Raw genomic sequence first — 115,343 nt, forward strand, 5'->3', positions numbered from 1 at the left:
CCGCCGCACCGAGCAGTTCCTCGCGCAGGCTGCGGTTGATCGACTCGGCATCGGCGAGACGTGCGCGCAACGATTCGACCTCGCGCTTGAGCTGCTCGCCGCTGCTGGCGAGCGCTTCGACGCGCGCATCGAGCACGCCGGCCTGCTGTGCGCCCTGCTCGCGTGTCTCGCGCAGCCACCAGAACGCCGTAGCGGCCACGGCCAGCACGACGATGACGAACAGGAGACCTCGCGCGCCACCGCGGCGGGGTGGCGTTGCGGGACGGACGTCGGACGATCCTTCGCTGCGCTGGGTCGGCGCCGGCAGCTCCGCGCGGGTGTCGTTTTCCATGTGCACATGCTAGCCGAAGAACTCCATGCGCGGCAGCGCCGGATCGTCAAATGCGATGACGCGCGAGAACCATACCGGCGCAGCCGAACAGGTCGGTCGGCAGGGCCGAGCGAGCGACATGGACATCGCCGAACCCCAGCTCCAGGGCCTGGGTGGCAAGGCGTCGGCTGCTGACCACCAAGGCCTGCCCACGCCAGCGGCTGGCCAGAGCAGCGGGCAGGGCCGCAGCGAGATGACCGAGCGCCTCGCCGCTCGAAACCAGGCTGATCCACGGCAGCGGCGCGGCGGCGAGCCGGGCGAAGTGACGGCGGTCGAGGCGCGGCGCGGTTCGTCGGTAGACGTGCAGGCGCTCGACTGCGGCGCCACGTTCGCGCAGGGTCGGTGCGATGGCGTCGCGCCCGCCCGGTGCGTCGATGACGGCGATCTGCCAGCCATGCGGCGCGGCAAGGATGTCGAGTGCGAGCAGGCCGTCACTGTCGTGGCAATGCGACGGATGGATGGCACCGATGCCATGGCGGCCGAGCGCGCGCGCGGTGCCGGCGCCGACGGCGAACACACGTGTCGCCCGACTCGGACGCAGTTCCGGAGCGAGGGCGAAGGCGAAGTGCACGGCGGCCGGACTGGTGAAGATCCAGGCATCCGCCTTGCGTGCGCGGCGCAGCCCTGCAGCCGCCGTGGCGCGATCCTCGGTTGCGCGCAGACCGAGTCCCGGCAGGCGCACGACCAGCGCACCGAGCCGCCGTGCCGTGCGCACGCTGGCGTCGGCGGTCAGGGTCGGGCGCGTGATGATGACAGTCGCGCCGGCGAGGGGCAGGTGGAGGTTGGTCATGCGGTGAGGATCGTGGTGACGCCAGTCTACGCTCTGGCGGGGCTTGCGGATGTCATGACGCCATTGCGGGATCGATCAGGGCATCCTTGATGATCCTCGATGCCGTCATGTCGGTGCAGGCCGGCATCCCGTACCGGGTTTCGGTTCTTCATCATCCGTGGCATCGGCAGATGGTTCTGACTGGGCCGGCGGGTGTCTGCGAGAACACCCACCGGCGCTCCTGCCTTCCCATTCGCTGCGCAGAAGCGAAGGAAGCGGAATCCGCCTCGCGCTTGTCGCCGCTGCCGGCATTGCGCACACTCGCGCGCCGCGCCAGGGCATCCTTGACCGGGCGACAGGAGGATGAGCTGGTGACCGAGAGCAAAGACCTGCGTGAGGCGCTGGAGCGCGCGCTGCTGGCCGACATCCCGCTGGCGCGGGCGATGGGCCTGCGCATCAGCGCCTGGGATCGGACGACGCTGGCAATCAGTGCGCCGCTCGCCCCAAACATCAATGACAAGGGTTGCGTCTTCGGTGGCAGCCTGGCCGGCGTGATGACCCTGGCCGGCTGGTCGTTGGTCCATCTCGCCGCCGATGACGCGCGCATCGATTGCGACATCTATGTGCAGGACAGCACGATCCGCTACCTGTTGCCGGTGTGGAACGACTTCACCGCGACCGCCAGTCTCGACGCGGACGAATCCTTCTCCGCCTTCCTCGAAACGTTGCGCGTGCGTGGCAAGGCGCGCGTCAGCGTGCGCGTGGTGGTTGCCGATGACAGCGGCAACCCGGCCTGCACGCTGCACGCGCGCTTCGTCGCATTGGCCAAAGCGACCATTCCTTCCGGCGTGACGACCGATGCGGCAGAATCGGGCATCACCACGCCTGCCTGAGAGGCCGTCCATGATCGCCAAGCCTGTCTGCCCGTTGCTGCGCGCGCTGGTGCTGGTCGGCGCGGTACTTGTCGTCGCCTTCGCCACGCCGGCCTACGCGAAGTCGCGCGACAAGCTGCTCACCGAAACCCTGCGCGCATATGCGGCGACGATCCGCTGGGGTTCGATCGAACAGGCCGAAAGTTTCGTCAATCCGGCCTGGCGTGCCGAGCACCCGTTGAGCACGCTCGAACTGGAACGCTACAAGCAGGTCCGCTTCACCGCCTACAACGAGCGCCCGGCAATCCCGGTCAGCGACTTCGAGGTGCGCCAGAGCGTCGAGATCGCGGTCGTCAACCTGCATACGCAGGAGATGCGCACGATCATCGACAACCAGGTCTGGAAGTTCGACAAAAAAGCCAAGGCCTGGACCCTGCACAGCGGCCTGCCGGATCTCTCGAGGCGGAATTGATCCACGCATGAGCCGTTCCTCGCCGATGCATGGTCCGCCGGCATCGCCGACGCCGGGCTGGCGGCTGTACGTGCCGAAGCTCGTCACCGTGCTGCGCCAGGGTTACCACGCGCGCGATCTGCGTCGCGACCTCCTCGCCGGCCTGACCGTCGCCATCGTCGCCCTGCCGCTGTCGATGGCACTGGCGATTGCCTCGGGCGCGTCGCCGGCGGTCGGCCTGCACACAGCGATCGTCGCCGGATTCCTGATTTCCGCGCTTGGTGGCTCGCGCGTGCAGATCGGCGGCCCGACCGCGGCCTTCATCCCGGTCGTGTTCAATGTCATCGACCGTTTCGGCTATGACGGCCTCGTCATCGCCACCCTGATGGCAGCGGCGATGCTCGTGCTGGCCGGTCTGCTGCGTCTCGGCACGTTGATGAAGTACATGCCGCAGCCGGTCATCACTGGTTTCACCGCCGGCATCGCGGTGAGCATCTTCACCAGCCAGATCAAGGACGCGCTCGGTCTCGACATCGACAAGCTGCCGGCCGAGTTCTTCGCACGCTGGGAGGCCTATTTCGCGCACATCGGCAGTCTCGCGCCGGCGGCGGCCGGTGTCGCTTTCGCCACGCTCGCCCTGCTGGTGGCACTGCGGCGCTGGCGGCCGAACTGGCCGGCCTTCCTCATCGCCGTGATCGTCGCCTCGCTGGCCGTGCTCGCCTTCAACATACCGGTCGACACGATTGCGACGCGCTTCGGCGGCATCCCGACGACCCTGCCGACGTTCCATCTGCCGCAATTCGAAGTCGCGCGCCTTGCCGAGCTGCTGCCGGCCTCGTTCACGATTGCCTTCCTCGCGGGTGTCGAATCGCTGCTGTCGGCTGTGGTCGCCGACGGCATGATCGGCGGGCGCCACCGCTCCAACGGTGAACTGGTTGCGCAAGGCGTCGCCAATGCCGCCTCAGCCATGGTCGGGGGTCTGCCGGCGACCGGTGCGATCGTGCGCACCGCGACCAATGTGCGTGCCGGCGGGCGCACGCCGGTGGCGGGCATGGCGCACGCCATGTTCATCCTGCTGTTCGTGTTGTTCCTCGCGCCCCTGGCGAACTACGTGCCGCTGCCGGCAATGGCCGCGCTGCTGCTGATGGTCGCCTGGAACATGAGCGAGATCGAGCGCATCCGTCACCTGCTGCACGCACCACGCGGTGATCTCGCGGTATTCGTCGTCACCTTCCTGCTGACCGTGATGTTCGATCTCACCGTCGCCGTGGAAGTCGGCGTGGTACTCGCGGCCTTCCTGTTCATGCACCGCATGAGCGAAGTCGTCGCGCTCGAATCCGATCATGCACTGATCGAGGAGGACGCCGAGGAAAGCGCCGCCGACCTCGCCAGCGACCAGCGTGTCGACCTGCCGGCTGGGGTCGAGGCCTATCGGGTGTCCGGGCCGCTGTTCTTCGCCGTTGCCAACCGCCTCGACGACGTGCTGCGCGCGGTCGGCGCGCCGCCGCGCGTGTTCATCCTGCGCATGCGCCTGGTGCCGATGATCGACGCCTCCGGCATCGATGCGATCAGGAACCTCGTCGAGCGCTGCCGTCGTCACGACACGCGCCTGATCGTCAGCGGCCTGCAACGGCAGCCACGCGAGGCGTTGGCGCGCATGGGTGTGCGCGACGATGGCGACAGCCTGCGCTTCGCGCGAGATTTCCCTGCCGCGCTCGACCTCGCCCGCAGGATGCTCGGCTAGGGAAGGTCTTATCCCGCAACGGCGTCGCCGTCCCGTGCCGGCGCAGATCATGGCGCGACGGCGAAGGCAGACTGGCTGCCTGGGCAAGCCGCGCACCACGCCGCGAACCTTGCGGACTTCATGACGCCATTGCCGAACAGGTCAGGGCATCCCAGGGGCTCAGCCGCCGAACGAGCTTGCGAAGATGATGTCGTCGCCGACCATGTACTCATGGTAGTAGGTGCGCCCGTTGAAGGTGGCCTCGACGATCCACACGCCGGGCATGGTGCTCGCCGGCAGCGGCGTCCATGACCAGTACCAGTAAGCGGCCGCGTAGTCGCCATTGTTGGTGTGCTGCCAGGTCGAGGTCACGGTGTTGCCGCGGCGCAGGCGGAAGGTCGTCTGTGCGCCATTGAGCTGGTCGCGGTAATAGGCGGCGACGTGGAAGTTGTCGATGCCCGGCCGGAAGCGGTTGCTGAGATTCGGCGTTTCCTGGCCGGGATTCGGGCAACTGACGGCGAAACTCGGCGGCGCCGAGTGGGTGGCCAGCTTGTTGATGCCGCTGTCCCAGTACGGGCGCTGGTTCGCCCACAGGCTGGCACCGGCGCGGCAGGTGCCGCTGTGCGGTTCGAAGATCGTCGCGCCGGCACCGTTCGAGCTGCGCAGCTCGAAATGCAGATGCGGGCCGGTGGAGAAACCGGAACTGGCGACCAGGCCGAGGTATTCGCCGGCGGCCACGCTGGCGCCGATCGGCTTCGCGGTCAGGCTGCCCAACTTCATGTGGCCGTACCACGCCACGGTGCCGTCGCCGTGCTGCACGTAGACGGCGTTCCAGCTGTCGGAATAGTTGTTCGTGCAGCTGCGGTCGTTCCAGCCGTCGATCTTCTGGATGATCGTGCCGGGCGCGGCGGCGACCACCTCGATGACTTCCGCGTCCATCATCCGCCAGGCGAACGGCCAGAGGAAATAGTCGATGCCGGGATGGTTGTAGCCGCTTGAAAGGTCGTACGAGCGCGTGCCGCACTGGTAGTCGAGCAACTGGTTCGGAAACGCCGGGTCGAGGTCGACGAAGTTCGAGATGCCGTGATAGTCGGGGTCGGCGTAGCCGGCACGAGCGCGCAGCGGCCATTGCAGGTTGCTGACCAGCACGCTCGTGTCCGGGGCGGCGAGCAGGCCTTCGCGGGTCAGCCGCGCGACGTTCTCGGCGATGCCGAGTTCGATGTTGGCGCGCATGAAGGCCGGCATTTCATGGTCGTGGGCGAGTGATTCGCGCGTGAAGCCTTCGCCACCAGCGGGTGTGGATGGCGGCCGATCAGCGGCCAGCGCCGGCAGGGCGGTGAACAGGGCGATCGAGCAGAGGCGGATGGACATAGCGGCTTTCCCCAGCATGGACGGTCACGTCTGCGCAGAATGATGGCTGACGGGTTCAGCCGCCCGCCAGCCGGGATTTGCAGGCATCGGTCCGCTCGCCGACAATCGCGTTCCTTTTCGTGCCGGTGCGACCGCGCCGCCAGCCGAGGTTACTCTTCCCGTGTCCGAATTCCTCAGCCGCCTGCCCGAGTTCATCGGCAACCATCCGATCCTTTCGTTCGCCTTCATCGGCGTGCTGGTCGCCCTCGTCGCCAGCGAGTTCGTGCGCCTGACGCGCGGCTACCGCCTGTTGACCCCGGCCGGCCTGACCCAGCTCATCAACCGCGAGAACGCGCTGCTGTTCGACGTGTCGAGCATCCAGGACTACGAGAAGGGCCACATTCCCGGCTCGCGTCACGTTGCCATGAGCCAGTTCGACCCGGAGAGCAAGGAACTTGCCAAGGTCCGCGAGTTGCCGGTGGCCATCGTCTGCCGCAGCGGCCAGACCGCAGGCATGGCGGCCAAGCGCCTGGTCAAGGCCGGCTTCAGCCAGGTGTATTCGCTCGACGGTGGCGTGCGTGCCTGGACCGAGGCGCAGATGCCGCTGGCCAAGGGCCGCGCCACCGGCTGAGCCGGGATCGAACCCGCCCTTGCGTTGGCCGGCATCGACCCCGATGTCCCGATTCCCGCCTGCGTGCACAGGCTTTCCTGGCGTGGGATAATCCGCGTCCTTTTTCCCCCGATTTTTCCGGAGCATCCGCACCATGGCAGAGAACACCCCAGCGAACGGCGCCGCCACCGGCCCGGTCGAGAACGCCGCCCAGCTCAACCTGCAGAAGATCTATACCAAGGATCTCTCGTTCGAGGTGCCGAACGCGCCGCAGGTGTTCCAGTCGCAGGGTCAGCCAAACGTCGAGCTCAACCTGAGCCAGCGCGTCAACACGCTGGCCCCTTCGGTGTTCGAGGTGGTGCTCAGCGTGACCGTCACCTGCAAGCTCGAGGAGGGCACGGCCTACCTCGCCGAGGTGCACCAGGCCGGCATCTTCGGCGTCTCCGGTTTCGAACCGGCCGCACAGGAAGCCGTGCTCGCCACGTACTGCCCGAACGTGCTGTTCCCGTATGCGCGCCAGGTCGTCTCCGATCTCGTCCAGGCCGGCGGTTTCCCGCCGCTGCTGCTGCAGCCGATCAATTTCGACGCCATCTACGCCGAGCAGATGCGCCGGCGTGCCGAAGCGCCGGCAGCCGGTCAGGCACTCAATTCCTGAGTCGATGAAGACCTCGACGCCGGTCGCGGTTCTCGGCGCCGGTTCCTGGGGCACGGCGCTGGCCGTGCTCCTCGCCCGCAACGGCGTGCCGACCACGTTATGGGGGCGTTCCGCGCAGGCCGTGGTCGACATGGCCACGGTGCGGGCGAACTCGCGCTACCTGCCGGAGATGCCGTTCCCGGAGGGCCTGCAGGTCACCGCCGCGATCGAAGCCTGCGTACGCGATGCCGCGATCGTGCTGGTGTCGGTGCCGAGCCATGCTTTTCGCGACCTCGTCGACGAGATCGCGCCATGGGTCGCACCGGAGGCAGGCATTGCCTGGGCGACCAAGGGTTTCGATCCGGGCTCCGGGCGTTTCCTGCATGAACTGGTTGCCGAACGCCTGCCGCAGCATCCGGCGGCCGTGGTCACCGGCCCCTCGTTCGCGCGTGAAGTCGCCCAGGGTCTGCCGACCGCGTTGACAGTGCACTCGGCCAACGCGGAGTTCGCGCAACGTGTCGCCAGCCTGTTGCACGCGCCGAATTTCCGTGCCTATACCGGCACCGACGTGCTCGGCGCCGAGCTCGGCGGCGCCATGAAGAACGTGCTCGCCGTCGCCACTGGCGTTGCCGACGGCATGCAACTCGGTCTCAACGCGCGCGCCGGACTGATCACGCGCGGCATGAACGAGATCCTGCGCCTCGGCACCGCGCTTGGCGCGCGTGCGGAAACCCTGATGGGCCTGGCTGGTCTCGGCGACCTGGTCCTGACCTGCACAGGTGACCTCTCGCGTAACCGTCGCCTCGGCCTTGCGCTTGGCCGCGGCGTGCCATTGCCGCAGGCCGTCGCCGAAATCGGTCAGGTCGTCGAGAGCATCGTCACCGTCGACGAAGTCGTACGTCTCGCCCGCCGCGTCGGTATCGAACTGCCGATCGCCGAGCAGGTGCAGCGCGTGCTGCACGAGGAAATCACCCCGGTCGAAGGTTTGCAGATCCTGATGGCCCGGGAGCAGAAACCCGAGTACCCCGAGGAGATCTGCACGCTGCGGTGAACGCGCGCAAGCGCGGGCGCGCGTCGAGCAGCGACCTCACCCTGCGTGTGTGTTCCAGACTCCTCCCGCGAATCCCGCCTGACGCCACGCCTCGAACGCGACCACCGCGACCGCGTTGGACAGGTTGAGGCTGCGGTTGCCGGGTCGCATCGGCAGGCGCAGGCGATGGGCCGGCTCGATCATGGCGAGCACCTCATCCGGCAATCCCGCGGTTTCAGAACCGAACATCAGTGCATCACCGTCGGCATAGCGCACGCTGTCATAGCGCACCCCGCCGCGCGTGGACAACGCGAACAGCCGACGCGGTGCAACCACGGCGACGAAGGCGGCCAGATCCGCATGCACATGCAGTGCCGTGAACTCGTGATAGTCGAGCCCGGCGCGGCGCAGGCGTGCATCGTCCAGCTCGAAACCGAGTGGTGCGATCAGGTGCAGGCGCGCGCCGGTGTTGGCGCACAACCGGATCACGTTGCCGGTGTTGGGCGGAATCTCGGGGCGGTGGAGGACGATGTCGAGCATCGCGCAAGCATGCCGCAGAACGACGCATGACGGTACGTGCTCGGGCAGGAGCTGGATCCGCACCGTGCCGGGAATGCAGGCTGCGGCCGACCGGTTTCGCACCACCGCCACGCGATCCGATGAGACCGTTCTTCCCGGGCATTCACGGCCGGTCGGACGAAGCGCGGAACATCCATGTGGGCAACCGGTGGGATGGAAACCCTGGTTGCCGGCGTGGTGGAACCCGGCGCGGATGAGGGACGGAATGCCAGCGGCGCATTTCCCGGCCAGGTGCCGCGTCGACGAGCGACTCCGCAGGGCAGTTCGTGCGCCTGCGCCGGCTCAGATATGTGCGCGTTCGAGCGGACGTTCGCGGTGCATAAGAGTCCATTCGGCATGTTCGGCCAGGGCGGCTTCGCCGAGTTCGCGCAGGATCGCGCGCTTGGCATCGTCGTCCGCTGCACGGTCGATGGCCTGGCGCGCCTGCGCGAAGATGCGCTGCATGTAACGGTACTGCTTGATGAGTTCCTTGTCGGCCTTGCGGTACGCATAGGCCTCGCGCACGGCGGCGATCACCGAGAGCGAGCCCATCAGTGCGACCAGGGCGGTCTTTGCATCGTCCGGCAGGACGCGAATCGTGATTGCGAGGAAGATGCAGATGGCGATGCCGGTCCACAGGCTCAATGCGCCGAGGCGTTCGGTGAGCCGATGTGTCGCCGCGCGCTCGCGACTGCGGCGTTGATAGAAGCCCAGCTGACCGTCGCCACCCGGAGTCCCGACCCATGCATCGACGACAGCGTCGAGATCGACCGGTGTTGCCGGCATCGCCGCTGCTTCGAGGGCGGCGGAGCGCATGACGTTGCGGATCCAGTCGAGTTCGACGTCCTGTTTCTGCAGAAAATCATCGTGTGCGAACTCGGCGTCATCGTGGGTGGCAAGACCGCCGCGCCGCCAGTACATCTGCACGCGCAAGCCTTCGGCGAGCGCACGGTAATCGAGGTACTTGCGATGCCAGGCATGCTTGTGGGCGAGTCGATCGATGCCGACGCCAGCGGCAAACAGTGCGAGGAAGACGAAAATCATCGAATCCTGGGACAGCTGTTCGTAGCCGATGAAGGCAATGCCCATCAGGGCGGCCATCGAGTAGAGCGTGCGCATTGCGACGATCACGCGGCGCCGGTAGAGCAGAGCGAGGTGGTCGGCGGCGGCGAAGCGGCGCTCGATCGGCGAGGATGCCGGTGTCGCGGTGCCGGTGTGCGTGGCACGGTTGCCACCACTGCAGTGGCGGGAGAGGTCGGCCTGCCAGGCGGTGAGGCGATCGAGCATGCGCTGGAGTTCGGCGGGCATCGGCCCATCGCCATCCTCCGCCTGACCTCCGCCGCTGCGCCAGAACACCTGCAGCGGTCCAAGGCCTGGAGCGGGCGCGCCCTCGCGACCATTGCGCGAGCAGACGATATGGAAGGCGAAACGTTCGCGGCTCCCACCGAAGCGATTGAGCACGGCCATGTTGCGCCGGCGTTCGATCAGGGCCGGCTCGATGCCATCCAGATGGTAGGTGACGACATCGGCGGTCCCGCCGCTGCCGCGCGCGGGGCGCCCATCCCACAATGCGAGCAGCAGATGGCTGTGGCTCGCAATGTAGATGCCGGCCTGGGTGTAGTGCCAGGCACGCACGTGCTTGGCACCGGCATCGCTGCCGAGTATGGCCGCGCCGTCGACCTCGGGCATCTCGACCACCGTCGCGCGCGCGAGCAGTGTCTCGAAGCGACGACGTGCTTCGTCGGCCGTGAAATCGTCGACATACGAGGAGAGCGTCATCGGCAGCACGGCGATCACGCGCAGACCGAGCGCGAGCGCCTCCTCGGCGACCAACTGGTCGCCACCCTCCGCCAGCGACGTGACCACGGTCACCGCCAATGTCGGGTTGGCGAGCGCCAGCGTGCCGAGAAAATTCGCCACCCGCGCACGCAGCGCAGGCACCTCATCGGGCGCGGGGTCGCGATGGCTGGTGACGCCGATGAGGAGGGGTTCGCAAGCCAAGGGCGCGGGTTCCGTGGACTGCTTCCGACGAGTCACCAGGAGAATGCCCTGAGCAACACGATCGCACACACCGCCCCGGCAACGAAGCCGGCGAGGACGGGCCGAAGCAAGCCGGTCGGGTTGACCCTGGAGCTGCCGCCACCATTGCGAATGACGGGATCGTGCTCGACGTATGCCACATGCGCACCATTGCGGTCACGCAGACTGACGGTGAGGCCGTATTGGTAGTCGATGAGGGCGCCTTGATGCGTGGCTTCGTTCCTCATCGTCACCCTGAGCTCGCGGTTTTCCTCTTCGGAATCGGACAACCGAAAGTTGTAGAACTCACCATCCTCGTACGGCCATTCCTTCTTGCTATTGTCGGTTTTTGGATTCTGGAGTCGCAGCATTCTGCGAATGTTGTCGGAACCATTGGGTTTGAAACTCACCGCGTACGCTCGCCCGCCATGGGAAAGTTGTTTCGTCGCCAGGGTGAACAGGATCCCTACCTCGCTCTTCAGCGACCTGGGCAGGATGATGTCTCCATCTTCTTCAACCTTGATCCCGGATGCCTGATCAGTGGATGCAGCGAATCGAAATCTCACCGCATTTTCCAATGGTGCGTTCGAATCACGTACCTCCAGTATTACTTTGACTCGCGCTGTGGGTACTGGCATGTCCGCTCTCCTCGTTGCGGGTTGGCATGGACCTCAGTGGGCAGGCCGGAGTGTGGGCGAGTCCAGGGAGGGGTCGTTCCGAATCTCGGACGTGATCGCGTCAAGTTCGGGGTCGTGGAAATCCAGCGTGGAAAGCTTGTCCACGAATGGTCTGGCTTCGGCCTCGCGACCGAGTCGATACAGTGCGATGGCTCGCGCCGCGTCCACTCGCGCTCTGTCGAAGGCGATATCGCCTTCGAGCAGCACGAGCACTTTCGACAGGGCGTTGCGATTGCCAGCGACGTTGCCCTGACGCCGATCGGCTTCGGCAATGATGAGCTGCGCCTGGGCCATGAGAAAGGCCCGGCGTGGCGCGTGCAGCCGCGATGCCGGCAGGTTCTCGAGGCGTGACATCACGCCCTGTGCCACGCGTCTGGCCTCGTTGAAGTCGTTGCGCATGATGAGCGCGCGCGCATGGATGAGCACGCTTTCGACCCAGCGGATCTGCCAGATGAGGATCTTTGGATCCCGCTCTATGAGCCTGGCGGCAAGATCCTGTGCCCGCCTCGCCTCCTCGATCGAGGCAGCGAGCTCGCCGTTCCGCGCGTGCATTTCCGCCTTTGTCGTTGAAGTTGCCGCAGCATGTTCAAGCCAGCGCAGGTTGTCCGGGTCGGTGCGTATGAGCTCGGTCACGAGTGCTTGCGCACGTTGAATGTGGCGACGGGCGTCATTGCTCCGACCCAGTCCGAGCAGAACATGCGCCAACGCCCTTTCACCGACGGACAGCGCCTCGCGCGCGTCGTTGTTCGTGGGGTCCAGCGTCAAGGCATCGTCGTAGATCGCGATTTCGTTCCCACGGTGTGCTACAGCATCATGCAAGTGCCCTTCGAGGACGCTCGTGTCGGCGAGCCACGCGTGTGCCTGCGCGATGCGCCACTTGCGCCGATAGTCGCCGGGTGCACGCTCCATCGATTGACGCGCCAACCTGAGTTCGTCTTCGAAAACCCTTCGTGCCTCGTCCGCCCGACCCTGTCCGTACTGCAGGACACCGAGGTTGACGTTGGCGTATCCAAGTTCGGTCTGCCAGTCGTCATTGGTCGGGTCCATGGCGACGAGCCTCCCGGCAAGCGTCTTGTACTCACGGAACGAGGCTTCTGCAGTGGCGGCATCACCGCGCAGGTATGCCACGTTGCCCACCCAATACACGCTTTGTGCATGGTCGAAAACGCGCTGGCCGTTGTCGGGCTCACGTTCGAGCAGTTCAGCGGTGGTGGCAGCCGCCTGGCGGAACACGTCGAGCGCATCGTCGAGCTGGCCACGCAGGTTGAGCACCTCGCCAATCTGCTGCAAGGCGCGGGCGCGGCGGGCAAGGGCGTCGGCATCGAGTTGCCCGGGGTTCTGCGCCGCGTAGTAGGCCAATGCTTCCTTGCCGACCGCATCGAGGGTGGCGAGCTTGCCGTCCGGTTCGAGTTTCCTGCGCAGGTCGCCGAGCATGAACTCGACCAGGCCTTCGGCATGGCGCCGCTGCGCGTCGGCTTCGCGACGCGAGGAGATCGTCATCACGGAGAAGGTCGCGAGCACGACGGCGGCAAGGACCGATACCAGGGTGACCAGCAGCATCAGGCGATGACGGCGCTGCTGCTCGCGACGGAGGAACTTGTCGAAGCGCAGGCCGAGGATGCCGGCGACGAGCTTGAGCCGTGCATTCGCGCGTCCATCGCCATGCGGTCGCAGGTCGGCGGCGATCGGCTCGCCGGCAGGCTGACCCTGCGCGCGCAGTGCACCGGCGAGGGCGGGTGGGAAACATGGCACCTCGGTGGAATCCGGCTCGCCGGCGACGATCAGACAGTGGATGCGTTCGCTGCGGCCGAGCCTGCGGAAAGCCTCGACCTCGGCGTCGACCCAGCGCGATTTCGCCGCGGCTGGCGAACAGATGACGACGAGGCACCACGATTGGCGCAGTGCTTCCTCGATCGTATGGCCGAGGTCACTGGCGGTTGGCAGTTCGTCGCGGTCGCGGAAAATCGGGCTCAAGCGCGCCGGAACGCTGCCGGCCGGGATCGGCATGCCGATCAGTGGCCTCGGCATGCGGTAGGTCTCGAGCGCGCGGTGCAGCCACGCTGCCGTTGCGCTGTCGGCGTGGCTGTAGCTGATGAAGGCCCAGTAGCGGAACCCCGGCCCGGCTTCCTCGTCCGTCATCTGCGTCCCCCGCGTGGTCGCGGCCACGCCTGCCCCTGTGACCCCAGGGATGTTCCGATCAATCCCGCAACGGCGTCACCGTCTTGTGCGGGCGCAGATCAAGGCGCGATGGCGCAGGCAGATGGGCCGTCTGTCGAGCCGGCACAAGGCCGAGCTGCGCCCGCACAGGACGGCCCCAACCTTTTGATTCCCAATGATGGGGTGACATCCGCAAGGCCCGCAGCGTGGCGTGCGCGGCTCGCCCAGGCAACCAGCCTGTACCTCGGCACGCTTACCCCGCAGCGAACCTTGCGGATGTCATGACGCCATTGCGGGATTGATCAGAGCGCCCCTAGCGTAACACCAGAAATGCGATCTGTTTCACAATTCCAGAGCGTACCGGGGGCCGTGGCAACCATTCCACCCGCCCGCCGTGCGATCAGGCGATGGCAAGGCGCCTCGTATCCCCGCGGCCGGAAATCCCATGTCGACTCATGCCACTTCGATCGTTCACGAGTTCTGGCGGCTGATGGCGAGCAATGATTTCCATTCGGTCGCACGCGTGCTGGCGCCTGAGTTCGTGCTCGAGTGGCCGCAGTCGGGTGAGCGCATCCGCGGCGCCGAACGCTTCGCGTGCATGAACAGCGAGTATCCGGCGCACGGCCCGTGGCGGTTCACCGTGAACCGGTTGGTCGGCGGCGGCAACGAGGTCGTGACCGATGTCGAAATCAGTGACGGCGTGCAGACCGCACGCGCGATCTCGTTCTTCACGATCGGCGATGCAGGCATCCTGCGGCTCGTGGAGTTCTGGCCCGAACCGATGCCGGCATTGGCAAACCGCGCCCACCTGGTCGAGCGCATGCCATGATGTTCGGTATCGCCTTCGCGACTTGATCTGCGCCCGCACAGGACGGTGACGCCGTTGTGGGATTGATCAGAGCATCCCTTGGCGCGAAGCGCGTCGAGCAGGTCTGCAAAGGGCGGGTCATGCAGACGCCAGTGTGGCGTCAGGTATCGAAGAACTCGACCAGGCCGGTCTCCAGCGAGTACTCGGCGCCGACCACCATCAGGCCCTCGTCGGCGATCAGGTGTTCGAGCACGGCAGAACCCGTGCGCAAGTGGCCGACCGACATGCGGATGTTGGTGCGCACCGAATGGCGCACGAGGGCATCGTGGTCTTCGATCAGGCCGGTATCGAGCAGCGACTGCACGGACGGCTTGATGCGGTTGACGATCGAGCCGAGATTGCGGTGGCGATGGTCGGGGGCGCGGCCGAGCTCTTCGATCGTGGTCAGGATCGCGCCGCAGTTCGAGTGACCCAGCACGACGACCAGGCGCGTGCCATAGCGTTCCGCGGCAAATTCGACGCTGCCGATCTGCGAGGGCGCGACGATGTTGCCTGCAACGCGGATCACGAACAGTTCGCCAAGGCCCTGGTCGAAGATGATCTCGGCCGGCACGCGCGAATCGGAGCAGCCGAGGATGATCGCGAACGGCGACTGCCCGGCGGCAAGTTCGCGCCGGCGCGAAGTCGAGGTGGCCGCTTCGCTGCCGCTGGCGTCGCTGGCGAAGCGGCGGTTGCCTTCGCGCAGGCGTTCGAGGGCTTCCTGCGCACCGATCACCGACATGCCCGCGTTCCGTGGTGGCGCGGCGACGCGAACAGATCCGGCGCAACGGGCATGGTCGGCTCCACCCTGGACAGACCCGCGATCATAGTGGGTCTGGGCCGTTGCCGGGGACGGTCGGGCCCGGAAAAGCGGACCGCGTTGCTCTCGGGCGCCTCGTTCTCCATTCTCCACGGCCCGATCCTGATCTTCCGGAACCACGCGCATGCTGCCGATCATCTCGATCGACCGTGTCGGCAAGACCTACGCCTCGGGCCACGTGGCCCTGAAGGACGTCAGTCTGGATATTCGCCGCGGCGAGATCTTCGCCCTGCTCGGCCCGAACGGTGCCGGCAAGACCACCCTGATCGGCATTGTCTGCGGCATCGTGCGCGCGAGCTCCGGCACGGTCGTGGCCGACGGCCACGATATCGTGCGCGATTACCGCGCCGCGCGCGCGGCGATCGGCCTGGTGCCGCAGGAACTGCATACCGATGCCTTCGAGTCGGTCATGGCCACGCTGAGGTTCAGCCGTGGTCTGTTCGGCAAGCCGCCCGACCCAGCCCTGCTCGAACGCCTCCTGCACGAGCTCGCCCTGTGGGACAAGCGCGATGCGCGGATCATGACCCTGTCGGGTGGCATGAAGCGCCGCGTGATGATCGCCAAGGCGCTCGCGCACGAGCCGAAGATTCTGTTCCTCGACGAGCCAAGCGCCGGCGTCGACGTCGAGCTACGTCACGGCATGTGGCAGATGGTGCGCCGCCTGCGTGACGCCGGCACCACGATCATCCTGACCACGCACTACATCGAGGAAGCCGAGGAGATGGCCGACCGCATCGGTGTGATGCGCAGCGGCCAACTGGTCGTCGTCGAGGAGACGTGCATGCTGATGCGCAAGCTCGGCAAGCGCCAGCTCAGCCTGAGCCTCGCCCAGCCGCTGGCCGAACTACCGGGTGCGCTCGCCACGCTGCCGCTTGCGCTGTCCGACGACCGGCAGTCGCTGATCTACACCTTCGATGCACATGCCGGCGATGCCGGCATCGCCAGCCTGCTCGCCCGCCTTGGCGAGCACGGCATCGCCTGGAAGGACCTGGCCACGCGCGAAAGTTCGCTCGAGGACATCTTCGTCGACCTCGTGCATGGAGCCCGCACATGAACCTGTATGCGATCCTCGCGATCTACCGCTTCGAGATGGCGCGCACGTTCCGCACGTTGACCCAGAGCATCGCCTCGCCGGTGCTGTCGACTTCACTCTACTTCATCGTGTTCGGCGCCGCGATCGGGTCGCGCATGGGCGAAATCGACGGTGTGAGCTACGGTGCCTTCATCATCCCGGGCCTGCTCATGCTCTCGCTGCTCAGCGAAAGCATCTCGAATGCTTCGTTCGGCATCTACATGCCCAAATGGGCCGGCACGATCTACGAGCTGTTGTCAGCACCGGTGTCGTGGCTCGAGGCGGTGATCGGTTACGTCGGCGCGGCGGCGACCAAGTCGCTGATCCTCGGCGTGCTGATCCTGGCCACTGCGCGCGTGTTCGTGCCGTATGAGATCGCGCATCCCGTATGGATGGTCGGGTTCCTCGTCCTCACCGCGGTCACCTTCAGCCTGTTCGGCTTCGTCATCGGCCTGTGGGCCGATGATTTCCAGAAACTGCAGGTGATCCCGCTTATGGTGGTCACCCCGCTGACCTTTCTCGGCGGCGCATTCTATTCGATCGAGATGCTGCCGCCGTTCTGGCAGAAGGTGACCCTGTTCAACCCGGTCGTCTATCTCATCAGCGGTTTCCGCTGGAGCTTCTACGGCATCGCCGACGTGCACATCGCGGTGGCGACGGGGATGACCCTGCTGTTCCTCGCGATCTGCCTCGGCTTCGTGTGGTGGGTGTTCCGCAGCGGTTGGAAGTTGCGCTCCTGAAACGGACGAGGCAAACACCACGCGCTGCCGCCGGTGCCCCGGCGCGGGAGTGGCGCGGCCGGACCCGACGTGAGACCGGTCCGGCCCTTGCCTGAGGGAGTTTGCCGCCGGATTGCGATTGAGGAGAACGAGCAGGAAGCGCGACCGGATACCGGGAGCGAACCTGACCGCATTCTTCTTCGATCAAGGGAGCCCCTCATGAACGTATCGTCGAACCTGCGCACGCCGTTGTCGGCGGCGCTCGCCGTTCTGGCTTTCGGTTGCGCCAATGGCGCGCAGGCGGAAATCCGGGATTCCACGGGATCCACGCGTGGCAATGTGCTCACCGTGAACAGCCTGGCTGACAACACGACACCCGGCGACGGCCTGGTCACGCTGCGCGAGGCGATCATCGCCGCCAACGCCGACGGCACCACCGATCTCGGCCAGACCGGCAACGGCGCCGACATCATCGACCTGTCGGCGCTGTCCGGCACGATCCAGCTCGGCTCCAGCCTGCCGGCGATCAGCAGCGACATCACCCTGTTCGGTGCCGGCAGGGATCAGCTGACGATCAGTGGTGATGACGGCGCGGGCACTCGGAATCGCATCTTCTTCATCGATGGTGGCGACCTGCAGCTCATCGATCTGGCATTGCGTCACGGCTTTGCCCGAGGTGGCAACGGCGGCACCTGCCAGCAACGCTCCGGCTGTGGCGGTGGCGGTGCCGGGCTCGGCGGTGCGGTGTTTCTCAACGACGGTTCCCTGCGCATGTTCGCGGTCCGCGTAAGCGACTCGATCGCTCGCGGCGGCACAGGCGGCAGTCGCAGCTTGCCAGCAGGTTTCGATGGCGGCGGTGGTGGTGGTGGAATCCTGCTGCCCGGTGGCGCGCCGGCGAACCAGCTTGGCGGCGAGGGCGCACACGGCAACCCGCTGGCGGGACTCGGTGGCTCACCGGGCATCGCCGCGATGGGTGCCTCGAACGGCGGGGACGGCGCCGGCGGTGGTGCCGGCAGCTATGGTGTGGAGGTCAGCACGGTGCCCGGAGACGGCGGCTTCGGCGGCGGTGGCGGCGGTGGCGGTTACTCGTTCGGCAGCGGTGGTCCGTCGCCCGCGGGCGGGGCAGGCGGATTTGGCGGTGGCGGCGGCGGGCGTGGCGCAAAGGGCTTGAGCATCGACGGCCCCGGCGGACCCGGCGGCGAATTCGGTGGCTTGGGCGGCAGCAGCTCCGGCGAGGGCAACGTCGGTGGCGGTGGCGGTGGCGGTGCCGGGCTCGGCGGGGCGATCTTCGCCCGCGCAGGTAGCGCCGAGCTTCAGGACGTCATCTTCAGCGGCAATCAGGCCGAGCGCGGCGCGGCCGGCAGCCAATCCGGTGGCAACAACGCAGGTTTGCCCGGTCAGGGCAAGGGCGGCGCGCTCTTCATTCTTCCGGGGGCGGTCGTGACCGCGCTTGCGCTGGACTTCGACGGTAATTCAGCCGCGGATTCCTCGGATGAGGGCTACACGCCGGGCGTCTCCGTGGACACCCGGGACGTCCACGGCCTCATCTCCGACATCGACAGGATCTTCGCCGCCGGTTTCGAGTCCGTGCCGTGAAACATCGGGGCCGGTCCGCGCCGACCCCGGTTTCGTGCCGGCTCAATCCTTGATGCCGAGGACCTTGGCCACGCTGCCGCGCGTCAACGGGTGGTAACCCGCCTTGGCTTTCTCGAATACGCCGATGGCGAACTGCTTGCCTTCGTCGGTCTTCGCGAGGGCCTCGTAGATCGGCAGGATCAACTTGCGACGACCGATGCGCTGGATGAAGGTGGCGATCTGTGGGCGCGCGTCGGCATAACCGGCGCGCACCGTGGCCACGTACCAGCGGAATGCGACTTCGCCGTTGCCGGTGCCGGTCAGTTTCCAGGCCTGGTCGAGCGCCTTCATCTGATCGACGGTGGGTTTTTCCGGCAGCGCATTGATGAACCGCAGCCATTCGTAGGTGACCCAGTTTCGCGCCGGAATCTTCTTCGCTGCCAGCTTGCCGGCGAGGAAGTCGGCAGCGGCCTTGTCGACGATGTCGAAGCGTGCCGAATGCGCGACCGGGGCATTGGCCGGAACGCCGATGCCGTGCAGCCACTCGTCGAGTTCGGCGAGGCCGACCTTGCCGGGATGCCGGCTGGCGAGTTCGCGTTCGTAGAAGGCCAGGAAGTCGGTGGTGACCACGCTCTGAAAGGCGTGCTGGTCGAACCACGCGCGCACGAACGGATCGAACGCGTCACGTCCGTAGCGCGATTCGAGGAAGCGCAGGAACCAGCGCCCCTTGTCGTAGGGCACGCCGGTCAGGCCGTCATCCGGATCGATGCCGGTGAGGTCGGTGACGAGGCGCTGCTCATTCGGCGTCATGTCGGCGAGTTCGCTGCGGAGCTCCTGGTCATCGACGACGAGCTGCATGGTTGCCACATCCTTGCCGTAGACGGCCTCGACGATGCGGTTCTCGACATAGGTGGTGAAGCCTTCGTTGAGCCACATGTGCTGCGCATTGGCATTGGTGACGAGATTGCCTGACCACGAATGTGCAAGTTCGTGGGCGATCAGGCCGACCAGGCTCTTGTCGCCGGCGATGATTGTCGGCGTGGCGAAGGTGACGCGCGGGTTCTCCATGCCGCCGAACGGGAAACTGGCCGGCAGCACGAGGATGTCGTAGCGGTCCCAGCGATACGGGCCGTACAGCGACTCGGTCGCGGCGATCATCGCCTCGGTGTCCGCGAACTCCCGCGCTGCACGCGTCACGACCGCAGGTTCGGCGTAGACGGCCGTGCGCGGGCCGGTCTTGCGCACGGCCAGTTCGCCCACCGCGATAGCGAGCAGATAGGACGGAATCGGTTGCTTCATCTCGAAGCGGAAGTCGCCGTTCAGCGCGTGGGCGACATCGTTGTCCGCACTCATGATGACGCGCAGACCCTTCGGGGCCTTGATGCGGGCGGTGTAGGTAAAACGTACCGCCGGGGTGTCCTGCAGCGGTACCCAGCTGCGCGCATGGATCGCCTGTGACTGCGAGAACATGAACGGATGCTTGCGGCTGGCGGTCTGCGCCGGCGTCATCCACTGCAGGCCCGAGGCGATCGGCTGCGTGCGGTAGTGGATGCGCACGACCGGTTCGGCCTTGTCGAGCGCGATGCGCAACGCCGAGCCGAAGATCGCGTCGCGCTCGTCGAGCGTGAACTTCGCCGCGGTCGTCGTGCCGTCTGCAGCGACGGCTTCGATGCGCTCGATGACGAGGTCGCGCGTGTCGAGAACGAGGCTGCGTGCCGCGTCGTCGTGCCAGTCGAGCGCGAGTTCGGCGGTGCCGGCGAGCTCACGTTGGTTGAAGTCGACCTCGAGCTCGAGGTCGAGCGCGCGCACGCTGACGACGCCTGGCTGCGCATAGCTGTGCGGGTCGGTTTCGGCGTGGGCGGGGTGGGTGGCGGCGAACGCGAGGATCGAAGCGGTGAACCAGCGGCGGAAGGACATGCGGACTCCGGGTGGTGCGAGGTGCAGGCCCCTCGAACCCAGGGGCCGGTAGGGATCCGGGAAAGCCGAGCGTCACGGCAACGCAGGCATTCCCGGCTCAGATGCGGTAGCCACGATGGATCGCGACGATGCCACCGGAAAGGTTGCGCACGTCGACGCGGGCGAGGCCGGCGCTTTCCATCATCGCGGCCAGCGTGGCCTGGTCGGGATGCTTGCGGATCGACTCGGCAAGGTAGCGGTAGCTCGCCTCGTCGCCGGCGATCATCGCGCCGAGGCGCGGCAGCACCGAGAACGAATGGATGTCGTAGAGCGGCTTGAGCAACGGTGCCTTGACCGTCGAGAACTCGAGCACGAGGGCGCGGCCACCGATCTTCAGCACGCGCTGGATCTCGGCCAGGGCGCGTTCCTTGCGGGTGACGTTGCGCAGGCCGAAGGCCATGGTCACGCAGTCGAAGCTACGATCCGGGAACGGCAGCGCCTCGGCGTCGAGCTGCACCCAGTCCAGCCCGCGCACGAGGCCGCGGTCGGTCAGGCGGTCGCGGCCGACCTTGAGCATGTCGCCATTGATGTCGCCGACCACGACCTCGCCCTGGTCACCGACCCGCGGCAGCAGCAGTACGGCGATGTCGCCCGTGCCGCCGGCGAGGTCGAGCACGCGATCGCCGCGGCGCACGCCGCTGGTGGCGACGAAGTGGCGCTTCCACAGCCGATGCACGCCAAAGGACATGAGATCGTTCATCAGGTCGTACTTGCGCGCGACCGAGCTGAACACTTCGCCGACGAGGCGAGCCTTGTCCCGTTCAGGGACGTCGCGGAAGCCGAAATGGGTCGTGCCGGGCTCGTTCATGCGCGCATCCTACCCGATCCACCCGGCCCGACCGTCCTGGGGATTGATCAGAACATCCCCCAGGGATGCCCTGATCAAGGCGGCAAGGGTAGAATCCGCCGTTCGCGCCGCCGCGCACCGCGTCGGCCACCCCTGATCCAGGATCCACGTGATGAACCGAGTTTCCCTCGCCGTCGCCAGCAGCTTCGCCTTGCTGTTCGGCGGCAGTGCCGGTGCGCAGCCGCTCTACAGCAACGGTGCATTCGTGACCCATCCGCAGGCACACGTGTCAGGCGAGGACGTGAGCCTGGCTCAGGACGTGACCTATCCGGGCTACACCGCGCTTGGCTTCAGCGCCGGTCCGGAATGGCGTCTGGCCGACGATTTTGGTGTCCCCACGGGCCAGATCTGGACGATCGAGGCGATCACCCTGTTCGCATACCAGACCGGTACCGAGGCGCCCTTCACCGATGCGCGCGTGATCGTCTGGAGGGGCGTGCCGGACTTCGCTCCAAGCGAGAAGCTGTTCGACGGCACGGCCTCGAACGTGCTCGGTGACTCGATGCCCGGGCCGTACCGCATCGCCCAGTCCGTGCAGGCGACGGGGCCGTTCACCGATACCGCGCGTCGGGTGCAGGCATTGACGATCGAGCTGCCGGAACCGCTCGTGCTGGAAGGCGGCAGCTACTGGGTCGACTGGTCGTTGCTCGGCGCACAGGCCGCGAACCCCGTCTATACGCCACCGGTCAGCATCCTCGGGCAGGCGTATACCGCGGTTGGCGGATTCGCCCGCCAGAAGTGCCCGACCACCGTGGTCCAGCCCGACTGCGTGCCCGGTTCGTGGCGCCTGTTCGAGAACGGTTCGTCGCCGAACCTCGTCGACTTGCCGTTCCTGCTGATCGGCACGAGTTTCCTCGACAGCATTTTCGTCGACGGCTTCGACACCCTGCCGGACGACGACGATCCCTGAGCTGCACCGGGCACATCGGCCGCTGCGGCGACTGATCGCGTCATTTCGCCGAGCGCGGCCGAAGCGGCTCGACACGGCCTGGATTCGGTCGGCTCGGCTCGGGTCCGATGGACTTGCTCACTCGCGCCCCAGGCGGCTGTGGCGGATGCCGTAGCCGAAGTAGACGACCAGACCAAGCAACAGCCAGATGCCGAAGCGCTCATAGGTGTGCAGCGGCAGGCCCGAGATCAGCCAGATCGAGAAACCGATGCCGAGGATCGGCACGACCGGTACCCACGGCGTACGGAACGCGCGCGGCAGCTCGGGCCGACGCACGCGCAACACCAGCACCGAGGCGCAAATCACGATGAACGCGGCGAGCACGCCGATGTTGACCATCTCGGCCAGCTCGCCGATCGGGAATGCGCCGGCGGCCAGGCCGGTCAGCACGCCGAGGATCAGGGTCGGCCGGTACGGCGTGCCGTACTTCGGATGCGACTTGGCGAACCAGGCCGGCAGCAGGCCGTCGCGCGCCAGCGCATACCAGATGCGCGCGGCGCCGAGCATGAAGGCGAACACCACGCTGATGATGCCGGTGACCGCCGTCACCGAGATCGCGATGCCGACCCAGGTCAGGCCGATGGCATTGAACGCATTCGCCACCGGCGCGTCATTGCCGAGCGTCGAGTAGTGGGCCACGCCGGTCAGCACGAACGAGATCGTCAGGTACAGCGCCATCGAAATGCCGAGCGAGAGCAGGATCGCGCGTGGCAGGTCGCGTTGCGGGTTCTTCGCCTCCTCGGCCGCCGTGGTCAGCGTGTCGTAGCCGAACACGGCGAAAAACACGACGGCCGCCGCGGTGACCACGCCGGCGAAACCGAAACGTCCGTTGCCGTCGGCGTCGACGATGCGCTCCGGGATGAACGGCACCCAGTTGGCCGGATCGACGTAGAACACGCCGACACCGATGATCAGGGCGACGCCGAGGATCTTGATGAGGACGACGATGGTGTTGATGCGCGCGCCGAGTTCGGTGCGCATGGTCAGCAGCACGGCGATCGCCATGGCGACAACCGCGGCGATCACGTTGAAATAACGACCCTCGCCGGTGCCGTAGGCGCCCTGTGCCCACACCGGCAGGCCGAGGCCGACCGCTTCGAGGATCTTCTGCAAGTAACCGGCCCAGCCGCTCGCCACCGCGGCAACGATTAGCGCGTATTCGAGCAGCAGATCCCAGCCGATCAGCCAGGCCGCGAACTCGCCGAGCACCGCGTAGCCATAGGTGTAGGCGCTGCCGGTGACCGGGATCATGCCGGCGAACTCGGCATAGCACAGCGCCGCGGCCGCGCTCGCCACGCCGGCGATCAGGAACGCCAGCGCCACCGCCGGTCCGGCGTTCGCCGCCGCCTGCTGTCCGGCCAGCACGAAGATGCCGACCCCGATGATCCCGCCGAGGCCGATGCTGGTGAGCTGCCACACGCCGAGCACGCGACGGAAATCGCGCCGCTGGCCAAGTTCGGCCTGCAGTTGTTCGATGCTCTTGTGGCGTGTGAGGCGCGCGATCAGGCTCATGGTGTTCCTCCCCGGAAGTGCGCCGGATCATAGACCGAAGCGGACGGCACCGTCCGCAGCACGCACGCGCGTGCGCACTCGATGTGGCGGAGCGTTGCGAGTCGACCGGGCCGAAGTTGATGAAGGTTCAGCGCGTGCTGCGACGCGTGCCGCGCAGGCGCTCGATCGGGAAGCTGGCAATCGCGCCGTCGGAGCTACGCCGGGGTTGACCCGGTTCGGGAGCGCGGGCGATGGCATAGACGACTTCCCAGGTCGCAGGCAGACGATCGCCCTGACGGAACTGCTCGTAGGCGTCGATCACTTTCTGCAGGCGGCCCTTGCCGGTGAGGCCACGCTCGCGTTCCGGGTCGGCGTTGGTGGCACCCAGTGCGCGCAGTTCGCGCATGAGATCGAGTGCGCTCGCGTAGGTCAGGGTGAAGCGGTCGCGTTCAAGCACGGGATCGCGGAAACCGGCAGCCAGCAGGGCGTCGCCGAGTGGATGCATGTCGAGGAAGCGACTGACGTGCGGCTTTGCATCGACTTCGGCGAACGCGGCACGCAGTTCGTGCAGGGTTTCCGGGCCGAAAGTGCTGAACAACACGAGCCCGCCCGGACGCAGCACGCGGCGAAAACCATCGAACACCGCATCGAGTCCGCCGCACCATTGCAGACACAGGTTCGAATGCAGCAGATCGATCGAGGCCTCGGCGAACGGCAAGGCTGCGGCGTCGGCGCAGACCCGCGCGAACGGGCGCAACCAGGTGCGATGGCGGCGCGCGGCGACCAGCATCGGCATGGCGAGGTCGATTGCGACGAGCTGCGCCTTCGGATAGCGCTTGCGCAGCAGCGCCGTGCCGCGTCCGGTGCCTGCCCCGACATCAAGCACGCGTTGCGGCGCAAGCGGATGCTCATCGAGCCGTTCGAGCAGGCGTTGCTGGACCTCGGCCTGCAACACCGCGTGGGCCTCGTAGCTGGCGGCGGCGCGGCCGAAGGCGCGGCGTACGTGTGTGCTGTCGAAGTGCTTGCTCATGGTCCGAGCTCGGCGGCGAGGGCGCCGATCGCGGTGGCGATCGGCGCGGCATGGGCGAGGAAGGGCGCATGGCCACTCGGCAGTTCGAGAAGGCGCGCGCGCGGCGCCTGTTGCGCCGCCCAGGCCAGCGCGCCCGGTGGCACCAGGCGGTCGCGGCGACCACCGATCCACAGGCTCGGCACACGCAGTTCGGCCAGCGTCGCGCGCAGGTCCACTGCATCGAGCAGGGCAAGGCCTTCACGCAACGCCTCGATGCGCGGCGCGCCCGGCGCGAACACCTGCGCGCGCAAGGCCCGCAGTTCCTCATGCGCATGTGGCGAGCCAAGTGTTTCCAAGGCGAGAAAGCGCTCGATCGCGTGTTCGAAGCGTGATTCCAGTGCCGCACCGAATTCGGCGAATACGCTTGCCGCCACGCCATGCGGCCAGTCGGCGGCGGCGACGAATCGTGGACTGCTGGCGATCGCGATGAGACCGCGGACATGCCGGGGATCGGCGAGTGCCGCGTGTACGGCGACGAGGCCGCCGAGCGACCAGCCGAGCCAGATTGCCGGGGGTGTGGCGGCGATGATGCGAGCGGCACAGGTGGCCGGGTCGAGAGCGCCGGGCGTCCACGCTTCGCGGCTGCGGCCATGGCCAGGCAGGTCAACCAGATGCACCCGCCAGTGCGTGGCGAGCACGTCGACCAGCGGCGCGAAAATGCCGCCGTGCATGGCCCAGCCGTGGATCAGAACCAGATCAGGGCCCGCGCCACACGTGGAGATCGCGAGCGTCATGACCCGGACTCGACGGGAAGCGGGATGGTCTGGCGACGTCCGTTGCGGTAGTCGGCGATGCGCGGCGCGAGTTCCTGCCACAGCGCATCGACGATGCCACGCATGATGAATCCGCGCGGCCGCAGCCAGCGCGGCCGCGCGTGGCGGCGCAGGATTTCCGCTTCGAGCCAATCGGGATCGAAACCGTTCCAGACACCGGCGCTGACGAACAGATTCGTGCGCAGCACGGGATGCACCTCGCGGCGCAGGATCGTGGCCAGCTCGTCGAGGTCGTAGTCCGAACGCGCGAGGTCGTGTGCGCAGTGCTCCACGAGCCCGGCCGTGTCGGTATCGAGATACAGCTCCGACAACGCCGCCCAGACCGGTCGCCGCCGAGCGAGGTCGTCACGCGCCTCGATCATGATGCGGCTCCACTGCGTGGCAGGCAGCGCGAGAGCGCGGCGAGCAGGCCGTCTATGTCTGCTTCGACATGTGCGGCCGACAAGGTCACGCGCAGGCGCGCGCTGCCTTCGGGCACGGTCGGCGGGCGGATTGCCGGCACGAAAAAGCCGGCCGCTTCCAGAGTCTGTGCTGCCTGCAGAGCCGCCACACTGTCGCCGACCAGGAGCGGCTGGATGGCCGTGCGCGACGGCAGCAGAGGCAGCCCGCGTGCCGCCGCACCGGCGCGAAACCGCTCGATGTTGAGCAGCAGGCGCTGACGCCGTTCGCCATCGTCGCGCGCGATGCCGACGGCTGCCAGACACGCCGCGGCGAGTGCCGGTGGCATCGCCGTCGTGTAGATGTACGGCCGCGCGAACTGCACGAGGCCGTCGATAAGCGAGGCTGATCCGGCGACGAAGGCACCGGCGACGCCGAGCGCCTTGCCGAGCGTTGCCATCAGCACCGGCGCCGCGGTCTCGTCGAGCCCGGACTCGGCGAGGCTGCCCGCACCGCGCGGACCGAGCACGCCAAGGCCGTGCGCATCGTCGACCATCAGCAAGGCCTGTTCCTCGGCACACAGCGCGGCGAGCGCGCGCAACGGCGCGATATCGCCGTCCATGCTGAACACGCCGTCGGTGGCGAGCATCGCCGCCGCACCGGGTCGTGTGCCGAACTGGCGTCGCGCGGCCTCCACGTCCGCATGCGGGTAGCGCTTGAGCTCGCAGCCGGCGAGGCGCGCGCCATCGATCAGGCAGGCGTGATTGAGCTTGTCCTGCACGCACAGCGCCGGGGTCGTGCGCGCCGTCGGCTCGGCCGGTGCGAGCAACGCCTGCAGCACGCCGAGATTGGCCATGTAGCCGGTCGAGAACAGCAGCGCGCGCGAGCGTCCGGTCCATGCCGCGAGTGCTTCTTCGAGCGCGGCGTGTTCCTCGCGATGGCCGCCGAGCAGGTGCGCCGCGCCGGCGCCCACGCCGGTCCGTCGCGCGGCACCGGCGAGCGCGTCGACGACTGCCGCATCGCGGGCCAGGGCGAGATAGTCGTTGCTGGCAAAGTCGAGCAGGCGGCGTCCGTCGACGAACAGGCTGACCGGTGCCGCGACGTCACGGCCGACCGTGCGCGTGCGGCGTCCGAGCGCGCCACCGACCCGGCGCGCGCGCGCATCGGCGAGTCCTTGCAGCAGGTCGGGGCGCGAGGTCACGGACGGTTCCGCATCAGCGCGACGAGCGCGGCGCGCGCTCTTCCGGCGCCATCCCCAAGGCGGGCGTGTGGACCTCGATCTCGCCGGGCATTTCGGCGAGGCGCACGAGCGGCCTCGCGGATCCGTCCACGGCGGCCTGCACGAGGGTGCGCGGTCTGCCCGCTCCGACGTCGTCCCCGGGGTGGCGACGAGACTGGAATCCGGCACGCCGGGCGGCACGCGCGTCCGCCTCGATCTCGAACAGGCGCAGGCTGGTGTGGTCCAGGCTCGTGCACCGGCGGCTTGCGCAAGCACCCGAAAACATCCGCGCAGCGGTCGAGCGGGGTTGCGCTCATGCGTGGCGGACCCTGGTCATGATGTCGATACGGGCGGGCGGAACATGCGTGTGCGGATTGTATCCGCGCACACGACGGCCGATCCGGACACGCCGCAGGTGCCGCGCGATACCCGTACACTCGATGTCGTGATGGCTGCGCGGCAACGATCCATGCATTACGACATCGTGGTGATCGGCGGTGGTGCCGGCGGGCTTGAGCTGGCCGCGCGGCTCGGCCGCAAGCTCGGTCGCAGGGCCGGGCGCGAGCGCGTGCTGCTGATCGACCGTTCGGTGTTCCACATCTGGAAGCCTTCCCTGCACGAGGTCGCCGCCGGCACGCTCGACGCGCACCAGGAAGGCCTGTCGTACATGATCCTGGCGCGGCGCAACCATTTCAGTTTCACCCTCGGTGACTTGGTGGACTTCGATGCGGCGGGCAGAAGCCTGTCCCTGGCCGAACTGCTCGACGACGACGGCCGTGTGCTCGTGCCGGCGCGCACGGTCAGCTTCACCCGTGCCGTGCTCGCGCTCGGCAGCGGTTCGAACCATTTCGGTACGCCGGGCGCCGAGAGCGCGTGGGTCCTCGAACAGACGGCCGATGCCGAACGGTTTCGCCGCCACCTGCTTGGCGCATTCACGCGCGCCGCGTTTTCCGAACGTCGCCAGCTCGGCATCGCCATCGTCGGCGGCGGTGCGACCGGGGTGGAACTCTCGGCCGAACTGCTCGAGGCACATGCCGTGCTGCAGGAGGGTTTCGGTGCCGAGCAGCGCTTCCGACTCGACATCACCCTCGTCGAAGCCGCACCGCGCATTCTCTCCGCCCTGCCCGAGAAGATCTCGAAGCAGGCGACTCGCGCGCTCGAACGCAAGGGCGTGCGTGTGCTGCCGGGTACGGCGGTAACCGAAGTACGACCCGATCGCCTCGTCACCGCGGATGGCGAGATCGAAGCCGACATCATCGTCTGGGCCGCCGGCATCAAGGCGGCTGCGACCAATGCGGGGTACGGCCTCGCCACCAACCGGCTCAACCAGTTCATCGTCGACGATCACCTGCGCACTTCGGCACCGGATGTCTACGCGCTCGGTGATTGCGCGCAATGCCCTTGGGGTGAACGCAGCGTACCCGCGCGCGCGCAGGCCGCGCACCAGCAGGCGGCCTATCTCGCCCGGGCGCTGCTTGCTGCGCTGCGTGAGCGCAGCGTCGACAAGCCCTATGTCTACCGCGACTTCGGCTCGCTGGTTTCGCTCGGCGAGAAGCGCGGCGTCGGCTCGTTGATGGGTGGTCTCGGCGGACCGAACTTCTTCGTCGAAGGCTTGGTCGCCAAGTTGGCCTACATGTCCCTGCACCTCGACCACCACCGCGCCATCCTCGGCATCGGCAACACGCTCGTGCTGGCGCTCGCGCGCCTGCTGCAGCGGCGTGTGTCGGGCCGGCTCAAGCTGCACTGAGGCACGCGATCCCCGCGCTGGGATCGGCGGCGCGTTTTTGCGTAACAGGCAGGACCCCCTGAATGGAGTCCCGCCATGCGCGTTGCGTCTTTCCGGTTTCCGCTCATCCTGCTCGCGCTGGTCGCGGCGATGCATCTCGCTCCGGTCGCCGCACAGGTGATGCCCGATCCGGCCTGGGATCTTAAGTTGCAGACCGTTCCGTCCTCCGGTGCCACCCAGCCCGGAATCGTGCATGCGCTGTTGCGCCAGCCCGACGGGCGCATGCTCGTCGGCGGCATCTTCAACCGCGCCGCCAACGGTGCCCTGGTCCGCACTGCGCTGCTGCGCCTGGAGCGCGACGGGACGATCGATCCGACCTTCGCCCCGGAGTTCGGCGGCCTCAGTACCGTCGCGGTCTATTCGCTGGCCGTATCGGGCGGTGAAATCTACGCCGGCGGCTTCTTCGACAGTGTCAACGGCACGACCATGCGCAGCATTGTGCGCCTGCGTGCCGACGGCAGCCTGGCGCCTGGCTTCGCCTCGCCTTTCTCGACCGCCGGCGGCAACCAGATCCGCGCCATCGCGGTGACCGCCAACGGCTTGTTCCTCGGCGGTGACACCCAGGAAGGCGCCAGCTATGGCCTGCTGCGCCTCAACCGCGACACCGGTGCGATAGAAACCGCATGGCAGGCGCAAACGCAGTTCAGCCCGACCGGAACGCCCAGCGCCGGTAATCGTGGCACGGTGTCGGCGCTGCAGGTCAGCGGCAACGATCTGATCGTCGGCGGCGAGTTCGGCCAGATCGCCGGGACTGTGCGCCAGGGACTCGCGCGCATCAGCCAGAGCGTGCCGGCCACGGTCTCGGCGTTCAACGCCGGGATCAGTGGCCGTGTCGACGCCATGCACCTTTCCGGCACACAGCTCTACATCGGCGGCAACTTCTTCCACAGCAATCCGAACATCAATTTCCTTGCCCGCATCGACGCCACCAGCGGCTCCTTCGATGCCGGCTGGTCGACGCCGATCTCGGGTTCGATCCTCGCCTTGCTGCGCATCGGCGACCATGTCTACGTCGGTGGAGCGTTCGCCAACCAGCCGCCCGGCGGCGCCCGCCTCGCGCGTGTTGCCGTCGCCGGCGGTGGCGTCGATGCAAGCTTCGCGCCCCTGGCCGACAACACCGTGCGTGCGCTTGCCGATTCGTGCCGTGGCCGCCTCGATGTCGGCGGCTCGTTCGCGACGGTCGGCGGCATCGCACGCAACGGTTACGCGGCATTCGTGGTGCCACAGATCGACTGCATTTTCCACGGGAATTTCGAGATCCGCTGAGCGCGTGGCTCAGGCGGCCGCGGTCGCGCAGGCGCAGGGTTCGACGATGTCGGCGTGCACGGTATGCGCATCGTCGTGCCCGCCGTCGATCGGCATGGCGTGGATGCCCAGGCGCGTGAACAGTGCCTGGTCGGCGACGACGTCGGGATTGCCGGTGGTCAGCAGCTTTTCGCCGTAGAAGATCGAGTTGGCGCCGGCGAAGAAGCACAGCGCCTGCAGCTCGTCGCTCATCTCGGCACGGCCGGCCGACAGGCGCACCATCGATCGCGGCATGCTGATGCGCGCAGCGGCAATGGTGCGCACGAACTCGAACGGATCAAGCAGGGCGGTGCCGGCCAGCGGCGTGCCCTCGACCTGCACGAGGCGGTTGATCGGTACCGACTGCGGGTGCTCGGGCAGGCTCGCCAGCGCCTGCAGGAGACCGGCACGCTGCGCGCGCGATTCACCCATGCCGACGATGCCGCCGCAGCAGGTCTTGAGCCCGGCGTCGCGGACATGACCGAGCGTTTCCAGGCGATCCGCGAACTCGCGCGTGTGCACGATCTCGCCGTAGTGCTCGGGCGCGGTGTCGATGTTGTGGTTGTAGTAGTCGAGGCCGGCGTCCCGGAGCGCCACGGCCTGTTCCGCGCTCAGCATGCCCAAGGTCGCGCAGGTCTCCATGCCGAGCGAGCGCACTTCGCGGATCATCGCCGCGACCTTGGGGATGTCGCGGTCCTTCGGCGAACGCCAGGCCGCACCCATGCAGAAACGCGTCGCCCCGGCGGCCTTGGCCTGGCGCGCCCGCGCGACCACGGCTTCGAGCGGCATCAGCTTCTCGGCCTGCACCCCGGTGGCATAGCGCGCGGCTTGCGGGCAGTAGGCGCAGTCCTCGGGACAGCCGCCGGTCTTGATCGAAAGCAGGGTCGACACCTGCACGGCATTCGGGTCATGGTGGGCACGGTGCACCTCGTGTGCGCGATGCAGCAGTTCGGCAAACGGCAGGTCGAGCAGGGCGAGGATCTCCTCGCGGCTCCAGTCGTGACGGAGGCTGGCGTTCATGCGGGGCTTACCGGGCAAGGGGATGGGGCAGGTTGCGCCGCACGCGAGCGCGCCGCAGGATGCCGGCGCGAGTCTGGGTTCGGCATGGGAGGCTGTCAACTTGAGCGGAAGCCGACAGGTTGACGGTATCGCGCGGCGCGTCCTGCAGGCGCTGCTGCCGCCGCGCTGCCTGCTCTGCGGCGGCGACGGCGCGCAAGGCCGCGACCTCTGCGCCGGCTGCCGCGGCGACCTCGCCGCGAACACGCACTGCTGCGCCCGCTGCGCGCTGCCGCTGCAGACGGCGGAGCCGCTGTGTGGCCGCTGTCTGCGCCGCACGCCGCCGTTCGACGGCGCCTGGGTGCCGTGGCGCTACGGCCACCCGCTCGACCTGCTCGAGGCACGTTTCAAGTTTCATGGCGACCTCGCCGCCGGCCATGTCCTCGCCGAACTGTTGGTCGATGCCGCCTGCGCCGCACCGCCCGCCCAAACCGACCTGGTCATCTGCGTGCCATTGCACCGCGAACGCCTGCGCGAGCGTGGATACAACCAGGCCCTCGAGCTCGCGCGGCCACTGGCCAGGGCGCTCGGCCTGCCGCTCGCCGCGGGTGCCCTGCTCCGCACGCGCGCCACGCCGGCGCAGACCGACCTCGATGCTGGTGCGCGCCGGCGCAACCTGCGTGACGCTTTCAGCCTTTCCCCGGGAGTCGAGCTGCCGGCCCGCGTCGCCATCTTCGACGATGTCATGACCACCGGCGCGACCCTCGCCGAATGCGCTCGCGTGCTGCGCCGTGCCGGCGTGCAACACATCGATGTCTGGGCTCTGGCGCGGGTGCCGGGACGACGGTAAGGGCTGGAACGGGTTGCATCGGCGGCGCTGCGCCAGCCACGGGGTGAGTGGCGCGGGGCCTTCGTGCAGACCTTGGGATGTTCTGATCAATCGCTTGCGAATGATCAGAACATCCCTTGGCAAGGACCCGTGTCAGCTCCGCTCGTGCTCAGGCGACAGCGCGACCTGTTCGTGGATCGCGCCAGGCGACGAGCAGGTCGTCCTGGCGCTTGAGCGCGTCGGCGAGGTGGCGTTCCTTGACGTGGCCGTAGCCGCGGATGTGCTCGGGCACGCTGGCGATGTCGACGGCGAGCGCATGGTTGTCGTGGTCGAGCTTCGCGAGCAGTTCGTCGGCGAGGCGGAAGTAGTCCTCGATGAGGCGGCGTTCCATGCGGCGTTCGGCGGTGCGGCCGAACAGGTCGAAGGCGGTCCCGCGCAGGCCCTTGAGTCTGGCCAGCAAACGGAACGCCTTGAACACCCATGGCCCGTACTCGGCCTTGCGCAGGTGGCCATCGGCATCCTTCTTCGCCAGCAACGGCGGGGCGAGGTGGAAGTGCAGCTTGAAGTCGCCGTCGAACTGCTCGCGGATGCGCCGCTCGAAATCGCCGCTGGTGTACAGGCGCGCGACCTCGTATTCGTCCTTGTAAGCCATCAGTTTGAACGCGTAACGCGCGACGGCTTCGGTGAGGCTGGTGAAACCCGGCGTCTTCTGCTGCTCGGCGGCGCGCACCTTGTCGACCAGGGCGCGATAGCGCGCCGCATAGGCGGCATTCTGGTAGCCGGTGAGGAACTCCACGCGGCGGGCGATGCGCTGGTCGAGGCTGCTGCTGAGCGTGCTGTCGTCGAGGGCGTCCGCCGTTTCCTGTTGCCCTTGCGCTGCGCCGGAAGCAGCCGGGTGCGATGAAGGCGACGGCTTCGCCATGGGCAAGGCCAACGGAATCGCGCCAGCCGGCAGGCGCGCACGCACGCCGGCGGCTTCGCGCACGCGGCCCATGTCCTCGGCGGCGAGGCGACCCCAGTTGAACGCGGACTTGTTCATCTCGATCGCCGCGCCGTTGAGTTCGATCGCGCGCATCAGCGCGTCGTGGCTGACCGGCACCCAACCCTTCTGCCAGGCCAGCCCAAGCATGAACAGGTTGGTGGCGATGGTGTCGCCGAGCAGGGCAGTGGCCAGTTCGGTGGCGTCGACGAGCTCGGGCGACTGGCCGTCCAGGGCCAGCTTGACCGCATCGATGATCTGCTGCGCCGGAAACTGCATGTCGGGTCGCGTGGTGAACGTGCCCGGCATCGCTTCATAGGTGTTGAGCACGACGTTGGAGCGATCGGCGCGGATCTTCGACAGTGCCCAGTAGTCGTTGACCACGACCATGTCGCAGCCGAGCACGAGATCGGCCTCGCCGGCGGCGATGCGCACGGCATGGATCTCGTCGGGCGATCTGGCGATGCGCAGGTGGCAGGTGACCGCACCACCCTTCTGGGCGAGGCCGGTCTGGTCGAGCACGGTGCTGCCCTTGCCTTCGAGGTGGGCGGCCATGCCGATCAGCGCGCCGATCGTGACCACGCCGGTGCCACCGATGCCGGTGACGAGAACGTTCCACGGTCGCGTAAGGTCGGTCGCGAAGCGCGGCATGGGCAGCGCGTCGAAATCGATCGTACCGACGCCCTTCTTCTTCTTCAGACCACCGCCGTGCACGGTGACGAAGCTCGGGCAGAAACCCTTCACGCACGAGAAATCCTTGTTGCAACCGCTCTGGTCGATCTCGCGCTTGCGTCCGTATTCGGTCTCCTTTGGCAGTACCGACACGCAGAACGATTTCACGCCACAGTCACCGCAGCCTTCGCAGACCAGCGAGTTGATGAACACGCGCTTTTTCGGGTCTTCGAGCTTGCCGCGCTTGCGCCGGCGGCGCTTCTCGGTCGCGCAGGTCTGGTCATAGATCAGGATCGACACGCCCTTGATCGTGCGCATGCGCTTCTGCACTGCGTCGAGCTCGTCGCGATGGATGAACTCGACGCCGCTCGGGAAGATCTCGGGGCGCGACCATTTGGCGATGTCGTCGCTGACGACGATGATCGTCTGCACGCCTTCGGCGCGCATCTGGTGGGCGATGTCGGGCACGGTAAGCGTACCGTCGACCGGCTGTCCGCCGGTCATCGCCACGGCGTCGTTGTAGAGGATCTTGTAGGTGATGTTGACCTTGGCCGCGATCGCCTGGCGGATCGCCAGCGAGCCGGAATGGAAATAGGTGCCGTCGCCGAGGTTCTGGAATATGTGTTCGGTCTCGGTGAAGGGTGCCTGCCCGCACCAGGTCACGCCTTCGCCGCCCATGTGCGAGAACGTGTCGGTGCGCCGGTCCATCCATGTGACCATGTAGTGGCAACCGATACCGCCGTGTGCGCGCGAGCCTTCCGGCACCGCAGTCGAAGTGTTGTGCGGGCAGCCCGAGCAATAGTGCGCGGCACGCGGGAAGTTCGCGCGCGGCAGCGTCAGTTCGCGCTCCTTGGCCTCGATCCAGGCCACGCGCGCGCGGATCGCCTCGCTGCTGAAGAAGCGCGCGAGGCGCCTGGCGATGACCAGGGCGATCATCGCCGGGGTCAGTTCGCCGGTGCTCGGCAGCACCCAGTTGCCTTCCTCGTCGTACTTGCCGACCACGCTCGGTCGGGTCGGCCAGTTGTACATGTACTCCTTCATCTGCGATTCGATGAACGAACGCTTCTCCTCGACGACGATGACGTCCTCGAGTCCGGCGGCGAACTCGCGGATGCCGACCGGTTCGAGCGGCCAGGTCATGCCGATCTTGTACACGCGGATGCCGATCTCGCGTGCGTCGCGTGCGCTGATGCCGAGGTACTCGAGCGCCTGCAGCACGTCGAGGTAGCTCTTGCCGGTGGTGACGATGCCCAGGCGTGCCTTCGGCGAGTCGAGCACGACCTTGTCGATGCCATTGGCACGCGCGAATGCGCAGGCGGCCTGCACGGCGTACTGGTGCAGGCGCAGTTCCTGGTTGAGCGGCGGATCGGGCCAGCGGATGTTGAGGCCACCGTCGGGGCCGACGAAATCGTCCGGCAGGACGATGTCGAGCTGATGCGGATTTACGTTGACGCTGGCGCTCGATTCGACGGTTTCGGCGATCGTCTTGAAACCGACCCAGCGGCCGGTGAAGCGCGACATCGCCCAACCGAGCAGGCCCATGTCGAGGATGTCCTGTACGCCGGCCGGGTTGAGGATCGGCATCATCGCCGAGACGAACTCGAGTTCCGACCCGTGCGGCAGGGTCGATGAGCGGCATGCGTGATCGTCCGCGGCGAGCGCCAGCACGCCACCGTGTCGGGAGGTGCCGGCCGCGTTGCCGTGCTTGAACACATCGCCGCAGCGGTCGACGCCGGGTCCCTTGCCATACCACATGGCGAACACGCCATCGTACTTCGCGCCCGGGAACAGGTTGGTCTGCTGCGTGCCCCAGACCATGGTCGCGCCGAGGTCCTCATTGAGGCCCGGCGTGAACTCGATGTTCGAGGCCTTGAGGTGTTTGCGCGCCTTCCACAGTTCGAGGTCGAAACCGCCGAGCGGCGAACCACGGTACCCAGAGATGAAGCCGGCCGTGTCGAGGCCCTGGGCGCGGTCGCGCATCTGCTGCATCAGTGGCAGGCGTACCAGCGCCTGCACGCCGGAAAGATAGATGCGACCTTCGGCGCGCGTGTACTTGTGGTCGAGCGTGTATTCGCGATCGATCGAAGGTTGTTCGAGGGCGTGGGCGGACATGGCTGCCTGGCGACTTTGCCCGGGTCTCGGGCAGGCTGGGAAAGTCGGCGATTCTATCAGGTCACCCCAACCCCTCTGACCGCGTCTGCCTTGCGCGGCCCTTCACCGCTGCTCTACGCTCGCCGCGCGGTCGCCGGCCGCATCCGGGGAAAATCCACATGTTCGACGCGCTTGGCCATGTCGCCTTCGGCCTGTTCGGCCTCGTCACCCTGATTGCCCTGGCCTGGTTATTCTCGAACAACAAGCGCGCCGTCGACTGGCGACTGGTCATCATCGGAGTCCTGCTCCAGATCGCGTTCGCCGCCTTGGTCCTGCTCGTGCCCGGAGGGCGCGAGGTGTTCGACTGGCTCGGCCACGGCTTCGTCAAGGTGCTGAACTTCGTCAACGCAGGTTCCAACTTCATCTTCGGCAGCCTCATGGACACCTCGAAGATGGGCTTCATCTTCGCCTTCCAGGTGCTGCCGACAATCATCTTCTTCTCGGCCCTGATGGGCGTGCTCTATCACCTGGGCGTCATGCAGGCGATCGTGCGCGGCATGGCCTGGGCGATCACCAAGGTGATGCGCGTGTCGGGTGCGGAAACCACCAGCGTCTGCGCCAGCGTGTTCATCGGCCAGACCGAGGCGCCCCTGACCGTGCGCCCGTACATCTCGCGCATGACCGAATCCGAACTCATCACGATGATGATCGGTGGCATGGCGCACATCGCCGGCGGCGTGCTCGCCGCCTACGTCGGCATGCTCGGTGGCAGCGATCCCGAACAACAGGCCTTCTACGCCAAGCACCTGCTCGCCGCCTCGATCATGGCGGCGCCAGCGACGATGGTCGTGGCCAAGATCCTGATCCCGGAAACGCAGCAGCCGCTGACCCGCGGCACGGTCAAGATGGAAGTCGAGAAGACCACCAGCAACGTCATCGATGCCGCTGCTGCCGGTGCGGGTGATGGCCTGCGGCTCGCCCTCAACATCGGCGCGATGCTGCTCGCCTTCATCGCCCTGATCGCCCTCATCAACGCGCCGCTGACCTGGCTCGGCGAATTCACCGGCCTGGCCGCCGCGATCGGCAAGCCGACCGACCTGTCGACGATCTTCGGCTTCGTGCTCGCGCCGGTGGCCTGGATCATCGGCACGCCGTGGGCCGACGCGACCACGGTCGGTTCGCTGATCGGCCAGAAGGTCGTCATCAACGAATTCGTCGCCTATACCGAGCTCGCGAAGATCGTCAATGGCGAAGTCGCCGGCATCGCGCTGACCGACCAGGGCCGCCTGATCGCGACCTACGCCCTGTGCGGCTTCGCCAACTTCTCGTCGATCGCGATCCAGATCGGCGGCATCGGCGGCCTCGCTCCCGAGCGGCGCACCGACCTTGCCCGCTTCGGCCTGCGCGCCGTCCTCGGTGGCTCGATCGCGACGTTCATGACGGCAACGATCGCCGGAGTGTTGAGCGCGCTGTGAACGGATGCCCCGCAGTCAGGTTGCACCTGCCTCGTGCTGCGCGGATGGAGCCGGACCTGATCCGGTGCAACGGCGCGACCTGAACGCTCAGCTCGCGCACGACGCCGGCACGGGCCCGAAGCGCGCCAACTCCTGTTCGTCGGCGTCGACTCTCTCGATGGTCCATGTGCCGTCGGGTTCGTCGCGCTTGAGGCTCACGATCACGGTTTCGCGCTCGCCAGCGTCCCCTTTCCCGCAGGCAGCGAGCTTGGCCGTGACCTGGCCCGAGTCGAAACGGTTCGTGTAGTACGGATCGAGGTCGATGCGGACGGCGTAGACCGTGCCGGGAAGCGCTGGCCGTTGGCCTTGATCGATCGCTTCCTGCAGGTCCCACGCCAGCTCGAAGCCTTCGGCGGGCTTGCCTTCGAGGGAGCCGAGCAGGGACGCGTAGGCGCGGCGCGCCCCATCCTCGGCGGCGGCATGCATTTTCGGATAGCCGGCAAGCCGACCGGTGAGCGTGGGAGCGAGCCCCTGGGTGGCGAGGACCGGCAGGTCGAACTTCACCCTTGCACTGGCCTTGTCGGGTTGGGCGACGACGATCTCACCGGCGACACGCTGGCCATCGATACGGGTCAGGTGCAGCCGTATGTCGTTGCCATCCATGCCGAGATTGCCCTTGTTCAACCGGCCCAGGGTGAGGCTGGGCACGCCGCGTTCGTCGATGACCAGTTTGACGTGACCAAGCACCTTCTGGCTGGTGAAGCGCCACCGTTCCAGCGCCATCACCGGGTCGTTGGCCGGATCCTTGATCTTGTCGGCCAGCGGCTGGTCGGCCAGCACCACGTACAGCTTGTAGTCCCCGGCTTCAGCCGAGTCGCGGTCGAAAGCGGCGAAGCCGTGCCCGAGCCGGGTTTCCGGGACCGGTGGATCGAGGTAGGGGACGGCGAACGAACCCTCCACCGTGTCGGCGGCGAAGGTGGCATGTGCGCCCAGGGCGAACAGAGCGGCCATGAGGGTGTGGAAATGACGATGCATGGGGGGCTCCTGCGGGTGCGTAGTCCTCCTCCACGAAATTTCGCGTGGACAGGGGCCAGGGATGGGAAAACGACGAGAGGCCGGGGAATGGATCCGGGCGTCCTTGTGGAGCCCTGGCACGGGCGATGCGCCGGTCTATCGGGGGGGCGCCGGTGAACGTGCTCTACAAGGCAACACCCTTGACACCACCGTCGAACCCATCAGCGAACAAGGCATCGCGGGCGATCGTGATGGTCATGCGGGCGATGTCGCGGGCGCCGTTTGTGTCGGTGGCGCACACGGTGACGATGATCGTGCGCGGCGTGGCGCCGTCGCTGGTGTAGGCCGCACTGGCGCCGACGCCGCTGGCATCGTCGCAGTCACCATCGCCATCGAGATCCCAGGTCCAGGCGAGGCTGTCGCCATCGGGGTCGACGCTGTTCGCGGCGGAGAAGCTGACCGTACGTTCCGGACCGTCGGCGAGCGCGCCCTTGGCCAGTGCGATTGCCGCCGATGGGGCGAGATTGCGGCGGCTGGTGTCGGCATCCCAGGCGATGCGGGTGATGCGACCGTTGTTGATGTTGACGAAGAAGAGGTCGCCACCCGGGCCGGACACGAGGTCGACGACGGGCAGGTTGCCAAGGCCGAATACGGGCGCACCGCCTTCCGGCAGCGGATCCGGGAGACCATCGCCATCCGTGTCGGCGAGCACGCGGATGCGGTTGGTGATCAGGTCGGCGAAGAACAGCGCGTTGCGGTATTCGGCCGGCCACTGTTCGCCCGTGTAGAAGGCGACCGCCGAGATCGAGGCGCCACCCATGTGGCGGTAGGAATGGAACGGCGGCGTGACCGGCGTGCGCCCGCCGGCATTGTCGTTTTCGTAGAGATTCATGCACAACGGGCGCGTGGCATAGCCGCCGCTGGCCTGGATACCTTCGAAGCACGGCCAGCCGAAATTGAGCAGGTTGCCGGTACCGCCGACGGCGGGAACGACATCGATCTCCTCGACCGTGTTCCAGCCGACGTCGCCGACCCAGACCTCGCTGGTACCGGGGCGCATGGTGAAGCGGAACGGGTTGCGCAGCCCATAGGCGATGATGCGACGAGCGTTCGGTGTTGCGCCCGGCATCGCCGCGAGCGGATTGTCCGGCGCGCCTGCGCCGGTGGCTGGATCGACGCGTGCGATGGTGCCGTTGAGCCAGACCTGGCCGACGTAGGCGGCCTCCACCTCCAGCCCCTGCGCGCGCAACGCGCCGCCGTGGTCGACCGGCGCGCGCTGGTCGGGGAAGTCCGGATTGCCGCGCTGACCCCAGTCGGCCCACAGGAAGCTGGCGCCGTCGCCGCCGCCGACATAGAGATAGCCGTCGGCACCGAAGCGCACGCTGCCGATCGAATGGCTTGGATATTGCTGGTACCAGTCCTCGATCAACACCTGCTCTTCGCTGATCTGGTTGCCGTCCAGGGTCAATCGCGACAGACGGCCACTGATCACGCAGCCGGCATTGTCGCCGTTGGGGTTCGCACAGCCGGCAGCAGGCCAGCGCGGCGGCAAATCGGCGAACAGGCCGCCGTTGTATGAATAGCTGACGTACAGCCAGGGCCGCTCGGGAAAGCGTGGATCGAGGGCAAGGCCGAGCAGGCCGCGGTCCTGGTAGTCATGCACGACTGCGGACAGGTCGGCGACCTGCTGCGGGCTCGTGTCGAGCAGATTCGCGTACATCCAGATGCGACCGGCCTTCTCGGCGACGAACACGCGCCCGTCATGCGCGAACGCGACCTGTGTCGGCTGGTTGCGTCCGGTGATGGCATGCACATGGCGAAAGTTCGCACTCGGCCATGTCTGGGCACCGACCGCGCCGCACAGCATGGCAAGAGCAAACAAGGCGATGCAGGGCTTCATGGCGGGTTTCCTGCGCGCAGCGAGTCACTCGGGTCGAACTGCAAGCGACGCCGGGCGCGGTGACCGTCGTCGCACTATCGCGAATCTACTCGCCGAGTTCCTCGCGCACGAACTCCGGCAGCGACAGCGCGGCCTTGTGGATGTCGGCATTGTAGTAGCGCGTGGCGAACTGCTTGGTCTGCGCGCCGCGCTCGCGGAAGCCCGACAGGTCGGCACCCTTGCGCGCCAGCGTCGCGCTCCACCAGCCGGTCGGGTAGCAAGGCTGCGGGAAGGTCAGCGTGCGTACGGCCTGGAAGCCGGCCACGCGCAGGGCCGAGCGCATCTGCTTGATCAATCCGATGTGGGCGAGCGGCGATTCACTCTGCTGCACGAAGATGCCACCGGGACGCAGCGCCTTGAAGCAGCTCGAGTAGAACGCGGCATTGAACAGGCCCTCGGCCGGGCCGACCGGATCGGTCGAGTCGACGATGACGATATCGACCGACTCCGGATCACAGTCGGCCATGTACTTGATGCCGTCGTCGAAGCGCAGTTCGGCGCGCGGATCGCCGTTCGATTCGCACAGCTCGGGGAAGTACTGCTCGGCCAGACGTGTCACGCGCTCATCGATGTCGACCTGCACGACGCGCTCGACCTCGTCGTGGCGCAGCACCTCACGCAGGGTGCCGCAGTCGCCGCCGCCGATGATGACCACGCGCTTGGCGCGCGAATGGGTGAACAGCGCCGGGTGCGCCATCATCTCGTGGTAGAAGAAGTTGTCGCGCGTGGTCAGCATCATGCAGCCGTCGATGACCATGAGCTTGCCCCAGTCGGTCGAGTCGTAGATCTCGATGTGCTGGAACGGCGTTTGCTCGGCGTGCAGGCGCTCGCGGACGCGGAATCCGATCGAGGAACCGGAGGATTCGTGGGCTTCGGTGAACCAGCTCGGCTCGGACGTCGACATGGGAGGATTCCTGGACTGCGCTGTAGCGTGCCGCGGAACGGCGCGGCGCCGAAAGGCGCGCGATTGTAGCGGCTGGCGCGGGCGCCGCGAAGCAAACTCTTGTCATGCGATCACGGCTGGTCTTCGACAGCCGAACGGCTGGTCAGTCGCTCCCACAGAAGCCGCTTCCAGCAAAGGAAGGGTTCCCTCCATCGTTCGTGCCGCTTCGCTACAATGCGCGCCCCCGACGGATCCCGCGGCGTGCGAGGCTTCCGATCCGTCGTGGCCGTTCCGTCCAGGCCCGCCGCTGCGACGTCGCTGTCATCCCGGAGGACCCCACATGAGCCGATCCTGGAGCACGGACGACGCACGCGATCTGTATTCCGTTGCGCATTGGAGCGAAGGTTATTTCGACGTCGGCGCGAACGGTCACATCATCGTGCGCCCACGCGGCGAGGCCGGCCAGGCGCTCGACTTGCCCGAGGTCGTCGCCGCGGCGCGCGCGCAGGGTGCGCGCCTGCCGCTGCTGGTCCGTTTCGCCGACATCCTCAACGACCGCCGCGAGCGCTTGCAGCGCGCGTTCGCGAAAGCGATGGCGGAGTGGGATTACAGCGGCGGCTACACCGGCATCTATCCGATCAAGGTCAACCAGCAGAAGAACGTCGCCGGTGAGCTTGCCGCGAGCGTCGGCGAAGGCTTCGGTCTCGAGGCCGGCTCCAAGCCCGAGCTGATGGCCGTGCTTGCGCTCGCGAAAGCGGGGACCACGGTCATCTGCAACGGCTACAAGGACCGCGAATACATCCGCCTCGCCCTGATCGGACGCAAGCTCGGCATCGATGTGTTCATCGTCATCGAAAAGCCGTCCGAGCTGCGCTACGTAGTCGAGGAGGCGCGTCGGCTGGGCGTCGAACCGCTGCTCGGCGTGCGCATGCGCCTGAAGAGCCTCGGCGCCGGCAAATGGCAGAACTCCGGCGGCGACAAGGCCAAGTTCGGCCTCACCCCGCGCCAGCTGCTGACCTTGATCGACGAGCTGAAGGCGGCACAGCTTGCGCACACGCTGCGTCTGCTGCACTTCCACATGGGCTCGCAGATGTCGAACGTGCGCGACATTGCGCGCGGCATGCGCGAGGCCGTGCGCTACTTCGTCGAGCTGTCGCAGCTCGGCTTGCCGATCGGTTACATGGACGTTGGCGGTGGCCTTGGCGTCGACTACGAGGGTACGCGCTCGCGCTCGGACTGTTCGATCAACTACGGTATCGACCAGTACGCGTCGAGCGTGGTCGGCGCGCTGGCCGAGGCCTGTGCCGAGCACGGCCTGACCCATCCGCGCGTGCTGACCGAATCGGGTCGCGCGCTGACCGCGCACCATGCAGTGCTGGTGGTCAACGTCAGCGAGGTCGAGCAGGCCCCCGCTGGTGCGGTGCCGCCGGAGCGCGCCGATGAACCAGCCGTGCTGCGTCGCCTGCGCGAGGTGCATGCCGAGATCGGCATGCGCCCGGCCACCGAGCTCTACCATGAGGCGCAATACCACCTGTCCGAAGGCCAGTCGCTGTATGCGCTTGGTCAGCTCTCGCTGGCCGATCGCGCCGAACTTGACGACCTCTACTACGCGATCGCGAATGCCGTGCGCGGGCGTCTCAAGCCCGATGAGCGTTCGCATCGCCAGGTGCTCGACGAACTCAACGAGACACTGGTCGACAAGTATTTCGTCAACTTCTCGGTGTTCGAATCGGTACCGGACATCTGGGCGATCGACCAGGTGTTCCCGATCGTGCCGATCGCCGGACTCGAGCACGAGCCGACCCGGCGCGGCGTGATCGCCGATCTCACCTGTGACTCGGACGGGCGCATCGACCGCTATGTCGATGCCGACGGTGTCGACGTCAGCCTGCCGCTGCACGCGGTTGGCCATGGAGAGCCGTACGTGCTCGGCCTGTTCATGGTCGGCGCCTACCAGGAGACGCTTGGCGACATCCACAACCTGTTCGGCGACACCGATGCGGTCAGCGTGCGCCTGGACGGTGCCGGCTATCGTTTCGGTCACGTCCGTCGCGGCGATACCACCGACCTCATGCTCGATTACGTCGGCTACGACCTCGCCGCGCTGCGTGCCGAGTACCGCGCCAAGATCGCCGCGGCCGGGATCAGCGGCACGCTGGCCGACGAACTCGATGCCGCGCTCGAAGCGGGCCTGACCGGATACACCTATCTCGCGGAGGACGCATGAGCGCGAAGCTGTGCGCCGGCTTCGTTGGCCTCGGCGCGATGGGCCGGCCGATGGCCGGACACCTCGCGCACGCCGGTCTGCTCGCCGCGGTGTGGACGCGCACGCCGGCCAAGGCGCAGGCATTCGCCGCCGCAACCGGCGTGGTCGCGGCGGATTCGGTCGAGGCGCTGGCCCGGCGCTGCAACGTCGTCGTGCTGTGCGTGCCGGCCGATGCCGACGTGCTGGCCAACGTCGATGCGATCGCGGCGCAGGCGCGGCCCGGAACGGTCGTGGTCGACCACTCCACCGTGTCGTCGTTGACCGCGCGCGAGGCGCAGCGGCGCCTGCGCGCGGTCGGCGCCGACTTCATCGACGCACCGGTGTCCGGTGGCGTCGAAGGAGCGAACAACGGGCGGCTGTCGGTGATGGTCGGCGGTGATGCCGACGCCCTCGAAAGAGTGCGTCCGGTCATCGCCTGCTACGCCGCGAAAGTCGGGCATATGGGTGCCTGCGGTGCCGGCCAGGACACCAAGGCGGTCAACCAGGTGCTCGTCGCCGGCATCGCCCAGGCCGTCTGCGAGGGGCTTGCGTTGGGCGAGCGTCTCGGCCTCGATCCTGAACGGCTGTTGCCGACCCTGCAGGCTGGTGCTGCCGGCAGCTGGTTTCTCGACAAGCGCGGCGCGACCATGCTGCGCGACGAATTCTCCGTGGGCTTCAAGCTGGCCCTGCTGCACAAGGACCTCGCCATCGTGCGCGAGCTCGCCCGCGCCGCCGGCACCGACCGCAGCATCATCGAGAAGTCGCTGGATGACTATGCCCTGTTGATGCGGCAAGGCCATGGCGACGACGACATTTCGGCACTGATCCGGCTCAAGCGCGGGACCAATCCGTGAGCACGGTTGCAGTGTTGCACCCTGATCGCGGGCACAATGGCCCTTTCCTCACGTCCAATCAGTCCCTGACCCGGAGACGACCGTCATGCGCATGACCATCCTCGGTGCCGCCGTCGCGGCGGCAATCCCGTTCGCCGCCAGCGCACAGACCCTGCCGGCAGACCTCACCCTGACACCATTTGCTTCGGGCGTCGGCAGCCCGGTGGCGATCCGCGCACCACATGACGGTAGCGGTCGGGTCTTCATCGTCAACCAGGGCGGCACGATCCGGGTGGTCAAGAACGGCAGCGTGCTGGCGACGCCGTTCGTGACGGTGCCGGTCACGGCGGGCGGCGAGAGCGGCCTGCTCGGCCTGGCCTTCCATCCGAACTTCGGCAAGGTCGGTCTGCCGCACAACGACGAGTTCTATGTGGCCTACAACCGTGCCAACGCCGAACCGAAACTGGGTTCTGCGCCCGATGTGGCGCTTGCGCGCTACACCGTACCCTCGCTCGATTCCGACGTCGCCAATCCGACCGGCACGCTGGTTCTGCGCGTGCCCGACAATGCCTCCAACCACAACGGCGGCGACATACATTTCGGTCCGGACGGCTACCTGTACATGTCGACCGGCGATGGCGGCAGCCAGGGCGACCCGCACGGTTTTGCCATGTGCCTGTGGAAGAAGGCGCTGGACAGTACACCGGGCAACTGTGGCAGCGGCACGCCGCAGTATTTCCTCATGGGCAAGATCCTGCGCCTGGACGTCGACACGCGCGGCGGCGCAGTCGCGGCCGAGATGTGTGGTTCGAGCGGCATTTCGCCGGCCCAGTATGCGATTCCCGCCGACAACCCCCACGTTGCCACCGGCAACACCTGCGACGAGATCTGGCTGCACGGCTTCCGCAATCCGTGGCGCACCAGCTTCGACCGCGCCACCGGCGATTTCTGGATCGGCGACGTCGGCCAGGGCAACGTCGAGGAGATCGATCTGCGCGTCGCCGGCTCGACCGAGCCGACCTTCTACGGCTGGCGTTGCAAGGAGGGCAGTGCGACCTACAACTCGTCGAACGTCTGCGCGACGCCGCCGGCCAATGTCCTGCCCGTGCTCGAATACACCCATACCGGCGGTCGCTGCGCGGTTACCGGAGGGTTCCGTTTCCGTGGCCCGATTGCCGCGCTCAACGGCATGTACTTCTACTCCGACTCGTGCACCAGCGAGATCTGGGCGGCCAAGCCAGGCGGCGGTGGCTGGACCACGTCGATTTGGCGCGACGATACCAACGGTTACGGCACCTACTCGGGATTTGGCGAGGACGAGGCCGGCAACCTCTACGTTGCCCACACCTCGAACGGCGTCGTCTACAAGTTCACGTCCGATCGCATCTTCGACAACGGCTTCGACAACTGAGGCCGCTGCCTGCCGGGATCGGCGCTGTGGGAAACGCCTTCAGGTGTTTGATTGGGGTGTTGTACGGAAGGAGCATCGCGGTTGAAGCCGCTTCCTACAGCCGCTTCCTACAGCCGCTTCCTACAGCCGCTTCCTGCGGTGCGGGGCGACCTCAACGTCCGGTGTCTTCCTTCAGTGCGATCGCGTTCATGCCGTTCTCGGCGAGCGCGGCCTTGGCCGCCTCGAGCTCGCTGGCGCTGGCATAGGGACCGAGGCGCACGCGGTTCCAGGTCTTGCCGTTGATCGTCACCGGGTAGACCTGGGCGACAAAGCCCGACAGGGCGAGCTTGGCTTTCACTTCGTCGGCCCCCCTCGCGTCGGGATACGAACCGACCTGCAGCATGTAGCGCGAGGTGCCCGCGGCCGCCGGCTGCGGCGTCTGCACGCCCGGCGAGGTCGGGTTCTCGCGGGCGGCGCGTGCCTGCGCCTCGGCGCGTGCCTTGGCTGACAGCTCGGCGTCGGGAATGACGACTTCCATTTCCGGCAGCACCGAATAGAAATCGTAGGCCTTCCTCTTCGGGTCCTTGCTCTCGGCCAGCGGCGGCTCGCTTTCGCGCGGCGCCACCGCTGCCGGGTTCGGCTGCGGCAGATGCTTGCCGCGCAGTACGGGCAGCCAGTTGCCGGCAAGGAATACGGTCGCCACGGCAAGGCCGAGCAGGACGCCGATGCCGAGCCAGATCCAGGCCGGCCATGTCCGGCGCGAGCCGCCGCGGGTTGCCTGTTTGCGCGATCGAGCGGCCATCACATGGTCTCCGGGGCGGATACGCCCAGCAAATCGAGTCCGTTCGCCAGGACCTGGCGCGCGGCGTCGGCGAGGGCGATGCGGGCATGGCGCAGCGCGGCCTCGTCGACGATGAACTGGTGCGCGTTGTAGTACGCGTGGAAGGCCGCGGCAAGGTCGCGCAGATACTGGGCGACGAGCTGCGGATCGAGCTGTGCGGCGGCGGCCTCGACGATTTCCGGATAGCGCGTCAGCTCGCCCATGAGCACGCGTTCATGCTCGCTGTCGAGGCGGTCGAGCGCGGCATAGCCGGCCTCGAGGTCGGCGACGAGGCCGCGCTCGGCGAGCTGGCGCTGCACGCTGCATACGCGTGCATGCGCGTACTGGATGTAGTAGACCGGATTGTCGTTGGTTTGCGCGCGTGCGAGGTCGATGTCGAAGACGAGCTGCGAATCGGTCTTGCGCGCAACGAGGAAGTAGCGCGTGGCATCGCGGCCGACCTCGTCGATGAGGTCGCGCACGGTGACGTAATTGCCGGTGCGCTTGGAGAGCTTCACCTCCTCGCCGCCGCGCATGACCGTGACCATCTGGTGCAGCACGTATTCGGGCCACCCCTTGGGGATGCCCACGTCGAGTGCCTGCAGGCCTGCGCGCACGCGCGTGACGGTCGAATGGTGATCGGCACCCTGTTCGTTGATGACGCGCTCGAAGCCACGCTGCCACTTGTTGCGGTGATAGGCGACGTCCGGAACGAAATACGTGTAGCCGCCCTCCGACTTGCGCATGACACGGTCCTTGTCGTCACCGAAGTCGGTCGTGCGCAGCCACAGTGCGCCGTCCTGCTCATAGGTATGTCCGGCAGCGACCAGGCTGCGCACGGTCTCCTCGACCTTGCCGTCGGCATACAGTGACGATTCGAGGAAGTACACGTCGAAGGCGACGCCGAAGGCACGCAGGTCGAGGTCCTGCTCACGGCGCAGCCAAGTCACGGCGAAGCGGCGGATCGCGTCGAGGTCGTCGGCATCGCCGGCAGCGGTGACATCGTGGCCGTCGGCCTGCACGGTCGCGCCGGCCAGATAGTCGCGGGCGACATCCCGGATGTACTCGCCGCGGTAGCCGTCGGCTGGCCAGCCGACGTGCTCGGGCTCGATGCCCTTGCAGCGCGCCTGCACGGACAGGGCAAGGTTGTGGATCTGCGCGCCGGCATCGTTGTAGTAGAACTCGCGCGTGACCGCCCAGCCGTTCGCCGCGAGGATGCGTGCCAGGCTGTCGCCGACTGCGGCGCCGCGGCCGTGACCGACATGCAGCGGACCGGTCGGATTGGCCGAGACGAACTCAATCTGCAGCTTGCGCCCGCCGCCACCGGCGTTGCGGCCATACGTTGCGCCCGCCGCGCGGATGTGGCGGATTTCGCCGTGGATCGCCTCGTCGGCAAGGAAGACATTGACGAAGCCGGGCCCGGCGACTTCGACGCGGGCGATGCGCGGGTCCCCGGCGAGAATGCCCGCGATGGCCTCGGCGAGCTCGCGCGGCTTTCGGCCGGCGGCCTTGGCCAAGGTCATCGCGACGTTGCTGGCGAAGTCGCCATGTTCGCGGTTGCGCGTGCGTTCGACGACGAATGTGGGCGTGGCACCATCAGGGAGCAGGGCTTGCGCCCGCAGCTCGGCGAGCGCGGCGAGGATGAGCTCGCGCAGGGATTCTTTCACGGCTGGGTTCGGCATGCGGCGGGACGGCATAGTGTAGGGCGCAGGCTGGCCGACCGGAACCGCGCTCGCGCCATCGAGGTCGCGGGGTTGCGACGCTCTCCTTCGTAGCGTCGCCAGAAAGATGCGCCAAGCATTTGTCCGCAAAGCATTCCTGGAGGACCGGGGGAAGCCTGTGGATAACCGTGTGGGAAAAACCCCGCGCGCGATCCGTCGAACCATGGTCGGCTTGCGCAGAAACCTGAGGAATTCGCGGGTGATCTGCGCAACCGAATGATTTCCATGCATTTTTTTGCATGAAACCAAGGTGAACAAGGGATCGCCTGTGGTTGTTGCGACAGGCGCGGGCATGTGTATAGAAATGCCGATTGCTGCGCCGCAGTCGCCTGGAAGCCGGCTTGGGAATGCATTGGATCGGGTGCCGCCCCGGCACAGCCCGACAGCCGCGGCCGATCCGCGCCTCAGACTATTCCGGCCAGCGCATCGCCGAAGGCATCGAGCACCTGCTGGCCCGAGGTCGGGCGTCCGCGCATGGCGATGCGTGCGCGCAGGCCGAGGCCGAGCGACCTCAACGGCTCGGCGTTGGCGGTCTTGGCCTGCTGGAAGGTGGCCCGGCCGAGGTCGGAATTGAAGCGATGCAGGTCGAAGAAGAAGCGGTCCTGGCCATCGGTGAGGAAGCCGAGCACCGGTTGCGCGCTTTCGCGGCTGTCGAGGCTGCGCAGGCACAGCATCTCGCGCTCGCGACAGAGGTTGACTGCGCTGGCGGCGAAGCGGGCGAATGGTTCGGCGACGTTGGCGGTGTCGATGTCGGCGGCGATCAGGGCGAGCGCGTGGGCGTGCATCAGCAACGGCTCGTCGCGCCAGCCGGGTCGGTGCTTGTCGAGCTTGCCGGCCAGCTTGGCGGCCAACGCGCCGCCGGACTGGACGATCTCGGCGGCGTTGAACGGATCGCCGTTCGCCGATGGCCGGGCATCGAAGGTGCTGCCACCGATCATCAGGTCGAGCGCGTGGTGGAGGTCGGCATCGGTACTGGTCGAGAAGCCGACACGATCGAGCAGGCGGAAAGCCTCCTCGAGGCTGGCGCGTTCGTTCGCACCCACGCCGGCTTCGTAGCATGGCGCCTCACGCTGGCGCAGATCGTGGAACGCGGCGAACAGGCCGAGCGCGGCCCAATCGCGCAGCGACAGCGCTTCGACACCGCGCGCGGCGATCAGGCGGTCGATGCGTTCGCCGAGGATCTCGAGGATGTGGACTTCGTTGTGGTAGGCGTGGAAATCCTCACCCCAGCTGCCATGTCGGCGCGCCAGACGTGCGTAGGCGATGCGGATCGCCTCGTCGCAGCGATCGAGAAAGGCCTGGTCATGCGAGCTGGTGACGAGCGGAGCGAGTTGGGCCCGGCGCCTAGCGAGCACAGCGTCGAGTTCGGCGAAGCGCGGACCGCCCGCGGCGAGCGCTGCGGCGAGGTCGGGCAGTTCGCGTTCGACCGTGTCGGGCGGATAGGTTTGCGGAAAACCGAAGATCACGCGCGGCGTGGCTCCGAAGGAGGACGGCGCGAGTATAGGGTTCCACGCGGGATCAGATCATCCCAAGGGATGCTCTGATCAGTCCCGCAATGGCGTCATGACATCCGCAAGGTTCGCAGCGGGGTGGGCGTGGCGAAGTGCAGGCTGGTTGCCTGGGCGAGCCGCGCACGCCGCGCTGCGGGCCTTGCGGATGTCACCCCGTCATTGGGAATCGAAAGCTTGGGGCCATCCTGTGCGGGCGCCGCTCGGCGTTGCGCCGGCTCGACAGACGGCCAGTCTGCCTTCGCCGTCTCGCCTTGATCTGCGCCCACACAGGACGGTGACGCCGTTGTGGGATTGATCAGAACATCCCTAGATCATGCCGCGCTGGGCCAGTGAGGTCGGTGTGCCGGCGCCGACGACGAAGTGATCGAGCACGCGCACATCGACCAAGGCGAGCGCCTCGCGCAGGCGCAGGGTGATGGCGCGGTCGGCCGAACTCGGTTCGGTCACGCCGGAGGGATGGTTGTGGGCGAAGATCACCGCGGCCGCATTGTGCCGCAAGCAATGCCGTACGACTTCGCGCGGATGCACGCTGGCACCGTCGATCGAGCCGCGAAACAGTTCCTCGAAGGCGAGCACGCGGTGGCGATTGTCGAGGAACAGGCAGGCGAAGACCTCGTATGGGTAGGCGCCGAGCTGTGCCTTGAGGAAACGCGCGCTCGTGCTTGGGTCGGTCAGGCCTTCGCCGACACGCAGCTCGGCATCCAGATACCGGCGGCCGATTTCCAGCGCGGCCTGCAGGCGGCACCAGGCGACCGGGCCGAGCTGCACCTGTGCGGCGTCACGTTCGAGCAGCGCCTTGAGTCCTCCGGTTGCCGTGAGCAGGTCGCGGCCTAGATCGACCGCATTGCGTCCACGTCGCCCCGAGCCGATGAATACGGCGAGCAGCTCGGCATCCGACAGCGCACCGGCGCCGCGCGCGCGCAGCTTCTCGCGTGGACGCTCCTGGTCGGGCCAGTCGCGGATGCTGCCCATGAGACGGGCTCCCGTAGAGGAAAGTCCGCACGCTAGCGGTTGTCATGCCATCCGGACAGAAGCCGGTGGCGCGGATTTCGGTAAGCTAGCGCCGCCTTCCCGTGTCAGAAATTTCCTGCATGACTTCCCCAGTGCTCGCGGGTGCCCGCGTCCTGCTCGGCGTCTCCGGTGGCATCGCCGCCTACAAGGCGGCCGACCTCGTGCGCCGCCTGCGCGAGGCCGGTGCCGAGGTGCGCGTGGTCCTCACCGAGAGCGCGGCGCGCTTCGTCACCGCCCTGACCTTCCAGGCACTGTCCGGCCAGCCGGTGCGCAGCAGCCTGTGGGACGAGGCCGCCGAGGCGGCGATGGGCCATATCGAGCTGGCGCGCTGGGCCGACGAGATCCTCGTCGCACCGGCTTCGGCCGACGTGCTTGCGCGTCTCGCCCACGGTCAGGCCAATGACCTTCTCACCACCGTGGTATTGGCCAGCACGGCACCGCTCAGCGTCGCCCCGGCGATGAACCATCAGATGTGGACGCATGCCGCTACCCGTGCCAACGTCGAGACCCTGCGCGCACGCGGCGTGCGCGTGTTCGGGCCGGCCAGCGGCGCCCAGGCCTGCGGTGAGACCGGCGAAGGGCGTCTGCTCGAGCCGCTCGACCTGATTGCCGAACTCGCCGCTGCGCGCGGGCCGCGGCCACTGGCCGGCTTGCGTGTGCTGGTCAGCGCCGGCCCCACCTTCGAGGACATCGATCCGGTGCGCTTCATCGGCAACCGCAGCTCGGGACGCATGGGCTTCGCCATTGCCGAGGCGGCCGTGGCCTTCGGTGCCGAGGTCGAACTGGTCGCCGGGCCGGTGGCGCTGCCGACACCGACGGGCGTGCGTCGCCGCGATGTGCGCAGTGCGCGCGAGATGCGCGAGGCCGTGCTCACGGCAGTACCGTCGAGCGACATCTTCGTGTCGGCGGCGGCGGTCGGTGACTACCGTCCGGCCGAACCGTCGGCATTGAAGCTCAAGAAGACGGGTGCGTCGCGAGCGCTCGAACTGGTGCAGAACCCGGATATCCTCGCCGAGGTTGGCCGGCTCGCCCCGCGACCGCTGCTGGTCGGTTTCGCCGCCGAGACGGACGACCTCGAACTCCACGCACGCGACAAGCTCGAACGCAAGGGTCTCGACCTCATCGCTGCCAACCGGGTCGGTGAAAACCTCGGCTTCGAGTGTGCCGAGAACGCCTTGCTGCTGCTTTGGCCGGGTGGCCGCGAGGAGCTCGCCCAGGCCGACAAGCGCGTGCTCGCGCGCGCGCTGCTGCAACGTGTTGCCGCACGCTACCGGGAAACACGAGGGGCCACGCCATGAAGCTCAAGGTCGAAGTGCGCATCCTCGACGCGCGCATCGGCAGCGAGTTCCCGCTGCCGGCGCGCGCCACCGAGGGTTCGGCCGGGATGGACCTGCGCGCGATGGTCGAGGCGCCGCGTGTACTGGAGCCGGGAGCTACCGACCTCGTGCCGAGCGGCATCGCTATCCACATCGGCGATGCCTCGGTCTGCGCGGTGGTGCTGCCGCGCTCGGGTCTCGGCCATCGCCACGGCATCGTGCTCGGCAACGGCACCGGACTGATCGACGCCGACTACCAGGGACCGTTGATGGTTTCGCTCTGGAACCGCAGCGCCGAGGCCTTTACGATCGTCCCCGGGGAGCGCATCGCACAACTGGTGTTCATGCCCGTCGTGCACGCCGAATTGGTCGTGGTCGAGGGTTTCACGCCGAGCACCCGTGGCGAGGGCGGCTTCGGCAGCTCGGGGCGTCATTGAGGCGCCAGCACGATCATTCGAAAGTGGCGATCCGGCACGACGCAGCCCACGTGCGTCGGCTATTGTTCGGGCCGCCCGCAGGGCGGGTCGGCATCGATCGGAGACGGTGATGGCAGCGCAACAACCGGTACAGGCGGGCAAGCCCGCGGCGACGCGAAAGCCGGCGCGCCCAAATGTCCTGCTCTCGCGCCTGCTGCCAAGCCTGCGCGTCCTGTTGCCGTTGGCGGCAGCGACCCTGCTCATGCTGGTGGCCTTGTTCCTGATCTGGCAGTGCTCGCTGGTCTGGTCGAAGAGCGGCGAAGCCGAGATGGCCGAAGCGGCGCGCGCACGCCAGGTCGAAGCGCTGGCGCGGCAGATCGACGATGCGAATGCCAAGGCTCGTGAGGTGGTGCAGGCACCGACCGTGCTGCATGCGCTTGCCAGCGGGGATGCAGGGCTTGCCGAGGCGGCACGCGTGGCGCGCGAGCGCTGGCCCGAGCTGATTGATGTGTCGTTCTACACGCCGAAGCTGCTCGAGGTGTTGCGCGATGACCTGCAACGGCTCGGCTATGCACGTGCGCAGATGCTCATGCAGGCGCAATCGAGCGGTCGACCCGCCCCCGCGCAGATGCGCGTCGAGGACGGCCAGCGACGCCTCGTGCTGGCTCTGCCCGTGCGTGATGGCGAGGCGACGGTGTCCTACGCCTACCTGCAACTCCCGCTCGCGCCTCTGCTCGAGACCTTTCACCGGTTGTCTTCCGGCGCCGGGCATATCGAACTGCGCCAAGGGGACGGGCGTGGTGACCTCGTCATTGAGGGGGCGAGCGGTGGCGGCACGTCGATCACCGACCTCGGTGTCGCTGTACCGAATTCGAAGTTCCGCCTCGGCCTGGTCACACCGGACGACCCGATCTTCGTCACCCGCAACCTGTGGGTACTCGTACCCTTGACGGCCTTGTGCCTGCTCGCCGCCTTCGTCGCCTTGTGGCTGCGTCAGGTGGGCATGCAGCGTGCCATCGAGGTGCTGCGTCCGGGCAGCCGCTCCAACACAGAGGAAATCACATTGGCCGAAGCCATGAAGCAACAAGCCGCGGAGCCGGCACCGAAACCGGTGATGGCAGCGGCCGTCACCACCGAGCCGGCGCCGAAGTCTTCGGACACACCGGTCAGCGTCGATCGCAGCATTTTCCGCGCCTATGACATCCGTGGCGTGGTCGGGCAGACCCTGAGCACGGGCGGGGCACGCCAGATCGGCCGCGCGATCGGCAGCGAGGCGCGGCAGCGCGGCCTGCGCGAGATCGTCGTCGGCCGTGACGGTCGCCTGTCCGGTCCGGACCTGTCAGCTGCCTTGATCGATGGCTTGCGGTCGACCGGTTGCGATGTCATCGACATCGGCCTGGCGCCGACACCCGTGACCTATTTCGCTGCCTACCAGCTTCAGACCGGCTCCTGCGTATCGGTGACCGGCAGCCACAATCCGCCCGACTACAACGGCTTCAAGATCGTGCTCGGAGGCGAGACCCTTTCCGAAGGCGCAATCCAGGACCTTCATGCGCGCATAGTCGAAGGCCGGTTCGCCAGCGGTTCGGGTGGCGTCCAGGTCATGGACATCGGCAACGACTACGTGAGCCGCATCAGTGACGACATCCAGGTCGAGCGCCCCCTCAAGGTGGTCGTGGATTGCGGCAACGGCGTCGCCGGAGCCGTTGCCCCAAGCGTGCTCGAAGGTATCGGCTGCGAGGTCATTCCGCTGTACTGCGACGTCGACGGCCAGTTCCCGAACCATCATCCCGATCCGTCCGACCTGCACACCCTGCAGGATCTCATCCTGTCGGTGAAGCAGACCGGCGCCGACCTCGGTTTGGCCTTCGACGGTGATGGTGACCGCCTCGGCGTGGTCACGCGCTCGGGCGAAGTGATCTATCCGGATCGCCTGCTCATGCTGTTCGCGATCGATGTGCTGAGCCGCAATCCGGGCGCCACGATCATCTACGACGTCAAGTGCACCGGCCACCTGCAGCCGGTCGTCCTGCAGCACGGCGGCATCCCGATCATGTGGCGTACCGGCCATTCGCTGATCAAGGCGAAGATGCGCGAGACCGATGCGCAACTGGCCGGTGAAATGAGTGGCCATTTCTTCTTCGGCGAGCGTTGGTACGGTTTCGACGATGCCATTTACTCGGCCGCGCGCCTGCTCGAGATCCTCGCCGGTGACCTCGACGGGCGCACCCCGGAGGAAATCTTCGCTGAACTGCCGAAAGGCGTATCGACGCCCGAATTGAAGATTTCACTGCACGAAGGCGAGCACTACCGCTTCATCGATGCCTTCCGCAAGCAGGCGGCATTCGATGGCGCGCGTCTGACCCTGATCGATGGTGTACGCGCGGACTGGCCGGACGGCTGGGGACTCGTGCGTGCCTCGAACACCACGCCGGTGCTCGTGCTGCGCTTCGATGCCGACAACGAGGCGGCGCTCACCCGCATCAAGGAGGCATTCCGCAGCCAGTTGCTTGCGATCGACAAGGCGCTGGCGTTGCCATTCTGACGCGCCTGGCGCGCGTGGTTCGTATGCCGCCGACCAGTTGTTTCCTGCCGCCGTTTCCTATGGCGACGAGGTGAGCTTGCGGTAATGCTCGAGCTCGGCGGCAAAGTCGAGCTTGGCCTTCTCCAACTCGGCGATGCGGCGATCGACGACACGATGTTGCGCTTCGATCTGCACGCGCGTCGCACCGATCTGGTCGGTGATGCGTTGTGGTACCGGCTTGCCTTCGCGCTCGATGTCCGCGGCCTGGCCAAGCTGTTCGGCGAGACTGCGTTCCTGGCTCTGCAGGCCGATTTCCGCGCTGCGGATGTTCTGCTGCAGCAGCTCGAGTTGCTGGGCGTGCGCGCGCTGCAGTTCGGTCTCGTTCGGATAGGCAGCGAGCAGTTGCTGATCCCTGCGCAGGCGCGCGTCGGCGTCTTCCTTCGCTGCGCGTGCCTTGTCGGCTTCGGCCTTGGCAATGGCCTTTTCCTCGGCCGACATGGCCGGTGCGACGCGGCGGACGACGATGCCCTGCGCGTTGACCACGTCATAGCCGAACTTGTTGGCATCCGGCGGCAGCGCGTCGGAGTAGTGCAGGTTGCCCTCGGCGTCACGCCATTTGTAACGATTGCCCTGGGCTTCTGCGCTGGGCAGGCCGAGATGCGCGGCGATCAGCACAGCGGCGACGGAAACGACACTCTTGCGCATGGGAAAGGTCTCCTGGCGGCCGAGTATAGGCAAAGGTGCAAGGCGTTCGCAGCGGCCGCGGTCACACGCCGTAGCGGTTCCGATACTCGAGCAGGGCCGCACGATGCGGCGCCAGCTCCGCATGTTCGCCGGTATAGGCCAGCAGTTCACTCAGGCGGGCAATGGCCACCACCGGGATACCGAACTCGGCGGCGACTTCCTGTGCCGCGGAAAGCCTGTCCTGGCCGCGCTCCTCGCGGTCCAGTGCGATCAGCACGCCGGCGGGCCGCGCACCATGGGTGGCGATCAGGGCCAACGACTCGCGAATCGCCGTGCCGGCCGTGATGACGTCGTCGACCACCAGCACGCGTCCGGCCAACGGCGCACCGACCACCACGCCGCCCTCGCCGTGGTCCTTGGCTTCCTTGCGGTTGTAGGCGAAGCCGGTGTCGCGGCCGTGGTCACGCGCCAGCGCCGCTGCGGTCAGCGCGGCCAGCGCGATACCCTTGTAGGCCGGTCCGAACACCAAGTCGAAGGCCAGTCCGGACTGCATGGCCGCCGCCGCATAGGCGCGGCCGAGCGCATCGAGCGCCGCGCCCGAATCGAACAGGCCGGCGTTGAAGAAATACGGACTGACCCGCCCCGACTTCAATGTGAACTCGCCGAACCGCAACACGTTGTGCGCAAGGGCGAGGTCGAGGAATTCACGTTGATAGTCGAGCATGGGTGCGGGGATTGACGATTCGGATTCGGGGTTCGGATTGTGCAATCCTGCGTGGCCGGCAGGAAGTGACGAGCGCATCGCTCCGCTTGCCCGGCAGCGTCTCCCGATCCGGAATCCCAAACCCCATTCCCCGCACCATGAAAATCATCAGCTTCAATGCCAACGGCATCCGCTCGGCGGCAAACAAGGGCTTCTTCGACTGGTTGCGTGTGCAGGACGCCGACGTGACCTGCATCCAGGAGACGAAGGCGCAGGAGGATCAGCTGACCGATCCGCTGTTCCGCCCGGACGGTCACCACTGCTTCTACCGCGACGCGATCACGAAGAAGGGTTACAGCGGCGTGGCGATCTACTCGAAGCGCGAACCCGACGAAGTACGCACCCAACTCGGCTGGGCACCGTTCGATGACGAGGGTCGCTACATCGAGGCGCGATACGGCAAGCTCAGCGTGGTGTCGTTCTATATCCCGTCCGGTTCGTCGGGCGACGAACGCCAGGGCTTCAAGTACGCGTGCATGGACTTCCTCGCGCCGATCTTCGCCGAGTGGCTGAGCAGCGGGCGCGACTACGTGCTGTGCGGGGACTGGAACATCGTGCGTGCGCGCAATGACATCAAGAACTGGACTTCGAACCAGAAGAACTCCGGCTGCCTGCCGCGCGAGCGGGCCTGGCTCAACGGCATGATCGCCGACGCCTGCGGCGACGGCACCCCGGCACCGCAGCGCGGCTGGGTCGACAGCTTCCGCGCGCTGCGTCCGGATGCCGTCGAATATACCTGGTGGTCGAATCGTGGCGCTGCGCGGGCCAACAACGTCGGCTGGCGCATCGACTACCAGATCGTCACGCCTTCACTGCGTCCGAAGCTGCGCGATTGCCAGATCACCGCTTCGCCGCGTTTCTCCGACCACGCACCCTACGCAGTCGACTACCTGCCCTGATGGCCGCCCGTGGCGGCGCGCACGTCGTCCTCGGCGATCGCCGCATCGACCAGGCCACTGCGCACCAGCCAGGCGAACAGCAAAATCCCGGGCAGCGCGGCGACTGTCGTCAGCAGGTAGAAATCGACGTAGCCGAGCCATTCGATCAGCCCTCCGGCCGTGGTGCCGGTGATGAAACGCCCGATCACCGAGGCCGCCGCCGAGAACAGGGCGAACTGCGTTGCCGTGAATGACAGGTTGCACAGCGCCGACAGGTAGGCGACCACGACCACGCCCCCGATGCCGCTGGCGAAGTTCTCGAAGCCGATCGTGAAGGCAAGGAAGCCGTTGCTGTGGCCGATAGAGGCGAGCGCGGCGAACGACAGGTTCGACACGCCCATCAGCACCAGGCTGACCATCACTGCGCGCTTGAGTCCGAGCCGGGCGTAGAGGATGCCGCCGGCGAAGATGCCGACCAGGTAGGCAATGAAGCCGAAACCGACGTCATAGGTGGCAATTTCCTCGTTGCTGAACGAGAGGTCATTGAGCAGCAGGCGCAAGGTCAGGTTGGCCAGGGTGTCGCCGATCTTGTGCAGCAGGATGAACAGCAGCACGAGCCAGGCGCCGCGGCGGCGGAAAAACTCGGTCAACGGTGCGGCGACAGCGGCGAGCATTTCGGCGAAGCCTCGGCTTTTCAGCGGCGGGCGATGGCGTGCCGGCTCGCCGAGCCAGACGCCGGCGACGGCAGCCGGCAGTGCGAACACCGTGCAGGCAAGATAGGCGGCGTGCCAGCCGTACGGCGCGGCAATCAGCAGGGCCAGTGCACCGGCGCAAACCGAACCGATGCGCCAGCCGTATTGCGACATGCCCGAACCGACGCCGAGCTGGTGCGGCTCGAGCAGTTCGATGCGGTAGGCGTCGATGACGATGTCGAAAGTCGCCCCGGCGATGCCGACGGCCACGGCCGCGGCGGCGACTTCGGCAAGATTGGCCTGTGGATCGACCAGAGCCAGCCAGGCTACGGCCGCGGCAACGGCCAATGCCGACAGCCATAACCACGAGCGCCGGTGGCCGAAGCGGCCGAGCAGGGGTAGACGCACGCGATCGACCAGCGGTGCCCACAGGAACTTGAGGTTGTAGACGAGGAACGCCAGCGAAAACGCGGTCACGCTCTTCTTGTCGATGCCGGCTTGGGCGAGGCGCGTCGTCAGTGTCGCGCCGATCATCGCGTACGGGAATCCGGACGACATGCCGAGCAGCAGCGCGCCGAGCGGTGCCGGCTCGAAGTAGGGGCGGACCAAGGAAAGGGCGCGGCGGTACGCAGGTGCGGCAGGTGTGCTCATGCGGCGCATGCTATCGGAATGCGACGACGACGACGTCCGACGCTGCAATCGATGCGCATATGCTGCGACAATCGCTGGACGCAGGAACCTATGTCAGCCATGCCCCGACTCGTCATCGACCACCTCGACCAGGCCCTCTGGGACCGCCTGCTGGCCGCTGCCGCCACCCAGGGTTGCCCGCCGGCCGACATCGGCGCACGCGCCCTGCGCTTTGCCTTCGGTCTGTCATCCGAGGACTTCGCTCCGCGCGACCGCCAGGACATCGCCACCCTGCGCGGAGTGTGGAGCCAGAGCGAAAACGCGGCGTTCGACGAAGCGCTGCAGGCCTTCAAGAGTGTCGACTCGGGGCCGTCGTTCGAGGAGGCGCCATAGACGCGTTGAGGGCGTTTTGCCGATCGCGGCTTCAACCGCGCTGCGTTGGTGCAAGATCGCGCGGCGCCGCGTGAATCGCACCGAGCAGGCGCGGCCCGTGTGCACCGGTTACGTCGACACGATTGCCGGGGCGGCCGGCGAGGCGTTCGCGGGCGAGCCAGGCGAACAGCGCGGCTTCGACGAAATCCGGGTCGAGGCCGATCGCGGCGGTGGTGTGCAGTGTGACCGGCGCGATCGCGGTCGCGATCGCAGCCATCAGGACCGGATTGTGCACGCCACCACCACAGGCATACACGCGCGCGACATGGGTGTCGGCCGCGCGCAGGCCATCGGCAATGGTGGCCGCGCTGAATGCGAGCAGGGTTGCCTGCACGTCGGCGGTGGCGATGGGGGCTCCGGCCAGTCGAGCCTCGAGCCAGGCCAGGTTGAAGTGCTCGCGACCGGTGCTCTTCGCGCCGCGGCGGGCGAAGTACGGATCCTCGCGCAGGCGCGCCAGGAGTTGCGTGTCACATCGTCCGGAGGCGGCCCAGCGGCCGCCGTCGTCGCGTGCCTGGCCGTAGTAGCGCTCGGCCCAGGCATCGAGCAGACAGTTCGCCGGCCCCGTATCGAAACCGAGCAAGCCGCCGTGCCCGTCGAGCAGGCTCAGGTTGGCGATGCCGCCGAGGTTCAGCACGGCGCAGGGCGCGTGGTCGGCGAACATCGCGGCATGGAAGGCCGGGGCCAGAGGCGCACCCTGGCCGCCGGCTGCGACATCGGCCCGACGGAAATCCGCGACGGTGGTGATGCCGGTGCGTTCGGCGATCGCCGCGCCATCGCCGATCTGCCACGAGAACGGATGTGCCCCATCGGGGCGGTGGCGGATCGTCTGGCCATGTGAGCCGATCGCAGTGACCTGGGTGGCATCGATCGCCGTCCTGGCGAGCAGATCGCGCGCGGCTTCGGCGAAGGCCATGCCGACTTCGACGTCGAGCGCACCGAGCGCATCGAGCGGGATCGCGGCTTCTGGTTTCGTCAACGCAAGCAGGCGTGCGCGCAAGGAGGACGCATACGGCGTGGTCGCCGTCGCAATGACTTCGGGTGTCGGTGCGAAGCGCATGAGCGCCGCGTCGATGCCGTCGGCACTGGTGCCGGAAATGAGGCCGAGGAAGAGACCCTCGTCGAGACTGCCCATCGGGCGCGCTCAGTCGGCGCGCGCGAGGCGGACCTGGTCGACCAGCTTGAGGCGCGCGAGCAGTGGTTGCGCACGCGACTGAAAGCGCGCCAGTTCGGTCGCCGGCAACGGCTCCTCCTTCGGCAGCGTGACCGTCAGCGGGTCGCGGTGCTTGCCGTCGAGGCGGAATTCGTAGTGCAGATGCGGGCCGCTGGCGAGGCCGGTCATGCCGACATAGCCGATGACCTGGCCCTGGCTCACGCGTTGCCCGACCGTGGCGCTGGCAAACTTCGACATGTGGCCGTACAGGGTCGTGTACTTGCCACCGTGCTGGACGATGACGACGTTGCCGTAGCCATTCTGCCAGCCGCGGAAGGTGATCTTGCCGTCGCCGGCGGCACGGATCGGCGTGCCGGTTGGTGCCGCGTAGTCGACGCCGCGATGCGCGCGCATCTTGCCGAGAATCGGATGCATGCGACCTGCGCTGAACTTCGACGAGATGCGCGTGAATTCGACCGGCGTACGCAGGAAGGCCTTGCGCAACGGGCGTCCGTCCTCGGTGTAGAACAGCGTCTCGCCGCGGGTGTTCGTGTAGCGGATCGCGGTGTAGCGCTTGCCCTGGTTGATGAAGGTTGCGGCGACCACGTCGCCCGCGCGCAGGCGTTCGCCCTCACGGTAGATCTCGTCGTAGATCACGCTGAAGCTGTCGCCTTGGCGCAGGTCCTGGGCGAAGTCGATGTCGTAGCCGAAGGCATTGGCGAGCTTGAGCGTCATCAGATCGCTCATGCCGGCCTGGTCGCCGGCCTCGAACAGCGAACTCGTGATGACGCCATGGGCTACCTGCACGCGGCGTTCGATCGCGCGGTCGTGAGCGATCTCGATGACGCCTTCGGGCGCGAACTTCAGGATGACGCGGGTGGCATCGTCGCGGTCGAAGCGCAGCGCGCGCAGGGTGCCGGCTTCGTCGATGTCGAAGGCAAATTCGTTGCCCGGCCGGATGCGACGCAACGCCGTCGTGTCCTTTTGCGCATCCAGCGCGCGATGCAGATCGGTCGGGCTGAGGCCGTTCTCGCGGAAGATGTCCGACAGGGTTTGCCCGGCGCGCACGATGGCGATCCGCCATTCCGGTTCGAGCTCGGCCTGTTCGGCGAGCGCTGCGATCGCCGCATCGGCTTCGGCGCCCGCCGGAAGGGCGGGCACCGGCAGGTCGAGCGTGGTGTAGGCGATGCTTTCCGGTTCGCTGCGCGTCGCGCTGGCAAAGTTCGGCATGATCGCGCCGACGAGGATGGTCAGCAGGATCGCCGTGCCGCCCAGCACCCAGTGCTCGCGCCGCCACGACACCGGTGCGGTGGCGACGTTCTGCAGGAAGGTCCAGGTCTGGTTGCGCAGGTAGAAGTCGAAATGTTGCCGCTGGGCGCGGCGACGCAGGGCAAGCCGGCGGGCAGCGCGGCGGGCTTCTGAGGGCGGCGGGCTCGTCTCGGTCACAATCGCGTTCCGGCTGCTGGCCACGTACCATAGCGACGCGCTGCGAACGGCGTCAATCTCAATAGTTGCGCGGGTTTGCAGAACATTTCTCGATTAACGAATAATTAACCGCGACGTCTCTGTTCGTCGCGCGTGCGACGTGCCCGCGCCCGCTGCCTGACCACGCTCGAAGAGGAAACCATGTCCGACCTGACCGCTGCGCTCGACCTGATCGGTCGTGGCGCCGAGGAAATCATCAAGCGCGAGGAACTCGAGGCCCGCCTGCGCCTCGGTCGTCCGCTGCGCGTCAAGGCCGGCTTCGACCCTACCGCGCCGGACCTGCATCTCGGTCACACGGTCCTGCTCAACAAGATGCGCCAGTTCCAGGACCTCGGCCATCAGGTCATCTTCCTGATCGGCGACTTCACAGGGATGATCGGCGATCCGACCGGCAAGAATGCCACGCGCAAGCCGTTGACCCGCGAGGATGTCGAGGCGAACGCGCGCACCTATGCCGACCAGGTGTTCAAGGTGCTCGATCGCGAGCGTACCGAACTGCGCTTCAACAGCGAGTGGTTCGGCACGATGAATGCCGCCGACATGATCCGGCTCGCTGCACAGCACACGGTCGCGCGCATGCTCGAGCGGGACGACTTCGCCAAGCGCTATGCAGCGCAGCAATCGATCGCGATCCACGAATTTCTCTACCCGCTCGTGCAGGGCTACGACTCGGTCGCGTTGAAGGCCGACGTCGAGCTCGGCGGCACCGATCAGAAGTTCAACCTGCTGATGGGGCGCGGCCTGCAGGAGCACCATGGCCAGCCCCCGCAGGTCGTGTTGACGATGCCGTTGCTTGAAGGCCTGGATGGCGTCAACAAGATGTCGAAATCGCTCGGCAACTACATCGGCATCGACGAGCCTGCCATCGATATCGTCACCAAGACGATGAAGATCGGCGACGAACTGATGTGGCGCTGGATCGAATTGTTGAGCTTCGACATTTCCACGGCGGAAACGCTGACCCTGCGGCGCGATATCGACGCCGGCTCGTTGAACCCGCGTGACCTCAAGTTGCGCCTGGCGCGCGAACTGGCGGCGCGCTTTCATGGTGGCGCGGAAGCGGAGAAGGCCGTTGCCGGCTGGAATGCGGTCGTACGCGGCGAGGGCGATACCGCGCTGCTGCCGCTCGCCGAGATCGTCGTGCCGGGCGAAGGCCTGCGCCTGACCGCCCTGCTGACCGCCGCTGGCCTGACGTCGAGCAATTCGGAAGCCTCGCGCAAGCTCAAGGAGGGCGCCGTGCGCATCGATGGCGAGCTCGTTTCCGACCCGCAGTGTGTCATCCCGGTCGGTTTCGAGGGTGTCCTGCAGGTCGGCAAGCGCAACTTCGCGCGGGTACGCCTCGTCGCGACAACGGCCTGAACGCCAGCCGTGCGCGTACGCGCAATGCCTGGTTTCCCTCTTTTCAGCTCGCGCGGAAGCCGCTAGGATTCGCGCCCCCTCGGAGGAGGGGTCTGCAGGGCGATGGTCTGGAAGGCTGTGAACGTCGATGCCGAGTGTTTTTGGGTGTTGACGGCCCTGAAATTGGTTGTATGATGTCGGGCTCCCTTGGACGAAAGGTCCTCGGGTGCGGGATGAAGGTTATCCTGCAAGTCCTTGATCTTTGAAAGTATGCGCAAGTGTTTTGTGTGGGCGCCTCGGGTTGGATGGAAGTCCAAGAGATCGAGCGTCCAAGCAAACGTCAAAGCAGCGCTTTAGCGAGCTTGGGTTTCACGCTCAAAAGAAATGTCCGTGGGAAGCCACGGGCGACAGGTTCAACTGAAGAGTTTGATCCTGGCTCAGAGTGAACGCTGGCGGCAGGCCTAACACATGCAAGTCGAGCGGCAGCGCGGGGGCAACCCTGGCGGCGAGCGGCGGACGGGTGAGGAATGCATCGGAATCTACCTCGTTGTGGGGGATAACGTAGGGAAACTTACGCTAATACCGCATGAGACCGAGAGGTGAAAGTGGGGGACCCGCGAGGGCCTCACGCGATGAGATGAGCCGATGCCGGATTAGCTAGTTGGCGGGGTAAAGGCCCACCAAGGCGACGATCCGTAGCTGGTCTGAGAGGATGATCAGCCACACTGGAACTGAGACACGGTCCAGACTCCTACGGGAGGCAGCAGTGGGGAATATTGGACAATGGGCGCAAGCCTGATCCAGCCATGCCGCGTGTGTGAAGAAGGCCTTCGGGTTGTAAAGCACTTTTGTTGGGGAAGAAAACCTGCCGGTTAATACCTGGCGGGAATGACGGTACCCAAAGAATAAGCACCGGCTAACTTCGTGCCAGCAGCCGCGGTAATACGAAGGGTGCAAGCGTTACTCGGAATTACTGGGCGTAAAGCGTGCGTAGGCGGTTGGTTAAGTCTGCTGTGAAAGCCCTGGGCTCAACCTGGGAACTGCAGTGGAAACTGGCCAGCTAGAGTGTGTCAGAGGATGGTGGAATTCCCGGTGTAGCGGTGAAATGCGTAGAGATCGGGAGGAACACCAGTGGCGAAGGCGGCCATCTGGGGCAACACTGACGCTGAGGCACGAAAGCGTGGGGAGCAAACAGGATTAGATACCCTGGTAGTCCACGCCCTAAACGATGCGAACTGGACGTTGGGCACACTTAGGTGCTCAGTGTCGAAGCTAACGCGTTAAGTTCGCCGCCTGGGGAGTACGGTCGCAAGACTGAAACTCAAAGGAATTGACGGGGGCCCGCACAAGCGGTGGAGTATGTGGTTTAATTCGATGCAACGCGAAGAACCTTACCTGGCCTTGACATGTCCGGAATCCTGCAGAGATGCGGGAGTGCCTTCGGGAATCGGAACACAGGTGCTGCATGGCTGTCGTCAGCTCGTGTCGTGAGATGTTGGGTTAAGTCCCGCAACGAGCGCAACCCTTGTCCTTAGTTGCCAGCGAGTAAAGTCGGGAACTCTAAGGAGACTGCCGGTGACAAACCGGAGGAAGGTGGGGATGACGTCAAGTCATCATGGCCCTTACGGCCAGGGCTACACACGTACTACAATGGTCGGTACAGAGGGTTGCGAAGCCGCGAGGTGGAGCCAATCCCAGAAAGCCGATCTCAGTCCGGATCGGAGTCTGCAACTCGACTCCGTGAAGTCGGAATCGCTAGTAATCGCGGATCAGCATTGTCGCGGTGAATACGTTCCCGGGCCTTGTACACACCGCCCGTCACACCATGGGAGTGGGTTGCTCCAGAAGCAGGTAGCGTAACCGCAAGGGGCGCGCTTGCCACGGAGTGGTTCATGACTGGGGTGAAGTCGTAACAAGGTAGCCGTATCGGAAGGTGCGGCTGGATCACCTCCTTTAGAGCATGGCTTCGCCGATTCGAGGCGTCCACACAAGGCACTTGCACGTTCAGAGTAAAGCCGGCAGCGGCGAGCTGATCGGACGGTCCGGGAGGGCGGTTCGTATTTGGCGTCCTTGCCATACGGGTCTGTAGCTCAGGTGGTTAGAGCGCACCCCTGATAAGGGTGAGGCCGGTGGTTCGAGTCCTCCCAGACCCACCATTGTCTTCAGGCGAGTCGCTTCGCGGAGAGCGAAAGTCAAAAGGCGCACATCCGAGTGCGCGCTCTTCACGGAAGAGCTTCGGCTTCGGGTGAGGCAGTCGGGAGGCCCGCTGGTTATCCCATGGGGCCATAGCTCAGCTGGGAGAGCACCTGCTTTGCAAGCAGGGGGTCGTCGGTTCGAACCCGACTGGCTCCACCAGACTTCTGGACGTAGCGCATACGAATTGATGATTTGAAGCGGACCGGTGTTGAGGCCGGGTTCGTGTTCTTTGAAAACTTGGGACGTAACAAGCGTTTTGGCTCAATCGAGTCGAACGTGTCGTTGAGGCAAGTAGGCGAAGAAGTTGGTTGTTTGCGTGTGGCCCCGAGGCTTCTTGGGGTTATATGGTCAAGCGACTAAGCGCATACGGTGGATGCCTTGGCGGTCAGAGGCGATGAAGGACGTGGCAGCCTGCGAAAAGGGCCGGGGAGCTGGCAACGAGCATTGATCCGGTCATGTCCGAATGGGGAAACCCACCGCGCAAGCGGTATCCCACGCTGAATACATAGGTGTGGGAGGCGAACCCGGGGAACTGAAATATCTCAGTACCCGGAGGAAAAGAAATCAACCGAGATTCCCTGAGTAGTGACGAGCGAACGGGGAACAGCCCAAAAGTCGTGCAAGTTCTAGGAGAACGGTCTGGAAAGGCCGGCCATAGACGGTGATAGCCCAGTATCCGAAAGGGCTTGCACGATGAAAGTGAGTAGGGCGGGGCACGTGAAACCCTGTCTGAACATGGGGGGACCATCCTCCAAGGCTAAATACTCCTGACCGACCGATAGCGAACCAGTACCGTGAGGGAAAGGCGAAAAGAACCCCGGAGAGGGGAGTGAAATAGAACCTGAAACCGTATGCGTACAAGCAGTCAGAGCCCGAAAGGGTGATGGCGTACCTTTTGTATAATGGGTCAGCGACTTACGTTGTGTGGCGAGCTTAACCGTCTAGGGGAGGCGAAGGGAAACCGAGTCTGAATAGGGCGCATAGTCGCACGGCGTAGACCCGAAACCGGGTGATCTATCCATGCCCAGGGTGAAGGTCCGGTAACACGGACTGGAGGCCCGAACCCACTCCCGTTGCAAAGGTAGGGGATGAGGTGTGGATAGGAGTGAAAAGCTAATCGAACCCGGAGATAGCTGGTTCTCCTCGAAAGCTATTTAGGTAGCGCCTCGTGTATCACTGCTGGGGGTAGAGCACTGTTATGGCTAGCGGGTCATCGCGACTTAGCAAACCATGGCAAACTCCGAATACCAGCACGTGCGAGCACGGGAGACACACGGCGGGTGCTAACGTCCGTCGTGAAAAGGGAAACAACCCAGACCCGCAGCTAAGGTCCCAAAATCATGGCTAAGTGGTGAACGAAGTGGGAAGGCATAGACAGCCAGGAGGTTGGCTTAGAAGCAGCCACCCTTTAAAGAAAGCGTAATAGCTCACTGGTCGAGTCGGCCCGCGCGGAAGATTTAACGGGGCTCAAGCCATGTACCGAAGCTCGGGGTGTATCCACTCCACTTGAACACATTCGACGCTTGGCGGCGCAGCCGCACAGGCGTTCCCACCGTAGGTGGGGGAGAGGGAAAGAGTGTGTTGAAGGGAGTGGATACGCGGTAGAGGAGCGTTCCGTACGCCTGTGAAGGTGGATCGTAAGGTCTGCTGGAGGTATCGGAAGTGCGAATGCTGACATGAGTAACGATAAGGGGGGTGAAAAGCCTCCCCGCCGAAAGCCCAAGGTTTCCTAGCGCAACGTTCATCGGCGCAGGGTGAGTCGGTCCCTAAGGCGAGGCGGAAACGCGTAGTCGATGGGAAGCTGGTTAATATTCCAGCACTTCATTGCAGTGCGATGGGGGGACGGAGAAGGGTAGGTGTACCGGGCGTTGGTTGTCCCGGAGAAAGGCGGTAGGCATGAGGGTTAGGCAAATCCGGCCCTCTTTATGCCGAGCACCGAGACGAGTCCTTTTTGGACGAAGTCACTGATCCCACGCTTCCAGGAAAAGCCCCTAAGCTTCAGCTGCAATGGAACCGTACCGTAATCCGACACAGGTAGGCAGGGTGAGAATCCCAAGGCGCTTGAGAGAACTCGGGTGAAGGAACTAGGCAACATAGCACCGTAACTTCGGGAGAAGGTGCGCCCGGAGGCGTGGCTCCATGCGGAGCTGAGCGTTTCCGGGCCGCAGTGACCAGGCCGCTGCGACTGTTTATCAAAAACACAGCACTCTGCAAACACGAAAGTGGACGTATAGGGTGTGACACCTGCCCGGTGCCGGAAGGTTAATTGATGGGGTCAGCCGCAAGGCGAAGCTCTTGATCGAAGCCCCGGTAAACGGCGGCCGTAACTATAACGGTCCTAAGGTAGCGAAATTCCTTGTCGGGTAAGTTCCGACCTGCACGAATGGTGTAACGACAGCGGCGCTGTCTCCACCCGAGACTCAGTGAAATTGAAATCGCTGTGAAGATGCAGCGTTCCCGCGGCAAGACGGAGAGACCCCGTGAACCTTTACTATAGCTTTACACTGAACGTTGAGTTCGTCTGTGTAGGATAGGTGGGAGGCTATGAAACCAGGACGCCAGTTTTGGTGGAGCCATCCTTGAAATACCACCCTGATGTGCTTGACGTTCTAACCTGGGCCCGTGATCCGGGTCGGGGACCGTGTATGGTGGGTAGTTTGACTGGGGCGGTCTCCTCCCAAAGAGTAACGGAGGAGCACGAAGGTGCGCTCAGCACGGTCGGACATCGTGCAGTGTGTGTAAGGGCATAAGCGCGCTTGACTGCGAGATCGACGGATCAAGCAGGTACGAAAGTAGGTCCTAGTGATCCGGTGGTTCTGTATGGAAGGGCCATCGCTCAACGGATAAAAGGTACTCCGGGGATAACAGGCTGATACCGCCCAAGAGTTCATATCGACGGCGGTGTTTGGCACCTCGATGTCGGCTCATCACATCCTGGGGCTGTAGCCGGTCCCAAGGGTATGGCTGTTCGCCATTTAAAGTGGTACGCGAGCTGGGTTCAGAACGTCGTGAGACAGTTCGGTCCCTATCTGTCGTGGGCGTTGGAGATTTGAGAGGGGCTGCTCCTAGTACGAGAGGACCGGAGTGGACGAACCTCTGGTGTTCCGGTTGTCACGCCAGTGGCACTGCCGGGTAGCTACGTTCGGAAGCGATAACCGCTGAAAGCATCTAAGCGGGAAGCGCGCCTCAAGATGAGATCTCCCGGGACACAAGTCCCCTGAAGGAACCATCAAGACTAGGTGGTTGATAGGTCGGGTGTGTATCGCAGTAATGCCGAGCTAACCGATACTAATGATCCGTGCGGCTTGACCATATAACTCCAAGTGGCTTTGCCCAATGCTTGGCTCGACAACACGTCGACCGAAAAGCTGAACCTTGTTACGTCCCAAGACCCCATGCGAGACCGGCGCATCCGTGCGCTGTCTCCACCGCTTGCTCAGTGAACATAGCGCTGTGGAACCACCCGATCCCATCCCGAACTCGGAAGTGAAACGCAGTTGCGCCGATGGTAGTGTGGCTCAAGCCATGCAAGAGTAGGTCAACGCTGAGCATCCAACCCGAACCCCCGCTCGACCGAGCGGGGGTTTTTTATTGCGCCCCGCCAAGCGCAGAATCCCAACCGTGCTCTCCTTCCCGCGGGCGACTCCCGGGACGTTTCAACCAACTCCAAGCAGGTGCCTCGTGCAGATTCAGTCCGGCCAGATCGAACGCGTCGATGGATTCCTGCGTGCTTTGCAGGATCGCATCTGCGCGGCCATCGAGGTCGCCGACGGCGCTGCCCGTTTTCGCGAGGATGCCTGGCAGCGCGACGAGGGCGGTGGCGGACGCACGCGCGTGCTGGCGGATGGCCAGGTGTTCGAGCAGGCCGGTATTGGCTTCTCGAGGGTTCGCGGTCCGCGCCTGCCGCCTGCCGCCTCGGCGCGTCGCCCGGAGATCGCAGGTCGGAGTTGGACTGCGCTCGGTGTGTCGCTGGTCTTCCATCCGCGCAATCCGCATGTGCCGACGACGCACATGAACGTGCGCTACTTCGAGGCGCAAGCCGATGGCGAACTCCCCGTCTGGTGGTTCGGTGGCGGCTTCGACCTGACTCCGTTCTATCCGCGCGACGAGGATGTCCGGCATTGGCATCGCGTCGCCCGCGACCTGTGCGCACCATTCGGCGAGGAAATCTACCCGCGCTGCAAGCGCTGGTGCGACGAGTATTTCTACCTCAAGCACCGCAACGAGACGCGAGGTGTCGGCGGACTGTTCTTCGACGACCTCGACGAAGGGGGCTTCGAGCGCTGCTTCGCTTTCATGCAGGCCGTCGGCAATGGCTTCCTCGATGCCTACCTGCCGATCGTGGCGCTTCGTCGCGACGAGGCGTACGGCGATACCGAACGCGAGTTCCAGTTGTACCGGCGTGGGCGTTACGTCGAGTTCAACCTCGTCTATGATCGTGGCACGTTGTTCGGCCTGCAATCCGGAGGCCGTACCGAGTCCATCCTCATGAGCCTGCCGCCGCGTGTGCGCTTCGAATACGCCTACAAGCCTGCGGCTGGCACGGCCGAAGCGCGACTCGCCGATTACCTGGTGCCACGCGACTGGGTATGACGGGGTCGCTCAGTTCCACTGGTAGATCGTGAAGTACACCGGCGCGACCGGGCCATCCAGCGCGTGGCGTTCGAGGCGGCCGTCGCCGTTGTGGTCGAGATAAGTCTGTTCAGAACCGCTACGCGGGATGATGCGCAGCATGCGCAGGCGACCCTTCTCGCGATATTCCTCGACCGTGTCGTCGCCTTGCTGGCGACGGACCACCGAGTCGCTCTTGGCACGGGCTTCGGCGATGGCCTTTTCGCGATCACGCGATGCCTTGTCGCGCACGAGGCGTGTATCCGGTTTGTCGAGGTCGAGTGGCTCATTCACCCGCGCTGCGGCAGTGGCCGTACCTTTGTCCTCAAGCGCGGGGGGCGGCAGGCCGTCTCGGGTCGTTTCAGGTTCCGACTTCGGTTCCGCGGCAATCACGGTCAGGGAAGCCAGCAGCAGCAGGGTCAGGGGCGTGCGCATGATCGGTCCTCCGGGGGTGGGTATCAGATTACGCCAACTGGCGCGAATGCGCGCGGACCACAGCCGCACGGGGTAGCGTCGCTCTGATGGCGCGCCGTTTCAGGAGTCCAGTGCGGTCTTGAGCCAAGCTCGGGCCAGCCGCAAATCGCGGTCGACCGTACCTTCGGAAACCGAGAGCGCGCTGGCGACTTCGGACCGACTCAAACCGCCAAAGTAGACGAGTTCCACCATCTGGGCACGCCGGGCATCCGTCGTCGAGAGCTGACGCAAGGCGGAATCGATGCGCAGCAGGTCGGAATCGGCGGCGGGATCAGCGAGATTGAGCACGTCGTCGAGCATGACGCGCTCCGCGCCACCGCCACGTTTGTCGGCAAGACGTTTGCGCGCAGCATCCACGAGGACCTGACGTGTCGCCTGCGCAGCCACATGGAAGAAGTGCTTGCGATTCTCCCAGTCGCCCTGCGCGCCGAGCATGCGGATCAACGCCTCATGGGCCAGATCGGTCGCGCTCAGGGTGGCATTCGGCATGCGCCGCAGTGACTGCGCCGCTATCGAGCGCACGTTCATGTAGACGCGTTCGATGAGCAGCTCCCGCGCAGCCTCGTCCCCACCACGCCAGGCCTCGATGAGTCGGGTGACTTCATGCTCGACCGGCTCGGCCATGGGAACCCGCGTGACACCGAAAGCGGGAGTGTAAGCGCTCGAGCGGCATGAGCGGGCGCCCGGGTTCACGTTCCGGGGAGGAACTGCATCACATCGACATCGGCAGGGGCGCGGCCCGACACAAGTCGCGTTTGCATTTGCCGTGGTCGCGCGCGAAGCTGCCCGCCCGCCGCCGAGCAGGTGTTCCATGTCGCCGCTGCGCCCACGCCTCGTCCTCATCGACGGTTCGTCGTACCTGTTCCGCGCCTACCATGCGCTGCCACCGCTGACCAACGCCGGCGGCGAACCGACTGGTGCGTTGTTCGGCGTGGTCAACATGTTGCGCTCGACGTTGAAGGAGAAACCGACCTACGTCGCTTTTGTCGTCGATGCGCCCGGACCGACGTTCCGCGATGCGATGTACCCTGCATACAAGGCCACGCGAGCAGCGACACCCGAGGAACTCAAGGTGCAGGTCGAGCCGATGCTGGCGATCGTCGGCGCGCTCGGGTTTCCGATCCTGCGCGTCGCCGGTGTCGAAGCCGACGACGTGATCGGCACGTTGGCGCGCCAGGCCGAAGCGCAGGGGATTGAGGTCGTCATCTCGACCGGGGACAAGGACTTCGCCCAGCTCGTCTCCGAGCGGATCACGCTGGTCAATACGATGACCAACTCCGCAACCGACCGCGACGGGGTGATCGCCAGGTTCGGCGTGCCACCCGAACGCATCGTAGACTTCCTGGCGCTTACCGGCGATTCGATCGACAACGTACCGGGTGTCGCCAAGTGCGGGCCGAAGACAGCAGCCAAGTGGTTGGCCGAGCACGACTCTCTTGACGGCGTGATCGCCGCGGCAGGACAGATTGGCGGCAAGATCGGCGAGAACCTGCGCGCGGCCTTGCCGCACCTGCCGCTGTCGCGCGAACTGGTCACCATCAAGACCGATGTCTCGCTCGACGTCGGTCCAGCCGACCTCTCGCTGCGTGCACCGGACGTCGATGCCCTGCGCGAGCTCTATCGACGCTACGAATTCAATGCTGCGCTGAAGGAGCTGGACCGAACGACCAATCGGTCGGAGGAGGCGGTGGCGACCACCGCGCCGGCGGTGGCGGCGAAACCAGCACCAAGCGTGCCCATCCCGCCGGCGCAAAACGGCGAGTACGAGTGCGTCCGTGATGAAGGCCGCTTCGCCGTCTGGCTGGAAAGGCTGCGCACTGCGCCGCTCGTCGCGATCGATACCGAAACGACTTCGCTCGATCCTATGCGTGCCGATATCGTCGGAGTGTCGTTTGCAGTCGAGGTCGGCCATGCGGCCTACGTGCCGCTCGGCCATGACTATCCCGGTGCGCCGACACAGCTTGACCGTGCGCACGTGCTCGATCAGCTGAAGCCGCTGCTCGAGGACGCGACCAGGCCAAAGCTCGGCCAGCACCTAAAGTACGACCTCAATGTGTTTTCGCGCGTCGGCATCGAGATGCGCGGTGTCGCCCATGACACGATGCTGGAATCCTACGTGCTCAACTCGACGGCTTCGCGTCACGACATGGACACGCTGGCCAAGCGCCATCTCGGCTATGACACGGTCCGCTACGAGGAAGTCGCTGGCAAGGGCGCCAGACAGATTCCATTCTCCCAGGTCGACCTTGGCACGGCGACCCGCTACGCGGCCGAGGATGCCGACATCACCCTGCGTCTGCACCAGACCCTGCATCCGCGGCTCGCGGCAACCGCCAGCCTGCTCGCGGTGTACGAGACGATCGAGGTTCCGCTCGTGCCGGTGCTCGCACGCATGGAGCAGCGTGGCGTGCTCATCGATTCGGGCGCGCTGCGCACGCAGAGCAACGAGCTCGGCAAACGCATGCACGCATTGACCGAGCGCGCCCACGAGTTGGCTGGTCATGCCTTCAGTCTCGACTCGCCGAAACAATTGCAGGCCCTGTTGTTCGATGAATTGAAACTGCCAGTCGTGTTGAAGACGCCGACAGGGCAGCCGTCGACCAACGAGGAGGCGCTGGAGGCGATCGCGCACGAGCACGAACTGCCGCGCGTGATCCTCGACTATCGCGGCCTTGCCAAGCTGCGTTCGACCTACACCGAAAAACTTGCCGAAATCGTCAACCCGCAGACCGGGCGCGTGCACACGAGCTATCACCAGGCGACCGCGGCGACCGGGCGCCTGTCGTCGGCCGATCCGAACCTGCAGAACATCCCGGTGCGCACCGAGGAGGGGCGACGTATCCGCCGCGCATTCATTGCTCCGCCCGGCTGGAAGGTGCTCGCTGCCGACTATTCACAGATCGAACTGCGCATCATGGCCCACCTTTCCGGTGATGCAAGCCTGCTTGCGGCGTTCCACGGCAACCAGGACATCCATCGCGCCACCGCCGCCGAGGTGTTCGGCGTGCCGCTCGAGCAGGTTGACGTGAACCAGCGCCGCGCGGCCAAGGCGATCAACTTTGGACTCATGTACGGCATGGGCGCATTCGGCCTCGCCCGCCAGCTCGACATCGGTCGCAACGAGGCGCAGGACTACATTGCCCGCTACTTCCAGCGCTATCCGGGCGTGCGTGAGTTCATGGAGCGGGTACGCGAGCAGGCGCATCGCGACGGCTATGTCGAAACCGTGTTCGGACGGCGCCTGCATCTCGACTACATAGATTCACGCAATGCCGCGCAACGCGCCGGTGCCGAACGCGCTGCGATCAATGCGCCCATGCAGGGCACGGCGGCCGACATCATCAAGCGCGCGATGATCGAGGTCGACGCCTGGCTGCTCGACCAGCAGGCAAGGGCACGCATGCTCATGCAGGTGCACGACGAACTTGTGTTCGAAGTACATGCCGACCACGTCGACGAGATCCGCGCCGGCATTCGTGCACGCATGGCCGCGGCGGCTGAACTGACGGTACCGCTGGTGGTCGACATCGGTGTCGGCGCCAATTGGGACGAAGCGCACTGAGACGGTCTTTCGGCGGCTTGAGGTGAACCAAAGCTAAATCGGGCAGCGAACCGGACGAACGCCGTGAAACTTTCTGGTGCCGGACCGCGTCTGATCATTCGGGTGTACGCAACGGCACCCCCGGATCCCCGCCACCTCCCTGGCAGGATCCTCCGGGAATCGGTCCCTCCCCAGACCGGTTTTCGACCCCGCGCCCCGAGGGCTCCCCCTGGCCCTCGGGGCTTTTATTTGCGCAATCCATGCCGAACGCATGGAACCGCCGCAAATCAGCACTCCGACGCGGATTCAGCCGCGACACGTCCTCCACCCCGCCCCTGCAGAAAGGGCATCAGGGCGAGAGTCATTTTTCACCCAAGCTGCTCAGCCGCCGCCGGGCCGGGTTAGTCGTCCGATGCTCCCGTCAGCGCCGCCAACAGCGCCGCGCGCGGCAGCTTGCCGGTTTCGTTGCGCGGCAGGCGCTCGATCCTGCGTAGTGGCCGCGGGAGGAACACCGGGTCGACCTGCCGACGCAGGGCATCGAGAATGTCGACCACGTTGCGTGACGGTGCGACGACCAGCGCGGCGATGCGCCGCACGCCTGCTTCGCACTCGTCGAGCTGAAAGACCACGCCGTCGTCCACGCCGGGCACGGCGAGCAGGCGTCGCGTGAGGTCGCCGAGCGAGGCACGCTTGCCAGCGATCTCGAGCAGGTCGGCATTGCGTCCACGCAGCGCAAAGCGTTGCTCGGGCAGCAGTTCGATCACGTCCTGCAAGACCACCGGGTGGGCGATGTGGTCAGCCTCGACGAGGGTGCCGTCGGGCTGCGGGCGCAACGTCACGCCGTCATAAATGCGCCACGCATCCTCGCTCGCGCTGCGCCGATGGGCTATCACACAGGTCTCGGTGGATCCGAACAGCTCGATGACCGGTGCGGCGAAACGCTGCTCGGCAAGCGCAGCAATGTCGGCCGCAAGTGGCGCGGTAGCTGAAACGATTGCCGCGACATCGGGCAGCGGCGTGTCCGCCAGGAGCAGGTTGCGCAGGTGGATCGGTGTCGTCACCAGCACGCGCGGAGACGGCGTCTGCGCGAGTGCGGCGGCGATGTCGGCCGGGAAGAAAGGCTTGCCGGCGTGCACGGCAAACGGCCCGAGCAGCGGCAGCAGCACCGACATCTCGATGCCGTACATGTGCTGCGCTGGCACGGTGGCGACGATCGAAGCGACCTCGCCCTCGCTGAGGCCGATCGTCCGCATCAGCAGCTGAGCATTGTGGCGCGTGCCGATTTCGAAATCCCGCCAGCGCTTGGTGTTCGCCTTCGGCTGTCCGGTACTGCCCGAGGTGAATCCGATCGCGACGATCTGCTGAGGATCGATATCAAGGCTGCGCCGATCGGCACCGCCCACGTTCGTGAATGCGTGGTTCGGAATGCGCAGATAGCGTGCCGGCGCCGGCTCAAGCGCCGCATCGCCCACGGCGTAAGCCTGTGCATCGATCGCCATGACCTGATCGATCGCCCGGGGGGCGCGCGACGGCGGCAACAGGTTGGTCTGGCCGCGCGCGGCCACGGCGCAGAACGCGGCGATGAAGGCATAGCGGTCTTCGCACAGGTTGACCGCATGGACGGCTACCGGCAGATGTCGTGCGATCGCCTCGACGTCGGCGAGGAAGCGCGCCAGCGTGACCGGCACGCCGTCGCGCCAGGCGATTACGCGATCGGCCGCGCCGCAAAGCGCATGCGCGCGTCGCCCATCAAATGGATCGAGGTATGCGGACACGCTTCTCCCCTGGCGATCGTTCTGAGCACCCTTAGCGTCGCAACAACGCACCACTGATAGCGTCGCGGATCGGCGTGGGTCGCTCAAGTCCTCCGAGTGCGCCGTCGACGAGGGCATCGATGTCGTACCCGAAGGCCAGACGCACCGCTTCGGCGCAGCGGGCCGGGGCTTCGCCGTGGCGGTTCGCGCTGGTCGAGACGAGGGCGCCGCCGAAGGCGGCGCACAACGCGGCGGCAGTCGGATGCGCGGTCACTCGCAGGGCGATGCCGGGATGGTCGCCCGCGATCCATTCCGGCACACCGGGTGCGCGCGGGAAGACCCAGGTCTGTGGGCCGGGCCAGCTCGCCAGCGCGCGTTCGAGCGCTTCGCGCGGCGTGGCGGGATCGATGTACGGGACGATCTGGGCGAACTCCCCACCAACCAGCAACATCCCTTGCGTCGGTGGCCGTTGCTTGAGCGCGAACAGCCGGGCGACCGCGACCCGGTTGCTTGGATCGCAGCCAAGGCCGAACACGGCTTCGGTGGGCCAGGCAACGACACCCCCTCGACGCAATGCCGCGGCCGCGGTGGGGATGTCGTCGGTATCGGTCATTCGCGTTGCGCTGTGGTGCTGCGGTTGGCGATGGACTCAGGGTGCGGCTTTCCTTGCCGGCGTCTTCCGCGTCGCCGCTTTCTTGGCCGGCGCCTTCTTCGTGGCGGCGGCCTTCTTCGCCGCCGGCTTCTTCGCCGCCGGCTTCTTCGCAACCGGCTTCTTCGCAACCGGCTTCTTCGCAACCGGCTTGGCAGGTGTTTCCTTGGCCGCCTTCGCCTTGCCGAAACGACCGCCGCGCTTCGGGCGGTTCGGTGCGGCGGCGAGCAGTTCGACGCATTCGGCTTCACTCAGGTCGCGCGGCTCCCGGTCCTTCGGAATACGCGCGTTCTTGTCGCCATCGGTGATGTAGGGGCCGTAGCGGCCGTTGAGCACCTGGATGCCGTTGCCGAAATCGCGGATCGTGCGATTGGCGATCAGCTCGATCTTCTCGCGCATGAGTTCGAGCGCGCGGGGCAGCTCGATGGTGTACGGATCATCATCGGGTTTCAGCGAGGCATACATCGCGCCGTGCTTGACGAATGGTCCGAAGCGACCGATGCCGACCGTGATCTCCTCGCCGTCGGCGGCCTGACCGAGCGTGCGCGGCAGCTTGAACAACTCGAGCGCCTCGTCGAGGGTGATCGTGTGCATGCTCTGGCCTGGTCGCAACGAGGCGAATTTCGGCTTGTCCTCGTCGTCCTTGGTGCCGATCTGTGCGAACGGCCCGTAGCGGCCGAGCCGCACCTGCACGGGCTTGCCGGTTTTCGGATCGGCGCCGAGTTCGCGCGCGCCGGTCGCCTCGGAGCGGTCGACGGACTCGCTCTTGTCGTCGACGGTCGCCTTGAACGGCTTCCAGAACTTCTCGAGCAGGGGTATCCAGTCCTCCTCGCCGCGGCTGACCGCGTCGAGCTCGTCTTCGAGTCTTGCGGTGAAGTCGTAGTCGACGTACTGGGCGAAATGCCCGGACAGGAACTTGCCGACCGCACGACCGACATCGGTTGGACGGAAACGACGGCTGTCGAGAACCACATACTCGCGGTTGAGCAGCACCTGGATGATGCTGGCGTAGGTCGACGGGCGGCCGATGCCGTATTCCTCGAGGGCCTTGACCAGGCTCGCTTCGGAATAGCGCGGCGGCGGCTCGGTGAAGTGTTGATCGGCGACGATGGCGGCGAGTGGCACGGCCTCGCCGATCTTCATCGCTGGCAGCTTGCGGCCATCGTCGTCGTCATCGGCGCTCTTCTGGTCGCGTCCTTCCTCGTAGACGGCCAGGAAGCCCGGATCGACGACCGTGGTGCCGCTGGCGCGGAACATCGAATCCATGCCGGGATCGAGATCGACACTGACCGTGTTGAGGGTCGCATGTTGCATCTGGCAGGCGACCGTACGCTTCCAGATCAGTTCGTAGAGCTTGCGTTGCTCGTCGTTGAGGAAGGCGGCGACGTCGCGCGGACGCAGCGAGGCCGAGGTCGGGCGGATCGCCTCGTGCGCTTCCTGGGCGTTCTTCGACTTGTTGCGGTAATAGTGCGGCGTCTCGGGCAGGGACTTGCCGCCGAAGTCGGCGGCAATGACCGCGCGCAGTTCGTGGATCGCCTCGGCGGACAGCGACACCGCGTCGGTGCGCATGTAGGTGATGAGGCCGACCACACCGCCGTCGCCGAGAGCGACGCCTTCGTAGAGGCCCTGGGCGACCTTCATGGTGCGGCTGGTCGAGAAGCCGAGCTTGCGCGCGGCCTCTTGCTGCAGGGTCGAGGTCGTGAACGGTGGCGCTGGCCTGCGTTTGCGTTCCTTGGATTCGATGTTGGCGACGACCAGACGGCTGAGCGCAGCCTTTTCCAGCGCGCTGCGCGCGGCTTCGGCATCGTCGCCGTTGCCGAGATCGAACTGCTCGAACTTCTTGCCACGCAGTCGCGTCAGGCGTGCGCTGAAACGCTGGTCTGGATGTGCGCAATCGGCCTCGATGGTCCAATACTCGCGCGCCTTGAATGCCTCGATCTCCTCCTCGCGCTCGACGATCATGCGCAGCGCCGGCGACTGCACGCGTCCAGCCGAGAGGCCCCGTTGTACCTTGCGCCAGAGTACCGGTGAGAGATTGAAGCCGACCAGGTAGTCGAGTGCGCGGCGTGCCTGCTGGGCATTGACCAGGTCCATCGAGAGCTGGCGCGGATGGGCGACCGCTTCCTTGATGGCGCGCGGAGTGATTTCACTGAACACGACCCGGTGAACCTGCTTGCCGTCGAGCAGCCTGCGGGCCTTGAGGATCTCCGCGATGTGCCAGGAGATCGCCTCGCCTTCACGGTCGAGGTCGGTGGCGAGATACAGCGAGTCGGCGGCCTTCGCCGCCTTGGCGATCGCGTCGACGTGTTTCTCGTTGCGCTCGATGACCTCGTAGTTCATGCGGAAGTGGTGGTCGGGATCGACCGCGCCTTCCTTCGGCACGAGGTCGCGCACATGGCCATAGGAGGCGAGGACCTGGAAATCCTTGCCGAGGTACTTGTTGATCGTTTTCGCCTTGGCCGGCGATTCGACGATGAGCAGATTCTTGGCCATGTTGCGGTCCTTGCCGCCGATGGATGCGTGGCGCCGCGAGGCAACCGGTCAGGAATGCGGAGAAGGCTTCATTATTCAGGAAGGCACAGGCCTTCGCCGGCTGTCAAGCTAGGGGCCGGTCAGGCCTCCTGAGGGGCGCGGACTATAGCCCATGACGGTGCCGGGGATAGTACGGGGGCTTGCCCCTTCAACCCGGGTGCCGGGCGTACAGGCCGCCGCGCGCGGCCAGCACCTCACCCTCCAGCTCAAGCACGAGCAGCATCGAAGACAGCGCGGCCACGCCAAGTCCGGTGCGCTCGGCGAGCACGTCGAGCGCAACCGGCTCGGATTCCAGGGCGGCCAGCAATGCCGCGTAGTCGCCATCGCGGCCCTGTGGGTCGGCGCGCATCGACGTGGGTTCGAGCTCCGGCAGCAATGCCAAGCGGGCGCGCAGGCGCGTGCCCGCCGCCGCCGCATGCGGGCCCAGCTCCTCGATGATTTCCGCGGCACTTTCGACCAAGCGGGCACCGTCGCGGATGAGCTGGTGGCAGCCGCGTGCGAGCGGGTTGTTGACCGAACCGGGTACGGCGAACACCTCCCGCCCCTGTTCGCTTGCGCATCGTGCGGTGATCAGCGAACCGGAGGCGAGCCCCGCTTCGATCACGAGCGTGCCGAGCGACAATCCCGAAATGATGCGGTTGCGCTGCGGGAAGTGCTCGGGCCGTGCGGTCGTGCCGGGCGGGAACTCGCTGACCAAGGCGCCTCCGGCGGCGATGCGTGCGGCCAGCGCGCGGTGCTTGCGCGGATAGACGAGATCGGGGCCGGTGCCGAGCACGGCGATCGTGCTTCCGCCGACGTCAAGCGTGGCCGCGTGTGCGCTGCCGTCGATGCCGTCGGCCATGCCGCTGGTGATCGCGAAGCCGGCGCCGGCCAAGGCACGCGTGAAGCGGCGCGCGATCGCGAGTCCGTGTTCGCTGGCCGCGCGGCTGCCGACGACCGCGACCTGTGGCAGCCACAGCAGGCTGGCGTCGCCGGCGACGAACAGGGCAGCGGGAGCACCGCCGATTTCGCGCAGCAGGGACGGATAGTCGGGGTCGTCCCAGCCGATCAGATGATGGGTTTCGTCGGCCAGCCACTCGCGGTCGGCGGCAAGGCGCGCCTCGTCCGGCGCGTCAAGCCAGGCGCGCGTCTCGTCGGCAAGGCCGACAGCACCGCCACCGCGCAGCGTGGCCAGCGCGTTGCCTGCGCTGCCGTGCTGCGTGACGAGAGTGCGCAGGGCGGCCGTTCCAAGCGCGGGTGCGCGCAGCAAAACCAGCCAGGCATCCAGATTGCCGTCGGGGGTTTCCATGGGTGCGAGTCTAGGGATGCTCCGATCAATCCCGCAATGGCGTCATGGCATTCGCAAGGTTCGCAGCGGGGTGGGCGTGGCGAAGTGCAGGCAGGTTGCCTGGACGAGCCGCGCACGCCGCGCTGCGGGCCTTCCCGGGAGCCTGCGCAGCAAATGAAAACGGCGCGGTCCTGGTGGGCCGCGCCGTTCAAGTTTCAGGTGTCGGTCTGTTCAGGGCGTCGAATCGGGATCGTGCGCAAAATCGCCGCGGTGGACCGGGCGAACGCTGTCCATGACGAGGGCGTAGCTGACGCGCTCGAAGGTGCGGAACACCATGACATGACCGATGAACTCGGGCGGCAGCTTGACCTTGGAGTCGCGCGGATTGAGGAATGCGCGCATCTTGCCCTTCGGGTAATCGGTGTCATCGTGGACGACTTCGCCGTCGGTGTAGATCGAATAGGTCGTGCCGTTGTCGACGCCGTCGGCACTGCCGCGCGAGAGGGCGACGACCTGGTAGGCGCCGACCGCGTTGAGCGCGTCGGTGAAGGCGATGACACGCATGTTGTCGGGCGCCGATGCGGGCGGGTGCGGCACGAACTGGTCGTCGTACGGCTTCGGGTCGAGCGGCAGGACGTAGTCGCCTTCCTTGACCTCGAACTCCGAGTCGGTGACCAGGGCCGAGGCCGGGTCGCCGCTGCGCGTGACCTGGATGGTGCCGAACTCGAGTACCTCGTAGCCGAGGAAGCGCACCCGGCCCTGGAACGACCACTCGTGCGGACCATGTCGCCAGAGCAGGCTGGCGCGGCCGTCGCGGCCGTCGCGCGGCTGGCGGTATACCTCGCGGGTCTGGCCCTCGTCCTTGGGCGGCATGTCGTAGTAGCGCCCGCTCGGGCGCACCACGGCAAACTTGTCGCCGACGGCAGCATCAAGGCCACGGATGTACACGAGCTGTCCGCTCGCGCCGCGCAGTCGATTCTCCTCAATGGCGACGACGTGTGGAGCGCCGTTCAGCTCATTCTCGCCGACCACGCGGGCGTTCTTGAGGTATTGCTTGATGAGCGACAGCGGAATCGGCTTGACCGCGTCTTCGAGCGAGGTCGCGCGGGCGTGGGGGCCGAACGAGCCTTCGCCGTGGGTCACGCCGTTGCCCGAGATGACCAGTTCGTCACCGGGATAGATGAGGTGTGGGTTTCGGACTTGCGGATTGAGCTGCCAGATCTCCGGCCAGTGCCAGGGCTTGGCGAGGAACTTTGCCGAGATGTCCCACAGCGTGTCGCCCTTCTTCACGACATAGCGGTTCGGCGCTCCTCCCGCCCACTGGGTCGCGGCATACACGGACAGCGTGAGCAGCACCCCCGCCGAAAGCGAAAGTAGTTTTTTAAGCATGGCTGCCAATACCCTGATTCCCCAAAGGCTTCGCCAGTGTATAGGAAACTTTAATGGGGGAGAATGACCGGTGTCCCGAAATCGGCCGTCGGTCACATCCTGGCCCGCCGGGGCGGATCGGGCCGTTCCCGGGACAGGCGGCCGGCGCATTCGCCGCTCAGGCGGGGAGTGCGTAGAATCCGCTCCCCCTGCGCGCTTGCCGCAGGCCTGTTGCAGCCCCATCTCGGATGCGGGCCCGCGCCGCCCGCCGCCGTCCGGATACCGCCATGGCCATCAGAGAGATCGTCGAGTTCCCCGATCCGCGACTGCGCACCAAGGCGCAGCCGGTCACCGTGTTCGATGCCGACCTGAAACGGCTGGTCGCCGACATGTTCGAAACGATGTACGAGGCGCCGGGCATTGGCCTGGCCGCGACCCAGATCGACGTGCACAGGCAGCTCCTCGTGCTTGACGTGTCCGAGGAGAAGAATGCGCCACTGGTGGTGATCAACCCGCGCATCGTGCAGAGCGAGGGCAAACAGGTCTACCAGGAGGGCTGTCTGTCGGTGCCTGGCATCTTCGCCGACGTCGAGCGCGCCGAGCGCATCCGCGTCGAGGCGCAGGACGTCGACGGCAAGCCGGTGACGATCGAGGCCGATGGTCTGCTCGCGGTTTGCATCCAGCATGAGATGGATCACTTGCTCGGCAAATTGTTCGTCGACTATCTGTCGCCGCTCAAGCGTGAGTTGGTGCGCAAGAAGCTGGCCAAGCAGCGGCGCAACGCCGAGCCGGCTGCCGTAGGCGTCTGATCCGCATGGCCATGCCGGTCCGCGTGGCGTTTGCGGGGACGCCGGAGTTCGCCGTGCCCTGCCTCGAAGCCTGCCGAGCGGCTGACGGTGTCGACCTCGTTGTGGCCTATACCCAGCCCGATCGTGCCGCCGGCCGCGGCCGCAAGCTCGTCGCCAGCCCGGTCAAGCAGGCAGCGCTCGCCGCCGGCATCGCGATCGAGCAGCCCGAATCCCTGCGCAGCGCCGAGGCGCGTGCGCGCCTCGCTGCCTGGGCGCCTGATCTGCTCGTCGTGGTCGCCTACGGCCTGATCCTGCCCAAGGCCGTGCTCACCTTGCCGCGCCACGGCTGCTGGAACGTGCACGCTTCGCTGCTGCCGCGCTGGCGTGGTGCAGCGCCGATCCAGCGCGCGATCCTTGCGGGCGACGCCGAGACCGGCGTCGATCTCATGCTGATGGAAGCAGGCCTCGACACCGGGCCGGTGCTGCTCGAGCGGCGCACGCCGATCGCCGCCGACGACACCGGTGGACGACTGCACGACCGCCTGTCCGCACTCGGCGCCGAGCTGATCGGTGAGGGATTGGCGCGCCTCGTGCGCGGCGAGCCGATGCCTGCCGTCACCCAGGCCGAGGACGGCGTCGTCTACGCGCGCAAGCTCGACAAGGCCGAGGCACGCATCGACTGGACGCAGCCGGCGATCGCCATCGAACGCCTGGTGCGCGCCTTCGACCCGTGGCCGGTCGCCGAGACCATGCTCGATGGCGAGCGCCTGCGCGTGTGGGCGACGCGCGTGCTGGCGGGCGCCGAGGGCCACGTGCCCGGCGAGATCGTCGCCCTCAGCGCGGACGGCATCGATATCGCCACTGGAGACGGCGTGTTGCGCCTGGTCGAAATCCAGCGCGACGGCGGCCGGCGCATGGCGGCGCGCGACTGGCTCAATGCGCGACCCTCCCTCGTTGTCGGTGCGCGCGCCACATGAATCATGCCCAGGCCGGCGCCACCCTGCGCGCCGAAGCCGCGCGTGCGCTGGCCCGCATCGTGTTCGGCGGTCAGTCGCTGCGCGTCGCTTTCGATGCGCGCGCGGCACGCATCGCCGATCCGCGTGACCGTGCCCTGCTGTCGGCGCTGTTGCACGGCGGTGCGCGCTGGTGGTTGCGCCACGATGCCGTGCTTGCCCGACTCATGGAGCGGCCGCTGCCGCCGAATGCACGCGAGATCCGCGCACTGCTCGTGCTCGGCTTCATCCAGATCGATGTGCTTGGCATGCCGGACTACGCGGTCGTTGCCGCCTGCGTCGATGCCACGCGTGTACTCGGCCAGCCGCGTCACACCGGCCTCGTCAATGCCGTGTTGCGGCGCTTCGTGCGCGAGCGCACGGCCCTGCTCGCAGAACTCGATGCCGATGTCGTCACCCGCCACGCCCATCCGCGCTGGCTGGTCGATGCACTCGCCAGCGACTGGCCCGACGCATTCGAATCGATCCTGGCCGCGAACAACCGCGCGGCGCCGCTGGTGTTGCGCACCAATCGCCGCCGCGGCACGCGCGCTGCGCTGGCCGAGCGATTGAGTGGCGCGGGTATCGCGGTGCAGGCTCCGGACGATCTTGCCGACGCGCTGGTGCTGAGCGAGAGTGCCGACGTGAGCCGACTGCCAGGCTACGCCGAAGGCCTGTTCTCGGTGCAGGATGGCGCCGCCCAGCGCGTGGTCGACCTGCTCGACCTGGCCGACGGCCAGCGCGTGCTCGATGCCTGTGCGGCGCCGGGCGGCAAGAGTGCTCACATGCTGGAGCGCGCACGCATCGAGCTGGTCGCGCTCGACGCCGATGCCGGGCGCCTGCCACGCGTACGTGAGAACCTCGCCCGGCTCGGCCTAGCCGCCGACGTGTGCCACGGCGATGCCGCACAGCCGGCCGACTGGTGGGATGGGCGCTTGTTCGAGCGCATCCTCGTCGATGCGCCGTGCTCGGCGACCGGCATCATCCGTCGCCAGCCCGACATCAAGCTGCACCGACGTCGCAGTGACATTGCCGTGCTGGCAGCCACCCAGGGCAGACTGATGGCCGCACTCTGGCCTATGCTCGCGCCCGGTGGGCGCCTCGTCTACGCGACCTGTTCGGTGCTGCGTGCCGAGAACGAGGCGGTGGTGGGTCGATTCCTCGATACGCATGCCGATGCGAAGCCGGTCGCGGTGCCGCCCTCGTTCGGCCTTTCGGCCGGAAGCGGACGGCAGAACCTGCCCGGCAGCGGCGACAGCGATGGTTTCTACTATGCGCGCATGGACAAGATTGGCGGCTAGCCTCGGCGCGGTCTTCGCGCTGATCGGCTGCGACCAGTTGAGCCACCAGATCCCGGGTCAGCTCGTCGTGCGCCAAGCGCGTATCGTCGACGTCGCCGACGGTACCCAGCTCGATCTGGACATCGATTGCCAGCTCAACGGGCCGATGAGCGATGCGCTCGAACACGGCATCCCGCTCACCCTCGGCATCGAGGTCGAGGCCGCCGGTCGCGCCGCGCCGCCGCAGCGCCTCGCCCTCGAACTGCGCTATTTCCCACTGACTCGCCGCTACCAGTTGCGTGAAGCGGATGGCGGGGCGGTGCGCAGCTTCTCGGCCTATGGCTCGCTGTTCGACGCGCTCGGCGCAGTGCGCATGCCGTTGCCGGACGCCTTCGCCAAACTTCCGGCCGGCACGCGCGTGCGCGTGCGCGTCGGCCTCGACCATGGTGCGCTGCCGGGCCCGCTGCGCCTGCCGGCGATCCTCGAACCCGCCTGGCGACTCGTCGCCCCGGAGTACGCATGGACCGTCGCGGCTGGCTGAACCTGCTGCTGCGCCGCGTGCTGCCGGCCCTCGCGGTGCTGGCCCTGCTCGCCGCGTCGCTGAAACTCGCCGAGGACGCGGCGGGTGGCGCAACCCGCTATGTCGACGCCTACGCCTGGGTCCTCGGCGCGGCGGCACTGGCCCTGGTCCTGCTGATCGCCCTGATCGGCCAGCGTCTGTGGCGGTTGCGCCGCGACCTCGGCCGCGGCGCACCCGGTGCGCGCCTGAGTCGGCGCCTGCTGATCGTGCTCGTGCTGCTCGCGGTACCGCCGGTGGTGGTTGTGTACGGCTTCGCCGTGCGCTTCCTCAATGCCACCGTGGACAGCTGGTTCGACGTCAATCTCGAACGCGCACTCGACGACTCGCTCGAGATCGGCCGCATCGTCATCGACGAACACCTGCGCCGCGCCGAGAACGGCACGCACGAACTGGCCAGCGAACTCGTCAGCGTGTTCGACCGCGACATGCAGGCCACGCTCGACCGCGAGGTCGAAGCGCTCGCCGCGACCCAGCTCACCGTGTTCGACGCCGACCGCCGCGTGCTGGCCATGGCCAGTTCCGATCCGCGCTACCTCGACCCCGAGTATCCGGACGCGACGACGCTGATCCGCCTCAGCAGCGACGGCCGCTACGTCGCCGCCGAGCCGGTCGGCGACAGCCTGCTGCTGCGCGTGGTCATTCCGGTCGGCGAGGGCGCGACGGCGACCGGCAGGCGCCTGTTGCAGGGCCTGTATCCACTGCCCGAGCGCCTGCAGCCACTGACCCGACGCATCGAGGACGCGACCTTCGACTTCCAGCGCCTGAAGTACCTGCGCGGTTCGCTGAAGCTCACCTTCGCGATGATCCTGACCTTCGTGCTGCTGCTGTCGGTGCTGTTCGCCCTGCTCGCCGCGTTCGGCGTCGCGCGCCGCCTGCTCGCTCCGGTCGGCCGCCTCGTGCACGCCACGCGCGCGGTCGGCGCAGGCCGCTACGACACGCCGCTGCCGGTGGCCAGCAACGACGAGCTCGGCTACCTCGTCAACTCGTTCAACCAGATGACGCGCGAACTCGAGCTGGCCGGCACGCGCGCGCAGCGCAGCGCACAAGAGATCGAAACCCAGCGCGCCTGGCTCGGCGCCGTGCTCGAACGCCTGTCCGCCGGCGTGCTCGGCTTCGACCGCAGCGGTGCATTGCGCATCGCCAACCGCGCCGGTGAGGCGATCCTCGGCCTGCCGTTGTCGAACTGGATCGGTCGCAGCCTTGTCGATATTCGGCGCGAACGTCCCGAGCTCGCCGCGATCGTCGATCCGTTGGCGCGGCACATGCGCGAAGGCCTGCGCGAATGGCGCGAGGAAATCGTCGTCGAGGCCGCCGAGGGTCGTCGCGTACTGATGCTGCGGGGTGCCGCACTGCCGGCCGAGGGGGGCTTCGTCGCCGTGTTCGACGACCTCACCGTGCTCAACAGCGCGCAGCGCGATGCCGCCTGGGGCGAGGTCGCGCGGCGCCTCGCCCACGAGGTCAAGAATCCACTGACTCCGATCCAACTCGCTGCGGAGCGCCTGCGTCGACGTTTCATCGGCCGTCTGGCCGCCGACGACAGCGAATTGCTCGACCGTGCCACGCATACCATCGTCAGCCAGGTCGAAGCGCTCAAGACCATGGTGAATGCGTTTGGCGACTATGCGCGTCCGCCGCAACTCAATGCGCGACCGATCGCCCTGCACGCGCTGCTCGGTGAGGTGCTCGACCTGTATGCGAATGACCAGCGGCTCGCCCTGACCCGCCATCTCGCCGAGGGCGAACTGCTGGTCAAGGCCGATCCGGTACGTTTGCGCCAGGCCCTGCACAACCTGCTCAAGAACGCGCTCGAGGCGATCGGCGAGGAACGCAAGCCGCAAATCCAGGTATCGACGCGGATCGAGCGCGACGCCGACGGCGCCTGGGTCGAGCTCTGCGTTGCCGACAACGGGCCCGGCCTGCCGGAAGGCTTCGGCGAACGTTGGTTCGAGCCGTACACGACCAGCAAGGCGCGCGGCACCGGGCTTGGCCTTGCCGTGGTCAAGAAGATTGCCGAGGAACACGGCGGCAGCGTGCGTGCCGAGAACCGCAACGGCGGCGGAGCCGAGTTCCGCCTGCGCCTGCCGCTGGAACCGGACTGACGCGGGTGACGAATCAGGCCACGGCTGCCTCGGGGTTTGTGACATCGAAGCCGCGTGCAGGTGCTTGACCCGCATCGTCGTGCTTGGCTGGCTGCGGCAGGGATTGATCGGGGCATTCCTTGTTGCCATGCTTCGACTTTGTCCAGCGCCGGCTGCTTGTGGCTGGGCCTTGTGGAAGCCTATGCGGCGCTATCTCCTGTTTGCCTCCGAGCTCTATTCGCTGCCGATCCTGCGGCCCTTGGCCACGGCGATCCGGGCGCGTGGCGACGAGGCAGCCTGGTTCGTCTCCGCACAGTTGCTGCCATGGCTGCGCGACGATGAACGCCGCCTCGCCGACGTGCATGCCGTGCGCGCATTCGGACCGGACGCGGTGTTCTCCGCCAACAACTGGGTGCCGCATTTCTTTCCAGGCGCGAAAGTGCAGGTTTTCCACGGTTTCAACGTCGAAAAGCGCGCGCCCGAACGCGGGCACTTCCGGATCCGCAGTGTGTACGACCTCTATTGCACGCAGGGACCGGCGACGACCGTGCCGTTCCGTGAGCTGGCCGCGCAGCGCCGACACTTCGCCGTGGTCGAAACCGGCTGGCCGAAACTCGACCCCTTGTTCATCGATGCAGCGGAGCAGTCTCTGCGCCCGGTCGATGGGCGTGCGGTGGTGATGTATGCGGCGACCTTCACGGAGGAACTGACCTCGGCGCGTTCCCTGCTGACCGAGATCACGCGCCAAGTCGCACGCGGAGACCGCTACTGGCTGCTGACCCTGCACCCGAAGTCGGATCCCGCCCTGTTCGCGAAGTATCGAGCACTCGAAGGCCCCAATGCGCGTTTCCTCGATGCCACCCACCTTGTGTCGATGATGCGCGCCGCCGACGTGCTGGTTTCCGACACCTCATCGGTCGTGTCGGAATTCATCGTGCAGGGCAAACCGGTGGTGACCTTCCGCAACCGCGTGCCGAAGCCACACATGATCGACATTGCCGATCCGGCACGACTCGATGAGGCGCTCGCCGACGCCTTCGCACCTTCGGCGCAACTGCGGGCGAGCATTGCCGCGTATTCGGCTGACATCCACCCGTGGCGCGACGGCCGATCCGGCGCGCGCGTGCTGGCGGCGACCGATGCGTTGCTCGCCGGCGACCTCGGCCGGCTCGCGCCGAAGCCGATGAACCTCTGGCGCAAGCTGCAAGGGCGCATGCGTTACGCGCGCTGGCGTCGGCTTGCCGACGCGGACGCCGACTGATGAGTGGTCCGAGGCTGGCTGTGACGCCACGCTCCGCCACAGGCGTCTGGCTGCGCGATCAGGCCTGGCTGCCGCTGTGGACACTCGCCATGCTGGTCGCGATCTTCTCGACTGGTCTGATGCCGCTGTACTCCACGCGCACGCTCGGGGTGGCCTGGGAAATGTGGAGCGGCGGTCAGTTCCTCGTGCCGTACAGCAATGGCGAGCCGTACAGCCACAAGGTGCCGCTGCTGTTCTGGCTGATCCATGCCGGCTGGGCGGTCGCAGGTGTCGGTGATGTCTGGCCGCGCCTGCTCGAGGTCTGTCTGGGTCTGACCACACTGTTGCTCGCGCGCCGGCTCGCGCGCGTGCTGTGGCCGGACCAGTCGTCAGTGGCGCGGCTCGTGCCGTGGCTGCTTGCCGCGTTCTGCTATGCATTCCTGTTTGCGTTGCAGATCATGTACGAGCTGCTGTTGTGCGTCTGCGTACTCGGCGCGCTCAATGCACTGGTCGGACGCGACGCCGGACAGCGCCCGGCGTTTGCATGGTTTGCTGTCGCTGTCGGCGCAGGCCTCATGAGCAAGGGGCCGGTCATGCTGCTGCACGTCGCCTGTCCGTTTCTGCTCGGGCCGCTCTGGCATCCCTGGGCAGCGAGCGAGCGCCGGCACTGGTATCTCGGCGGTGGCCTCGCCATCGTCTTCGGCTGCATCGTGCTGCTCGCCTGGGCCTTCGCTGCCGCTCAAGCGGGAGGAGAGGCTTATCGCAACGAGCTGTTCTTCATGCAGACCGCCGGCCGCATGGTCGACAGCTTCGACCATGCGCGGCCGTGGTGGTGGTACCTGTCCATGCTGCCGGTGCTGGCCCTGCCCTGGATACTGTGGCCACGTGCCTGGCAGGCGGCCTGGCAGTTCATGCGGACGGAGCGCGGTGTCGGCTGGCGTTTCCTTGCTTGCTGGCTCGTGCCGGTGTTCGTCGCGTTCGCACTGGTCAGCGGCAAGCAGGCCTACTACCTGCTGCCCGAAGCGGCTGGTGGTGCGATGGTGCTTGCGGCCGGCGTCGCGTCGCTCGCGCGCCGCGACCGGCGCGCGTCGCGGATCCCCGGCAGCGCCTGGCTCGGTCTCGTCCTCGTCAGTGGCGCGACGGCATTGCTTTGCCTGCCGCAGGCGGTTGCGGCAGGGCGCGTCGAATCCATCTGGTACATCGATCTCGCCGCCGCCAGCCCGCTGTTCGCGCTCGCCGGCTTCGTCCTCGGCGCCACGCTGCTGCTGCCCGCGCGTGACGACGAAGCTGCATTGCGCCGCGTGTCGTCGGTGTCGATCCTCGCCACCGCCCTGATCTACATGCTGTTCGCGCAGACCCTGTGGCCGCGTTTCGACCTCACCCCCGCCGCCCGCCACCTGGGCGCCCTCGAACGCGCCGGCGTGCCGCTCGCCCACCTCGACATCTACCACAACCAGTTCTGCTTCCTCGGCCGCCTCGAGCGGCCGATCGCGGCCTTCCTGCCCGGCCAGGGCGACGATTGGGCCGCCGCGCACCCGGACGGCCGCGTGATCCACTACGTCCGCAGCCTGAGCGCCGACGACATCCGCCACGCCGAACTCGTGCAGCCGTTCCGTTCCGACTGGCTCGTCATCGAACGCGCCGACCATTGGCTCGCGCGAAAGCGCGGCGAAGCGGTCGCGCCGTCCACGTCGCCTCCCGCGCTGCATCCACCGGGCTACTGGCCCTATCGCGCACTCGGCGTCGACGAGCGCTGAAGCCGCTGCACGCATGCCGCCGGCGAGCCATGGTGTGGCGGCGAGCGTCGAATCCCTGCGCCGTGGCGCATCCCCATGACCCTGGTGCTGGACGGTTTCGCCCCACGACATCAGCCGATCTGGGGGCGGGCGGGACTCGCCTGCATCCGGGTTCATTGCTGCGGTGTCGGGAGGACGGCTCGCTTGTGCAACGCCACATGAACGGACGCCCGCCAGCGCCGGAACATTGACCCCGAGCCGCATGCACCTCCGTAGAATGCCAACTGCTTCACGGTTGCCATGTGAGCAATGCGGCCTTCGCGCTGCGAAGCACTGTACGTACCCCCGCAAGGTGCGGTGCTAGCATCCCCAACACGAATCACTTCACAACCGGCGCTTGGCGCCCTGGAGTAACGATGAAGACGCGTCTGGGTCACTATGACATCGTCGCCGAGCTGGGTCGCGGCGGCATGGGCGTGGTCTACAAGGGCCATGAGTCCTCGCTCAATCGCTACGTCGCGATCAAGGTGCTGGCCGATTCGCTTGCCCACGACGAGGGCGTGAAGGAGCGTTTCCTGCGCGAGGCGCGCAGCATGGCCGCGCTCAACGATCCCCACATCATCCAGATCTACTTCATCGGCGAGGACGAGGGGCAGACCTACTTCGTCATGGAGTTCGTCGAGGGCGAATCGCTCGGCAGCCTACTCAAGCGCGAGCACAAGGTTCCGGTGGCTTCGGCCGCGAAGATCGTCTACCAGACCGCGCTCGGCCTCGCGACCGCGCACGACAAGGGTGTGATCCACCGCGACATCAAACCCGGCAACCTGATGATCTCGAGCCGCGGTGCGGTCAAGATCGCCGACTTCGGCATCGCCCTGTCCAACCAGGATCTGTCCAAGAAGCTGACCTCGACCGGCGAGTTCGTCGGCACGCCGGGTTACCTTTCGCCCGAGGTCTGTCTCGGTCGCACGGTCGATCAGCGGTCGGACATCTTCTCGCTCGGCATCGTGCTGTTCGAGATGCTGGCCGGGCGCATGCCCTTCACCGACGAGTCGCCGCTCGGTCTCATGCTCGAGGTCGTGCGCGCGGAGATTCCGGATGTGCGCGAGCTCAATGCCGACGTCGACGAGAAGATCTCGTGGATCCTCTCGAAGATGATCGCCAAGGAGCCGGACGACCGTTACCAGAGCTGCCACGAGCTGGCGGCCGATCTTGCCGAGCATCCCTTCGTTGCCAAGGGTGGTCCGATCACGCTCGTGCCGAAGGTCTCGGCCGCGGCGGCGACCGTGGTTGGTGGACGTACGCCGGTGTCGGCGCAGCGGCCGCTCTCCAGCGTGCCGGTGACGCCGGCCGCGCCGATGGCGAACACGCGCATCACGCCGTCCGCCCAACCGATCCCGCCGGCCTATCAGCCGTCCGCGCAGACTGCGCCTGGCGTTGCGTCCGGGTTCGAGCGTCAATCCGTACTGGAGCGTTCGGCGCAGGCGCCGCGGCGCAGTGCTGCCCTGCCGCTGGCGATCGCCGCCGCACTCGTGGTCTGCCTGGCCGGTGGCGCGTGGGCGTTCCGTGATCGTCTCGGCTTCGGCGCCGGCGGAGCAGGCGGCACGCCGTCCCTGCCGCCGGCGGAGCCGACCGCGACGCTGGCGCCGGTCCAGCAGGCCGCGTCCGGCACGACGCCGGCGACACTCGTGGCCGACTCGACCCCCGCACCCTCGCAGTCGGCATCCGACGCGCAGGGCGTAGCCGCCACGAACGGCGATGCCCTGCCGACGACACAGCCTGCCGACTCGCTGGCGCAGACATCCGCTGCTTCGTCGCAGGGCGATGCCCTGGCCGATGGCCCGGGCCCGCGCGCCTCGCAAGCCGATGTCGAAGCCTTGCGTGACCTGCCGGCCGCGCGTGCCGCCGAAGCCGATGCACCGCAGATCGCCGTCGTCACGCCGCCGAAGAAGCAGACGCCGCCAGCGGCGCCGCGCGTTCCGACGATTGCCGTGGCTGCCGCCGGTGACGATGTCATCGCCGATCCGGCGCGCGATGCCATCGTGAATCTACTGCAGCGTCGCGGCTTCCGCGTCATCGAAGCCAACCTTGGCAATGGCAGCCAGCCGAACCTGCGCTCGATGCACGGTCGCGCCGACGCGGTGGTGTACGTGCATGCCAAGCCGGTCGGCTCGCAGGTGATGACCTACTACGGCCAGGCCTCGACCCTGTACACCGTGCAGATGGGTGTGAAGGCCTACCGCGTCTCCGACGGCAGCACGCTGTGGTCGAGCGGAGCCGAGCAGGTCAACTTCACCACGCTCAACGCAGCGGAAAAGGCTCAGGAAGCCGTCGATCCGCTGCTCGACGCGGTCGACCGCAATCTCGACGAGTTCCGCTCGCGCCGCGGTCGCGGTTGATCCGGATTCATCGTTGCTAAGACAAAGGCGGGCCTCGGCCCGCCTTTGTTTTTGTGGAGGGATCCATCGCTTCCGGCAGGAGCCCCTTCAGGGGCGATGCTGTTTCGGTTGCACATGGCGAAGAGCATCGCCCCTGAAGGGGCTCCTGCGCCGAGGGTGGGAGGTCGCGTTGTCCCGTCCTACGCCGGCTCGAGGTTCGCGTAGGCAAGCACCAGCCACTTCTGCCCGCCTTCCTCGAAATTGACCTGCACACGTGTGTGCGCGCCGGCGCCCTCGCAGTCGACGATGACGCCCGCACCGAAGCTCGCATGGCGCACACGCTGGCCGAGCTTCAGGCCCGGTCCGGCATCGAGGCGGGCATGCCCGGCCGCAGCCGCCATCGGCCGGCTGACCTGCACGCGCGGGCGCACCTCGTGGATCAGTTCGGCCGGGATTTCGCCGAGGAAACGCGACGGGCGGCCGTACATTTCCATGCCGTGCATGCGCCGCGATTCGGCGTAGCTCAGCACGAGCCTTTCGCGTGCGCGCGTGATGCCGACGTAGGCGAGACGGCGCTCCTCCTCGAGGCGACCCGGTTCCTCCATCGATTTCTGTCCAGGGAACAGGCCCTCTTCGAGGCCGACCAGGAATACCAGCGGAAACTCGAGGCCCTTCGCCGAATGCAGGGTCATGAGCTGCACGCAGTCCTGCCAGGCCTCGCCCTGCGATTCGCCGGCTTCGAGCGCGGCGTGGGCGAGGAAGGCGGCGAGTTCGGACAGGCCGGCCTCGATGTCTTCGGCCGTGCGTTCGAAACGACTGGCGACATTGACCAGCTCGTCGAGGTTCTCGAGGCGTGACTCGGCACTGGACCTGTCGCGCTCGTGGTATTCGCGCAGGCCGGACAACGCGATCGCGTGGTCCATCTGTTCGGCGAGGGGCAGGGAATGGGATTCGGGATTGGGGATTGGAGATTCGGGAACACCCGCTTCTTCGAATTTCGAATCCCGAATCCCGAATCCCGAATCTCCGTTGCAGTCGCGGGCGAGGCCATCGACCAGCACGAGGAAGCCGCGCAGCGCGTTCCTCGCGCGCGCGGCCAGCATGCTGTCGCCGAGTTCGGCGAGCGCGGCTTCCCACATCGACGTGGCCTCGCGGCGTGCGCGCCCGCGCAGCAGGTCGATCGTGCGGTCGCCGATGCCGCGCGGCGGGGTGTTGACGACGCGCTCGAAGGCCGCGTCGTCGTGACGGTTGCCGACCAGGCGCAGGTAGGCCAGCGCATCCTTCACTTCGGCGCGGTCGAAGAAACGCTGGCCGCCGTACACGCGGTACGGGATGTCGTTGCGGATCAGCAGTTCCTCGAAGTTGCGCGACTGCGCGTTCGAGCGGTACAGCACGGCCACGCTGCTCGCCGGCTGGCCGCTGCGGATGACTTCCTGGATGCGTTCGACGACGAAGCGCGCTTCGTCCTGTTCGTTGTAGGCGGCGTACAGCGCGATCGGCTCGCCGCGCTCGCCGGCGGTCCACAGTTCCTTGCCGAGGCGGCTCGGGTTGTTGGCGATGACCGCGTTGGCCGCGCCGAGGATCGTCGCTGTCGAGCGGTAGTTCTGTTCGAGGCGGATCGTCGTCGCGCCGGGGAAGTCGCGCAGGAAGTGCTGCACGTTCTCGACCCGCGCGCCACGCCAGCCGTAGATCGCCTGGTCGTCGTCACCGACCACGAACAGAGAGCCGGTCTGGCCTGCGAGCAGGCGCACCCAGGCGTATTGCAGCGCATTGGTGTCCTGGAACTCGTCGATCAGCAGGTGCCGCCAGCGCTCCCGGTAGTGTGCGAGCAGGGTTTCATCGTGCAGCCATAATTCGTGTGCACGCAGCAGCAGCTCGGCGAAATCGACCAGGCCGGCGCGCCGGCAGGCATCCTCGTAGCCGCGGTAGATGTCGAGCAGGGTCGCCGCGATCGGGTTGCCGCCGGTCTCGATCGCATCGGGTCGGCGGCCCTCGTCCTTCTGCGCATTGATGTACCAGGCCGCCTGGCGCGGTGGAAAGCGCGCCTCGTCGATGTCGAGGCCGGCCATCGTGCGCTTGACCAGGCGCAATTGGTCATCGGCATCGAGGATCTGGAAGGTCTCGGGCAGACCGGCCTCGCGCCAATGTCGGCGCAGCAGACGGTGGGCGATGCCGTGGAAGGTACCGACCGTGAGTCCGCGCGCCTCGCCGACCAGCATACCGGCGCGCGTGCGCATCTCGGCGGCGGCCTTGTTGGTGAAGGTCACTGCGAGCACCGACCACGGCGACTGCCGTTCGACTTCGAGCAGCCAGCCGATGCGGTGCACGAGCACGCGCGTCTTGCCGGATCCGGCGCCGGCGAGCACGAGGTGATGTCCCGACGCTGCGGTGACGGCCTCGCGCTGGGCCGGGTTCAGCCCTTCGAGCAGGTGGGAAACATCCATCGCGCGATTGTAGTGGCGCGATGGTCCTCAATGCCCGCCGTTCGCCCTCGCCTTGTGTGGCGCTCCCTGCATGATGCGGTCGGTAAGGGCGATGCCGATGGCGGAGAGGATGAACACGCAATGGATGATGGTCTGCCAGAGCACACCGGTCGGAGTCAGTGTCGCGCAGTTCGGGTTCATCGCGGTGATGTCCTTGATCGCGACGAGCTGCTCGGGCGTGCAGAAATCGAGGCCACCCAGCGTGCCCGCGGCGATGAAGGTCTTGAGCAGGTGGATCGAGGAGATGCCGATGATCGCCATCGCCAGCTTGACCTTGAGCACCGAGGCGTTGACGTGGCTCAACCACTCGGGCTGATCCGGGTGGCCGTCCAGGCCGAGACGCGAGACGAAGGTCTCGTAGCCGCCGACGATGACCATGATGAGCAGGTTGGAAATCATCACCACGTCGATCAGGCCGAGCACGATCAGCATGATCTGCTGTTCGCCGAAGCCCACCGCACCGTGGATCAGGTGCCACAGTTCCTTGAGGAACAGGAACACGTAGACGCCCTGGGCGACGATCAGGCCGAGGTAGAGCGGCAACTGCAACCAGCGCGAGAAGAAGATCAAGCGTGGCAGTGGGCGCATCGCGTGGTCGTCGAACGGCATCGGGGTTCCGGATCGGGAGACGGGCCGGCGATTCTACGCGAGCAGCATGCTCCTGCGTCCGTTTCAGGTCGCCGGGCGATGGCCAAGCAGGCGCGCCGGCAGCATGAGCAGCGCCGTGACCAGGGCAACGATCGCGTCCATCAGCGCGCCGACGATGCGGAACGGAATCGACAGCAGCCACAGGATCGGCCACAGCACGAGCAGCACCAATGCCACCGGCCAGCACAGCACCAGCACGATCGCCCACAGCAACAGCACGCCAAGGAATCGCATCGCCCTCACTCCCGTCGCCGCCAGCCGGCTGCGTCGATGGTGGGGCCGGTTGGAGGCATCGACAAGGATGACGTTCGGCAGGGGGCCTGTGGAGGAATGGATGACGCATCGGCGGCCAACCATCGCGTTCGGCAATCAACCGCGAGGCCGGTCAGGCGTTCCCACGCAGGCCATGTCGGGTGATGAAGGATCGGCAACACCGATGGTGACGAGCGGTCCGCTCCCCGTGCATGACTCTCGACTTGATGGCCGCGGCTACAACGGCGCGAACAACTCGGCGAGGTCGCTCTCGTCGAAGCGCAGGCTCTGCGTGCTGCCGCCTTCGAGGACGGCGGCGGCGAGGTCGGCCTTGCGCTGCTGCAGGGCCTGGATCTTCTCCTCGACCGTGCCGGTGCAGATCAGCTTGTAGACGAACACCGGCTTGTCCTGGCCGATGCGGTGCGCACGGTCGGTGGCCTGGGCCTCGACGGCCGGGTTCCACCACGGGTCGTAGTGGATCACGGTGTCGGCGGCGGTCAGGTTGAGACCGACGCCGCCGGCCTTGAGGCTGATCAGGAACAACGGTACTTCGCCGGCCTGGAATCGTTCGACGAGTTCGGCGCGCTGCGTGCCGGGCGTCTGCCCGGTCAGGGTCTGCCACGGCTGGCCGCGCGCGTCGAGCGCCTCGCCGATCAGGGCGAGCATCTCGGTGAACTGGCTGAAGACGAGGATGCGCCGGCCTTCGGCGACGAGGCTGTCGGTCAGATCGAGCAGCAGGTCGAGCTTGGCCGAGCCTTCGACCTTGCGTGCGCCTTCGAGCTTGACCAGGCGCGGATCGCAGCAGGCCTGGCGCAGCTTGAGCAGGGCGTCGAGCACGACGATGCCGCTCTGCGCGAGGCCGCGCTTCTGCACCTCGGCGAGCACGCGCTCGTGCTGGGCGAGGCGCAGCGTCTCGTAGAGCTCGCGTTGCGCACCTTCGAGTTCGACGTTGCACGGGATGAAGGTTTTTTCTGGCAGGTCGGCGAGCACATCCTCCTTGCGTCGGCGCAGCAGCAGCGGGGCGATGCGCCGACCCAGGCGTTCGCGCCGTTCGACGTCGCCGTGCTTCTCGATCGGCGTGCGGTAGAAGCGCACGAAGTCGCGCTCGCTGCCGAGCAGGCCCGGCTCGACCGCGTCGAACTGCGCCCACAGTTCGCCGAGGTGGTTCTCCAGCGGCGTGCCGGTCATGGCCAGGCGCCGCGCGGCCGGGATCGTGCGCACGATGCGCGCGGCCTGGCTCTTGGCGTTCTTGATCGCCTGCGCCTCGTCGAGCACGAGCAGGGCGTAGTCGTGGGCGATCAGTTCCTCCTGGTCGCGCGCGAGCAGGGGATAGGTCGTGATGACGAGGTCGTGGCGCGGGATCGCCTCATGCAGTCCGCCACGCGCGGGTCCGTGCAGGACCAGCACGCGCAGGTCCGGGGTGAAGTGTTCCGCCTCGCTGCGCCAGTTGGCGACGAGGCTGGTTGGCGCGACCACGAGGGCGGGTCGTTCGAGGCGGCCACGCTGCTTCTCGGCGAGCAAGTGGGCGAGCACCTGCACGGTCTTGCCGAGACCCATGTCGTCGGCGAGCACGCCGCCGAGGCCGGCATCGGCAAGGAAGCCGAGCCAGGCCAGGCCGTCGCGCTGGTAGCGACGCAGCGTCGCCGTGAAGCCGGGCGGTTCACTGGCTGGTTCGCGAGCCTCGCGCAGGCGTTCGATCTGCGTGCGCAGGCGTTCGCCGCCGCGCCAGGCCAGCCCGCTCGAAGCAGCCAGCTCATCGATCACGCCAGCATGTGCGCGCAACAGGCGCAGGCCGCCGCGTTCGGGATCGACCTGCACCGGTGGCGTGCTCTCCAGCCATTCGAGCAGCGGCGCGATCAGCCGGCGCAGACGCGCCAACGGCAACGGCACGCGCCGGCGTGCATCGATCGGCACGAGCCACACCGCGTCCTCGGCCTCGCCCTTGCGCGGTGCCAGTGGGAATGATGGATCGGCGAGCAGGTTGCGCAGCACCGGCAGCAGGTCGATGCGCTCGCCGGCGACGTCGATGCCGAGGCTGACGTCGAACCAGGCATTGCCCTCGTCGGCGACTTCGGCATGCCACTGCTCCGGTTCATCGAGCAGTTCGAACGGGAAGCCGGACTCGCTCTCGAGGCGGAAGCCTTGGTCGCGCAGGCGCGTGGCCAGGGCGAACAACTGCTCGGCCGGGGCGATCTGCGCACGCCGCGGTTCGAGCACGAAATCGCTGTGGCCGAGTGTGTGGCGGCCGAGGCCCGGGATCGACGGCAGCATGCCGGCTTCGACGAAGCCGAGTTCCTCGAGGCGTTCGACCGCGGCGATCTCGGCCGAACGGTCGCGCACGATTTCGAGCAGGCGGCCTTCGTGCATGCGCCGTTCGCGCGCGGCGGACGGCGCGTACGGCAGGCGGGGGCCGGCGTAGTCGAAATCGAGCCGGGCCACACCGGCCTGGTAGCGCAACGGCGCGCCGTTGACGTGGGCGAGTTGCGGAAACGCGCGCAGGGTCAGCACCGGCACCGGCACCACGCGATGTGCTTCGGCCGCGGCCGGTCGAGCCGGTTCCGGCAGCTTGCTGGCGACGGCGGTTTCGCGCAGGCGGTCGGCGACCAGTGGCGCCTGTTCGGGCAGCAGTGGCGGTGCGCGCAAGGCGGCTTCGACCAGGCGTGCATCGCCGTCGACGCGGCCGAGCTCGCGGGTGATTTCGTCGAAGTACCAGACGCCATCGATGCGCAGCAGGCGCGTCTTTGCCGAGTCGCCACCGAGGCGCGCGATCAGGGTCTGGCTGCCATCAGCTTCGGTGCGCCAATCCCAGCCGAGTGCGCGTGGCGCAGCCAGGGTGACGCGACCCTTCGACGGCTTGTCCACGAAGCAGGGATGGCTGGCGATGAGGATTTCCAGCAGTGACTCGTCGCGCAGGCCGGTCAGCGTGTACCACGCGCCACTGCCGGTATAGCCGGTGACGCCCATGCGCAGGCGCGCGACGTGCTCGAACTGTTCCGGCGTAAGCCGCTCCCAGGGATCGCCGCCGTAGTAGTAGCCGTGGCCGATCGGTTGCGGTGAGCCGAGCCCACCCTTGCGGTTGGGCTTGAGCCACACCGGCTGCACCAGCAGGTGTGGCAGCGCGCCCTCGCCGAGGCGCAGGAGGATGCCGAACACCTGGGCCGGATCGGCGACGGGCTTGCGTGACAGCGGCGCGCGCGCGGCTTCCAGCGATTCGAACCAGCGCTTCCAGGCGCCGAGATCCACGCCCTTCTGCGTGCGTGCTTCGGTTTCGATGTCGGGCAGCGGCGCACCGAGCATTTTCAGGGTGATCGCGGCGACATGCTTGCACTCGCCTTCGAGTGGGCAGGTGCATTGCGTGTCGAGCAGCGGCCGCGCGCCCTGCAGGGCGATGCGCACGCCGGCCGTGTAGGGTTCGGTGGCCGTGCCGTCGACCTGGCCGATCAGGACCCCGGCGCTGTCGTCACTGCTGTAGCGCAGCGTGCGCACATGCCCCTGGCGCACGTAGTCGGCTCCCTTGTCGAGGGTCGGCCGATCGAGCACCGAGGTGACGCTGCGGGTCAACAGCTGGCGGAAAACCGACTCGTCCATGCCTGGCGACGTCCGGAAGGCGGATGCGAACCGGCGATCGTGCCCGTTGCATGCGCGGACGTCCAGCGAGGAACGGACCGAGGCGATTCCCGGCCCGATGCTGCGTCGCATCGGTCGCCACGACGCACGGCGGATCGAACCGTGCGCGTCGCAATCTGACAGCGGTGGGCCAGTTGGGTCAGATACGCGCGATCAGCGCCTCGGCTTCCTCGTGCAGGGTGTTGACCACGGCGTTGTCGAGCACCTTGCGCAACTGGCGGCGGTACTCCGGCAGGATTTCAAGGAAGTCGGCCTGGCTGTCGCAGCGCTCGAGCTTGAGCGTGAACAGGAAGGAGCGCAGACCGAGATGGTCGACCACCGTGTTGTTCATGAACTTGCGCGCGGTGGCGGCCGGCGTGATCGCGTCGGCCGGCAGTACCACCGGATCGACCGACGCCGGGCCGGACTCGTTGGCCGCCTCCTTGGTCGGGCCGCTGCCGCTGAACTCGATCAGGCCAGCTTCGGCCAGCTCGCCGATCAGGCCGGCGACGTCGCCGAAGGATGCAAACTGGCGGCGCACCTCGCCGAGCTGACGCTGGCCATTGATGGCGATCAAGACGGTGCGGTGGCGGGGGCCGAGGTGATGTGAGCGGTTTTCGATTTCCTGGCGGCCCGCCTCGGTCTTCACGGGAATGACATTGTCGAGCATGGCTTTGATCTCCCTGGGTTGGTGGCGCGCGTCAGGGCGGGCCCCCGGAGAGTGCAGCAATTTCCGTGCCGTTCGCGTTCCTGGCGGCCCCGGATTCGTCCTCGCAGGTGCCGAAAGGAGGGTGGATCGGCTGCGTCATGGGGTGGATGGCTCGGATGCGTCCCCTTGCCCAGGTGGCTCGAAGCGGTACCCGACCCCGTACACCGCGGCGATCGGGTCGACCCCGACCTCGTCGAGCTTGCGGCGCAGGTTCTTGACGTGGCTGTCGACCGTGCGCTCGCTGACCACGCGATGGTCTTCATACAGCGCGCCGATGAGCTGGCTGCGCGAGAACACGCGGCCGGGCTGGCTCGACAGCTTGCGCAGCAGGCGGAACTCGCTCGGCGTCAGCACCAGCGGGCGGCCATGCACGCGCACCTCGAAGCGCTCCTCATCGAGCACGATCGCCTGCGTCGCGGATGGTGCCGCCGCATGGGCCGCGCGGCGCAGCACGGCCTTGACGCGCGCGACCACCTCGCGCGGACTGAACGGTTTGCAGATGTAGTCATCGGCGCCGAGTTCGAGGCCGAGCAGGCGGTCGATCTCCTCGACGCGCGCGGTGACCATCAGGATCGGCAACGACGAGAAGGCGCGCACGCCGCGGCAGATCGACAGGCCATCGGCACCGGGCAGCGAGATGTCGAGCAGGATCGCGTCGGGGGCGTGGCGGCGTACCCATTCGACCGCACCGTCCCCGCGCCCGAGCACGCTGACCCGGCAGCCGGCGGCGACCAGGTAGTCGCGCAGCAGCGCGGCGAGTTTCGGTTCGTCCTCGACGATCAGGACATGTGCCTGGGTGTTCATGTGGAACTCCCTGCAAACGGAAGGCAAACGCGAATGCACAGGCCGCCGAGCGGCGAGGGTGTCGCCGCGATCGTGCCGCCATGGGCCGCCACGATCGCCGCGCAGATGGCCAGGCCGAGGCCGGCGCCGCCAGCCGCCCGGTTGCGCGAATCGTCGACGCGATACAGGCGGTCGAACAGGTGCTCCAGCGCCTCGGTCGGTACGCCGGGTGGCGTGTCCTCGACGGCCAGGCAGGCCTGTCCGTTGCCGCGTTCGACCGCCACCCGGATGGATCCGGGGGCATCGGTGTAACGGCGCGCATTGGCGAGCAGGTTGTCGAGCAGCTGGCCGAGGCGGCGCGCGTCACCGCGCACCGGCGGAACCTCATCGAGCACGGCTTCGAGGGCAAGGCCGGCATCGGCAAGCGCGTGGCGGTGCATGCCGAGCGCATCACGCACGACCTCGGCGAGATCGAGCGCCTCGAAACGGTATTCGAGCGCACCAACGTCGGCGAGGGCAAGCTGGTAAAGATCCTCGACGAGGCGGCTGAGCCGCTCGCATTCCGCGTTCAGCGAGGCGAGTGCGTCCGCTGTCGCCGTTCGCACACCGTCCTGCAGGGCCTGGATTTCTCCGCGCAGGATGCTGAGCGGCGTGCGCAATTCGTGGGCGATGTCGGCACCCCAGCGCCGGCGTGCGTCGCGGTGCTGCTCGAGCGTCGCGGCGAGGTGGTTGAAGTCGTCGGCGAGTGCGCCGAGTTCGTCACGCCGCGCATGGTCGATGCGCGAGGCGTAGTCGCCGGCGGCCAGCGCACGCGTGCCGCTGGCAAGTGCGCGCACCGGCCCGAGCAGCCAGCGCGCGAGGGCGAAGGCGAGCAGCAGGGCACCGGCGAGCACGGCACAGGCGGCGATCAGTGCGCCGTTGAACTGGTCGCGCGCGAAGGCGAGTTCGGCATCGCCGCGCGGTTGCGGCAGCGAAGCGAGGCGCAGGGTGCCGATCGTCTCGCCGGCGGTGATGACCGGCAGGCTCGGTGCTCCGGCACCGACCTCGGCGTTGCCGGCGACGTGGGCGCCGCTGGCGTCGAGCAGTTGCACGCGCCCGGCCAGGCCGGGTGGGCCGAAGCGCGGTACGCCGGGTGGCGGACCGGCGTGGAACGGGGGCGGCTCGCGCCGTTCGAATCGAGAGCGCTCGTCCGGCCCGGCCTCGCCGTGCAGGCGAGGATCGAATCCCGGTGGCGGTCCGCTGCCCCGCAGGCGGCGCCCGTCCGGATCGATCAGATCGGCGAAACGCCGCGGATCGCCGCGCAGGAAATCCCAGCCGCCGTTCTCGGCATGTGCTGCGGCGAGGCGCAGCGTGGCCGGCTGCAGGCGTTCGAGCGCGACCTCGTTGAGATAGCCGATGAAGCCACGACGGAAACTCTGCTGCTGCCAGACCACGAAGCCGGCCAGCGCGAGTGTGCTGAGCAGGGCGATGGCGAGGAACAGGCGTTGCCAGAGTCGGAACATCGTGCGCGCTTAGTCGCGTGGCCATCACGCGGTGCCCGCAACGATACCGCCGCTATCGGTGCCGGCGTGCGGTTTCCACGCTTTTTCCTTGATTGCTGCGCAGCGGCTGCGCATTCGTGGCCGAGCATGCAAGGCCGTTCCGACTCCCTTCCGCTTCAGCGGTCCGACTGCCATGAACCGAATGATGTTCCGCCTCCTGTTCGCTGCCCTTGCCGTTATCGCCACCTCGGCACAGGCCCAACCTGGCCAGCGGCCCGGCGTCGCACCGCTCGCCCTCGCCCCCGGCTTCGATGCCGCCACCGCGAAGGACGTCCGCCGCATCGAAGCCGAACGCCGTGATGCCCATGACCAGCTTGCCATCCGCCAGCGCGCTGAGCACGCGCGCATCGACGAGGAAGCAGACGACAAGCTGCGCAAGCGCCTCGGTGACGACGGCTGGCGCAAGTACCTCGAATGGCGCGCGCAGGCGATGCCGCCGCGTGGGGCGCGGGGTGGGCGCGGGCCAGGCGGCGAGCATGCGGTGCGCGGCGGCGGACCACGCACCGACTGAATACCGCAGCGCGCACGCCCGGATCGTGGCCGCGCCCGGCCCGTGCACGAACCCCGCCGGTTACATCACGCACCGGTGCTCGTTGCCGCTGCCTCGACGACATAGCGCAACGGTCCGCGCGCATCGATCGCGTCGAACGGCCAGCAGGTCACCAGCAGCAGTCCGTCGATGTCGGTCGAGGTGTCGATGCGCGTGGTGCGCGCATCGACGACGCGCATCGAGCGCACGCGGTAGTGGCGCGTGCCGTTGCGCGTTTCGACCGCGAGAGCATCGCCGCTGACGAGGTCGGCAAGGAAACGGAAGTGCGTGTCGCGGTGTGCACTGACCACGCCGAGACCGATCTCGCCGGGTAGCGCGGTCGATCCGCTCCAGCCCGGCGCGAAGGCCAGCGCGCGTCCGTCGTCGCCGCCGAGCACGATGCGTGTCACGGCCAGGCGCGGCACGATCAGGCGCGCGACTGGCGCCGCGTCGGCCCAGGGCCACGGCGCGTGGGTGCCGCCGTCGACGAGCGTGCGGGCCCAGGCGCGTTCGAGCAGCACCTGGGCGAGCCAGGCTTTCGCATGCACGTAGCCGGCATCGACGCACAGGGCGATGCCGAGCACGGCGCTGGCGATGGCGAGCAGGTGGGTGCAGCGGTTGCGGCGGGTGGTCATCGTTCGATGCTCCGATTCATGTCTTCCGCAGGAGCTCCTACAACACCCGCCAATCGGGGCTGGGATCCTCGTGCGCGGGCGTTTGCGGCGATGCGTCGACGGTCTCGCACGGCGGCGGGACGACGAAGGCTTCGCCGCCGAGCCATTCGAGGACATGCAGGGTGTCGGCCTCACCGGTGCGCATGGCGGCGCGGCGGATGCGGAACGTGCGGGGCAACAGGGTCATCATGGTGTTCTCCTGGCGGTCGGTCATGACCACGGCTGACGGCGCGCGTGGGCGGTGAAGGCGAAGGCCAGCAGCAGGCACAGCAAGCCGAGCAGCAGACGGCGTGGCGCTGGCGTGGCGGTGGTGGCGAAGCCGAGCCCGTCGGCCGGCCGGCCGTTGGCGATGCGGTGCGAGACGAGGTCCTCGTCGAGTGTGCGCACCGGCGTCTGCTCGATCGCGACGAGACTGGTGTGGCGCGTGACCAGACGGTGTTCGATCGCGATCGCAGTGATGGCCTTGCGCATCGCATCGGCATCCGCGCCCAATTCGACCGATTGCTCGAGCGTGTCGATCTTGCGCTGCGCCCACAGACGCACGATGCCGCGCGAGCGTTCGGCACGGACCAGCGGCAGCGACGCCTGCCATGGCGCGCCGGCCATCAGGCCGCGCGCCTGCATATTGGTGCCGACCGCGCCGAGTCGGGCCACGACCATCAACGGCTCGCCGGCATACAGGTCTGGCAGGCGTGCCGGCCAGGTTTCGGTACCGGCTGGCCAGTCGAGCGCGAGGTCGCGCAGGGCCGGTTTTTCCAGCTTGTCGAACAGCGTACGCATGGCCGGGCCGACTTCGTCGAGGCCGCGGATCAGGGTCGCCGTGCCGCGCCCGAGCGTAGCCGCGCGGTGGATGAACTGCGCGTTCGGCGCGCTGCCGATGCCGACCGGAAACAGGCGCGATTCGCCGAGCTGCGCGTCGATCAGCGTGTACAGCGCCGCCGCGTTTTCGATCGCGCCGTCGGTGGCGAACACGACCTGGCGCAGATAACCGGCCGGCGCATTGCCGGCGAAGGCGCGCGCCAGCGCCGGCGCCATCTCGGTGCCGCCGCTGGCGACGAGCGAGGCGACCCACTCGCGCGCGAGTTTGACGTCATCCGCTGTCGCCGCCACTGCCTGATCGAACAGCGCCTCGGTGCGCGAGTTGAACTGGATCACGTTGAAGCGGTCGGCTGGCGTCAGTTGCGACAACGCGAGGTCGAGCGCGGCACGCGCCTGGTGGATCGACGCGCCCTCCATCGAGCCCGAGGTGTCGATGACCAGGATCAGCTCGCGCGGCAACGGATTTGCCAGTTCGGCGCGCGGCAACAGCATGAGCAGGGCGTAGGTCTCGTTGCCGGCGACTTCGGTGAGCACGGCCGAGGCCGGCGTCGCACCGAGGCGTGGCGTCCATTCGAGGACGAAATCGCGTTCGGCCGGCACCACACCGTCGGCGAGGGTGATCGTGTGGCGGCCACTGCGCTCGGCGACGGCGATGCGATGGCTCGCGCTCTCGACGCGGGCGAGGGCGACGCCGGCTTCGAGTTCGACCGTGATCGCAACGCGCGGCGCTGATGCGGTGTGCGCATCGCCGGCATCGTCGGCCGCCTTGTCCGACGGGCCGCGATAGCGCGGCGTGTAGGTCAGCGGCAGCTCGAGGCGGAAGCGCTCGTCGCGGTAGTCGACGCTCTGCCACCAGCGCACGTCGACGGCGATGGTCTCGCCCGGCGCGATGTTGGCGACGGCGGTGCGGAACAGGTGGGCGCGATCGTTCTCGATCAGGGCGGCGCGCCGGCCGCTGGCGGCGGCTTCGACATAGGCTGCGCGCGCGGCCTCCTTCTCGCGGATCTCGCCGACGATGCGGCGCTGGCCGACGCGCAGTTCGAGGTCGTGCACGGCCGCACCGTCCGGCAGCGGCAGCAGGTACTGCGCCTCGATCCACTGGTCGGAGTCGTTGCGGAACCGCTGGCGGATCGCCGCTTCGGCAACCAGGCCGGCGACTTCGTAGCGCACCTCGCTGTCGAGCGCGACCAGTTCGAAGCTGCGCCCATCGCGCGCGGTCGCCGAGAAGGTGGCGAAGCCGCCGTCGGCGCGCGCCGAGGCGGCGAAGCCGAGCAGCAGGACGATGACGGCGAACAGCGTGCGCAACGGCTCGAAACCACCTTCGAGGTCGGTGTCGCGGTCGCGGTTGTCGGCGGTGCGCATGGCGGGTCTCCTCGTGGGCGGGGCCATTCGAGGCGCACGCGCGGGCGGGCCGCCGCCGGCCGTCGGTCATGACGCTGACGGCTTGTGGCAATTCAAGGGCAGTGAAGCGCCACGCATTGCGCGGTCGCGTCGGCGCTGCGTAAGCTGGCCGCGTCAACCAGCATCGGAGCGGGAATCGCATGCCGCGTCGCATCGCCATCGTCGAAGACGAGCCACTGATCCGAGCGAACTACGTCGAGGCGCTTGGCCGCATTGGCTACGAGGTGCGCGGTTACGCCTCGCGCGGCGAGGCCGAGACCGCATTCGCCCAGCAGATGCCCGAACTGGTCGTGATCGACGTCGGCCTCGGCGATGAACCGGAAGGCGGCTTCGATCTCTGCCGCCATCTGCGTGCAAAGTCGGCGACGTTGCCGATCCTGTTCCTGACCGCGCGCGATTCCGATTTCGACGTGATCTCCGGCCTGCGCCTCGGCGCCGATGACTACCTTGCCAAGGATGTCTCCCTGCACCAGTTGGCCGCACGCATCAGCGCGCTGTTCCGGCGCATGGAAGCGCAACGCAAGCCGGCCCCGGCCGACAGCGTGCACGAACAGGGCCCGCTGCGCCTCGAAGCCGAACGCATGCGCATCCTGTGGAACGGCAGCGAAGTGCCGCTGACCGTCACCGAGTTCTGGATGGTGCACACTCTGGTCCGCTTCCCCGGTCACGTGAAGAGTCGCGAGCAACTCATGCGCGACGCCCAGGTGGTCGTCGACGACCAGACCATCACCTCGCATATCAAGCGCATCCGCAAGAAATTCCTCGCCATCGACCCTGCCTTCGACGCGATCGATACGGTGCATGGAGCGGGGTACCGGTGGAAGGGTTGAGAATGAGGTTCGGGAATGGTTGAAGCGGGCTTTCGCCCTGGTTGATGACCTGCGTCCACTCGTTTGCCCCTGACCATTTCCCTGTTCCCGATTCCCCATTCCCATGCGCCTACGACACAAGCTCCTCCTGGTCGCATTGGCCACGCTGACCCTGCCGTGGGCGGGCTGGCAGTTCGTGCGGCAGACCGAAGCGGTATTGCGGCAGGGGCAGGAGCAGACCCTGCTTGCGTCGGCGAGCACGCTGGCGCGGGCGCTTGGTGCGCTCGATGTCGGTGTGCCCGCCGCGGGTTCCATGCTGTACGTGCACCCACGCCGTGAGGCGCTGCGCATCGACGGCTATGCCGGTGATTGGCAGGCCTTGCGCCCATTTGCGCAGCGGTTTGGCACCGATGGACGTGTCGAGCTCATGCTCGCCGGCGACGCGCAGTGGCTTTATCTCTACGCCCGCGTGCGCGACACGACGCGGGCGCGTGCCGATGCGCGCGACCCGGCCGGTCTGCGCGCCGATCGCATCGAGCTCGAACTTGCGCGCGGCGACGAGGCGCGTCGCTACCGCATCGCCAGCGCCGCGCCGGGCAGTTTCGACGCCCCTGCATCCGCACCGGTCGCCAACCTGCCGGATCGCCTGCTCGGCGAATGGCAGGACGACGGTTCGGGTTACAGCATCGAACTGCGCCTGCCGCGCGTGTTCGCACCCGAGAAGATCGGTTTCGTCATCCATGACGAGGGCGATGGCGATCTAGCCGTGGATGCGCTGCATCTGCTCGGCTACAGCGACGACGATGCGCGCGTGCTTGCGCGTCTGGTGCCTGACCACGTGCGCGCACGCCTGCTCTCGAGCGACGGCTGGGTGGTTGCCGCCGGCGGTGTGCTCGACGAGACGCCGCCCGAGCGGTCGCGCGAGGGCTGGCTTGCCGAGGCCGTCTACCGCTGGCTGCTGGCACCTCCGGCGATTTCCGACGACGCTGCCGTGGCTGACATCGGCGCCGAGGTGCGCTTCGATGATGACGCCCTGCGACCGGTTCTTGCCGGTACCCCAGGCACTCGCTGGCGCAGTGCCGCCGATGGCACGGTGCGTCTCATCGCGGCCGTGCCGTTGGCCGACGCCCGCGGTGCACTGGTTCTCGAACAGGCCAACCCGGCCGTGCCGGCCCTGACCAACCGCGCCTTGCTGAGTCTGCTCGGCGCGAGCCTGACCGCGTTCGCCGTGACTGCCATCGTGCTGCTTGCCTTCGGCGGCCTGCTGTCCTGGCGAATCGCACGGCTGCGCAACGCAACCGAGCGCGCGACCGGAGCCGGGGGGCGACTCGATGGTGCCTTGCCGCTGGTCGATGCGAAGGACGAGCTCGGTGACCTCGCGCGCAGCTTTGCCGCATTGCTCGACGAGATCGGGCACTACACCGACTACCTGCGCACGCTGGCGGCGAAACTCTCGCACGAACTGAACACGCCGCTGGCGATCGTCAAGTCCTCGCTCGACAACCTCGATCACCAGGATCTCCCCGCCGCTGCGCACGCCTATCTCGAACGTGCGCGTGATGGCGTCGCTCGGCTCGGCGGCATCGTGCGCGCGATGAGCGAGGCCCACCGCATCGAGCGTGCGATCGCCGCGGCCGACGCCGAGGATTTCGACCTGCACGCACTCGTCGTCGGTTGCACAGAGGGCTATCGCGCACTGGTTGGCACGCGCCGGCTCGTGCTCGACGCCGATGGCGCGGCGTTGCCGTTCCATGGAGCGCCGGAGCTGCTTGCACAGGCACTCGACAAGCTGTTCGACAACGCACGCTCGTTCACGCCCGAATACGGAACGATCGAGATTCGCCTTGCTGCGCGCGACGGTGGCGTGCGCCTCGCCATCGCCAACGACGGCCCGCTGCTGCCGGCGACGATGCAGGATCGTCTGTTCGATACCCTGGTCAGCGTGCGTGAGCCGGCCACGCGCGGCAGCGAGCCACCGCATCTTGGCCTCGGCCTGACCGTCGTGCGCCTGGTCGCCGAACTGCACCAGGGTCGCGCACAGGCACGCAACCGCGAAGACGACAGCGGCGTCGAATTCATCCTCGACCTGCGCGGCATGCCGCGCAGGCGGTTGTGAACCGTATCAAGTGGAAAAGCATCGCGGCCGAAGCTGCTCCCACAAGGCGGATATTTTGTGGAAGAACCGCCGCGATGGAGTCCAGGATTCAAGCGATGGCCACGCACCGGGGACCCGTCGGATGAAGCAAGTGCCGCTGTTCACGATCCTCCTGGCGCTGTGTTGCGCCAGTGCCATCGAAGCCGCACCGGTCGCGATCACGCCGGGTTTCAGCGACTACCAGCCCTCGGTGATCCGCACGCAGGAGGGTGTGCGCCTGCTTGTGTTCGAACGCCTCGATGGCAGCGCCTGGGGCAACCTGTGGATCACGCGCTCGAGCGACGGCGGCGAGACCTGGAGCGCGCCGCAGCCGATCATCGCGACCTCGGCCAACGAGCGGCATCCGGCCCTGCTCGAGCTTGCGCCGTCCAGGAGTCCGTCGGACCTGGATGGTCGAGGCGAAAATTCGGCCGCGCGAGGGCGGATAATCGACGATGCGCCGGCCTGTAGTGGCGCTGCAGGCCAAGAAGCGGCGGAAATCCCGCACCGCGCGGACGGATCGGCAGCCCGGCCATGCCAAGTCCGACAGGCTCCTGGCTACGCGCTGTTCTACCTCAAGGGCACGGGCTCGACCGCCTCGTACCGCATCATGCGCGCGACCAGCGGCGACGGCCTCACCTTCACCGAGCAGGGCGCACTCAACCTCGGCTGGGCGAGCGGTGGGGAGATCAACCCGCATGTAATCCGCCACGCCGACGGCACGCTGACCATGAGCTACCAGCGCCTCGGCGCCGGTTCCTACATCGCGCGCTCGTTCGACGGCGGCGTGAGCTGGGATACGCTGCGCACGCCGATCGCCACCGGCAGCCAGCTGCCGCGCATCACCTATCGGGAGAGCGACGGCCTGTATCTCGCCAGCTACCAGGTCGGCAGCACGGCGTTGTCGATGCACATCAAGACGACAACCAACCCATATGACTGGAGCACGATTCCGCAGGACTTCGCCAGCAACGGCAACCACCACGACTCCCTGCCCGTGGTCATGCCCGACGGCGCCTTCGCCGTGTTCTGGATCGCCGCCAATGGCAGCCAGTTCGACCTGCGCGTGCGTCGCTCGCTGGATGGTTTCGCTTGGCAGCCAACCCGTGTGATCACGTCCACGCCGACCGAGGATGATGTGCAGCCGCACCCGTTGGTCGGCGATTCGGCGGTCATGCTCGAACTCTACTGGGGCCGCGCAGCGCCGGTCGGGCAGAACAACTTCCGTATCGTCCGCGATGCCGCAGTGGCGGTGATGGACGATGTGCTGTTCGCTGACGGCTTCGAGTGATGCCCGTCATTGCGACATCGGTAAACAACCTCGGTGCCTGCCACGATCCGCTGCCGCTGTGGGCGATCACACCGCCACGGGCACCTGCTCGTACAGGCCATCCTTGCGTCCGCCGATGATGCGCAGGGCGTACTGGTAGCCCGCTTCGACGGTGCGATCGTAGGCGCGCCAGTCGAGCAGGGCGGTTTCACGTACCGGCGGGGCGAGCAGCAGGTTGGCCAGCGCACGGCGTTCGTCACTGGCGCGCTCGGCGTTGACCATGCCCGATCGCACCAGGATGTCGACGATGCCGGGGCGACGCCCGCTGCGGCGCTCGAGCAGCAGGCGCCACCAGGAGGGCGTGGCGAACTCCTCGATGGGTGAATGCAGCACGTCGCCGGCGCTGATGTCGATGGCTGCGATCGCGCCGGCATGACGTGCGGCCATGACGTCGGTCGGCAGGTTGTTGATGACCGCGCCATCGACGTGCACCTGGCCGCCGTGCAGCACCGGTGGTAGCACACCGGGGATCGCGCAGCTCGCACGCAGCCACAGCCACAGTGGACCGTCGAGGTGCGTGTCCAGATGGCCCGTGCTGAGGTTGGCCGAGCAGCAGTAGAACGGCAGGACGAGGTCGGTGATGTCGCGCGCGCCGAACTGCGCGCGCAGCAGGTGGGCGACGCGCGCGCCACGGGTCAGTGCCACCAGCGGCAGCGTGTAGTCGCTGAGCGGACGGCCGGCGACGAAGGCGCGCCGGTAGTTGTCGAGCATTTCCTCGTCGCTCCACTCCAGTGCCACGCCCGCGCCGATGATCGAGCCGATGCTGGTGCCGCCGACACGGTCGATCTCGAGCCCGGCCTCGCGCAGCGCCCGCACCACGCCGATCTGGGCGAAGCCACGTGCGCCGCCGCCGGACAGCACGAGGCCGAGGCTGCGTCCGGTGAGCAGGCGGGCGATGCGACGCACGTCGCGCGCCTCGCGCACGTGATGGTGGTCAAGGCCCGGGGTCAGCGCGAGCCAACGGCGTGCCGCACCGTTGCGCAATGTGCCGCGGTGCAGGAGGACGAGCTGGCAGGGTGGTGCCAGCGTGCCGCCGGCATCGGGACAGACCACGGTCGACCACGGCACGGGTTCGCTGGCGGCATCGGCAAGCAGCAACACCGCATCGGCCTGGCGTCGGCACAACGCCTTCCATTCGACATCACCGTCGGCGACATAGACGACGAAGCGCGTGCGCTCCTCGATCTCGCCGAACCAGGTGCTCAACTGGCCAAGCCCGAGTGCCGCGTCGACCAGTATGGTTTCACCGAACTCCTGCAGGGCCGCGACCAGGCGTTTGGCAAAGCCGTGGGCATCGACGCCATCGTCGTGCGGCAGTACCGCCAGCGTGCGTGGTGCCGAGCGTGTCGATTCGGTGCCGCGCGCGTTGACCCGACGCAGGGCCTGGCGCGCGGCCTCGAACATGGCCTGCGGGTGATGTTCGATGAGCTTCTCGAAATCCGCACGCGACAAGCGCAACAGCTCCGAGTCACGCAGTGCACGCGCGGTGGCGTTGCGTGGCGTACCGAGCAGGAGACCGACTTCGCCGACCGTTTCGCCGGCCGAGATCGTGCCGACCAGCACGGCCGGTTCGGTGCCTTCGCTGCGGAACGCGCCGAGACTGCCGCTTTTCAGCACGTACAGCGCGTCGCTTTCCTCACCCTGTTCGAACAGCACGGCGCCGCCGGGCAGGGCGAAGTACTGCAATTCGTGTTCGAGCCCTGCCAGCGCGGCTTCGTCGAGCGGGCGGAACAGGGGCAACGAATGCAGCATGTCGCGCAGCGGATGTGGGTGCACACAACCCTCCCGGTCGGCCCATGCGCTTGATTTTGCGCCAACGACCCGCCAGTTTCACAGGCCGGGATTGGGGATTCGGGATTGGGAAAAGCACAAGGCTCCATGCTTCCGCTCCTGCTTTGCCGAATCCCGAATCCCCAATCCCGGCTTCATCGAATCCCCAATCCCCCAATCCCAAATCCCGGGCCTCACGTGACCAACCCACTGCTCGAAGACAGCGCACTGCCGCGATTCTCCGCGATCCAACCCGAACACATCGAACCGGCGGTCGATGCGCTCCTCGCCGACTACCAGGCCGGCATCGACGCGATCCTTGCCGATCCAGCACCGCGCAGCTTCGCTTCGGTGATCCAGGTCGCGGAACGCCTCGACGAACGCCTGTCGCGAGCCTGGGCGCCGGTCGGCCACCTGCACGGAGTCAAGGATTCGGAGGCGTTGCGCAAGGCCTATTCGGCGGCGCAGGAAAAGATCGTCGAGTTCACCAGCGCGCTCGGTCAGAACCGCGAGCTGTACGCGGCGGTGAAGGCGGTCGCCGAAGGCTCTGGCTTCGCCGACCTGCCGCGTGCCGCGCGTACCCTGGTCGAACACGAGCTGCGCGACTTCGAGCTCTCCGGCGTCGCCCTCGAGGAGCCGGCGCGCACGCGCTACCGCGAAATCTCGGCCGAGCTGGCCAAGCTGTCGACCGAGTTCGAGGAAGCGGTGCTCGACGCCACCGATGCCTGGAGCGAGCACCTCACCGACGAGGCTGCGCTGGCCGGCATCCCGGCCTCGGGTCGTGACGTGTTGCGCGCCTATGCGCGGGAGAAGGATCTCGACGGCTGGCTGGTCACGCTCAAGCAGCCGAGCGTGCAGGCCGTGCTGACCTATGCCGACGACCGCGCATTGCGCACGCGCGTCTATCGCGCCTACGGCACGCGCGCCTCCGAGCATTCGCAGGGCGGCCGCCACGACAACAGCGCGCGCATCGAACGCATCATGGCGCTGCGCCACGAAGCCGCGCGGCTGCTTGGTTTCGCCAACGCGGCCGAGGAATCGCTGGCGACCAAGATGGCGCCGTCGGCAGACAGGGTCATCGCCTTCCTGCGCGACCTCGTCGCGCGCGCGCGGCCGATGGCCGAACGTGACCTCGCCGAACTGCGTGCGTTCGCGCTCGACACGCTCGGCCTGGCCGACCTGCAACCCTGGGACGTGGCCTGGGCCTCGGAGAAGCTGCGCGTCGCGCGCTATGCCCTGAGCGAAGAGGAACTGAAGCCGTACTTCCCGTTGCCCGCCGTGCTGGATGGCCTGTTCGCGATCGTCGAACGTGTGCTGGGGGTCGGTTTCCGTGCCCGCGAGGGTGTCGACACCTGGCACGAGGACGCACGTTACTACGACCTCGTCGACGCCGATGGCCGCGTTTTTGCCGGTGCCTATGTCGATCTCTACGCGCGCACCGGCAAGCGCGGCGGCGCGTGGATGGATGTTTGCCGCACGCGCCTGCGCGATGCCGACGGCGTGCATCCGCCGGTCGCCTTCCTGACTTGCAATTTCGCACCGCCGACCGCCGGCACGCCCTCGCTGCTGACCCACGATGACGTCATCACCCTGTTCCACGAGTTCGGCCACGGCCTGCACCACCTGTTGACCGAAGTCGATTTCGCCGGTGTCTCCGGCATCAGCGGGGTCGAGTGGGATGCGGTCGAGCTGCCGAGCCAGTTCATGGAGAACTTCGCCTGGGAGCGCGCCGGCCTCGATCTGGTCGCGCGCCACTGGCAGAGCGGTGAGCGCCTGCCCGACGCGCTGTTCGAGCGCATGCAGGCCGCGCGCAACTTCCAGTCCGGACTTTTCCTCGTGCGTCAGCTCGAATTCGGCCTGTTCGATTTCCGCCTGCACCACGAATACGACCCCGCCCGCGGTGCACGCACGCTCGACCTGCTCGCCGAGGTGCGTGCGGAAGTCGCCGTGATCCAGCCACCGGAATGGCATCGCTTCCCGCACAGCTTCACCCACATCTTCGCCGGTGGCTACGGTGCCGGCTACTACAGCTATCTGTGGGCCGAGGTGCTCTCGGCCGACGCGTTCGATCGTTTCGTGCGCGAGGGCGTGTTCAATCCCGAGGTCGGTGCGGCCTGGCGGCGTTCCGTCCTCGCCGTCGGCGGCTCGCGTCCGGCGCTGGAGTCGTTCGTCGAGTTCCGTGGCCGCGAGCCTTCGCCCGAGCCGCTCTTGCGCAGCTACGGCATCGCCGCCTGAGCGTTCGCTTGACCTCCGAGATCATGCTTTTGCGTAGTGGGGAGAGACCAGACGGTCGGAGCGGATGGGGGGTGACATGGGTGGAGGTGGGAAGGTCACGCCGCACGGTGCCGCAACCGGCATCCGGGCGGCTCATCGTCGTCGGCCCGGGTTGGCCGTCGCCGCCCTGCTGGTCGGGCTGGTGCTTGCTGCGCTGACCCTCGATGCGGGTTACGTCGCCGGCACGGGCGCGTACTGGCAGACCCAGCTTGGCGATCCGGCCAAGGGCGAGATCGGCTGGTTCTACTACGCGCGCGATGCCTGGCGCTTCCCGCTGTTGGCGATCGGCAACACGCATTATCCGGAGGGCGCCAGTGTCGTCCTCTTCGACAGCCTGCCTTTGTTCGCCGTGCCGGCGAAACTCGCCTGGCGACTGTTCTGGCCGATTGACAGCCAGCCACCGATCTACACCGGGCTGTGGGTGGCGCTGTGTCTCGTGCTGCAGGCGGTGTTCGCCTCGCGTCTGTTGCGCGCACTGCGCATCGAGGCGCCGCTGCCGCATCTGGCCGGCGTGATCGTGTTCGCCTGGATGCCGATCGTGTTCCTGCGTTTCGGCCAGGCCGCATTGATGGCGCAGTTCCTGATCCTGTTCGCGCTCGAGGGTTATGTGCGTGCCAAGGAGGGACTTTCACGCGGACAATGGATCGCGCAATGCCTGCTGCCGGCGTTCGGCTTGCTGGTGACGCCTTACCTCACGGCGATGGCTGGCGCGATCGTGGCCGCGACGGTTCTCGATGGCTGGCGCGAACGCCGCTATGGCCTGCGCGGTGTGGTGTTGCGCTTCGCTGCGATCGTGTTGTCCTTGCTTGCGGTCATGCTGATCGGCGGCTACTTCACGGCGACGGCCAGCCAGTTCGGCGACTACGGCCTTTACTCGATGAACTTGCTGTCACCGTGGGTGCCATTTCCGCAAACGCTGAGCGGGCGCTGGCTTGGCACCACGATGCCGGTGATCACCGGCAGCAACCAATGGGAAGGTGGTGCGTGGCTTGGTGCCGGCATGGCCTTGCTCGTGTTGTTCGCCTTGCCGGCCCTGCGCGATCTCGGCGCAAACCTGCGCCGGCATGCCGTACTGGTTGCGGTGCTGGTGGGCGTCCTCGCCTTCGCGATATCGCATCGTGTCGGCGTCGGCGCGCGTGAAGTGCTGACGATTCCCCTGCCGGATGTACTGATCGCCGCGTTCTCGCAGCTGCGCGGTTCGGGTCGATTCGCCTGGGTTGCCCTGTACGCGACCCTGGCGGCCTGCATGGTCGCCGTCTGCACGCGCTGGTCGGCACGCGCGGCCACGGCGATCCTTGTCGCGGCCGCCGTCCTGCAGGTCGCCGACACCTGGCCGATGCAAGCCGGCATCCGCGCCGCGAGCGCGGCGGAAGCCCCGTCGACGATCGATCGCAGCAGGTGGACACGCCTGATAGG

87 protein-coding genes, 2 tRNA genes and 3 rRNA genes (2 of these 92 running past the window's edge) are annotated in these 115,343 nt (G+C 67.0%); 45 read left to right on the forward strand and 47 right to left on the reverse strand.

Features of this window, described 5'->3' with window-relative positions:
- Nucleotides 1–331 carry the start of a uroporphyrinogen-III C-methyltransferase gene (locus KF907_RS04445; protein WP_291218594.1) on the reverse strand. It extends 749 nt beyond the left edge of the window, so the window shows 331 of its 1,080 coding nt (coding positions 1–331); its start codon is at nucleotides 329–331; the stop codon falls past the left edge of the window.
- A gap of 46 nt (nucleotides 332–377) precedes the next feature.
- Nucleotides 378–1,160: a uroporphyrinogen-III synthase gene (locus tag KF907_RS04450; protein WP_291218596.1), complete on the reverse strand. Its 783-nt coding sequence runs from the start codon at nucleotides 1,158–1,160 to the stop codon at nucleotides 378–380.
- Nucleotides 1,161–1,510: 350 nt separating this feature from the next.
- On the opposite strand from KF907_RS04450, the gene KF907_RS04455 reads away from it, so the two are divergent.
- From KF907_RS04455 to KF907_RS04465, 3 genes are read left to right on the forward strand one after another with little or no spacing between them, the layout of a single operon-like run.
- Nucleotides 1,511–2,032 (forward strand): YiiD C-terminal domain-containing protein, encoded by a 522-nt coding sequence (locus KF907_RS04455; protein ID WP_291218598.1) that lies wholly within the window; start codon nucleotides 1,511–1,513, stop codon nucleotides 2,030–2,032.
- A gap of 10 nt (nucleotides 2,033–2,042) precedes the next feature.
- The gene (locus KF907_RS04460; RefSeq protein WP_291218600.1) at nucleotides 2,043–2,483 is read left to right on the forward strand and encodes a hypothetical protein; all 441 of its coding nucleotides are present in this window, start codon (nucleotides 2,043–2,045) and stop codon (nucleotides 2,481–2,483) included.
- A 7-nt stretch (nucleotides 2,484–2,490) separates the two neighbouring features.
- Nucleotides 2,491–4,206 (forward strand): SulP family inorganic anion transporter, encoded by a 1,716-nt coding sequence (locus KF907_RS04465; RefSeq protein ID WP_291218602.1) that lies wholly within the window; start codon nucleotides 2,491–2,493, stop codon nucleotides 4,204–4,206.
- A 159-nt stretch (nucleotides 4,207–4,365) separates the two neighbouring features.
- Here KF907_RS04465 and KF907_RS04470 read toward each other — a convergent pair whose 3' ends face one another.
- Nucleotides 4,366–5,556, reverse strand: coding sequence for a peptidoglycan DD-metalloendopeptidase family protein (locus KF907_RS04470; RefSeq protein WP_291218604.1), 1,191 nt, complete (start codon nucleotides 5,554–5,556; stop codon nucleotides 4,366–4,368).
- Nucleotides 5,557–5,716: 160 nt separating this feature from the next.
- Here KF907_RS04470 and KF907_RS04475 point away from each other — a divergent pair, with 160 nt between their 5' ends.
- From KF907_RS04475 to KF907_RS04485, 3 genes are all read left to right on the forward strand, one after another.
- Nucleotides 5,717–6,166, forward strand: a complete 450-nt coding sequence (locus KF907_RS04475) for a rhodanese-like domain-containing protein (protein WP_291218605.1) — start codon at nucleotides 5,717–5,719, stop codon at nucleotides 6,164–6,166.
- Nucleotides 6,167–6,299: 133 nt separating this feature from the next.
- Entirely contained in the window at nucleotides 6,300–6,800 is a 501-nt protein-coding gene (gene secB / locus KF907_RS04480) for a protein-export chaperone SecB (RefSeq protein ID WP_291218607.1), read from the forward strand.
- Nucleotides 6,801–6,804: 4 nt separating this feature from the next.
- Entirely contained in the window at nucleotides 6,805–7,830 is a 1,026-nt protein-coding gene (locus KF907_RS04485; protein ID WP_291218609.1) for an NAD(P)H-dependent glycerol-3-phosphate dehydrogenase, read from the forward strand.
- A 36-nt stretch (nucleotides 7,831–7,866) separates the two neighbouring features.
- On the opposite strand, the gene KF907_RS04490 is transcribed toward KF907_RS04485, so the two are convergent.
- The 4 genes from KF907_RS04490 to KF907_RS04505 form a co-directional block, all read right to left on the reverse strand.
- Nucleotides 7,867–8,349: a tRNA (cytidine(34)-2'-O)-methyltransferase gene (locus KF907_RS04490; RefSeq protein WP_291218611.1), complete on the reverse strand. Its 483-nt coding sequence runs from the start codon at nucleotides 8,347–8,349 to the stop codon at nucleotides 7,867–7,869.
- Nucleotides 8,350–8,670: 321 nt separating this feature from the next.
- Nucleotides 8,671–10,368, reverse strand: a complete 1,698-nt coding sequence (locus KF907_RS04495) for a hypothetical protein (protein WP_291218613.1) — start codon at nucleotides 10,366–10,368, stop codon at nucleotides 8,671–8,673.
- 32 nt (nucleotides 10,369–10,400) lie between these two features.
- Nucleotides 10,401–11,024 (reverse strand): hypothetical protein, encoded by a 624-nt coding sequence (locus KF907_RS04500; protein ID WP_291218615.1) that lies wholly within the window; start codon nucleotides 11,022–11,024, stop codon nucleotides 10,401–10,403.
- A gap of 33 nt (nucleotides 11,025–11,057) precedes the next feature.
- The gene (locus KF907_RS04505; RefSeq protein ID WP_291218617.1) at nucleotides 11,058–13,202 is read right to left on the reverse strand and encodes a toll/interleukin-1 receptor domain-containing protein; all 2,145 of its coding nucleotides are present in this window, start codon (nucleotides 13,200–13,202) and stop codon (nucleotides 11,058–11,060) included.
- A gap of 463 nt (nucleotides 13,203–13,665) precedes the next feature.
- Between KF907_RS04505 and KF907_RS04510 the strand changes: the two genes are divergently transcribed.
- Nucleotides 13,666–14,049: a nuclear transport factor 2 family protein gene (locus KF907_RS04510; protein ID WP_291218619.1), complete on the forward strand. Its 384-nt coding sequence runs from the start codon at nucleotides 13,666–13,668 to the stop codon at nucleotides 14,047–14,049.
- A gap of 139 nt (nucleotides 14,050–14,188) precedes the next feature.
- On the opposite strand, the gene KF907_RS04515 is transcribed toward KF907_RS04510, so the two are convergent.
- A complete protein-coding gene (locus KF907_RS04515) occupies nucleotides 14,189–14,809 on the reverse strand; it encodes a carbonic anhydrase (protein WP_291218621.1) in 621 nt (206 codons plus the stop codon).
- 202 nt (nucleotides 14,810–15,011) lie between these two features.
- Here KF907_RS04515 and KF907_RS04520 point away from each other — a divergent pair, with 202 nt between their 5' ends.
- The 3 genes from KF907_RS04520 (at nucleotide 15,012) to KF907_RS04530 (ending at nucleotide 18,274) form a co-directional block, all read left to right on the forward strand.
- Entirely contained in the window at nucleotides 15,012–15,941 is a 930-nt protein-coding gene (locus KF907_RS04520; protein ID WP_291218623.1) for an ABC transporter ATP-binding protein, read from the forward strand.
- Nucleotides 15,938–16,699 (forward strand): ABC transporter permease, encoded by a 762-nt coding sequence (locus KF907_RS04525; protein ID WP_291218625.1) that lies wholly within the window; start codon nucleotides 15,938–15,940, stop codon nucleotides 16,697–16,699. The genes KF907_RS04520 and KF907_RS04525 overlap by 4 nt, the downstream gene beginning before the upstream one ends.
- A 198-nt stretch (nucleotides 16,700–16,897) precedes the next feature.
- Complete coding sequence (locus tag KF907_RS04530) at nucleotides 16,898–18,274, forward strand: CSLREA domain-containing protein (protein WP_291218627.1); 1,377 nt, start codon at nucleotides 16,898–16,900, stop codon at nucleotides 18,272–18,274.
- A 42-nt stretch (nucleotides 18,275–18,316) separates the two neighbouring features.
- Here KF907_RS04530 and KF907_RS04535 read toward each other — a convergent pair whose 3' ends face one another.
- A complete protein-coding gene (locus tag KF907_RS04535; protein WP_291218631.1) occupies nucleotides 18,317–20,170 on the reverse strand; it encodes a M1 family metallopeptidase in 1,854 nt (617 codons plus the stop codon).
- A 97-nt stretch (nucleotides 20,171–20,267) separates the two neighbouring features.
- Nucleotides 20,268–21,017 carry a bifunctional demethylmenaquinone methyltransferase/2-methoxy-6-polyprenyl-1,4-benzoquinol methylase UbiE gene (ubiE, locus tag KF907_RS04540; protein ID WP_291218633.1) on the reverse strand — a complete coding sequence of 250 codons (750 nt, stop codon included), beginning with the start codon at nucleotides 21,015–21,017 and terminating at the stop codon, nucleotides 20,268–20,270.
- Between the two features lie 151 nt (nucleotides 21,018–21,168).
- On the opposite strand from ubiE, the gene KF907_RS04545 reads away from it, so the two are divergent.
- The gene (locus KF907_RS04545; RefSeq protein WP_291218635.1) at nucleotides 21,169–21,966 is read left to right on the forward strand and encodes a hypothetical protein; all 798 of its coding nucleotides are present in this window, start codon (nucleotides 21,169–21,171) and stop codon (nucleotides 21,964–21,966) included.
- Nucleotides 21,967–22,083: 117 nt separating this feature from the next.
- Here the strand turns inward: KF907_RS04545 and KF907_RS04550 are convergent, their stop codons facing one another.
- From KF907_RS04550 to bioF, 5 genes are all read right to left on the reverse strand, one after another.
- The gene (locus KF907_RS04550) at nucleotides 22,084–23,517 is read right to left on the reverse strand and encodes an amino acid permease (RefSeq protein ID WP_291218637.1); all 1,434 of its coding nucleotides are present in this window, start codon (nucleotides 23,515–23,517) and stop codon (nucleotides 22,084–22,086) included.
- A 127-nt stretch (nucleotides 23,518–23,644) separates the two neighbouring features.
- Nucleotides 23,645–24,526 (reverse strand): malonyl-ACP O-methyltransferase BioC, encoded by an 882-nt coding sequence (gene bioC, locus KF907_RS04555; RefSeq protein WP_291218638.1) that lies wholly within the window; start codon nucleotides 24,524–24,526, stop codon nucleotides 23,645–23,647.
- Complete coding sequence (bioH, locus tag KF907_RS04560) at nucleotides 24,523–25,299, reverse strand: pimeloyl-ACP methyl ester esterase BioH (RefSeq protein ID WP_291218640.1); 777 nt, start codon at nucleotides 25,297–25,299, stop codon at nucleotides 24,523–24,525. The genes bioC and bioH overlap by 4 nt, the downstream gene beginning before the upstream one ends.
- A complete protein-coding gene (locus tag KF907_RS04565) occupies nucleotides 25,296–25,700 on the reverse strand; it encodes a DUF7079 family protein (protein WP_291218642.1) in 405 nt (134 codons plus the stop codon). Before KF907_RS04565 ends, bioH begins: the two co-directional genes overlap by 4 nt.
- Nucleotides 25,697–26,917: an 8-amino-7-oxononanoate synthase gene (bioF, locus tag KF907_RS04570; RefSeq protein WP_291218644.1), complete on the reverse strand. Its 1,221-nt coding sequence runs from the start codon at nucleotides 26,915–26,917 to the stop codon at nucleotides 25,697–25,699. Before bioF ends, KF907_RS04565 begins: the two co-directional genes overlap by 4 nt.
- Before the next feature lie 385 nt (nucleotides 26,918–27,302).
- Between bioF and KF907_RS04575 the strand changes: the two genes are divergently transcribed.
- Together KF907_RS04575 and KF907_RS04580 are read left to right on the forward strand one after the other, a co-directional pair.
- The gene (locus tag KF907_RS04575; protein WP_291218646.1) at nucleotides 27,303–28,682 is read left to right on the forward strand and encodes an NAD(P)/FAD-dependent oxidoreductase; all 1,380 of its coding nucleotides are present in this window, start codon (nucleotides 27,303–27,305) and stop codon (nucleotides 28,680–28,682) included.
- Nucleotides 28,683–28,757: 75 nt separating this feature from the next.
- Nucleotides 28,758–29,987 carry a delta-60 repeat domain-containing protein gene (locus tag KF907_RS04580; RefSeq protein WP_291218648.1) on the forward strand — a complete coding sequence of 410 codons (1,230 nt, stop codon included), beginning with the start codon at nucleotides 28,758–28,760 and terminating at the stop codon, nucleotides 29,985–29,987.
- A 9-nt stretch (nucleotides 29,988–29,996) separates the two neighbouring features.
- Here the strand turns inward: KF907_RS04580 and bioB are convergent, their stop codons facing one another.
- Complete coding sequence (gene bioB / locus KF907_RS04585) at nucleotides 29,997–31,025, reverse strand: biotin synthase BioB (RefSeq protein WP_291218650.1); 1,029 nt, start codon at nucleotides 31,023–31,025, stop codon at nucleotides 29,997–29,999.
- A gap of 22 nt (nucleotides 31,026–31,047) precedes the next feature.
- Here bioB and KF907_RS04590 point away from each other — a divergent pair, with 22 nt between their 5' ends.
- The gene (locus KF907_RS04590; RefSeq protein WP_472843854.1) at nucleotides 31,048–31,851 is read left to right on the forward strand and encodes a ComF family protein; all 804 of its coding nucleotides are present in this window, start codon (nucleotides 31,048–31,050) and stop codon (nucleotides 31,849–31,851) included.
- A gap of 148 nt (nucleotides 31,852–31,999) precedes the next feature.
- Here the strand turns inward: KF907_RS04590 and KF907_RS04595 are convergent, their stop codons facing one another.
- Nucleotides 32,000–35,593 (reverse strand): indolepyruvate ferredoxin oxidoreductase family protein, encoded by a 3,594-nt coding sequence (locus KF907_RS04595; RefSeq protein WP_291218654.1) that lies wholly within the window; start codon nucleotides 35,591–35,593, stop codon nucleotides 32,000–32,002.
- Between the two features lie 158 nt (nucleotides 35,594–35,751).
- Between KF907_RS04595 and KF907_RS04600 the strand changes: the two genes are divergently transcribed.
- On the forward strand, nucleotides 35,752–37,047 hold the full coding sequence (locus KF907_RS04600) for a NupC/NupG family nucleoside CNT transporter (protein WP_291218656.1): 1,296 nt from the start codon (nucleotides 35,752–35,754) through the stop codon (nucleotides 37,045–37,047).
- A gap of 87 nt (nucleotides 37,048–37,134) precedes the next feature.
- On the opposite strand, the gene KF907_RS04605 is transcribed toward KF907_RS04600, so the two are convergent.
- The 3 genes from KF907_RS04605 to speE all read right to left on the reverse strand — a co-directional run bounded on the left by KF907_RS04605 (nucleotide 37,135) and on the right by speE (nucleotide 40,883).
- A complete protein-coding gene (locus KF907_RS04605; RefSeq protein WP_291218658.1) occupies nucleotides 37,135–38,061 on the reverse strand; it encodes a hypothetical protein in 927 nt (308 codons plus the stop codon).
- 163 nt (nucleotides 38,062–38,224) lie between these two features.
- On the reverse strand, nucleotides 38,225–39,940 hold the full coding sequence (locus tag KF907_RS04610; protein ID WP_291218659.1) for a PQQ-dependent sugar dehydrogenase: 1,716 nt from the start codon (nucleotides 39,938–39,940) through the stop codon (nucleotides 38,225–38,227).
- 85 nt (nucleotides 39,941–40,025) lie between these two features.
- Entirely contained in the window at nucleotides 40,026–40,883 is an 858-nt protein-coding gene (gene speE, locus KF907_RS04615; RefSeq protein WP_291218662.1) for a polyamine aminopropyltransferase, read from the reverse strand.
- 319 nt (nucleotides 40,884–41,202) lie between these two features.
- Here speE and speA point away from each other — a divergent pair, with 319 nt between their 5' ends.
- From speA to KF907_RS04630, 3 genes are all read left to right on the forward strand, one after another.
- Nucleotides 41,203–43,089, forward strand: a complete 1,887-nt coding sequence (gene speA, locus KF907_RS04620) for a biosynthetic arginine decarboxylase (RefSeq protein WP_291218663.1) — start codon at nucleotides 41,203–41,205, stop codon at nucleotides 43,087–43,089.
- Nucleotides 43,086–43,961 (forward strand): NAD(P)-dependent oxidoreductase, encoded by an 876-nt coding sequence (locus tag KF907_RS04625; RefSeq protein WP_291218665.1) that lies wholly within the window; start codon nucleotides 43,086–43,088, stop codon nucleotides 43,959–43,961. The genes speA and KF907_RS04625 overlap by 4 nt, the downstream gene beginning before the upstream one ends.
- An 85-nt stretch (nucleotides 43,962–44,046) precedes the next feature.
- Nucleotides 44,047–45,351 carry a PQQ-dependent sugar dehydrogenase gene (locus KF907_RS04630; protein WP_291218667.1) on the forward strand — a complete coding sequence of 435 codons (1,305 nt, stop codon included), beginning with the start codon at nucleotides 44,047–44,049 and terminating at the stop codon, nucleotides 45,349–45,351.
- A 151-nt stretch (nucleotides 45,352–45,502) separates the two neighbouring features.
- Here KF907_RS04630 and KF907_RS04635 read toward each other — a convergent pair whose 3' ends face one another.
- The 4 genes from KF907_RS04635 to radC all read right to left on the reverse strand — a co-directional run bounded on the left by KF907_RS04635 (nucleotide 45,503) and on the right by radC (nucleotide 50,354).
- Nucleotides 45,503–46,132, reverse strand: coding sequence for an SPOR domain-containing protein (locus KF907_RS04635; RefSeq protein WP_291218669.1), 630 nt, complete (start codon nucleotides 46,130–46,132; stop codon nucleotides 45,503–45,505).
- Nucleotides 46,132–47,817: an arginine--tRNA ligase gene (gene argS / locus KF907_RS04640; protein ID WP_291218671.1), complete on the reverse strand. Its 1,686-nt coding sequence runs from the start codon at nucleotides 47,815–47,817 to the stop codon at nucleotides 46,132–46,134. Before argS ends, KF907_RS04635 begins: the two co-directional genes overlap by 1 nt.
- Before the next feature lie 458 nt (nucleotides 47,818–48,275).
- A complete protein-coding gene (locus KF907_RS04645; RefSeq protein ID WP_291218673.1) occupies nucleotides 48,276–49,337 on the reverse strand; it encodes a hypothetical protein in 1,062 nt (353 codons plus the stop codon).
- A 351-nt stretch (nucleotides 49,338–49,688) separates the two neighbouring features.
- On the reverse strand, nucleotides 49,689–50,354 hold the full coding sequence (radC, locus tag KF907_RS04650) for a RadC family protein (RefSeq protein WP_291218675.1): 666 nt from the start codon (nucleotides 50,352–50,354) through the stop codon (nucleotides 49,689–49,691).
- Between the two features lie 119 nt (nucleotides 50,355–50,473).
- On the opposite strand from radC, the gene coaBC reads away from it, so the two are divergent.
- From coaBC to KF907_RS04665, 3 genes are all read left to right on the forward strand, one after another.
- The gene (gene coaBC / locus KF907_RS04655) at nucleotides 50,474–51,691 is read left to right on the forward strand and encodes a bifunctional phosphopantothenoylcysteine decarboxylase/phosphopantothenate--cysteine ligase CoaBC (RefSeq protein ID WP_291218677.1); all 1,218 of its coding nucleotides are present in this window, start codon (nucleotides 50,474–50,476) and stop codon (nucleotides 51,689–51,691) included.
- Nucleotides 51,688–52,146 carry a dUTP diphosphatase gene (gene dut, locus KF907_RS04660; RefSeq protein ID WP_291218679.1) on the forward strand — a complete coding sequence of 153 codons (459 nt, stop codon included), beginning with the start codon at nucleotides 51,688–51,690 and terminating at the stop codon, nucleotides 52,144–52,146. Before coaBC ends, dut begins: the two co-directional genes overlap by 4 nt.
- Before the next feature lie 109 nt (nucleotides 52,147–52,255).
- Nucleotides 52,256–54,670 (forward strand): phosphomannomutase/phosphoglucomutase, encoded by a 2,415-nt coding sequence (locus KF907_RS04665; protein ID WP_291218681.1) that lies wholly within the window; start codon nucleotides 52,256–52,258, stop codon nucleotides 54,668–54,670.
- A 57-nt stretch (nucleotides 54,671–54,727) separates the two neighbouring features.
- Here the strand turns inward: KF907_RS04665 and KF907_RS04670 are convergent, their stop codons facing one another.
- The gene (locus tag KF907_RS04670) at nucleotides 54,728–55,354 is read right to left on the reverse strand and encodes a DUF4124 domain-containing protein (RefSeq protein WP_291218683.1); all 627 of its coding nucleotides are present in this window, start codon (nucleotides 55,352–55,354) and stop codon (nucleotides 54,728–54,730) included.
- A gap of 61 nt (nucleotides 55,355–55,415) precedes the next feature.
- Nucleotides 55,416–56,057 (reverse strand): orotate phosphoribosyltransferase, encoded by a 642-nt coding sequence (gene pyrE / locus KF907_RS04675; protein ID WP_291218685.1) that lies wholly within the window; start codon nucleotides 56,055–56,057, stop codon nucleotides 55,416–55,418.
- A gap of 137 nt (nucleotides 56,058–56,194) precedes the next feature.
- Here pyrE and KF907_RS04680 point away from each other — a divergent pair, with 137 nt between their 5' ends.
- Nucleotides 56,195–56,995: an exodeoxyribonuclease III gene (locus KF907_RS04680; RefSeq protein ID WP_291218686.1), complete on the forward strand. Its 801-nt coding sequence runs from the start codon at nucleotides 56,195–56,197 to the stop codon at nucleotides 56,993–56,995.
- On the opposite strand, the gene KF907_RS04685 is transcribed toward KF907_RS04680, so the two are convergent.
- Nucleotides 56,983–58,317, reverse strand: coding sequence for an AmpG family muropeptide MFS transporter (locus KF907_RS04685; protein ID WP_291218688.1), 1,335 nt, complete (start codon nucleotides 58,315–58,317; stop codon nucleotides 56,983–56,985). The two genes, KF907_RS04680 and KF907_RS04685, sit on opposite strands and share 13 nt — an antisense overlap.
- 99 nt (nucleotides 58,318–58,416) lie before the next feature.
- Here KF907_RS04685 and KF907_RS04690 point away from each other — a divergent pair, with 99 nt between their 5' ends.
- On the forward strand, nucleotides 58,417–58,689 hold the full coding sequence (locus KF907_RS04690) for a hypothetical protein (RefSeq protein WP_291218689.1): 273 nt from the start codon (nucleotides 58,417–58,419) through the stop codon (nucleotides 58,687–58,689).
- Between the two features lie 31 nt (nucleotides 58,690–58,720).
- Here KF907_RS04690 and KF907_RS04695 read toward each other — a convergent pair whose 3' ends face one another.
- On the reverse strand, nucleotides 58,721–59,860 hold the full coding sequence (locus tag KF907_RS04695; protein ID WP_291218691.1) for an anhydro-N-acetylmuramic acid kinase: 1,140 nt from the start codon (nucleotides 59,858–59,860) through the stop codon (nucleotides 58,721–58,723).
- Nucleotides 59,861–59,869: 9 nt separating this feature from the next.
- The gene (locus tag KF907_RS04700) at nucleotides 59,870–61,324 is read right to left on the reverse strand and encodes a M23 family metallopeptidase (protein ID WP_291218693.1); all 1,455 of its coding nucleotides are present in this window, start codon (nucleotides 61,322–61,324) and stop codon (nucleotides 59,870–59,872) included.
- 180 nt (nucleotides 61,325–61,504) lie between these two features.
- On the opposite strand from KF907_RS04700, the gene tyrS reads away from it, so the two are divergent.
- The 7 genes from tyrS to hemF all read left to right on the forward strand — a co-directional run bounded on the left by tyrS (nucleotide 61,505) and on the right by hemF (nucleotide 69,490).
- The gene (tyrS, locus tag KF907_RS04705; protein ID WP_291218695.1) at nucleotides 61,505–62,722 is read left to right on the forward strand and encodes a tyrosine--tRNA ligase; all 1,218 of its coding nucleotides are present in this window, start codon (nucleotides 61,505–61,507) and stop codon (nucleotides 62,720–62,722) included.
- A 393-nt stretch (nucleotides 62,723–63,115) separates the two neighbouring features.
- Nucleotides 63,116–64,656 (forward strand): 16S ribosomal RNA (locus KF907_RS04710).
- 124 nt (nucleotides 64,657–64,780) lie between these two features.
- Nucleotides 64,781–64,857 (forward strand) — tRNA-Ile (locus KF907_RS04715).
- Nucleotides 64,858–64,980: 123 nt separating this feature from the next.
- Nucleotides 64,981–65,056, forward strand: a tRNA-Ala gene (locus KF907_RS04720).
- Nucleotides 65,057–65,243: 187 nt separating this feature from the next.
- A 23S ribosomal RNA gene (locus KF907_RS04725) occupies nucleotides 65,244–68,210 on the forward strand.
- Between the two features lie 122 nt (nucleotides 68,211–68,332).
- Nucleotides 68,333–68,447 (forward strand): 5S ribosomal RNA (rrf, locus tag KF907_RS04730).
- Together the 16S, 23S and 5S rRNA genes with 2 tRNA genes alongside form the textbook arrangement of a ribosomal RNA operon.
- 137 nt (nucleotides 68,448–68,584) lie before the next feature.
- On the forward strand, nucleotides 68,585–69,490 hold the full coding sequence (gene hemF, locus KF907_RS04735) for an oxygen-dependent coproporphyrinogen oxidase (RefSeq protein WP_291220250.1): 906 nt from the start codon (nucleotides 68,585–68,587) through the stop codon (nucleotides 69,488–69,490).
- 9 nt (nucleotides 69,491–69,499) lie between these two features.
- Here the strand turns inward: hemF and KF907_RS04740 are convergent, their stop codons facing one another.
- Nucleotides 69,500–69,943, reverse strand: a complete 444-nt coding sequence (locus KF907_RS04740) for a DUF2782 domain-containing protein (protein WP_291218697.1) — start codon at nucleotides 69,941–69,943, stop codon at nucleotides 69,500–69,502.
- A 99-nt stretch (nucleotides 69,944–70,042) separates the two neighbouring features.
- Nucleotides 70,043–70,606, reverse strand: a complete 564-nt coding sequence (locus KF907_RS04745; RefSeq protein WP_291218698.1) for an ECF-type sigma factor — start codon at nucleotides 70,604–70,606, stop codon at nucleotides 70,043–70,045.
- 187 nt (nucleotides 70,607–70,793) lie between these two features.
- Between KF907_RS04745 and polA the strand changes: the two genes are divergently transcribed.
- Nucleotides 70,794–73,544: a DNA polymerase I gene (gene polA, locus KF907_RS04750; RefSeq protein WP_291218700.1), complete on the forward strand. Its 2,751-nt coding sequence runs from the start codon at nucleotides 70,794–70,796 to the stop codon at nucleotides 73,542–73,544.
- A 380-nt stretch (nucleotides 73,545–73,924) separates the two neighbouring features.
- On the opposite strand, the gene KF907_RS04755 is transcribed toward polA, so the two are convergent.
- The 5 genes from KF907_RS04755 to KF907_RS04775 form a co-directional block, all read right to left on the reverse strand.
- Nucleotides 73,925–75,298, reverse strand: coding sequence for an AMP-binding protein (locus KF907_RS04755; RefSeq protein WP_291218703.1), 1,374 nt, complete (start codon nucleotides 75,296–75,298; stop codon nucleotides 73,925–73,927).
- A gap of 31 nt (nucleotides 75,299–75,329) precedes the next feature.
- Nucleotides 75,330–75,890 carry an L-threonylcarbamoyladenylate synthase type 1 TsaC gene (tsaC, locus tag KF907_RS04760; protein ID WP_291218705.1) on the reverse strand — a complete coding sequence of 187 codons (561 nt, stop codon included), beginning with the start codon at nucleotides 75,888–75,890 and terminating at the stop codon, nucleotides 75,330–75,332.
- A 36-nt stretch (nucleotides 75,891–75,926) separates the two neighbouring features.
- The gene (locus KF907_RS04765) at nucleotides 75,927–78,419 is read right to left on the reverse strand and encodes a DNA topoisomerase I (RefSeq protein WP_291218707.1); all 2,493 of its coding nucleotides are present in this window, start codon (nucleotides 78,417–78,419) and stop codon (nucleotides 75,927–75,929) included.
- A gap of 187 nt (nucleotides 78,420–78,606) precedes the next feature.
- Entirely contained in the window at nucleotides 78,607–79,746 is a 1,140-nt protein-coding gene (gene dprA, locus KF907_RS04770; RefSeq protein ID WP_291218709.1) for a DNA-processing protein DprA, read from the reverse strand.
- Nucleotides 79,747–79,956: 210 nt separating this feature from the next.
- Complete coding sequence (locus KF907_RS04775) at nucleotides 79,957–81,114, reverse strand: LysM peptidoglycan-binding domain-containing protein (RefSeq protein ID WP_291218711.1); 1,158 nt, start codon at nucleotides 81,112–81,114, stop codon at nucleotides 79,957–79,959.
- 266 nt (nucleotides 81,115–81,380) lie between these two features.
- Here KF907_RS04775 and def point away from each other — a divergent pair, with 266 nt between their 5' ends.
- The 8 genes from def (at nucleotide 81,381) to KF907_RS04815 (ending at nucleotide 92,186) form a co-directional block, all read left to right on the forward strand.
- Complete coding sequence (gene def, locus KF907_RS04780) at nucleotides 81,381–81,902, forward strand: peptide deformylase (protein WP_291218713.1); 522 nt, start codon at nucleotides 81,381–81,383, stop codon at nucleotides 81,900–81,902.
- A gap of 5 nt (nucleotides 81,903–81,907) precedes the next feature.
- Complete coding sequence (gene fmt, locus KF907_RS04785; RefSeq protein ID WP_291218715.1) at nucleotides 81,908–82,858, forward strand: methionyl-tRNA formyltransferase; 951 nt, start codon at nucleotides 81,908–81,910, stop codon at nucleotides 82,856–82,858.
- Nucleotides 82,855–84,174: a 16S rRNA (cytosine(967)-C(5))-methyltransferase RsmB gene (gene rsmB, locus KF907_RS04790; protein ID WP_291218718.1), complete on the forward strand. Its 1,320-nt coding sequence runs from the start codon at nucleotides 82,855–82,857 to the stop codon at nucleotides 84,172–84,174. Before fmt ends, rsmB begins: the two co-directional genes overlap by 4 nt.
- Entirely contained in the window at nucleotides 84,164–84,694 is a 531-nt protein-coding gene (locus KF907_RS04795; RefSeq protein WP_291218720.1) for a DUF4390 domain-containing protein, read from the forward strand. The genes rsmB and KF907_RS04795 overlap by 11 nt, the downstream gene beginning before the upstream one ends.
- A complete protein-coding gene (locus KF907_RS04800) occupies nucleotides 84,673–86,832 on the forward strand; it encodes a sensor histidine kinase (protein WP_291218722.1) in 2,160 nt (719 codons plus the stop codon). The genes KF907_RS04795 and KF907_RS04800 overlap by 22 nt, the downstream gene beginning before the upstream one ends.
- Before the next feature lie 181 nt (nucleotides 86,833–87,013).
- Nucleotides 87,014–88,072 (forward strand): CDP-glycerol glycerophosphotransferase family protein, encoded by a 1,059-nt coding sequence (locus KF907_RS04805; RefSeq protein WP_291218724.1) that lies wholly within the window; start codon nucleotides 87,014–87,016, stop codon nucleotides 88,070–88,072.
- Entirely contained in the window at nucleotides 88,072–89,808 is a 1,737-nt protein-coding gene (locus KF907_RS04810; protein WP_291218726.1) for an ArnT family glycosyltransferase, read from the forward strand. The genes KF907_RS04805 and KF907_RS04810 overlap by 1 nt, the downstream gene beginning before the upstream one ends.
- Before the next feature lie 395 nt (nucleotides 89,809–90,203).
- On the forward strand, nucleotides 90,204–92,186 hold the full coding sequence (locus KF907_RS04815; protein WP_291218728.1) for a serine/threonine-protein kinase: 1,983 nt from the start codon (nucleotides 90,204–90,206) through the stop codon (nucleotides 92,184–92,186).
- Between the two features lie 179 nt (nucleotides 92,187–92,365).
- On the opposite strand, the gene KF907_RS04820 is transcribed toward KF907_RS04815, so the two are convergent.
- The 7 genes from KF907_RS04820 to KF907_RS04850 form a co-directional block, all read right to left on the reverse strand.
- On the reverse strand, nucleotides 92,366–94,609 hold the full coding sequence (locus KF907_RS04820; protein WP_291218731.1) for a 3'-5' exonuclease: 2,244 nt from the start codon (nucleotides 94,607–94,609) through the stop codon (nucleotides 92,366–92,368).
- 27 nt (nucleotides 94,610–94,636) lie between these two features.
- A complete protein-coding gene (locus KF907_RS04825; protein ID WP_291218733.1) occupies nucleotides 94,637–95,257 on the reverse strand; it encodes a TIGR00645 family protein in 621 nt (206 codons plus the stop codon).
- A gap of 63 nt (nucleotides 95,258–95,320) precedes the next feature.
- Nucleotides 95,321–95,530, reverse strand: a complete 210-nt coding sequence (locus KF907_RS04830) for a hypothetical protein (RefSeq protein ID WP_291218735.1) — start codon at nucleotides 95,528–95,530, stop codon at nucleotides 95,321–95,323.
- 255 nt (nucleotides 95,531–95,785) lie between these two features.
- Nucleotides 95,786–99,136 carry a DEAD/DEAH box helicase gene (locus KF907_RS04835; RefSeq protein WP_291218737.1) on the reverse strand — a complete coding sequence of 1,117 codons (3,351 nt, stop codon included), beginning with the start codon at nucleotides 99,134–99,136 and terminating at the stop codon, nucleotides 95,786–95,788.
- Between the two features lie 178 nt (nucleotides 99,137–99,314).
- Nucleotides 99,315–99,824, reverse strand: coding sequence for a hypothetical protein (locus KF907_RS04840; protein ID WP_291218739.1), 510 nt, complete (start codon nucleotides 99,822–99,824; stop codon nucleotides 99,315–99,317).
- 135 nt (nucleotides 99,825–99,959) lie between these two features.
- Nucleotides 99,960–100,667, reverse strand: coding sequence for a response regulator (locus KF907_RS04845; RefSeq protein WP_291218741.1), 708 nt, complete (start codon nucleotides 100,665–100,667; stop codon nucleotides 99,960–99,962).
- Nucleotides 100,664–102,148 (reverse strand): ATP-binding protein, encoded by a 1,485-nt coding sequence (locus KF907_RS04850; protein ID WP_291218742.1) that lies wholly within the window; start codon nucleotides 102,146–102,148, stop codon nucleotides 100,664–100,666. The genes KF907_RS04845 and KF907_RS04850 overlap by 4 nt, the downstream gene beginning before the upstream one ends.
- A gap of 172 nt (nucleotides 102,149–102,320) precedes the next feature.
- Between KF907_RS04850 and KF907_RS04855 the strand changes: the two genes are divergently transcribed.
- Nucleotides 102,321–102,698, forward strand: a complete 378-nt coding sequence (locus KF907_RS04855) for a hypothetical protein (protein WP_291218743.1) — start codon at nucleotides 102,321–102,323, stop codon at nucleotides 102,696–102,698.
- A 65-nt stretch (nucleotides 102,699–102,763) separates the two neighbouring features.
- On the opposite strand, the gene KF907_RS04860 is transcribed toward KF907_RS04855, so the two are convergent.
- From KF907_RS04860 to KF907_RS04870, 3 genes are read right to left on the reverse strand one after another with little or no spacing between them, the layout of a single operon-like run.
- Nucleotides 102,764–103,351 (reverse strand): class GN sortase, encoded by a 588-nt coding sequence (locus KF907_RS04860; protein ID WP_291218744.1) that lies wholly within the window; start codon nucleotides 103,349–103,351, stop codon nucleotides 102,764–102,766.
- Nucleotides 103,352–103,388: 37 nt separating this feature from the next.
- On the reverse strand, nucleotides 103,389–103,604 hold the full coding sequence (locus KF907_RS04865; protein WP_291218745.1) for a hypothetical protein: 216 nt from the start codon (nucleotides 103,602–103,604) through the stop codon (nucleotides 103,389–103,391).
- A complete protein-coding gene (locus tag KF907_RS04870; protein ID WP_291218747.1) occupies nucleotides 103,601–105,571 on the reverse strand; it encodes a VIT domain-containing protein in 1,971 nt (656 codons plus the stop codon). Before KF907_RS04870 ends, KF907_RS04865 begins: the two co-directional genes overlap by 4 nt.
- 179 nt (nucleotides 105,572–105,750) lie before the next feature.
- On the opposite strand from KF907_RS04870, the gene pdsR reads away from it, so the two are divergent.
- From pdsR to KF907_RS04885, 3 genes are all read left to right on the forward strand, one after another.
- The gene (pdsR, locus tag KF907_RS04875; RefSeq protein ID WP_291218748.1) at nucleotides 105,751–106,440 is read left to right on the forward strand and encodes a proteobacterial dedicated sortase system response regulator; all 690 of its coding nucleotides are present in this window, start codon (nucleotides 105,751–105,753) and stop codon (nucleotides 106,438–106,440) included.
- A 103-nt stretch (nucleotides 106,441–106,543) separates the two neighbouring features.
- A complete protein-coding gene (locus KF907_RS04880; protein ID WP_291218749.1) occupies nucleotides 106,544–108,535 on the forward strand; it encodes an ATP-binding protein in 1,992 nt (663 codons plus the stop codon).
- 121 nt (nucleotides 108,536–108,656) lie between these two features.
- On the forward strand, nucleotides 108,657–109,844 hold the full coding sequence (locus tag KF907_RS04885; RefSeq protein ID WP_291218750.1) for a sialidase family protein: 1,188 nt from the start codon (nucleotides 108,657–108,659) through the stop codon (nucleotides 109,842–109,844).
- A gap of 66 nt (nucleotides 109,845–109,910) precedes the next feature.
- Here the strand turns inward: KF907_RS04885 and KF907_RS04890 are convergent, their stop codons facing one another.
- Entirely contained in the window at nucleotides 109,911–111,659 is a 1,749-nt protein-coding gene (locus KF907_RS04890; RefSeq protein ID WP_291218751.1) for a patatin-like phospholipase family protein, read from the reverse strand.
- A 192-nt stretch (nucleotides 111,660–111,851) separates the two neighbouring features.
- On the opposite strand from KF907_RS04890, the gene KF907_RS04895 reads away from it, so the two are divergent.
- Together KF907_RS04895 and KF907_RS04900 are read left to right on the forward strand one after the other, a co-directional pair.
- Entirely contained in the window at nucleotides 111,852–113,888 is a 2,037-nt protein-coding gene (locus KF907_RS04895; protein ID WP_291218752.1) for a M3 family metallopeptidase, read from the forward strand.
- Between the two features lie 76 nt (nucleotides 113,889–113,964).
- Nucleotides 113,965–115,343, forward strand: partial view of a DUF6311 domain-containing protein gene (locus tag KF907_RS04900; protein WP_291218753.1) — the 5' portion only. The gene runs 343 nt beyond the window's last position; 1,379 of the gene's 1,722 nt are visible here — the first part of the coding sequence; it begins with the start codon at nucleotides 113,965–113,967; its stop codon lies off the right edge, out of view.

This window comes from Dokdonella sp. (genome assembly GCF_019634775.1).
Taxonomy (GTDB): Bacteria; Pseudomonadota; Gammaproteobacteria; order Xanthomonadales; family Rhodanobacteraceae; genus Dokdonella.

Coding starts and splice junctions, on each gene's coding strand:
- KF907_RS04450 (WP_291218596.1), bottom strand. CDS start 1,160: ATGACCAACCTCCACCTGCCCCTCGCCGGCGCGACTGTCATCATCACG.
- KF907_RS04460 (WP_291218600.1), top strand. CDS start 2,043: ATGATCGCCAAGCCTGTCTGCCCGTTGCTGCGCGCGCTGGTGCTGGTC.
- KF907_RS04465 (WP_291218602.1), top strand. CDS start 2,491: ATGAGCCGTTCCTCGCCGATGCATGGTCCGCCGGCATCGCCGACGCCG.
- KF907_RS04470 (WP_291218604.1), bottom strand. CDS start 5,556: ATGTCCATCCGCCTCTGCTCGATCGCCCTGTTCACCGCCCTGCCGGCG.
- secB (WP_291218607.1), top strand. CDS start 6,300: ATGGCAGAGAACACCCCAGCGAACGGCGCCGCCACCGGCCCGGTCGAG.
- KF907_RS04485 (WP_291218609.1), top strand. CDS start 6,805: ATGAAGACCTCGACGCCGGTCGCGGTTCTCGGCGCCGGTTCCTGGGGC.
- KF907_RS04490 (WP_291218611.1), bottom strand. CDS start 8,349: ATGCTCGACATCGTCCTCCACCGCCCCGAGATTCCGCCCAACACCGGC.
- KF907_RS04500 (WP_291218615.1), bottom strand. CDS start 11,024: ATGCCAGTACCCACAGCGCGAGTCAAAGTAATACTGGAGGTACGTGAT.
- KF907_RS04505 (WP_291218617.1), bottom strand. CDS start 13,202: ATGACGGACGAGGAAGCCGGGCCGGGGTTCCGCTACTGGGCCTTCATC.
- KF907_RS04510 (WP_291218619.1), top strand. CDS start 13,666: ATGTCGACTCATGCCACTTCGATCGTTCACGAGTTCTGGCGGCTGATG.
- KF907_RS04515 (WP_291218621.1), bottom strand. CDS start 14,809: ATGTCGGTGATCGGTGCGCAGGAAGCCCTCGAACGCCTGCGCGAAGGC.
- KF907_RS04520 (WP_291218623.1), top strand. CDS start 15,012: ATGCTGCCGATCATCTCGATCGACCGTGTCGGCAAGACCTACGCCTCG.
- KF907_RS04525 (WP_291218625.1), top strand. CDS start 15,938: ATGAACCTGTATGCGATCCTCGCGATCTACCGCTTCGAGATGGCGCGC.
- KF907_RS04530 (WP_291218627.1), top strand. CDS start 16,898: ATGAACGTATCGTCGAACCTGCGCACGCCGTTGTCGGCGGCGCTCGCC.
- KF907_RS04535 (WP_291218631.1), bottom strand. CDS start 20,170: ATGTCCTTCCGCCGCTGGTTCACCGCTTCGATCCTCGCGTTCGCCGCC.
- ubiE (WP_291218633.1), bottom strand. CDS start 21,017: ATGAACGAGCCCGGCACGACCCATTTCGGCTTCCGCGACGTCCCTGAA.
- KF907_RS04545 (WP_291218635.1), top strand. CDS start 21,169: ATGAACCGAGTTTCCCTCGCCGTCGCCAGCAGCTTCGCCTTGCTGTTC.
- KF907_RS04550 (WP_291218637.1), bottom strand. CDS start 23,517: ATGAGCCTGATCGCGCGCCTCACACGCCACAAGAGCATCGAACAACTG.
- bioC (WP_291218638.1), bottom strand. CDS start 24,526: ATGAGCAAGCACTTCGACAGCACACACGTACGCCGCGCCTTCGGCCGC.
- bioH (WP_291218640.1), bottom strand. CDS start 25,299: ATGACGCTCGCGATCTCCACGTGTGGCGCGGGCCCTGATCTGGTTCTG.
- KF907_RS04565 (WP_291218642.1), bottom strand. CDS start 25,700: ATGATCGAGGCGCGTGACGACCTCGCTCGGCGGCGACCGGTCTGGGCG.
- KF907_RS04580 (WP_291218648.1), top strand. CDS start 28,758: ATGCGCGTTGCGTCTTTCCGGTTTCCGCTCATCCTGCTCGCGCTGGTC.
- bioB (WP_291218650.1), bottom strand. CDS start 31,025: ATGAACGCCAGCCTCCGTCACGACTGGAGCCGCGAGGAGATCCTCGCC.
- KF907_RS04590 (WP_472843854.1), top strand. CDS start 31,048: ATGGGGCAGGTTGCGCCGCACGCGAGCGCGCCGCAGGATGCCGGCGCG.
- KF907_RS04595 (WP_291218654.1), bottom strand. CDS start 35,593: ATGTCCGCCCACGCCCTCGAACAACCTTCGATCGATCGCGAATACACG.
- KF907_RS04600 (WP_291218656.1), top strand. CDS start 35,752: ATGTTCGACGCGCTTGGCCATGTCGCCTTCGGCCTGTTCGGCCTCGTC.
- KF907_RS04605 (WP_291218658.1), bottom strand. CDS start 38,061: ATGCATCGTCATTTCCACACCCTCATGGCCGCTCTGTTCGCCCTGGGC.
- KF907_RS04610 (WP_291218659.1), bottom strand. CDS start 39,940: ATGAAGCCCTGCATCGCCTTGTTTGCTCTTGCCATGCTGTGCGGCGCG.
- speE (WP_291218662.1), bottom strand. CDS start 40,883: ATGTCGACGTCCGAGCCGAGCTGGTTCACCGAAGCCCACGAATCCTCC.
- speA (WP_291218663.1), top strand. CDS start 41,203: ATGAGCCGATCCTGGAGCACGGACGACGCACGCGATCTGTATTCCGTT.
- KF907_RS04625 (WP_291218665.1), top strand. CDS start 43,086: ATGAGCGCGAAGCTGTGCGCCGGCTTCGTTGGCCTCGGCGCGATGGGC.
- KF907_RS04630 (WP_291218667.1), top strand. CDS start 44,047: ATGCGCATGACCATCCTCGGTGCCGCCGTCGCGGCGGCAATCCCGTTC.
- KF907_RS04635 (WP_291218669.1), bottom strand. CDS start 46,132: ATGGCCGCTCGATCGCGCAAACAGGCAACCCGCGGCGGCTCGCGCCGG.
- radC (WP_291218675.1), bottom strand. CDS start 50,354: ATGGGCAGCATCCGCGACTGGCCCGACCAGGAGCGTCCACGCGAGAAG.
- coaBC (WP_291218677.1), top strand. CDS start 50,474: ATGACTTCCCCAGTGCTCGCGGGTGCCCGCGTCCTGCTCGGCGTCTCC.
- dut (WP_291218679.1), top strand. CDS start 51,688: ATGAAGCTCAAGGTCGAAGTGCGCATCCTCGACGCGCGCATCGGCAGC.
- KF907_RS04665 (WP_291218681.1), top strand. CDS start 52,256: ATGGCAGCGCAACAACCGGTACAGGCGGGCAAGCCCGCGGCGACGCGA.
- KF907_RS04670 (WP_291218683.1), bottom strand. CDS start 55,354: ATGCGCAAGAGTGTCGTTTCCGTCGCCGCTGTGCTGATCGCCGCGCAT.
- pyrE (WP_291218685.1), bottom strand. CDS start 56,057: ATGCTCGACTATCAACGTGAATTCCTCGACCTCGCCCTTGCGCACAAC.
- KF907_RS04680 (WP_291218686.1), top strand. CDS start 56,195: ATGAAAATCATCAGCTTCAATGCCAACGGCATCCGCTCGGCGGCAAAC.
- KF907_RS04685 (WP_291218688.1), bottom strand. CDS start 58,317: ATGAGCACACCTGCCGCACCTGCGTACCGCCGCGCCCTTTCCTTGGTC.
- KF907_RS04690 (WP_291218689.1), top strand. CDS start 58,417: ATGCCCCGACTCGTCATCGACCACCTCGACCAGGCCCTCTGGGACCGC.
- KF907_RS04695 (WP_291218691.1), bottom strand. CDS start 59,860: ATGGGCAGTCTCGACGAGGGTCTCTTCCTCGGCCTCATTTCCGGCACC.
- tyrS (WP_291218695.1), top strand. CDS start 61,505: ATGTCCGACCTGACCGCTGCGCTCGACCTGATCGGTCGTGGCGCCGAG.
- KF907_RS04740 (WP_291218697.1), bottom strand. CDS start 69,943: ATGCGCACGCCCCTGACCCTGCTGCTGCTGGCTTCCCTGACCGTGATT.
- KF907_RS04745 (WP_291218698.1), bottom strand. CDS start 70,606: ATGGCCGAGCCGGTCGAGCATGAAGTCACCCGACTCATCGAGGCCTGG.
- polA (WP_291218700.1), top strand. CDS start 70,794: ATGTCGCCGCTGCGCCCACGCCTCGTCCTCATCGACGGTTCGTCGTAC.
- tsaC (WP_291218705.1), bottom strand. CDS start 75,890: ATGACCGATACCGACGACATCCCCACCGCGGCCGCGGCATTGCGTCGA.
- KF907_RS04765 (WP_291218707.1), bottom strand. CDS start 78,419: ATGGCCAAGAATCTGCTCATCGTCGAATCGCCGGCCAAGGCGAAAACG.
- dprA (WP_291218709.1), bottom strand. CDS start 79,746: ATGGAAACCCCCGACGGCAATCTGGATGCCTGGCTGGTTTTGCTGCGC.
- KF907_RS04775 (WP_291218711.1), bottom strand. CDS start 81,114: ATGCTTAAAAAACTACTTTCGCTTTCGGCGGGGGTGCTGCTCACGCTG.
- def (WP_291218713.1), top strand. CDS start 81,381: ATGGCCATCAGAGAGATCGTCGAGTTCCCCGATCCGCGACTGCGCACC.
- fmt (WP_291218715.1), top strand. CDS start 81,908: ATGGCCATGCCGGTCCGCGTGGCGTTTGCGGGGACGCCGGAGTTCGCC.
- rsmB (WP_291218718.1), top strand. CDS start 82,855: ATGAATCATGCCCAGGCCGGCGCCACCCTGCGCGCCGAAGCCGCGCGT.
- KF907_RS04800 (WP_291218722.1), top strand. CDS start 84,673: ATGGACCGTCGCGGCTGGCTGAACCTGCTGCTGCGCCGCGTGCTGCCG.
- KF907_RS04805 (WP_291218724.1), top strand. CDS start 87,014: ATGCGGCGCTATCTCCTGTTTGCCTCCGAGCTCTATTCGCTGCCGATC.
- KF907_RS04810 (WP_291218726.1), top strand. CDS start 88,072: ATGAGTGGTCCGAGGCTGGCTGTGACGCCACGCTCCGCCACAGGCGTC.
- KF907_RS04815 (WP_291218728.1), top strand. CDS start 90,204: ATGAAGACGCGTCTGGGTCACTATGACATCGTCGCCGAGCTGGGTCGC.
- KF907_RS04820 (WP_291218731.1), bottom strand. CDS start 94,609: ATGGATGTTTCCCACCTGCTCGAAGGGCTGAACCCGGCCCAGCGCGAG.
- KF907_RS04825 (WP_291218733.1), bottom strand. CDS start 95,257: ATGCCGTTCGACGACCACGCGATGCGCCCACTGCCACGCTTGATCTTC.
- KF907_RS04830 (WP_291218735.1), bottom strand. CDS start 95,530: ATGCGATTCCTTGGCGTGCTGTTGCTGTGGGCGATCGTGCTGGTGCTG.
- KF907_RS04835 (WP_291218737.1), bottom strand. CDS start 99,136: ATGGACGAGTCGGTTTTCCGCCAGCTGTTGACCCGCAGCGTCACCTCG.
- KF907_RS04840 (WP_291218739.1), bottom strand. CDS start 99,824: ATGCTCGACAATGTCATTCCCGTGAAGACCGAGGCGGGCCGCCAGGAA.
- KF907_RS04845 (WP_291218741.1), bottom strand. CDS start 100,667: ATGAACACCCAGGCACATGTCCTGATCGTCGAGGACGAACCGAAACTC.
- KF907_RS04850 (WP_291218742.1), bottom strand. CDS start 102,148: ATGTTCCGACTCTGGCAACGCCTGTTCCTCGCCATCGCCCTGCTCAGC.
- KF907_RS04855 (WP_291218743.1), top strand. CDS start 102,321: ATGAACCGAATGATGTTCCGCCTCCTGTTCGCTGCCCTTGCCGTTATC.
- KF907_RS04860 (WP_291218744.1), bottom strand. CDS start 103,351: ATGACCACCCGCCGCAACCGCTGCACCCACCTGCTCGCCATCGCCAGC.
- KF907_RS04865 (WP_291218745.1), bottom strand. CDS start 103,604: ATGACCGACCGCCAGGAGAACACCATGATGACCCTGTTGCCCCGCACG.
- KF907_RS04870 (WP_291218747.1), bottom strand. CDS start 105,571: ATGCGCACCGCCGACAACCGCGACCGCGACACCGACCTCGAAGGTGGT.
- pdsR (WP_291218748.1), top strand. CDS start 105,751: ATGCCGCGTCGCATCGCCATCGTCGAAGACGAGCCACTGATCCGAGCG.
- KF907_RS04880 (WP_291218749.1), top strand. CDS start 106,544: ATGCGCCTACGACACAAGCTCCTCCTGGTCGCATTGGCCACGCTGACC.
- KF907_RS04885 (WP_291218750.1), top strand. CDS start 108,657: ATGAAGCAAGTGCCGCTGTTCACGATCCTCCTGGCGCTGTGTTGCGCC.